115 protein-coding genes, 1 other RNA gene, 10 pseudogenes and 1 other annotated feature (1 of these 127 running past the window's edge) are annotated in these 115,343 nt (G+C 44.6%); of the genes and pseudogenes, 121 read left to right on the top strand and 5 right to left on the bottom strand.

What is annotated here, in order from left to right:
• Positions 1 to 878: the 5' portion of a PRK06851 family protein gene (locus JCM14374_RS05610; RefSeq protein WP_054694575.1), read on the bottom strand. It extends 220 nt beyond the left edge of the window; 878 of the gene's 1,098 nt are visible here — the first part of the coding sequence; the start codon lies at positions 876 to 878; its stop codon lies beyond the left edge, outside the window.
• 102 nt (positions 879 to 980) lie between these two features.
• On the opposite strand from JCM14374_RS05610, the gene JCM14374_RS13440 reads away from it, so the two are divergent.
• The 44 genes and pseudogenes from JCM14374_RS13440 (at position 981) to JCM14374_RS13435 (ending at position 42,725) form a co-directional block, all read left to right on the top strand.
• On the top strand, positions 981 to 1,229 hold the full coding sequence (locus JCM14374_RS13440) for a hypothetical protein (RefSeq protein WP_054694574.1): 249 nt from the start codon (positions 981 to 983) through the stop codon (positions 1,227 to 1,229).
• A 17-nt stretch (positions 1,230 to 1,246) separates the two neighbouring features.
• Positions 1,247 to 2,863 carry a single-stranded-DNA-specific exonuclease RecJ gene (recJ, locus tag JCM14374_RS05600; protein ID WP_054694571.1) on the top strand — a complete coding sequence of 539 codons (1,617 nt, stop codon included), beginning with the start codon at positions 1,247 to 1,249 and terminating at the stop codon, positions 2,861 to 2,863.
• The gene (locus JCM14374_RS05595) at positions 2,860 to 3,765 is read left to right on the top strand and encodes a hypothetical protein (RefSeq protein ID WP_054694567.1); all 906 of its coding nucleotides are present in this window, start codon (positions 2,860 to 2,862) and stop codon (positions 3,763 to 3,765) included. The genes recJ and JCM14374_RS05595 overlap by 4 nt, the downstream gene beginning before the upstream one ends.
• 19 nt (positions 3,766 to 3,784) lie before the next feature.
• Positions 3,785 to 5,970 (top strand): annotated as a pseudogene (locus JCM14374_RS05590) (RelA/SpoT family protein).
• Between the two features lies 1 nt (position 5,971).
• Positions 5,972 to 6,421, top strand: a complete 450-nt coding sequence (gene dtd, locus JCM14374_RS05585; RefSeq protein WP_054694606.1) for a D-aminoacyl-tRNA deacylase — start codon at positions 5,972 to 5,974, stop codon at positions 6,419 to 6,421.
• Positions 6,422 to 6,442: 21 nt separating this feature from the next.
• On the top strand, positions 6,443 to 7,063 hold the full coding sequence (locus JCM14374_RS05580; RefSeq protein ID WP_054694565.1) for an MBL fold metallo-hydrolase: 621 nt from the start codon (positions 6,443 to 6,445) through the stop codon (positions 7,061 to 7,063).
• A 66-nt stretch (positions 7,064 to 7,129) separates the two neighbouring features.
• Positions 7,130 to 7,388: a binding site (T-box leader), on the top strand.
• 226 nt (positions 7,389 to 7,614) lie between these two features.
• Positions 7,615 to 8,457: a 3-deoxy-7-phosphoheptulonate synthase gene (gene aroF / locus JCM14374_RS05575; protein ID WP_054694563.1), complete on the top strand. Its 843-nt coding sequence runs from the start codon at positions 7,615 to 7,617 to the stop codon at positions 8,455 to 8,457.
• Positions 8,457 to 9,311: a prephenate dehydratase gene (gene pheA / locus JCM14374_RS05570; RefSeq protein ID WP_054694562.1), complete on the top strand. Its 855-nt coding sequence runs from the start codon at positions 8,457 to 8,459 to the stop codon at positions 9,309 to 9,311. The genes aroF and pheA overlap by 1 nt, the downstream gene beginning before the upstream one ends.
• The gene (gene hemZ / locus JCM14374_RS05565) at positions 9,274 to 10,755 is read left to right on the top strand and encodes a coproporphyrinogen dehydrogenase HemZ (RefSeq protein WP_054694560.1); all 1,482 of its coding nucleotides are present in this window, start codon (positions 9,274 to 9,276) and stop codon (positions 10,753 to 10,755) included. Before pheA ends, hemZ begins: the two co-directional genes overlap by 38 nt.
• 32 nt (positions 10,756 to 10,787) lie before the next feature.
• A complete protein-coding gene (gene hisS, locus JCM14374_RS05560) occupies positions 10,788 to 12,059 on the top strand; it encodes a histidine--tRNA ligase (RefSeq protein WP_054694558.1) in 1,272 nt (423 codons plus the stop codon).
• A gap of 12 nt (positions 12,060 to 12,071) precedes the next feature.
• Complete coding sequence (gene aspS, locus JCM14374_RS05555; RefSeq protein ID WP_054694556.1) at positions 12,072 to 13,832, top strand: aspartate--tRNA ligase; 1,761 nt, start codon at positions 12,072 to 12,074, stop codon at positions 13,830 to 13,832.
• Positions 13,833 to 14,021: 189 nt separating this feature from the next.
• A non-coding RNA gene (gene ssrS / locus JCM14374_RS13055) (6S RNA) lies at positions 14,022 to 14,199 on the top strand.
• A 104-nt stretch (positions 14,200 to 14,303) separates the two neighbouring features.
• Positions 14,304 to 14,990, top strand: coding sequence for an endonuclease III domain-containing protein (locus JCM14374_RS05550; RefSeq protein WP_242848841.1), 687 nt, complete (start codon positions 14,304 to 14,306; stop codon positions 14,988 to 14,990).
• A 14-nt stretch (positions 14,991 to 15,004) separates the two neighbouring features.
• On the top strand, positions 15,005 to 16,306 hold the full coding sequence (locus JCM14374_RS05545; RefSeq protein ID WP_054694554.1) for a phenylacetate--CoA ligase family protein: 1,302 nt from the start codon (positions 15,005 to 15,007) through the stop codon (positions 16,304 to 16,306).
• An 11-nt stretch (positions 16,307 to 16,317) separates the two neighbouring features.
• Positions 16,318 to 16,746, top strand: a complete 429-nt coding sequence (locus tag JCM14374_RS05540) for an ACT domain-containing protein (protein WP_054694551.1) — start codon at positions 16,318 to 16,320, stop codon at positions 16,744 to 16,746.
• 219 nt (positions 16,747 to 16,965) lie between these two features.
• A complete protein-coding gene (locus JCM14374_RS05535) occupies positions 16,966 to 17,460 on the top strand; it encodes a DUF1097 family protein (protein ID WP_054694547.1) in 495 nt (164 codons plus the stop codon).
• A 19-nt stretch (positions 17,461 to 17,479) separates the two neighbouring features.
• On the top strand, positions 17,480 to 19,426 hold the full coding sequence (locus JCM14374_RS05530) for a hypothetical protein (RefSeq protein ID WP_054694544.1): 1,947 nt from the start codon (positions 17,480 to 17,482) through the stop codon (positions 19,424 to 19,426).
• Between the two features lie 35 nt (positions 19,427 to 19,461).
• Positions 19,462 to 20,370, top strand: coding sequence for a stalk domain-containing protein (locus JCM14374_RS13870; protein ID WP_054694541.1), 909 nt, complete (start codon positions 19,462 to 19,464; stop codon positions 20,368 to 20,370).
• 337 nt (positions 20,371 to 20,707) lie between these two features.
• A complete protein-coding gene (gene mraZ, locus JCM14374_RS05520) occupies positions 20,708 to 21,139 on the top strand; it encodes a division/cell wall cluster transcriptional repressor MraZ (RefSeq protein ID WP_054694538.1) in 432 nt (143 codons plus the stop codon).
• 2 nt (positions 21,140 to 21,141) lie between these two features.
• Positions 21,142 to 22,067: pseudogene (rsmH, locus tag JCM14374_RS05515) on the top strand (16S rRNA (cytosine(1402)-N(4))-methyltransferase RsmH).
• Positions 22,068 to 22,094: 27 nt separating this feature from the next.
• Positions 22,095 to 22,589 carry a hypothetical protein gene (locus JCM14374_RS05510; RefSeq protein ID WP_054694535.1) on the top strand — a complete coding sequence of 165 codons (495 nt, stop codon included), beginning with the start codon at positions 22,095 to 22,097 and terminating at the stop codon, positions 22,587 to 22,589.
• Positions 22,590 to 22,709: 120 nt separating this feature from the next.
• Positions 22,710 to 24,821, top strand: a complete 2,112-nt coding sequence (locus JCM14374_RS05505; RefSeq protein WP_054694531.1) for a stage V sporulation protein D — start codon at positions 22,710 to 22,712, stop codon at positions 24,819 to 24,821.
• Between the two features lie 46 nt (positions 24,822 to 24,867).
• Positions 24,868 to 26,346, top strand: coding sequence for a UDP-N-acetylmuramoyl-L-alanyl-D-glutamate--2,6-diaminopimelate ligase (locus tag JCM14374_RS05500; protein WP_369397307.1), 1,479 nt, complete (start codon positions 24,868 to 24,870; stop codon positions 26,344 to 26,346).
• Positions 26,343 to 27,308, top strand: a complete 966-nt coding sequence (locus JCM14374_RS05495) for a UDP-N-acetylmuramoyl-tripeptide--D-alanyl-D-alanine ligase (protein ID WP_083453887.1) — start codon at positions 26,343 to 26,345, stop codon at positions 27,306 to 27,308. Before JCM14374_RS05500 ends, JCM14374_RS05495 begins: the two co-directional genes overlap by 4 nt.
• On the top strand, positions 27,305 to 27,721 hold the full coding sequence (locus JCM14374_RS13050; RefSeq protein ID WP_172674162.1) for a glutamate ligase domain-containing protein: 417 nt from the start codon (positions 27,305 to 27,307) through the stop codon (positions 27,719 to 27,721). Before JCM14374_RS05495 ends, JCM14374_RS13050 begins: the two co-directional genes overlap by 4 nt.
• A gap of 273 nt (positions 27,722 to 27,994) precedes the next feature.
• Positions 27,995 to 28,852: a phospho-N-acetylmuramoyl-pentapeptide-transferase gene (mraY, locus tag JCM14374_RS05490; RefSeq protein WP_369397310.1), complete on the top strand. Its 858-nt coding sequence runs from the start codon at positions 27,995 to 27,997 to the stop codon at positions 28,850 to 28,852.
• A gap of 74 nt (positions 28,853 to 28,926) precedes the next feature.
• On the top strand, positions 28,927 to 29,373 hold the full coding sequence (locus tag JCM14374_RS15195) for a Mur ligase family protein (RefSeq protein ID WP_278279238.1): 447 nt from the start codon (positions 28,927 to 28,929) through the stop codon (positions 29,371 to 29,373).
• A gap of 17 nt (positions 29,374 to 29,390) precedes the next feature.
• A complete protein-coding gene (locus tag JCM14374_RS15190; protein ID WP_278279237.1) occupies positions 29,391 to 30,032 on the top strand; it encodes a Mur ligase family protein in 642 nt (213 codons plus the stop codon).
• Positions 30,033 to 30,061: 29 nt separating this feature from the next.
• Positions 30,062 to 30,283, top strand: a complete 222-nt coding sequence (locus JCM14374_RS14490) for a hypothetical protein (protein WP_242848840.1) — start codon at positions 30,062 to 30,064, stop codon at positions 30,281 to 30,283.
• 14 nt (positions 30,284 to 30,297) lie between these two features.
• Positions 30,298 to 31,398 (top strand): putative lipid II flippase FtsW, encoded by a 1,101-nt coding sequence (gene ftsW, locus JCM14374_RS05480; RefSeq protein ID WP_054694528.1) that lies wholly within the window; start codon positions 30,298 to 30,300, stop codon positions 31,396 to 31,398.
• A gap of 52 nt (positions 31,399 to 31,450) precedes the next feature.
• Entirely contained in the window at positions 31,451 to 32,047 is a 597-nt protein-coding gene (locus tag JCM14374_RS16065) for a UDP-N-acetylglucosamine--N-acetylmuramyl-(pentapeptide) pyrophosphoryl-undecaprenol N-acetylglucosamine transferase (RefSeq protein ID WP_242848839.1), read from the top strand.
• Positions 32,048 to 32,096: 49 nt separating this feature from the next.
• Positions 32,097 to 32,555 (top strand): UDP-N-acetylglucosamine--N-acetylmuramyl-(pentapeptide) pyrophosphoryl-undecaprenol N-acetylglucosamine transferase, encoded by a 459-nt coding sequence (locus tag JCM14374_RS16060; protein WP_242848838.1) that lies wholly within the window; start codon positions 32,097 to 32,099, stop codon positions 32,553 to 32,555.
• A gap of 126 nt (positions 32,556 to 32,681) precedes the next feature.
• A complete protein-coding gene (locus JCM14374_RS14475; protein ID WP_242848837.1) occupies positions 32,682 to 33,173 on the top strand; it encodes a Mur ligase domain-containing protein in 492 nt (163 codons plus the stop codon).
• Positions 33,136 to 34,062: a UDP-N-acetylmuramate--L-alanine ligase gene (locus JCM14374_RS05470; protein ID WP_242848836.1), complete on the top strand. Its 927-nt coding sequence runs from the start codon at positions 33,136 to 33,138 to the stop codon at positions 34,060 to 34,062. The genes JCM14374_RS14475 and JCM14374_RS05470 overlap by 38 nt, the downstream gene beginning before the upstream one ends.
• A gap of 29 nt (positions 34,063 to 34,091) precedes the next feature.
• The gene (gene murA / locus JCM14374_RS05465; protein ID WP_157048976.1) at positions 34,092 to 35,336 is read left to right on the top strand and encodes a UDP-N-acetylglucosamine 1-carboxyvinyltransferase; all 1,245 of its coding nucleotides are present in this window, start codon (positions 34,092 to 34,094) and stop codon (positions 35,334 to 35,336) included.
• Positions 35,337 to 35,543: 207 nt separating this feature from the next.
• Complete coding sequence (locus JCM14374_RS05460) at positions 35,544 to 36,203, top strand: cell division protein FtsQ/DivIB (protein ID WP_172674161.1); 660 nt, start codon at positions 35,544 to 35,546, stop codon at positions 36,201 to 36,203.
• A gap of 20 nt (positions 36,204 to 36,223) precedes the next feature.
• Complete coding sequence (locus tag JCM14374_RS05455; RefSeq protein WP_054694521.1) at positions 36,224 to 36,943, top strand: DUF881 domain-containing protein; 720 nt, start codon at positions 36,224 to 36,226, stop codon at positions 36,941 to 36,943.
• Between the two features lie 3 nt (positions 36,944 to 36,946).
• The gene (locus JCM14374_RS05450; RefSeq protein ID WP_054694518.1) at positions 36,947 to 37,282 is read left to right on the top strand and encodes a small basic family protein; all 336 of its coding nucleotides are present in this window, start codon (positions 36,947 to 36,949) and stop codon (positions 37,280 to 37,282) included.
• A 56-nt stretch (positions 37,283 to 37,338) separates the two neighbouring features.
• Entirely contained in the window at positions 37,339 to 38,592 is a 1,254-nt protein-coding gene (ftsA, locus tag JCM14374_RS05445; RefSeq protein WP_242848835.1) for a cell division protein FtsA, read from the top strand.
• Positions 38,593 to 38,610: 18 nt separating this feature from the next.
• Positions 38,611 to 39,691: pseudogene (ftsZ, locus tag JCM14374_RS05440) on the top strand (cell division protein FtsZ).
• A 213-nt stretch (positions 39,692 to 39,904) separates the two neighbouring features.
• Entirely contained in the window at positions 39,905 to 40,795 is an 891-nt protein-coding gene (locus JCM14374_RS05435; RefSeq protein WP_054694515.1) for a sigma-E processing peptidase SpoIIGA, read from the top strand.
• A gap of 29 nt (positions 40,796 to 40,824) precedes the next feature.
• Complete coding sequence (sigE, locus tag JCM14374_RS05430) at positions 40,825 to 41,520, top strand: RNA polymerase sporulation sigma factor SigE (protein ID WP_207641597.1); 696 nt, start codon at positions 40,825 to 40,827, stop codon at positions 41,518 to 41,520.
• A 277-nt stretch (positions 41,521 to 41,797) separates the two neighbouring features.
• The gene (sigG, locus tag JCM14374_RS05425) at positions 41,798 to 42,568 is read left to right on the top strand and encodes an RNA polymerase sporulation sigma factor SigG (protein WP_054694510.1); all 771 of its coding nucleotides are present in this window, start codon (positions 41,798 to 41,800) and stop codon (positions 42,566 to 42,568) included.
• Between the two features lie 19 nt (positions 42,569 to 42,587).
• Complete coding sequence (locus tag JCM14374_RS13435) at positions 42,588 to 42,725, top strand: hypothetical protein (RefSeq protein WP_157048975.1); 138 nt, start codon at positions 42,588 to 42,590, stop codon at positions 42,723 to 42,725.
• 21 nt (positions 42,726 to 42,746) lie between these two features.
• Here JCM14374_RS13435 and JCM14374_RS05420 read toward each other — a convergent pair whose 3' ends face one another.
• Together JCM14374_RS05420 and JCM14374_RS13430 are read right to left on the bottom strand one after the other, a co-directional pair.
• Positions 42,747 to 43,748, bottom strand: coding sequence for a helix-turn-helix transcriptional regulator (locus tag JCM14374_RS05420; protein ID WP_054694506.1), 1,002 nt, complete (start codon positions 43,746 to 43,748; stop codon positions 42,747 to 42,749).
• A gap of 20 nt (positions 43,749 to 43,768) precedes the next feature.
• Entirely contained in the window at positions 43,769 to 44,047 is a 279-nt protein-coding gene (locus JCM14374_RS13430) for a hypothetical protein (protein WP_157048974.1), read from the bottom strand.
• A 451-nt stretch (positions 44,048 to 44,498) separates the two neighbouring features.
• On the opposite strand from JCM14374_RS13430, the gene JCM14374_RS05410 reads away from it, so the two are divergent.
• The 5 genes from JCM14374_RS05410 to JCM14374_RS05390 all read left to right on the top strand — a co-directional run bounded on the left by JCM14374_RS05410 (position 44,499) and on the right by JCM14374_RS05390 (position 52,190).
• On the top strand, positions 44,499 to 44,741 hold the full coding sequence (locus JCM14374_RS05410; RefSeq protein ID WP_054694501.1) for a hypothetical protein: 243 nt from the start codon (positions 44,499 to 44,501) through the stop codon (positions 44,739 to 44,741).
• A gap of 125 nt (positions 44,742 to 44,866) precedes the next feature.
• Positions 44,867 to 46,522, top strand: a complete 1,656-nt coding sequence (locus JCM14374_RS05405; RefSeq protein ID WP_054694497.1) for a carboxypeptidase regulatory-like domain-containing protein — start codon at positions 44,867 to 44,869, stop codon at positions 46,520 to 46,522.
• A gap of 5 nt (positions 46,523 to 46,527) precedes the next feature.
• The gene (locus tag JCM14374_RS05400) at positions 46,528 to 47,451 is read left to right on the top strand and encodes a hypothetical protein (protein ID WP_157048973.1); all 924 of its coding nucleotides are present in this window, start codon (positions 46,528 to 46,530) and stop codon (positions 47,449 to 47,451) included.
• Positions 47,448 to 50,711 carry an S-layer homology domain-containing protein gene (locus JCM14374_RS05395; protein ID WP_054694490.1) on the top strand — a complete coding sequence of 1,088 codons (3,264 nt, stop codon included), beginning with the start codon at positions 47,448 to 47,450 and terminating at the stop codon, positions 50,709 to 50,711. The genes JCM14374_RS05400 and JCM14374_RS05395 overlap by 4 nt, the downstream gene beginning before the upstream one ends.
• A 111-nt stretch (positions 50,712 to 50,822) precedes the next feature.
• Entirely contained in the window at positions 50,823 to 52,190 is a 1,368-nt protein-coding gene (locus JCM14374_RS05390) for a DNA methyltransferase (RefSeq protein WP_054694487.1), read from the top strand.
• 40 nt (positions 52,191 to 52,230) lie between these two features.
• Here the strand turns inward: JCM14374_RS05390 and JCM14374_RS13425 are convergent, their stop codons facing one another.
• Together JCM14374_RS13425 and JCM14374_RS05385 are read right to left on the bottom strand one after the other, a co-directional pair.
• A complete protein-coding gene (locus JCM14374_RS13425; protein WP_157048972.1) occupies positions 52,231 to 52,407 on the bottom strand; it encodes a hypothetical protein in 177 nt (58 codons plus the stop codon).
• A gap of 15 nt (positions 52,408 to 52,422) precedes the next feature.
• On the bottom strand, positions 52,423 to 52,593 hold the full coding sequence (locus JCM14374_RS05385; protein ID WP_157048971.1) for a hypothetical protein: 171 nt from the start codon (positions 52,591 to 52,593) through the stop codon (positions 52,423 to 52,425).
• Between the two features lie 260 nt (positions 52,594 to 52,853).
• On the opposite strand from JCM14374_RS05385, the pseudogene dprA reads away from it, so the two are divergent.
• The 72 genes and pseudogenes from dprA to JCM14374_RS05035 form a co-directional block, all read left to right on the top strand.
• Positions 52,854 to 53,653 (top strand): annotated as a pseudogene (dprA, locus tag JCM14374_RS05380) (DNA-processing protein DprA); the annotation flags it as partial.
• A gap of 3 nt (positions 53,654 to 53,656) precedes the next feature.
• Positions 53,657 to 53,944 carry a DprA-like winged helix domain-containing protein gene (locus JCM14374_RS05375; protein ID WP_054694478.1) on the top strand — a complete coding sequence of 96 codons (288 nt, stop codon included), beginning with the start codon at positions 53,657 to 53,659 and terminating at the stop codon, positions 53,942 to 53,944.
• 74 nt (positions 53,945 to 54,018) lie between these two features.
• Positions 54,019 to 56,091 (top strand): annotated as a pseudogene (gene topA, locus JCM14374_RS05370) (type I DNA topoisomerase).
• 1 nt (position 56,092) lies between these two features.
• Positions 56,093 to 57,405 (top strand): annotated as a pseudogene (gene trmFO, locus JCM14374_RS05365) (methylenetetrahydrofolate--tRNA-(uracil(54)-C(5))-methyltransferase (FADH(2)-oxidizing) TrmFO).
• A gap of 53 nt (positions 57,406 to 57,458) precedes the next feature.
• Complete coding sequence (xerC, locus tag JCM14374_RS05360) at positions 57,459 to 58,370, top strand: tyrosine recombinase XerC (RefSeq protein ID WP_054694476.1); 912 nt, start codon at positions 57,459 to 57,461, stop codon at positions 58,368 to 58,370.
• Positions 58,371 to 58,372: 2 nt separating this feature from the next.
• Entirely contained in the window at positions 58,373 to 58,906 is a 534-nt protein-coding gene (hslV, locus tag JCM14374_RS05355) for an ATP-dependent protease subunit HslV (RefSeq protein WP_054694473.1), read from the top strand.
• A gap of 22 nt (positions 58,907 to 58,928) precedes the next feature.
• Positions 58,929 to 60,332 (top strand): ATP-dependent protease ATPase subunit HslU, encoded by a 1,404-nt coding sequence (gene hslU, locus JCM14374_RS05350; protein ID WP_054694470.1) that lies wholly within the window; start codon positions 58,929 to 58,931, stop codon positions 60,330 to 60,332.
• Positions 60,333 to 60,354: 22 nt separating this feature from the next.
• Positions 60,355 to 61,143, top strand: coding sequence for a GTP-sensing pleiotropic transcriptional regulator CodY (gene codY, locus JCM14374_RS05345; RefSeq protein ID WP_054694468.1), 789 nt, complete (start codon positions 60,355 to 60,357; stop codon positions 61,141 to 61,143).
• Positions 61,144 to 61,296: 153 nt separating this feature from the next.
• Entirely contained in the window at positions 61,297 to 61,713 is a 417-nt protein-coding gene (gene flgB / locus JCM14374_RS05340) for a flagellar basal body rod protein FlgB (protein ID WP_054694465.1), read from the top strand.
• A gap of 6 nt (positions 61,714 to 61,719) precedes the next feature.
• Positions 61,720 to 62,184: a flagellar basal body rod protein FlgC gene (gene flgC, locus JCM14374_RS05335; protein WP_054694462.1), complete on the top strand. Its 465-nt coding sequence runs from the start codon at positions 61,720 to 61,722 to the stop codon at positions 62,182 to 62,184.
• A 16-nt stretch (positions 62,185 to 62,200) separates the two neighbouring features.
• Positions 62,201 to 62,518: a flagellar hook-basal body complex protein FliE gene (gene fliE / locus JCM14374_RS05330; protein WP_054694459.1), complete on the top strand. Its 318-nt coding sequence runs from the start codon at positions 62,201 to 62,203 to the stop codon at positions 62,516 to 62,518.
• A gap of 20 nt (positions 62,519 to 62,538) precedes the next feature.
• Positions 62,539 to 63,873 carry a flagellar basal-body MS-ring/collar protein FliF gene (gene fliF / locus JCM14374_RS05325; protein ID WP_054694457.1) on the top strand — a complete coding sequence of 445 codons (1,335 nt, stop codon included), beginning with the start codon at positions 62,539 to 62,541 and terminating at the stop codon, positions 63,871 to 63,873.
• Complete coding sequence (locus JCM14374_RS05320; RefSeq protein ID WP_054694454.1) at positions 63,870 to 64,190, top strand: hypothetical protein; 321 nt, start codon at positions 63,870 to 63,872, stop codon at positions 64,188 to 64,190. The genes fliF and JCM14374_RS05320 overlap by 4 nt, the downstream gene beginning before the upstream one ends.
• A 4-nt stretch (positions 64,191 to 64,194) precedes the next feature.
• Positions 64,195 to 65,211 carry a flagellar motor switch protein FliG gene (gene fliG, locus JCM14374_RS05315; RefSeq protein ID WP_054694451.1) on the top strand — a complete coding sequence of 339 codons (1,017 nt, stop codon included), beginning with the start codon at positions 64,195 to 64,197 and terminating at the stop codon, positions 65,209 to 65,211.
• A complete protein-coding gene (locus JCM14374_RS05310) occupies positions 65,204 to 66,043 on the top strand; it encodes a FliH/SctL family protein (protein ID WP_054694448.1) in 840 nt (279 codons plus the stop codon). Before fliG ends, JCM14374_RS05310 begins: the two co-directional genes overlap by 8 nt.
• On the top strand, positions 66,036 to 67,370 hold the full coding sequence (gene fliI, locus JCM14374_RS05305) for a flagellar protein export ATPase FliI (protein ID WP_054694445.1): 1,335 nt from the start codon (positions 66,036 to 66,038) through the stop codon (positions 67,368 to 67,370). The genes JCM14374_RS05310 and fliI overlap by 8 nt, the downstream gene beginning before the upstream one ends.
• A gap of 3 nt (positions 67,371 to 67,373) precedes the next feature.
• Entirely contained in the window at positions 67,374 to 67,823 is a 450-nt protein-coding gene (gene fliJ / locus JCM14374_RS05300) for a flagellar export protein FliJ (protein ID WP_054694443.1), read from the top strand.
• A gap of 94 nt (positions 67,824 to 67,917) precedes the next feature.
• Positions 67,918 to 68,502, top strand: coding sequence for a MotE family protein (locus JCM14374_RS05295; protein WP_054694438.1), 585 nt, complete (start codon positions 67,918 to 67,920; stop codon positions 68,500 to 68,502).
• Between the two features lie 93 nt (positions 68,503 to 68,595).
• Positions 68,596 to 70,590, top strand: a complete 1,995-nt coding sequence (locus JCM14374_RS05290) for a flagellar hook-length control protein FliK (protein ID WP_054694435.1) — start codon at positions 68,596 to 68,598, stop codon at positions 70,588 to 70,590.
• A gap of 13 nt (positions 70,591 to 70,603) precedes the next feature.
• Positions 70,604 to 71,149, top strand: a complete 546-nt coding sequence (locus JCM14374_RS05285; protein WP_054694432.1) for a flagellar hook capping FlgD N-terminal domain-containing protein — start codon at positions 70,604 to 70,606, stop codon at positions 71,147 to 71,149.
• A gap of 13 nt (positions 71,150 to 71,162) precedes the next feature.
• Complete coding sequence (locus tag JCM14374_RS05280) at positions 71,163 to 71,546, top strand: TIGR02530 family flagellar biosynthesis protein (RefSeq protein ID WP_054694430.1); 384 nt, start codon at positions 71,163 to 71,165, stop codon at positions 71,544 to 71,546.
• An 82-nt stretch (positions 71,547 to 71,628) separates the two neighbouring features.
• Complete coding sequence (locus JCM14374_RS05275) at positions 71,629 to 71,901, top strand: flagellar basal body protein (RefSeq protein ID WP_054694427.1); 273 nt, start codon at positions 71,629 to 71,631, stop codon at positions 71,899 to 71,901.
• Between the two features lie 5 nt (positions 71,902 to 71,906).
• Positions 71,907 to 73,727: a flagellar hook-basal body complex protein gene (locus JCM14374_RS05270; RefSeq protein WP_054694423.1), complete on the top strand. Its 1,821-nt coding sequence runs from the start codon at positions 71,907 to 71,909 to the stop codon at positions 73,725 to 73,727.
• Positions 73,728 to 73,788: 61 nt separating this feature from the next.
• Positions 73,789 to 73,983 carry a flagellar FlbD family protein gene (locus JCM14374_RS05265; RefSeq protein ID WP_054694420.1) on the top strand — a complete coding sequence of 65 codons (195 nt, stop codon included), beginning with the start codon at positions 73,789 to 73,791 and terminating at the stop codon, positions 73,981 to 73,983.
• An 18-nt stretch (positions 73,984 to 74,001) separates the two neighbouring features.
• Complete coding sequence (locus JCM14374_RS05260; protein WP_054694417.1) at positions 74,002 to 74,469, top strand: flagellar basal body-associated FliL family protein; 468 nt, start codon at positions 74,002 to 74,004, stop codon at positions 74,467 to 74,469.
• Positions 74,470 to 74,496: 27 nt separating this feature from the next.
• Entirely contained in the window at positions 74,497 to 75,489 is a 993-nt protein-coding gene (gene fliM, locus JCM14374_RS05255) for a flagellar motor switch protein FliM (protein WP_054694414.1), read from the top strand.
• The gene (gene fliY / locus JCM14374_RS05250; RefSeq protein WP_054694410.1) at positions 75,482 to 76,660 is read left to right on the top strand and encodes a flagellar motor switch phosphatase FliY; all 1,179 of its coding nucleotides are present in this window, start codon (positions 75,482 to 75,484) and stop codon (positions 76,658 to 76,660) included. The genes fliM and fliY overlap by 8 nt, the downstream gene beginning before the upstream one ends.
• A 21-nt stretch (positions 76,661 to 76,681) precedes the next feature.
• Complete coding sequence (locus tag JCM14374_RS05245) at positions 76,682 to 77,044, top strand: response regulator (RefSeq protein WP_054694407.1); 363 nt, start codon at positions 76,682 to 76,684, stop codon at positions 77,042 to 77,044.
• Positions 77,045 to 77,066: 22 nt separating this feature from the next.
• On the top strand, positions 77,067 to 77,309 hold the full coding sequence (locus JCM14374_RS05240; protein WP_054694405.1) for a hypothetical protein: 243 nt from the start codon (positions 77,067 to 77,069) through the stop codon (positions 77,307 to 77,309).
• Positions 77,310 to 77,324: 15 nt separating this feature from the next.
• Positions 77,325 to 77,696: a flagellar biosynthetic protein FliO gene (locus tag JCM14374_RS05235; protein WP_054694402.1), complete on the top strand. Its 372-nt coding sequence runs from the start codon at positions 77,325 to 77,327 to the stop codon at positions 77,694 to 77,696.
• A complete protein-coding gene (gene fliP, locus JCM14374_RS05230; protein ID WP_054694400.1) occupies positions 77,689 to 78,459 on the top strand; it encodes a flagellar type III secretion system pore protein FliP in 771 nt (256 codons plus the stop codon). The genes JCM14374_RS05235 and fliP overlap by 8 nt, the downstream gene beginning before the upstream one ends.
• A gap of 205 nt (positions 78,460 to 78,664) precedes the next feature.
• A complete protein-coding gene (gene fliQ, locus JCM14374_RS05225) occupies positions 78,665 to 78,946 on the top strand; it encodes a flagellar biosynthesis protein FliQ (RefSeq protein WP_439646065.1) in 282 nt (93 codons plus the stop codon).
• Positions 78,947 to 78,963: 17 nt separating this feature from the next.
• Positions 78,964 to 79,731, top strand: a complete 768-nt coding sequence (gene fliR, locus JCM14374_RS05220) for a flagellar biosynthetic protein FliR (protein WP_054694393.1) — start codon at positions 78,964 to 78,966, stop codon at positions 79,729 to 79,731.
• 3 nt (positions 79,732 to 79,734) lie between these two features.
• On the top strand, positions 79,735 to 80,847 hold the full coding sequence (gene flhB / locus JCM14374_RS05215; RefSeq protein WP_242848834.1) for a flagellar biosynthesis protein FlhB: 1,113 nt from the start codon (positions 79,735 to 79,737) through the stop codon (positions 80,845 to 80,847).
• Positions 80,848 to 80,894: 47 nt separating this feature from the next.
• Positions 80,895 to 82,966: pseudogene (flhA, locus tag JCM14374_RS05210) on the top strand (flagellar biosynthesis protein FlhA).
• Entirely contained in the window at positions 82,920 to 83,402 is a 483-nt protein-coding gene (locus JCM14374_RS05205; RefSeq protein WP_054694390.1) for a hypothetical protein, read from the top strand. Before flhA ends, JCM14374_RS05205 begins: the two are co-directional and overlap by 47 nt.
• An 86-nt stretch (positions 83,403 to 83,488) precedes the next feature.
• A complete protein-coding gene (locus JCM14374_RS05200) occupies positions 83,489 to 84,064 on the top strand; it encodes a flagellar biosynthesis protein FlhF (protein ID WP_054694387.1) in 576 nt (191 codons plus the stop codon).
• Positions 84,061 to 84,969, top strand: coding sequence for a MinD/ParA family protein (locus tag JCM14374_RS05195; protein ID WP_242848833.1), 909 nt, complete (start codon positions 84,061 to 84,063; stop codon positions 84,967 to 84,969). The genes JCM14374_RS05200 and JCM14374_RS05195 overlap by 4 nt, the downstream gene beginning before the upstream one ends.
• 17 nt (positions 84,970 to 84,986) lie before the next feature.
• Positions 84,987 to 85,643, top strand: coding sequence for a flagellar brake protein (locus JCM14374_RS05190; protein WP_054694384.1), 657 nt, complete (start codon positions 84,987 to 84,989; stop codon positions 85,641 to 85,643).
• A 121-nt stretch (positions 85,644 to 85,764) separates the two neighbouring features.
• Entirely contained in the window at positions 85,765 to 85,890 is a 126-nt protein-coding gene (locus tag JCM14374_RS15680) for a hypothetical protein (RefSeq protein WP_369397305.1), read from the top strand.
• On the top strand, positions 85,890 to 86,831 hold the full coding sequence (locus JCM14374_RS05185) for a protein-glutamate methylesterase/protein-glutamine glutaminase (RefSeq protein WP_369397304.1): 942 nt from the start codon (positions 85,890 to 85,892) through the stop codon (positions 86,829 to 86,831). Before JCM14374_RS15680 ends, JCM14374_RS05185 begins: the two co-directional genes overlap by 1 nt.
• A 44-nt stretch (positions 86,832 to 86,875) precedes the next feature.
• Positions 86,876 to 88,906 carry a chemotaxis protein CheA gene (locus JCM14374_RS05180; RefSeq protein ID WP_207641593.1) on the top strand — a complete coding sequence of 677 codons (2,031 nt, stop codon included), beginning with the start codon at positions 86,876 to 86,878 and terminating at the stop codon, positions 88,904 to 88,906.
• Positions 88,907 to 88,924: 18 nt separating this feature from the next.
• Positions 88,925 to 89,392, top strand: a complete 468-nt coding sequence (locus JCM14374_RS05175) for a chemotaxis protein CheW (RefSeq protein ID WP_054694379.1) — start codon at positions 88,925 to 88,927, stop codon at positions 89,390 to 89,392.
• A gap of 28 nt (positions 89,393 to 89,420) precedes the next feature.
• Positions 89,421 to 90,047 carry a chemotaxis protein CheC gene (locus JCM14374_RS05170; protein WP_054694376.1) on the top strand — a complete coding sequence of 209 codons (627 nt, stop codon included), beginning with the start codon at positions 89,421 to 89,423 and terminating at the stop codon, positions 90,045 to 90,047.
• Complete coding sequence (locus tag JCM14374_RS05165; RefSeq protein WP_054694373.1) at positions 90,047 to 90,532, top strand: chemotaxis protein CheD; 486 nt, start codon at positions 90,047 to 90,049, stop codon at positions 90,530 to 90,532. Before JCM14374_RS05170 ends, JCM14374_RS05165 begins: the two co-directional genes overlap by 1 nt.
• Positions 90,533 to 91,306: a FliA/WhiG family RNA polymerase sigma factor gene (locus JCM14374_RS05160; RefSeq protein ID WP_054694370.1), complete on the top strand. Its 774-nt coding sequence runs from the start codon at positions 90,533 to 90,535 to the stop codon at positions 91,304 to 91,306. It begins immediately after the preceding gene.
• Positions 91,307 to 91,319: 13 nt separating this feature from the next.
• Positions 91,320 to 92,716, top strand: a pseudogene (locus JCM14374_RS05155) (flagellar assembly protein A).
• 18 nt (positions 92,717 to 92,734) lie between these two features.
• Positions 92,735 to 93,052 carry a hypothetical protein gene (locus JCM14374_RS05145; RefSeq protein WP_054694361.1) on the top strand — a complete coding sequence of 106 codons (318 nt, stop codon included), beginning with the start codon at positions 92,735 to 92,737 and terminating at the stop codon, positions 93,050 to 93,052.
• Positions 93,053 to 93,145: 93 nt separating this feature from the next.
• Positions 93,146 to 93,817, top strand: a complete 672-nt coding sequence (locus tag JCM14374_RS05140; RefSeq protein ID WP_054694358.1) for a translation initiation factor IF-2 N-terminal domain-containing protein — start codon at positions 93,146 to 93,148, stop codon at positions 93,815 to 93,817.
• 195 nt (positions 93,818 to 94,012) lie between these two features.
• Positions 94,013 to 94,711 (top strand): 30S ribosomal protein S2, encoded by a 699-nt coding sequence (gene rpsB / locus JCM14374_RS05135; protein WP_054694355.1) that lies wholly within the window; start codon positions 94,013 to 94,015, stop codon positions 94,709 to 94,711.
• A 75-nt stretch (positions 94,712 to 94,786) separates the two neighbouring features.
• Entirely contained in the window at positions 94,787 to 95,434 is a 648-nt protein-coding gene (gene tsf, locus JCM14374_RS05130; RefSeq protein WP_172674159.1) for a translation elongation factor Ts, read from the top strand.
• A gap of 21 nt (positions 95,435 to 95,455) precedes the next feature.
• A pseudogene (gene pyrH, locus JCM14374_RS05125) lies at positions 95,456 to 96,171 on the top strand (UMP kinase).
• 4 nt (positions 96,172 to 96,175) lie between these two features.
• Entirely contained in the window at positions 96,176 to 96,733 is a 558-nt protein-coding gene (gene frr, locus JCM14374_RS05120; RefSeq protein WP_054694352.1) for a ribosome recycling factor, read from the top strand.
• A 106-nt stretch (positions 96,734 to 96,839) separates the two neighbouring features.
• Entirely contained in the window at positions 96,840 to 97,613 is a 774-nt protein-coding gene (uppS, locus tag JCM14374_RS05115; protein WP_054694349.1) for an undecaprenyl pyrophosphate synthase, read from the top strand.
• On the top strand, positions 97,597 to 98,394 hold the full coding sequence (locus JCM14374_RS05110; protein WP_054694346.1) for a phosphatidate cytidylyltransferase: 798 nt from the start codon (positions 97,597 to 97,599) through the stop codon (positions 98,392 to 98,394). The genes uppS and JCM14374_RS05110 overlap by 17 nt, the downstream gene beginning before the upstream one ends.
• A 68-nt stretch (positions 98,395 to 98,462) precedes the next feature.
• Positions 98,463 to 99,581, top strand: coding sequence for a sporulation integral membrane protein YtvI (gene ytvI / locus JCM14374_RS05105; RefSeq protein WP_054694343.1), 1,119 nt, complete (start codon positions 98,463 to 98,465; stop codon positions 99,579 to 99,581).
• Entirely contained in the window at positions 99,581 to 100,063 is a 483-nt protein-coding gene (locus JCM14374_RS15675) for a hypothetical protein (protein WP_369397303.1), read from the top strand. The genes ytvI and JCM14374_RS15675 overlap by 1 nt, the downstream gene beginning before the upstream one ends.
• A gap of 17 nt (positions 100,064 to 100,080) precedes the next feature.
• On the top strand, positions 100,081 to 100,731 hold the full coding sequence (locus tag JCM14374_RS15670) for a hypothetical protein (RefSeq protein WP_369397308.1): 651 nt from the start codon (positions 100,081 to 100,083) through the stop codon (positions 100,729 to 100,731).
• 154 nt (positions 100,732 to 100,885) lie between these two features.
• Positions 100,886 to 101,929: an RIP metalloprotease RseP gene (gene rseP, locus JCM14374_RS05095; protein WP_054694339.1), complete on the top strand. Its 1,044-nt coding sequence runs from the start codon at positions 100,886 to 100,888 to the stop codon at positions 101,927 to 101,929.
• A 4-nt stretch (positions 101,930 to 101,933) separates the two neighbouring features.
• Positions 101,934 to 103,045, top strand: a pseudogene (gene ispG / locus JCM14374_RS05090) (flavodoxin-dependent (E)-4-hydroxy-3-methylbut-2-enyl-diphosphate synthase).
• A gap of 167 nt (positions 103,046 to 103,212) precedes the next feature.
• Positions 103,213 to 104,937: a proline--tRNA ligase gene (locus JCM14374_RS05085; protein ID WP_054694338.1), complete on the top strand. Its 1,725-nt coding sequence runs from the start codon at positions 103,213 to 103,215 to the stop codon at positions 104,935 to 104,937.
• Positions 104,938 to 105,070: 133 nt separating this feature from the next.
• Positions 105,071 to 105,736 (top strand): MgtC/SapB family protein, encoded by a 666-nt coding sequence (locus JCM14374_RS05080; RefSeq protein WP_054694335.1) that lies wholly within the window; start codon positions 105,071 to 105,073, stop codon positions 105,734 to 105,736.
• 22 nt (positions 105,737 to 105,758) lie between these two features.
• Positions 105,759 to 107,033, top strand: coding sequence for a PHP domain-containing protein (locus JCM14374_RS05075; protein WP_054694332.1), 1,275 nt, complete (start codon positions 105,759 to 105,761; stop codon positions 107,031 to 107,033).
• On the top strand, positions 107,030 to 109,399 hold the full coding sequence (locus JCM14374_RS05070; RefSeq protein WP_242848832.1) for a PolC-type DNA polymerase III: 2,370 nt from the start codon (positions 107,030 to 107,032) through the stop codon (positions 109,397 to 109,399). The genes JCM14374_RS05075 and JCM14374_RS05070 overlap by 4 nt, the downstream gene beginning before the upstream one ends.
• 176 nt (positions 109,400 to 109,575) lie before the next feature.
• On the top strand, positions 109,576 to 110,025 hold the full coding sequence (gene rimP / locus JCM14374_RS05065) for a ribosome maturation factor RimP (RefSeq protein WP_054694325.1): 450 nt from the start codon (positions 109,576 to 109,578) through the stop codon (positions 110,023 to 110,025).
• Positions 110,026 to 110,037: 12 nt separating this feature from the next.
• Positions 110,038 to 111,093, top strand: coding sequence for a transcription termination factor NusA (nusA, locus tag JCM14374_RS05060; protein WP_054694320.1), 1,056 nt, complete (start codon positions 110,038 to 110,040; stop codon positions 111,091 to 111,093).
• Positions 111,086 to 111,364 (top strand): RNase P modulator RnpM, encoded by a 279-nt coding sequence (gene rnpM / locus JCM14374_RS05055; RefSeq protein ID WP_083453879.1) that lies wholly within the window; start codon positions 111,086 to 111,088, stop codon positions 111,362 to 111,364. Before nusA ends, rnpM begins: the two co-directional genes overlap by 8 nt.
• Before the next feature lie 23 nt (positions 111,365 to 111,387).
• Positions 111,388 to 111,732, top strand: a complete 345-nt coding sequence (locus JCM14374_RS05050; protein WP_242848844.1) for a L7Ae/L30e/S12e/Gadd45 family ribosomal protein — start codon at positions 111,388 to 111,390, stop codon at positions 111,730 to 111,732.
• Complete coding sequence (locus JCM14374_RS15940) at positions 111,705 to 112,430, top strand: translation initiation factor IF-2 N-terminal domain-containing protein (protein WP_157048969.1); 726 nt, start codon at positions 111,705 to 111,707, stop codon at positions 112,428 to 112,430. Before JCM14374_RS05050 ends, JCM14374_RS15940 begins: the two co-directional genes overlap by 28 nt.
• Positions 112,312 to 114,444: a translation initiation factor IF-2 gene (gene infB, locus JCM14374_RS15185; RefSeq protein WP_439646064.1), complete on the top strand. Its 2,133-nt coding sequence runs from the start codon at positions 112,312 to 112,314 to the stop codon at positions 114,442 to 114,444. The genes JCM14374_RS15940 and infB overlap by 119 nt, the downstream gene beginning before the upstream one ends.
• A gap of 23 nt (positions 114,445 to 114,467) precedes the next feature.
• A complete protein-coding gene (gene rbfA / locus JCM14374_RS05040; RefSeq protein WP_054694314.1) occupies positions 114,468 to 114,839 on the top strand; it encodes a 30S ribosome-binding factor RbfA in 372 nt (123 codons plus the stop codon).
• On the top strand, positions 114,836 to 115,343 hold a 508-nt coding region (locus tag JCM14374_RS05035; protein WP_172674157.1), incomplete at its 3' end, for a DHH family phosphoesterase. The genes rbfA and JCM14374_RS05035, both read left to right, overlap by 4 nt.

Genomic DNA, 115,343 nt, shown 5'->3' with positions numbered 1-115,343 from the left:
TCAAAATCCAACATACGTTTGATTTTCCGCCCGGAAATAGCTGTTTCATAATCCACCAGGGGCGAGCTAATATTCACCAGGGCTATTTTCTCCGTTGGCAGCAAAATAAGATCAATTTCATCGGGGTCGGCGGGATTGTGATAGACTTCAGCATTAATGCCGTGAAGATTTATCATATTAAATATATTGATAAAAAGCTCGGTTTTACCACTACCCGGGCTGCCTTTGATCGCGAAAACAGCCAAATCAGAATCCAACAGGCTTTCGGCCCGGTGTACTATGCCCAACGGAGTTATGGCGGCCGCAAAGAGATGGCGGACGCTTCCGGCATGTGTGTTATTTTTGGGGATAAAGTCTAATGTGAGAGCTAGAATATTACGGTTTACTGCTTCTTCATTTATGGCGTCATGATAATAGGAGATCCATTCTTCCATTGCCAGACGGCTTTCTTTAAGTCGAATATAGGCCCGGTCAAAACAACGTCCGATATCCTGGGTCAGATTGACAATTACATTGCGGTTTTTGACCAGCTTTTTCTTGTTCCAATACACTCCCAGGTTGATTATTTCATCAACTGCTCCGGGAAAACGCGGATCAACTACATGCGGGGCCGTACCATCAAGAATACATAATTCCTGGTCGCCAATGACAACCCCATCCAAGGAGTCATTGTCGGAGGAACACCAGTGATATTCAACATCATAACCATCAGAACTAAAGTCTTCGCCCATTTTACGCATAAAGGTTGATTTGCCGACCCCGGGGCCTCCCTTAAGAATTATTTTTCGTTTAACATTTGGGCTGACAATATAATTATAATAGGAATAAAATCCGAAGCAGGTATTGCCTCCGGGAAATAAATGCCTGATTTTAGGCATAGCTGCACCTCCAAATAGTTTTTTATTATATATGTGTATACACCCAACTTTCTCCCAGGAATATAATGGGAAATATGCCTGCTGTAGTTATGAGGAGATCATATGAAAAAATATAAAAACTGGATAATAAAAACCGGTAACGCAGAAGCCGCAGCCAGGCTGCAGGCTGAATTGAATATATCCCAAGAGTTAGCTGTGCTTTTGTGCGGCAGGGGTATTGATACATATGATAAAGCCCGCGTATATCTCTATGCTGGATGGGACGAATTAAGCGACCCCTGGATAATAAGCGGCATGGAGGCTGCAGTGCGCCGTATAGATCAGGCTGTCAGCATGGGGAACAAATTGTAGTCTATGGTGACTATGATGTGGATGGTGTCTGCAGTACGGTTCTTATGCTGCGATGCCTTAAACGCCTGGGATGCGAGGCACAATATTATATCCCGGACCGCTTCAGCGAAGGTTACGGTATGAACATCAAGGCGATTGAGGAACTGGCTATTAAAGGCTGCAAACTCTTAATAAGCGTAGATTGCGGCATCACTTCCATTGAAGAAATTAGAAAAGCGGCTGAATTAGGCATGGATGTAATTATTACGGATCATCACATCCCCGGTTCGCAATTACCGGATGCTATTGCTATCATTAATCCCAAACTTGATAAGTGCGAAGCCAATTACCACCTGGCAGGAGCTGGGGTGGTATTCAAGTTATGCCAGGCTTTGTCTCGGAACAGACTGTCGGAAGAAGAGGTTTATACCTGGCTGGATTTGGCGGCTCTGGCAACAGTAGCGGATGTAGTACCGCTTGTCGGCGACAATCGTATACTGGTGAAGTACGGACTGCCCCGGATAAGCACTACCACAAACCCTGGCCTGCAAGCCTTAATAAAAGCCTGTGGATTAGAAGGCAAAAAGCTGAATACCTGGCACCTGGCCTTTATGCTGGCTCCGCGTATTAATTCTGCCGGGAGGATGAAAACCGCCGCTTTAAGTATCGAACTGCTGCAATCATCTGAACCTGCTCGGGCAACGGAAATCGCCGGGCTTTTATGCCGGCTGAATGATGAAAGGCGTTCGCTGGAATCCGCTATGTTTAAGGATGCGGTTTTACAGCTGGAAGGTTTGCCTGATGAAAAGCAGGGGATAATTGTTCTGGCTGCAGATAACTGGCATCCAGGGATTACAGGGATTGTAGCTTCGCGTTTGTGTGAACGTTATAACCTTCCGGCAATTATGATTTCCTGGGACCAAGATATTGGCAAAGGTTCATGCCGCAGTGTTCCCGGTTTTAATATCTACCAGGCCCTGGCCGACAACCACCGCCACTTGCTGCAGTATGGCGGTCATCGCCTGGCTGCGGGTTTAAGTCTGCACAGGGATGAATTTGAGCTTTTTAAAAGTGATATCAAGAACTGGGCTATACAGCACATATTATATGAAAAAACGGAACCGGAATTGAATATTGACATGCAGGTAGAAGTAAAGGATTTAACCCCTCATTTATTGCGGGAATTGGAATTGATGCAGCCATTTGGCGAGGGCAACCCGCAGCCGCTTTTATTGCTGCGCAGGGCCAGGCTTGCATCCGCTCGCTTGATTGGAAAACAGCAGGAACACTTTATCTGCAAAGTGGACGGTTTGAGTGCGGTAGCTTTTCGTCAAGGTAGTTACCTGAATAGCAGCACCGGACTGATTAATCACGACCTGGCTTTTTACCTCGAAGAAAACGATTATGGCGGAAATAATCAGCCAAGGCTGCGTTTGCATGATATAAAACCCAGCTTTGTCCCGGACGAACTTACCAGGGCAGCTGGATCATCACGATTCTTCAATTTAACACAGATGATTGAAAAAGATTTATCACAAAGTTTTAACATTATGCTGGTCTTTCCTACATATCGCACCTTAGAGAAGAGCCGTCCTTATATGGATTATTGTTTCAGCCGGAAGCGGTCCGGGAAATTCATGGCAGAATGCCGGTGATTGAACGCCAGAAACGGCAGAAGGCTTTATTAAGCGGTGAAATACCGATTTGCCTTAGTACGCAGGCTTGCTGCCGTTATCTGCTAAATCATGGGCTGATGCCTGATTTTGTGAAAATAATTGAACTCTGGCCTTATCAAGCAGATGAAGAATGGCAGGAACTAATATGCAGCAAAAATATAAGCCATCTTAAAGACAGGGTATATTTCCCCTCTGCAATCAGTGGAACATGGAAATATAACGGGGACACGCGTTCAGTTGTTTACAGCAACCGTCCCAGCACGGTACAGCATTATGCAGCACAGGACGGCAATATTATCATTGAGGCCGGGATGACTTTGAACCATGAAAGGTTCGCTATACGCAAACGTTTTAATGAAATTCCTTCCGGGGTATTAATATCAGATGGCGTCTTTTATGAATACTTGGCCGGGAAGATTGACGAAATAGTATTCGCTGACGCGCCTTTTAGCATTTTTGAAATCCAAAATGTAATGGAACAGATAGCCGCAATTGATGAAACTAATGTTTTTACGGTTTTTGCCCGCGAAGCGCTGGATTTTAACCGCATGTACCTGGAGCGCGTTTATCCCGGCCAGGACCTGGTAAACACTTTTTGGGGTTATTTGCTTTCAACAGGCCGAAATCCAGTTTATACGAATATGAGGGAACTGCTGGCTGCGCTTAGAGTTCACCTGCCCCGGGAATGGAGAAGCACGGAAATAGAAGCTATAACACAGGTCCTTTCCGAACTGGACTTGTGCACGGTTGAGAAAAAAGGTAGTATTATGGCAATAAAACTGTTTTCTTCAACAAACAGCCAGGTCGATATAGACCATTCCCTCTATTACCTGGAAGGCCTGGCTGAAAAAAAGCTTTTCAGAATCTGGAAACCGAACTGAATAAATATATAGCGTGGTGATGCCTGTGGAATCAGGGGTAGAACCTATTATACAAAAAATTCAAATATATGAACCTGATGCGGATTTTGAACTAATCGACAGGGCCTTTTCCTATGCCCAAATGGCTCACAGCGGGCAAACCAGAATCTCTGGCGAACCTTATATAATTCATCCCGTCGAAGTAGCTTTAATACTGGCAGATATAGAAATGGATACGGCTACAATATGTGCCGCATTATTGCATGACGTGGTGGAGGATACCAGTATAACGTATTTAAACGTTCTAGCGGAATTTGGCGAGGAAATTGCCCTGCTGGTAGAAGGGGTTACGAAACTAAACCGCATCGATTTTCAGTCCCGGGAGGAAGCCCAGGCCGAAAACCTGCGCAAAATGTTTTTGGCTATGGCCAAAGATATACGGGTAATTTTAATTAAATTGGCCGATCGCTTGCACAATATGCGCACCTTAAATTACCAAAGTGAAGTAAAACAAAAAGAAATTGCCCGCGAAACCATGGAGATATTTGCGCCTCTGGCTCATCGGCTGGGCATTTTCCGCTTTAAATGGGAGCTTGAAGACCTGGCTTTCGCTTATCTAAATTCAGATATGTATTATGAAATTGCCAAGCGTTTAAAGCAAAAACGCCGGGAAAGAGAAGATTATGTGCATGAATTAATAGAGCAGATAAAGAGCGGTTTGGAACAGATTGGTATTAAGGCTGATATAGCCGGGCGTCCTAAAAATATCTACAGCATTTATCGTAAGATGATAAAACAGGGTAAGGATATCGACGAAATCTACGATAAGATAGCCATTAGGGTAATTGTCAACGAAGTTCCGGAGTGTTATGGGGTCCTCGGAATCGTTCACACTATGTGGAGGCCTCTGCCGGGAAGATTCAAGGATTATATCGCTACCCCCAAATATAATATGTACCAGTCTCTGCATACGACGGTGCTGGGAAAAGGCGGCGAACCTTTTGAGGTACAGATCCGCACCTGGGAGATGCACAGCAGTTCAGAATACGGCATAGCTGCCCACTGGCGTTATAAGGAGGAAAGCAGCCTAAGGAAAAGGATTTTGATGAGAAGCTGGCCTGGCTGCGGCAGATGCTGGAATGGCAGCAGGAAGTAAAAGACAACAGTGAATTCATGGAGTCTTTAAAAATAGACCTATTTGATGATACCGTTTTTGTCTTTACTCCCAAAGGCGCTGTTTACGAGTTCCCCAAAGGCGCATGCCCTATTGATTTTGCTTACCGTATACATACGGAAGTCGGTCATAAATGTACCGGCGCCAGGGTCAATGGGCGCATTGTTCCATTAGATTTTCCTCTTGGCAATGGGGATATAGTAGAAATAATTACCTCAAAAAACTCACCCGGACCGAGTCATGACTGGCTTACTTTTGTTAAAACGTCCTCTGCCAAGAGTAAAATTAGAAACTGGTTTAAAAAGGAACAACGGCAGGATAATATAATCAAAGGCCGCGATATGCTGGAAAAGGAACTCAGAAGAAAGCACTTGAGTTCTAAAGAATTTCTGAAGGAAGAAAGACTATTAGAAGTTGCCAGACGTTTCAGCCTTAATACTGTAAACGATCTCCTGGCTGCCATAGGTGATGGTGTTATTACAGCCGGACAGGCAATCAACCGTATAAAGGAAATGTATTTCCCGGATGCTCAGGTTGAAGATATGTTAAGCGTCCCGGTTAATCCCGATGCAGGTTATAAACGTGCTAATGCAGCTTTGAGCATTAAGGGTGTTGATGATGTGGTCATTCGATTGGCGCATTGCTGTAACCCCTTGCCGGGAGATAGGGTTTTGGGTTATATAACCAGGGGGCGCGGAGTATCAGTGCACCGGGAAGACTGTCCCAACCTGCAGAATTATTTAAGACACGAAAAAGATCGGGTTATCGAAGTGGAGTGGTCAGATCGCAAAGGCATATATGTGGTTGAACTGGAAGTAAAGGCTTTTGATCGCCCCCGCCTCACTACCGATGTTTTAACGGTGATTGCCGACCAGCATGTACAAATTAATTCTGTTTTTTCCCGGGTGACCAGGAATCAGCAGGCGGTAATGGACTTTAAACTGGAAATAAAAGACATGAGCCAATTGCAAGCCTTGATGCAGCGCATACAAAAGGTCCAGGACGTCTTGGAAGTGAGAAGAAGTTTGCCCGGCGAAGTCAGAGGTGATTGATTTGCGGGCGGTAGTACAACGCAGCCGATTCAGCAGAGTAACTGTAAACCAGGAAGAAAAGGGCTCTATCGAAAACGGGCTGGTAGTTCTGCTGGGAATTAAAAAAGGGGATAACTATAATGATGTTGCCTATCTTGTGGATAAAATAATAAATCTGCGTATTTTTCCGGACCAGGATGGTAAAATGAATCTTTCCCTCTTGGACACGGGCGGGGAAGTATTATTGGTCAGCCAGTTTACCCTGTATGGCGATGCCCGTAAAGGGCGGCGTCCCAGTTTTTCTGAGGCAGAAATACCAGAGGCGGCTTTGCCGTTGTTCAATCAATGTATTAACCTGATTGAGAATGCGGGAATAAAAGTAGCTACCGGAGAATTCGGAGCAGAAATGATGCTTATGATAGCAAATGACGGTCCGTGTACTATTTTATTGGATAGTGAAAAAACCTTTTAGTTTTTGAGGAGGTTATAAAAAGTGATATTAAAGGGCTTGGAAATCAGCGCCATGGCAGTTAACTGCTATATTGTAGGCTGCGAAGAAACACGTGAAGTAGCAGTTATCGACCCGGGAGGCAACCCCAAAGCTATACTAAGGATGCTGGAGGAGGATAATCTTAAGGCTATCTATATTATTAACACTCATGGCCACATAGATCATATTGGCGGCAATAAGGGAGTCAAAGACGCAACCGGAGCCAAAATATTGATTCATGAAGCTGATGCCAAGATGCTTACCAATGCTGTGTCCAATTTTTCTTTTCTGATGGGGACAAAAGTAACCAGCCCTGCTGCAGATCAATTTATAAAAGAAGGCGATATAATCAAAATTGGCAATACAGTTGAATTAGAGGTAATACATACCCCGGGACACAGCCCGGGAGGAATTTGCCTTAAAACCGGAAATATAATCTTTGTCGGCGATACCCTTTTCCAGATGTCCATTGGCCGCACCGATTTTCCCGGAGGGTCTTATAAACAACTGATAGGAAATATTAAAGAAAAGCTGCTTTGTTATGATGATGACACGATTTGTTACCCTGGCCATGGCCCGGCCACGACCATTGGCTTTGAACGCCAGAACAACCCGTTTTTATAATGGGAATTAGCTGTATTGACACTTTACAAAGCAGTAGATCCTATGCTAATATATAAATCACATATTTTAAATGCGATGAAGAAGTAAAGTAGACTTGTGGAATTATACAGAGAGGAGATGCCGCCGGCTGTAAGCATCTCTATAAGGAAGCGGGTTGAAGTTCACTTCTGAGTACCCGGCTGAAACATGATGATCATGCAAGTAGGTCGTGGCGGAGCTCCTGCCGTTAAAAGGGAGAGGATATCGGAATTAACCTGTATCTTTTAAAGCGGGCCTTTGGCAAATTGGGTGGTACCGCGGGAAGCAACTGCTTCTCGTCCCATGCGGACGAGGAGTTTTTTGTTTTAGGGTTAATAATCCCGTATCTTTATAAGCGGCCTTTATGGCAAAAAGGGTGGTACCGCGGGAAACAGATCTCTCGTCCCTTAATGGGGATAAGAGGTCTTTTTTATTTCCCAAATTAATATTCTATGCCCCTGGGTTATAAACCAAAAACCTTTAATCCAAATCTATGTAAATCAGTGGCTAATTCATTTAAGGGAGGAATTTGAATGGCGAGGCTGCAGTTAAAAGAAGGGCAGGCTATGCTGGTGTCCAGAGCGCACCAGGAGGAAAACAGTCAGATCAAAATCAAAGGCTGCGTTATCGGCGGCGAACAAATTGTAGTTGTGGCTGGTCCCTGCGCGGTAGAAAATGAGGAGATTATGAAAGAAACCGCTTTTAAAGTGCGGGGCAGCGGAGCACATATGTTGAGAGCCGGGGCGTATAAACCACGTACATCCCCATATAGCTTCCAGGGATTAGGGGAACAAGGCTTAAAAATTCTGGCCCGCGTAGGTGAAGAAATGAACATGCCAGTAGTGACAGAAATCATGGATGCCGAGGATATCCCGGCAGTAAGCGAATATGCGGATATACTCCAGGTGGGAGCACGTAATATGCAGAATTTTTCTCTGCTTAAAAAACTGGGCAAAATAAATAAACCTGTTGTTTTAAAAAGAGGCATGTCGGCTACCATTGAAGAATGGCTCATGGCTGCCGAATATATACTGGCAGGCGGCAATAACCAGCTAATCCTTTGTGAACGCGGCATCAGAAGCGCCGAGCCCTGGACCCGCAATACCCTGGATTTGGCGGCGGTAGGAATGGTTAAAGAATTATCTCATTTACCCGTTCTGGTTGACCCCAGCCACGCCACAGGCGTACGCAGTTTAGTTGCCCCGATGGCCAGAGCTGCCGTAGCCGCCGGCGCTGACGGCATAATGGTGGAAGTACATCCTCATCCGGAGAAAGCGTTGTCTGATGGAGATCAATCTTTGACTCCCAAAGGGTTCAGCCAGTTGATGCGTGAAATCGAACCGTTGGCGCGGGCTATGGGAAGGAGGTTAAGATAGTGAAATATGCTGTTCTGGGCCCCCGCGGAACCTTCAGCGAAGAAGCTGCCCATATATATTGGGGTGAAGATATTCAAATACAAGTCGCCGCTACCATACCGGAGGTTTTTGCTATGATTGAAAACCGCCAGGCTGATGCTGCCCTGGTTCCCCTGGAGAATTCACTGGCTGGTTCCGTATGGGATACGCTGGAATGCTTAAAAACCTGTCGGGTAGAAATAAAGGGTGAAATCTCAATTCCCATTAAACAGCATCTTATGGCCTGTAAAAACTATGCTTTGGATGAACTGGAGTTGTTGATATCTCAACCTGTAGCGTTACTGCAGTGTGAAAGGTTTGTTAAAAACAGACTGGCCGGGGTGCGTACGGAAATCTGTGACAGCACCACCCGGGCGGCCCAGATACTTAAGAGCGAAAACCGGAGGGCAGCCTCCATCGGTAATTATCAGGCGGCTAAACTTTACGATTTGCAGGTAATCTACCCTGACATTGCCGAAGCGCATAACCTGACTCGTTTTGTTCATATTGGACATGTAAACACGGATATGAAAGGCAATAAAAGCAGTTTGATATTTTCCCTGCAGGATAAGCCGGGAGCCCTTTATGAAACCCTGGGGATCTTCGCAAAACGCCAGCTGAATCTCAGCAAAATCGAGTCTCGTCCCAGCCGTGACCGACAGGCTGAATTCTGGTTCTATGTGGAAGTTGATCTGTCAGAGGGTGAAGGAATGGAGGAATTGCTGGTCGAACTTAAACACTGCTGCCGAGAACTGAAATATTTGGGCACATACTTTAAACAAACGGAGGAAATTGACATTGTTAAAAGTCTATCTGCAGCCGGAATGGCTCTATGACAGTGTACACGAACTAATCCGCATGGCCTTTCCAGGACATGAGCTGAGCCGGGATAACGAGGGGATAGCTGATATTACTATTAACATTGAGTTGCAGATACGGGAAAAAGCGCTCAGGATTACGGGCCAGGTGTTATCACCTGATAAAAATACCTTCCAAAACAAATCCCTGCTTCTGCACGAAGCCATGCCGGACGGATTAAACGAAGCGAAAAAGGCAGTCCGAATTTTTACGTACGAGATGCTTGAAGAACATCTTGCTAAAGATATCAACGCTTATGGAATCTTAACCGGGATGCGGCCGGTTAAACTGGTGCAGCGCATGTTGGACCAAGGATATTCCAGAGAAGTTCTGCTTAATATCCTGCAGCAGGAATACCGCTTAAATGAGGACAAAGCCCGGTTGCTGGCAGAAGTGGCGGGCAACAACCGTTCTTATTTGTTGTCGCCTGAGCAGGCGGCCAAAACCATAAGCATATATATCGGAATTCCTTTTTGCCCCAGTCGCTGTACTTACTGCACTTTCCCCGGGGCGGTGCTGAAAAACCACGAGGGGGAACTTGATAGCTTTCTCAGCTGTTTGCAGCGAGAAATGTTGGCATTGGGTGAATGTATAAAGGAACTGGGACTACAGGTTCAATCAATATATATCGGCGGAGGCACCCCTACCGTGCTTTCCCAGGCTGCAACAGAAAGGCTTTTTGAACTGTTGGCGAAAAGATTTATCTCGCAGGCTGTACGGGAAATCACGGTAGAGGCGGGCAGACCCGACACCTTAACACTCCCCAAACTTAAATTTCTCAAAGAATCAGGAGTAAACCGGGTCTGCGTCAATCCTCAAACCATGAATGATGCTACACTGCAAAAAATCGGTCGCAAACATGACCGGGAAGGAGTGATACGTTCAGTAGAATGGGTCAGGGAAGCAGGTATACCCGAACTTAATATGGATCTAATAGTAGGATTGCCCGGAGAGGGAATCCGGGAAAATGCGTACACAGCAGAAAATATCCTCGCTTTAAAACCAGAAAATGTTACTGTTCACACCCTGGCATTGAAACGCGGTTCAGCTTTAGCAGAAATGCGTAAAGATCTTACGGTGGAGGAACGGGTTAAGGAGGTGAGAATGGGAGTTGAGTTGTTTGCCGATGCTTTGCGGACGGCCGGATACGACCCCTATTATTTGTACCGGCAAAAATATATGCAGGCCAGTATGGAAAATACCGGTTATTCTTTGCCAGGCCATTATTGTTTGTATAATGTACAGATGATTGAGGAAAGGCAAACTATTATCGGCCTGGGCGGAGGGGGAGCCAGCAAATTCGTACATCCGGGGGATTGGAACCTGACTTCATTCTATAACCCCCGTGATCCTATCAGCTATTGTAATTCGATAGAAACCCTGATTAAACGCAAAGTTGACAAGCTCAGGGCCTTAAATTAGAATTATCAGGGAATAGCAATCGGGAGGTTGAAATGGAAAATAAGGCGCCCCGGGGTACATATGATATTCTTCCCCCAGTATCCGGCAAATGGCAGTATGTAGAACAAATACTGCGTGAAACCGCAGCCCTGTATGGCTTCCATGAAATCAGAACCCCCATTTTTGAACACACTGAACTGTTTGAACGAGGGGTAGGAAGCACTACTGATGTTGTCGGCAAAGAAATGTATACCTTCAAAGACCGTTCCGATCGCAGCCTGACACTACGCCCGGAAAACACGGCTTCATGCGCGCGCGCCTTGATAGAACATAGTGTTTACAGTGGAATTCTACCGGTAAAATGGTATTATATGGGCCCCATGTTTCGCTATGACAGGCCACAGGCCGGAAGATACCGCCAGTTTCACCAATTTGGGGCTGAAGTCTTTGGCAGTAATGACCCCCGGGTTGATGCGGAGATAATCCTTTTGCTCCTGGATATATTACAGCGACTCAATCTTAGCGATTATGAACTGCACCTTAATTCAGTCGGATGTACTGTATGTCGTTCCCGTTACCGGGAAAAACTTGTCAAACATATTACTCCCGTTCAAGAACGGCTCTGCAGAGACTGCAAACAGCGCTATGAGCAAAATCCGCTCAGAGTCCTGGACTGCAAAAATGAAAAATGTCAGGAAGCCATTCAGGGTTATCCCAGGTTTTTTGATTATCTTTGCGAGGATTGCCGGGAGCACTATTCCCAGGTAAAAAATTCCTTAACCGACAACGGGGTACGCTTTATTCATGATGACCGCCTGGTGCGAGGGCTGGATTACTATACCCGGACCGCGTTCGAGGTTCATATACCTGGTATTGGCGCTCAGAGCGCCGTAGGGGGAGGCGGACGTTATGATGGTCTGGTCGAGGATTGCGGTGGGCCGCAGGTACCAGGAATAGGATTTGCTATGGGCATTGAACGGCTTTTGTTGGCTTTACAGGAGCTCGATTATGATAATTTGCAGGATAATTATCTTGATGTTTTTATAGCAGTCATGGATCATAATTTTGAAGATACAGCCTTGAAAACCTTGCAGGAACTTAGAGCAGCTGGAATTCGCAGTGATAAGGATTATTTATGCCGCAGTCCCAAGGCGCAGATGAAATACGCTGACCGCCTCGGCGCCCGGTTAGTCATATTAATCGGCGAGGAAGAGGTTAGGCACAAGGTGTTTACAGTGCGGGACATGAACAGCAAAAAACAGGAAACTGTAACCGCAGAAGATCTATTGCGGTATATTAGAAGCATTTTAGTCAAGCAGGATTAGGAGGAAGACTGGATGAAAAGGACCAGCATGGCCACAGACCTGGATGCAGCAAACGCAGGAGAAATCGTAATACTAAATGGCTGGGTGAACACCCGGCGTGATCACGGAGGTTTGATTTTTATTGACCTGCGTGATCGCTCCGGTATTATTCAGGTAGTATTCAGCCCCGAAGTAAACCAGGAAGCTTTCCGCTTGGCTGAACAGGTGCGCAGTGAGTACGTGGTAGCTGTTAAGGGCGAAGTTCGTCATAGACCTGCGGAAACTGAAAATCCTAATCTTAAGACCGGCAAGATAGAAGTCTATGCGGAAAAGATGGAAGTATTGAACAGTGCCAAAACCCCGCCCTTCTATATTGAAGACCATATAGACGTGGATGAAATCCTGAGGCTCAAGTATCGTTATTTAGATTTGCGGCGTCCAGAAATGCGAGAAAATTTAATGTTCAGACACCGGGTAATTAAGAGCATGCGCGACTACCTGGATAAGAAGGGCTTTATCGAGATAGAGACCCCAATTCTTGCCAAAAGCACACCGGAAGGGGCCAGAGACTATCTGGTACCCAGCCGGGTCCATCCCGGAGAGTTCTTTGCCTTGCCGCAATCACCCCAAACTTTTAAGCAGCTGCTTATGGTGGCCGGTATGGAAAAATACTTTCAGATTGCGCGTTGTTTCCGGGATGAGGATCTTCGGGCTGACAGGCAGCCGGAGTTTACACAATTGGATATGGAAATGTCCTTTGTTGATGAAGAAGATATAATGCAGCTGGTGGAAGAAATGATCGCCCTGGTATTGCGTGAAGCAGCCGGACGGGAAATAGTAACCCCCTTTCCGCGGCTGACTTATGATGAAGCCATGGCCAGATATGGCAGTGACAAACCCGATTTGCGCTTTGATCTTCCTATTATAGAACTGACCGAGTTGATGCGCGGGGTAGAATTTAAAGTATTTTCCGGCGCTATAGAAGCCGGCGGGGTGGTCCGGGCCATTAACGCTCGCGGCTGTGCTTCATTTGCCCGCCGGGAAATTGATGAATTGGGTCAAATGGCGGTTGAAAACGGGGCTAAAGGTATGGCCTGGATAGTTGTAACCGAAAATGAACTAAAGTCACCTATTACTAAGTTCTTTAAACCCGAACAGATTGAAAGAGTGCTTCAAGCTGTAGAAGCCCAACCAGGAGACCTGATATTGTTTGGCGCTGACCGGGCAGACATTGTTGCCAGGGTACTTGGTAATCTGCGGCTTGAATTGGCCCGTAAACTTAACTTGATAGATGAAACCCGTCTCGACTTCACCTGGGTGGTTGATTTTCCCTTGTTAGAATGGGACGATGAAGAAAAAAGATGGTCGGCCGTGCATCATATGTTTACATCACCGCGCCCTGCGGACGTGCCTTTGCTGGATGAAAATCCCGGAGCCAGCAAAGCCAGAGCTTACGACCTGGTTCTCAATGGCACTGAAATCGGCGGGGGCAGCATTAGAATTCATCGTAAGGATGTACAGCAAAAGATGTTCAGCCTGTTGGGCATGAGCCTGGAAGAGGCCAAAGATAAATTTGGATATATGCTGGATGCCTTTGAATATGGAACTCCTCCTCATGGAGGCATAGCTTTTGGGATAGACCGTCTGGTTATGATACTGGCTGGACGACACAGCATCCGTGATGTAATCGCTTTCCCGAAAACTCAAAGCGCCTCATGTCCTATGACTGCCGCGCCATCGTCTGTAAGCGGCAAACAGTTGCGGGAACTGGCTATAAAAATTCGCGAGAAATAAGGAGAAGATTTCGAATCAGGCCGGTTTTCACTGATTAAAATTATCTGCGATAGTTTGCGCTCATCTTAAAAATACTTTTTAGTCCGATGAATCCGGGTTTGGAATCTACCCGGCAGATAATGCCATATGTCATTTCTTGAAGAATTAGTAGTTTTATGCTATGATTTTTACGAGGATATTTAGTTAATAAGACCCCTGCTGTGTGCGTGATTAGCTGCCTAGTTTTTGCCAACACCCGAAAAAAGGGAACTTATCTCTGCCTTGAAGCATGTAAGCCCACATCGTAATGGGACACATAAATCAGGCAGGAGGGTACCCACCTGCTATGCAGGTTTAAACTGCGGCGTCACGGCTCGGTGGGGTTTTGTTTTTTATACTCACTTCATTTCTTTATCTTTCCGATAATCCTGCTATAGATATTCCCTGTCCGATCTGCTGTCTTGATAAATTCATTAAAAAGGGTGATAACTTTTGTCTGCTTTAAGCGACCGGATTATGCAAATCTATGAAGTATTGTTAAAATATTTTGGACCGCGTGGATGGTGGCCTGGTGAAAGCCAGCTGGAAATAGTTATCGGCGCTATATTGACTCAGGCTGTGGCATGGAAGAATGTCGAGAAGGCAATAAAAAACCTCAAAGAGGCAGGCTTAATGGATTTGGAGGCCTTGCGGTCGGCAGACGAAGCATTATTAGCCGAATTGATAAAACCGGCCCTTTATAACCGCCAAAAAGCTAAAAAGATCAAGGTGTTTATTGCTTATTTATTTGAATTTTATAATGGGGATTTAAATGCGTTGCTTGATGAACCATTAGAGCCATTGAGAGAGAAACTGCTGTCATTATGGGGAATCGGACCGGAAACAGCTGATTCGATACTGCTGTATGCAGCGTCTAAAGAAAAATTTGTAGTAGATGCCTATACCCGCCGTATATTCTTTAGATTAGGAATGGTGCCGGAGGATGTGAATTATAATCAGATGCAGGACTTGCTCGAAAAAAATGTTATAAACGACATACAGATCTATAATGAATACCATGCGTTGTTGGTAGCGTTAGGCAATAACTTCTGTAAAAAAAACGTACCGCAGTGCAAAGCGTGCCCTTTAAATAATCATAATCATTGCAATTTTTTGCATGTTTTGCAGGAAAAATATTAGAGGAGGTAGAATAAGTGAACTATTGGGATCAGGAAAAAGAGTGTATGCCCAGAGAAGAACTGGAAAAACTGCAGTTAAGGAGACTTAAAGAGACAGTTTACCGGGTTTATGCTTTTGTGCCTGCTTATAAAGAAAAAATGGATGATATCGGTATCAAGCCCGATGATATCAATTCACTGGAGGATATCAAAAAACTACCATTTACCACCAAACAAGATTTGCGCAACAATTACCCTTTTGGTTTATTTGCTTTGCCTATGAGTGAAGTAGTCCGCATTCACTCCTCATCGGGAACTACCGGTAAACCTACTGTGGTAGGTTATTCAAAAAAAGACATAGATACCTGGGCGGAACTTATGGCACGGGCACTGGTGAGTGCAGGAGCCAGCAAGCATTCGGTAATACAGAATTCTTACGGTTATGGTCTTTTTACGGGAGGCCTGGGTATTCATTATGGAGCTGAAAAGATAGGAGCTTCAGTAATACCTACCTCTGGTGGTAATACCAAGAGACAGATAATGTTGATGCAGGATTTTGGCAGTACGGTATTAACCTGTACTCCTTCCTATGCTCTGTTTATGTACGAAGTTATGGATGAGATGGGGATAAAGCCATCTGATTTAAAATTAAAATCAGGGGTATTTGGAGCTGAACCCTGGTCTGAAAATATGCGCCGGGAAATAGAAAACAAATTAGAAATTGACGCATTTGATATTTATGGACTTAGCGAGATAATTGGCCCTGGTGTGGCCATTGAATGTCCCTTCAAGAAAGGGCTGCATATTGCAGAGGATCATTTTATAGCAGAAATAATCGATCCCATCACTGAAGAAGTGCTGGAAGACGGGCAGCACGGTGAACTGGTTATAACCAGTGTTACTAAGGAAGCACTGCCGTTATTGCGCTATCGTACACGTGATTTGACAAGCCTTAATCGTATTGCCTGTGATTGCGGCAGAACTCATGTGCGTATGCAAAAAGTTTTGGGACGTTCGGATGATATGGTAATTATCCGCGGTGTAAACGTATTTCCGTCTATGGTTGAAAGCGTCTTATTGAATATTCCGGGAGTTGAACCGCATTATTTATTGGTGGTTGACCGCAAAGGCAACCTGGATCAGCTGGAAGTTCAAGTGGAAGTATCAGAACAGATTTTCAGTGATGAAGTTAAGAAGCTAGAAGAATTAGGAGCATTAATAAATAAGGAACTGGAAAGTGCTTTAGGAGTTGCGACCAGGGTCAGACTGGTTGAACCCAAATCCATCGAAAGAAGTGAAGGCAAGGCTAAAAGAGTGATTGATAAGAGAAATATTTAAGGAGGGAAAGCATGGCCAAACAGATTTCGGTTTTCCTGGAGAATAAAGCCGGGCGTCTGGCAAGTGTGACCAGAACTCTAGGAGACGCTGATATTAATATCCGTGCTCTGTCTATTGCAGATACCTCTGATTTTGGCATACTCAGGGTAATTGTCAATGATCCGGATAAAGCGTACCAAGTTCTCAAAGAAGCCGGTTTTACAGTAAGTGAAACGGAAGTGGTAGCAGTACAAGTCCCTGATTCGCCTGGAGGACTGGCCACGGTGCTGGAACAGATGTCCGAGGATAATCTTAATATTGAGTATCTTTATGCCTTTCTTGGAACATCGGGCAATGATGCCCTGGTGATAATTAAAGTGGAGGATATGGACAAAACGCGCAGTATATTTAAGCAAAAAGGAATCATGTTTCTAGAGGAGCAGCAGCTTTATAGTCTGTAATTGATAAAGGGGCGATTGGCTCGCTGGTGGGACATCGCCCTTATTATTCCTAAAACAAATAAGATGCACACCTTCGTAATTTATTGAGAGAAACCATCGTCATGTCAAAGTAATGTTCCACATATTATTGATTATTAATATTGTTATTTAACATCGCAGCAATGAACGCAGCTCCTTCCCGGCAATTGTCGAAAAATTGTGACAGAAGGAGGTGAATCTATGAAAAAAGCTATTGGTCTTGGGCTCCTGGTCGCAGTGTTTTTTGCTGTGTTTGTATTATTACAGGATTACATAGGAGCCAAAGCATTTTATGTTGCGGCAATTTCAACAGCAATGTTTGCCGTTATTGGTCCTTTTGGCGATTACTTTAAAACTGCTATTGCCTTGGTTATAGGGGTGGTAGTCGCTTTTGCCGGCATCGTAATAATGGCGCAAAAACTGCCGCTTCCCCCGGATAACCTTGTCTACGTGGCAATGGTATGCGGGGTTTCGCTGTTTTTAATGGTTTTAATTTCGGTGACCGGTATGCGTATGGATGCCATGTTTCTTGGCTGGGCTTCCTATTTCGCGGCCGTATATGGAACTTATGTATCCGATACTACGGCTCTGGCCACCCAGGCTCTGCCTTCAGCAGTGGGGGTTCTGGTTTCACTATTGGTCGGCCTGGTGATGTCATTGTTAGTGGTGAGAATTGCCATGGCGGTGAATAAGTAAAGAAAGGGGGGAGAAAGAATTGCTTAAAAAATCCAGATTTAAGTTCTATCTGGTATGTATGTTGGTCATGTCCCTGATTCTCATGCCAGCTGCCTTGGCCGGAGCCCAGGGTGAAAACATAGGCGCTATTCAAGATGATGAACTGGTAGTCTGCCAGTTGGATGACAGCAGTCAGATAAGCAACGTTCAGGTTCTGGACAACCTGAAGATCTCAGGCGCTTATCCAGCCGAAATTAAAGACGGCATGAATTACGGTTTATCTTCGATAAGAAACCTATACAGTTCTGAGAAGATTCAAAAAGGTAATGGATATGTAGGGGTACAGGCTGGCGCAAGCGCAGGAGGAACGTTTAAAGATTTATACTACCTGGCAGCTTTAGAGAAAGAAGAAATAGGCAAAATTAAAATGCCAGTCGGTGTAAAGGTTAATTATTACCTGGATGACCAGGAGATAGCTCCGTCAAAATTAGCAGGCCGCAGCGGGCACCTTAAAATTGTGTGCCAGCTGGAAAATCTCACCGGTGAAACCCGGCAGTTGGAATTGGTTGATGCAAAAGGCAACAAGTACACTAAAGAAGCAGAAGTTTTCACACCCTTTGTAGTATCCCTTTCTGGCTGGGAATTCGACAATAAGAAGTTTAGAAATATTGTCGCTCCCGGCAAAGCTGGCGAATCACCCCAGGGGGTTATTGCCAATGTAAAAGGCACTACCAGCGTTACCTGGTCTGTTCCTTTGGTGCCGCCCAAATATCCGGCAAAACAGTACACCATCTTGGAAGCAGATGCTAAAGATATTGAGCTGCCCAGCTACAAGATTGCGGTTATTCCCATCCTGCCTACTACTTCCGAAATTGATTCTCTGGGTAAAATACAGGATAGCTTCGGAAAATTGTATGATGGTTTTGACCAGATTCAGAAGGGTATAGGAGCGCGTAATCAAGACGCAACTCTCCTTTATGGATTAAATGCGATCAAAGATGGTCTGGGACAGGTCAGCGGCGGTTTGGGAACCCTGGTAGATAAAATGAAGATGATCCGCGGAGGGTTATCCAACTCTGCCTTTGATGCCAGCACCTATAATGCGGCAACTGGAGCTGATGCCAAAGGCAACAAACCTGGTGTCCAGGATGCAGTAAGGCTGCTCAAGGACGGCGTAAAAGACAGAGCTCTGCCGGCCTATGCCTTGCAGAAGATGGTGCTGGGAATGATGGAACAAAGCATAGGAAAAGCTGGTGATGCGGTACAAGAACCTTCGGCCAGCACAACACTCTATAATGATATTGTTTACCTGAAGAATCAGGTATCTGGTCCTCAGCAAGCAATCATAAGCAAAACCATTGAACCCAAGTTGAACAACATGGCCACCAATATTAAGGCTTATCGTGATGGCGGCAGCATGGTTACGTCTACAGGGTCTATGCCATTCCCTGCCAGTGTAAAAGCCCTGGAGGAAGGAAGCAATGCTACCCTGGCAGCATTAGAAAAGATAGACAGCGGTCTGGGTATGATGATTATAGGTGTGGGTATGCTCGACAAGGATGGCCAGCCTATGAAAATTATGGTAGACGGTAAACCTGGAAGCATAATGTATGCTCTCTCCTATATGCAGGCTAGTATTGACAACAAAATGGTTCCTGGAATTAACAAACTTACTGATGGCGCAGGCAAGATAGGAACGGGCGCTGGCGGGGCTAAAGAAGCTATTGCAGGCGGCCTTCAGACTTTCCAGGCTATCGGGCCTACTGTATCAGCTTTGGCCGAAAATGCATCCAAGACCGATACCTTCCTGGGTAAACCCGAGGGGGCAAAGGGCAGCGTAATGTATGTATTCCAGACCCCGGAAGTGAGTAAAAAAGCCGCGACCATGAATTATGCACTTGGCGTGATCGTGCTGGCATTAATTGTCCTGATTGCAACGGGAAGACCCCCTAAACAGGTTTTTGATGTTCCGGTTGAACACGCATAAAGATTAAAATTGAAAGATTTAAGGGGGATAATTAGATGAAAAAGAAATGGATGTTGTTAATAGCTGTTGTAATGCTGTTTGCATTTACAGCTGGCGCAGTCGCAGGACCTGCTGTCCAGAATATAACTGCCAGCCTGGCCAGCGATATTAAGTTTACAGTTAAAGGAAATGCATGGACTCCGAAAGATGCTAATGGCAATACCTTGGCTCCAATAATTTATAATGGTGCGACATATTTACCCGTACGCGCTGTTGGTGACGCTCTGGGCGTAAAGGTTGACTGGAATAATGATACCCGCACCGTTATTTTGGGCGAAGCAGCAGCTGCTCCCAAGACAGAAGCTCCGAAAGTAGAAGCTCCGAAGACAGAAGCTCCCAAAACAGAGGCTCCTAAGACAGAAGCCCCCAAAACAGAGGCTCCTAAGACAGAGGCTCCTAAAGCAGCTGCAACTCCAGCTGATCTGGTCAAGGCTGTTGTAGCTAATTTTGCCCCGGTAAAGGCTAATATCAATGTATCAGGGACTGTTGCCGGCATAGTAAAAGTAGGAGCACAAGCTACTGCTTCTATTGCTAAAGATGGTACTGCCGCATCGAAAATAGCTGGAGATTCCGGTCCTCTTGGCAAAACCGAAACCACTCCGGCCGTATGTCCGTTCTCCGAAGTCATCTATGGACCTGAAGCTGCTGGAACCGGCGTTGTAGCCAGTGCAACCTTAAAAGACGGAGTTATTTCATTTAAGGGTAATCTGCCTGCTTCGGTAATCAAATTCCTTGATGGAATTAATCCTCAAGTAACCTGGTCTGCTGTAACTGGCGAAGTAAGCATTACAGTTAAAGACAACCGGGTAACCAGCATAAGCATCAAGAATGGTGCAGCCAAGGTTAAAACCCCGTTAGGAGACAGAGACGCTGTATTTTCCGGAGATTTCACCTACACATATTAATACTGCCTTGCTATAAAACCTATATACAGTTGATAACCCATTTGCCTGTCAACTCTGAAAAGCTGACAGGCATTTTGTTTGGTTAAATCTTCTCAAATAATCCTAGTGACAAATTAGGACCTTAGAATTATTTTAATTTGGCTATTTCCGGGTCTAATGACGCGGAAGCTATATTCATCCGGGTTTCTGCGGCTGATATAATTTACCACATGAGCTATATATAGAAAGTTACTTTTTTCACAAAGCAGGGATGTGAAAGCAGGGGTAGAATTAGATGTGGTGTAATGTGGTTGATAGTGGAGGATAATCCCACAAATCACTCTTGAGGAATGGATTAATGTTTTTAGGAGAGTACCAGCACTCGCTGGATGCTAAGGGCAGAATAATAATTCCAGCTCGATTTCGTGAACAACTGGGGGAATGTTTTATAGCTACCCGGGGGTTGGATAATTGCATTTTTGTCTATCCGCCTGAGGAGTGGCACAACATAGAAGAGAAGATGCGCTCTCTGCCATTTACCAGAGCAGATGTCAGGTCCTTTATGCGTATATTTTTGTCGGGAGCTTCCGAACTTGAACTGGATAAGCAGGGCAGGACTGTACTTCCCGCCAATTTGAGAGATTATGCTCATATCAATAAGGATATAATAATTATTGGAGTTGGAACCAGAGTGGAGATTTGGTCTGCAGAAAACTGGGAGACCTATACTATGAATTCATCTTCTTCTTATGAACAGATTGCTGAAAGTCTTGTTGATCTTGGGATATAGGGGTGACGCATTTGCACCATCCGGTGATGCTGAACCGGACGATTGAATATTTACTAACAGACCGTAATGGGTTTTATGTAGATTGTACAACCGGAGGAGGGGGACACCTCAAAGGTTACTGCAAGAGTTAAGCTATGACGGCAGGATTTTAGCGATAGACCGTGACCGGGAAACACTTGAGAGAACCGCAGGGGAAATAAATGATCCCAGGGTAACTTTTAAACTTGGGGATTTTAGATATTTAGAGAGTATTCTTATAGAAATTGGCTGGGAGCAAGTCGATGGCATATTGTTAGACCTTGGAGTGTCATCATTTCAATTAGATGATGCCGAAAGGGGTTTTAGTTTCCGCCAGGATGCAGTCTTGGACATGCGTATGAATCGTTCCCAAAATTATAGTGCTCGTGAGTTGGTTAATGAATATAGTGAAGAAGATCTCCGCAGAATCATATATCAATATGGTGAAGAAAAATATGCCCGCAGTATCGCCAGGGCAATCGTTAAGAATCGCGAATTGCAGCACATTGAGACTACCATGCAATTAGCAGATATCATTAAATCAGCGGTACCGCAAAGTTACCGGCGGGAAAAGCACCCAGCTCGAAAAACTTTTCAAGCAATTAGGATAGAGGTCAACCGAGAACTGGAAGCGATTGAAGAGGTATTGCCTCAGGCTGTAAATGTCTTACAAACAGGCGGACGATTATGTGTAATTACGTTTCATTCTTTGGAAGACCGTCTGGTTAAACAGTTCTTACAGCGGGAAAGCAAAGATTGCGTTTGTCCGCCGGGTTTGCCGGTTTGCACCTGCGGACACAAACCCCGTCTTAAACTGGTAAACAGAAAGGCTCTGCTGCCTGATGATGCCGAATGTGAGATTAATCCAAGGGCACGCAGTGCCAAACTGAGAGTGGCCAGCCGAATATAGTTCTAATTTTTGGGGAGGAAGAATAATATGGTACAGGCGGGCTCTAGTCTTGCCCGGAAATGGGATGACGATTTTCATAATCCTGCGGCCAATGTAAATGATCGCCAATATAGAAGAGTTAAGAAGAAATATAAACAGGTAAATCCTCACAAAGCGCTGCTGGTTAGGGTGAGTGTTTTTCTATTTGCCTATGGTTTGTTGATCGTATTTCTCTGCATCAAAAGCGCTACATTAGGATATCAAATCGTGCAGCTGCAAAACGATATTGCAAAAACAGAAGCAGCTAACCATAAGCTCGAATATAGCATCGCCCAGCAGACATCCTTAAAAAGGGTAGAGATGATAGCTTCTACCCAGCTGGGTATGTATCCTGCCAAGAATCAGTTTCAGTTTACGATAGAAGCTCCGCCCAAAATGCAGGTTGCAGGGCGAAACTTGGCTGCGCAACCGGTTGAAATGGGGGATAAGACCTTACGCAGTATATATAAAAATCTAAGGATTTTAGCCCAAAAAACCAATTAACAGTAAATAACAACCTAAGCTTTCGCAGTTGACAGTTAATTCGACACGACCTGGTGACAAATTTAATGTATTTAGGAAACCAAGCCCATAATAAATTCATAACATGAGGTGTAATTAATTATGCAAACAACAAGTTTGCTGGTTAGAAAGCGTATATTAACGCTTTTTTTATTATTATCCTTTGGATTCATTTTCCTGGGAACCAGATTGTTTTGGGTTCAATTTATAAAAGGCCAGGAATTATCCAAAATGGCCGAGCAAAATCGTATGCGTGATGTGCCAGTGGCCGCAAAAAGAGGCATAATCTATGACCGTAACGGCAAAGAACTGGCTATTTCTGTCAGCGCGGATTCCGTATACGCCTGTCCCATAGAGGTAAGAAATTCAGGCCGCGCCAGGGAAATTGCTCATAAATTGGCCCAAATACTAGACTTGAATGAAGAAAGCTTGCTGCGCCGAATACAAAGGCCCAGTTCTTTTGAATGGGTCAAGCGGCAGATTGAACCCGCCAAAGCGCGCCAAATACGCAATTTAGAATTGCCCGGGATAAGGCTGGCCGAGGAAAGTCATCGCCAATATCCTAATGGTTCTTTGGCCAGTCATGTTTTAGGAATATCCGGGGTAGACAATACGGGGTTAGAAGGGGTGGATTTTTACTATAACGATTTAGTGGGAGGGAAAAACGGACGCATAGTTGTCGAGAAAGATGCCGCTAATCGTCCCATCCCTGAAGCTACTCACAAGTATATCCCACCTGTTGAAGGCGCCAATCTAATTTTGACTATAGATCAGACTATTCAGTATATAGCTGAAAGAGAGCTTAATAAAGTATTTAAAGAACGCAAGGCCAGGTCGGCAGCAGTTATTATTATGGACCCTAAGAACGGAGAAATACTGGCCCTGGCTTCACGACCCACTTATGATCCCAATAATTTTAGCAAGTATCCGGCCAAGAACCGCAGAAATTTTGCTATAAATGATGCTTATGAACCCGGTTCAACCATGAAAATTGTAACTGCAGCCATGGCCATGGAAGAAGGAGTAGTAAACTCGCAAAGCAGGTTCTACTGCCCGGGTTATTATAAGGTGGGTGTTGAGACAATTAGATGCGCTCAAAACAAGGCGCATGGCAGCCAGAATTTTGCGCAAATAGTAGAAAACTCATGCAATGTGGGTTTTGTTCAGGTAGGACTTAACATCGGACTGGAAAGATATTACCGTTATTTAAAAGCATTTGGATTTGGCCAAGCAACGGGAATTGATTTGCCTGGAGAGGCTAAGGGCATTCTCGTACCACAAAAAACGGCAATGCAGATCGACCTGGCTACCATGGCCATGGGGCAGGCCAATGCGGTAACCTCGCTGCAGCTGGTTCAAGCGGTAGCGGCTGTCGCAAATGGAGGCAAGTTAATTAAACCGCATGTTGTAAAAGAGATTGTCGACAACAATGGCAAAATCATAAAGAAATTTCCGCCCCAGGAGATCAGGAGGGTAATATCAGAAAGCACCGCCCAGCAGCTGCGTATTATACTTGAGGGCGAAGTTATCAATGGTACCGGAACTAATGCATATACCCCGGGATATCCTGTCGGAGGCAAAACTGGAACTGCGCAAAAGCCTGTCCCCGGCGGTTATTCCACAACCGATTACGTAGCATCATTTGTGGGATTCGCTCCGGTCGAAGACCCTAAAATGGTATGCATGATAGTGGTGGATTCGCCCAAAGGTTACCCGTATTTTGGCGGATGGGTGGCAGCGCCGGTATTTAGGGAAATTACCGGTGATGTTATGCGTTATCTTAAAGTTCCTGCTGCGAAAGAGGAAGCCCGTAAAGAAGAGGATAAAATTGATATTGTACTGGTTCCTGATTTAATTAACCGCTCCAAAGCAGAAGCTATGTCATTGCTGAATCAGCGTGGACTAAAGGCTAAAATTGATGGAGAAGGGAACATGGTCTATCAACAGACTCCACGAGCACAAAGTTCAGTCAGCGCAGGTTCGGAGGTAATTATTCATCTATCGCCATTTAACAAAAACAATAAAGAACAACAAATAACGATTCCTGACCTGCAGGGGAAATCTTTAAAAGAAGTGGCTGTAATCCTATCAGATCTGGGGCTGCACTTAATTCCAGAAGGATATGGCCTGGCCAGTGAACAAAAACCTGAAGCGGGAAAAGTAGTAAGCGCGGGTTCTTCTATTAGGGTGAAATTTCAGCCGGTGGGAGAATAAATCTGTTCAGCTTTGATGTTACATCTGATTAGCCGGAGAGGGGGAATTGGGCCTGAAGCTGCTGGAACTCATGAAAGGGATTGAATACAGCTTAAAATCTGGCGATATTGAAATAGATATTACTGGAATTACCTATGATTCCAGGAAAGTAAAGGCTGGCTTCCTATTTGTATGTATTAGCGGTTTTAGAACAGATGGACATATGTTTATTGACCAGGCTATACAAAACGGTGCGGCAGCAGTACTGGCGGAAAAAGAAGTGGATGTCAGAGCTGAAGCGGCCTTGTGTTTGACATCATCCACCCGCCAGGCTCTGGCAATTGCAGCAGGTAATTTCTATCAACATCCTTCCCGGGCTTTGAGGGTTATAGGGGTTACAGGCACTAATGGCAAGACTACTACCACCCACTTGATCAAGGCCATTTTGGATGAAGCTGGATATAAAACGAGTATTATCGGCACTCTTTATGGTATGATTGGCAGCCAGGCAGCGGAAATGGGCCATACTACCCCGGAAGCGCCAGAGTTGGAGGAGTTTATGCTGTCCAGCCTGCAAGCTGGAGTACAATACGCGATTATGGAGGTATCTTCTCATGCTCTGGATCTTTATCGCGTAGACGGTATTGATTTTAATTCGGCGGTATTTACTAACTTAACGCAAGATCACTTGGATTATCACCAGACTATGCATAATTATTTGCTGTCGAAGCTAAAGCTGTTTAATAGACTTGCGGTTAAAGACAGCAACTTTACAGTAGTAAACGGTGATGATGGTGCGGCGCAAGAGTTTATTAAAGCCAGCGCTAATCATTGTTATACATATGGAATAAATAAAAATGCGGATGTTAGGGCGGAAAATGTTAAAACCGGCATGAAAGGCAGCACATTCAAGGTTAAGTGGACCAAGGGCGAATTTATTATCAATATGAAGCTTATTGGCATTTTCAGCATCTATAACGCTCTGGCTGCCATATGTTTTGCCCTGGGAGAGGGAATTCAAACAGATATAATCAAATCTGCTCTCGAAAAGGTGGAGGGTGTGGCAGGACGTTTTGAAACGGTGAACTGCGGGCAAAAATTCAGTGTAATTGTCGATTATGCCCACACGCCAGATGGACTGGAGAATATACTTAGTACAGCTCGCAGTATAACCCCCAATCGTCTGATATGCCTTTTTGGCTGCGGCGGAGACCGAGATCGTACAAAAAGACCCTTAATGGGCGAAGTAGCCGCCAGATATGCTGATTTCTGCGTGGTAACCTCAGACAATCCGCGCAGTGAGGACCCGCAAGCAATCATTAATGATATTATACCGGGGCTTGAAAAAGTGCCTGATTCACGTTATGCCATAATTATTGATCGCCGGGAGGCAATCCATCATGCCCTTAATCTGGCCCGTGAAGGCGATATGGTTATTATTGCCGGCAAGGGTCATGAGACTTATCAGCTGGTTAAAGGAATAAAATATGATTTTGATGATCGTAAGATTGCGGCTGAAATCTTGAAAGGAATGAAAAAAAAGTGAATCTAAGTCTGGATTTTGTCTGTGAAGCGGTAGGAGGCAGAATTATCTCCGGGAATTCTGGGATTATGGTTTCCGGTATATGTACTGATTCGCGCAAAGTGAATAAGGATAATATTTTTATAGCATTGAAGGGCGAAAAATATGACGCGCATGAGTTTGTTGATCAAGCTCTGGAACAGAGTGCTGCAGGCGCAATCGTTTCTAGGAGTGAAAAAACTTACCATCCAGGCGAAAACCAGACCCTGATTCAGGTTGAGGACACTTTGAAGGCTTTGCAGGATCTGGCCGCAGCCTACCGGCGTCTTTTTTCTATTCCTGTTATAGCGGTAACTGGAAGCGTAGGCAAGACTACTACCAAGGATATAATCAGCTCGTGCTTGAGAACCCGTTTTAATGTTTTAAAGACTGAAGGTAATTTCAATAATGATATAGGTTTGCCCTTGAGTTTGCTGCAATTGGAAAAGGAACATGATATTGCGGTTGTCGAATTGGGTATGAGCAGTCCGGGAGAAATAGCCAGACTGGCTGCTATATCATCGCCCACTTATGCAGTTATAACCAATGTCCTGCCAGTACATTTGGAAACGATGTTAACCCTGGAAAACATTGCCCGGGCAAAATGCGAAATCCTCCCCGCACTGGGTTCAAAAGGCATGGCTCTTATTAACGGGGATGATGAACTGCTGCTGAAAACTGCCCGGGATATTACAGGAAATTTATTAACATTTGGTTATAATACAAAATGTGATTTTCAAATTCTAGAAACTCATTTGACTGAATCTGGTCAAAAACTAAAATTGAGATTATTGGATCAATATGAAGGCGATTTTTTCTTTCCGGTGCCTGCCGCCAAACTTGCCAGCAACATTATTGCCAGTGCATCGTTAGCGTATCTTCTCGGGATAAACCCTGAAGATATTCAAAGCGGATTATCAGCTATCACCCCAGCGGCAACCGTTTGAAATTAATATATCGCGATAAGGGCGGCCTGTTTATTAATGATACTTATAACGCCAATCCGGTTTCTATGGTTTCTGCTATTGAGACCAGCAAAGCATTAGCCAAGTCACATCGTTTGATTGCGGTGCTGGGAGATATGTATGAATTGGGATCATATGAGAAAGAAGGCCATTTATCAGTGGGCCGGGCTGCAGCCGCTAATGGAGTGGATATATTAGTTACCATTGGTCAGAAAGCTGAATTAATAGCTCAGGGAGCATGCGAAGCTGGTATGGATGCTGAACAGATTCACTCTTTTTCGCATCGTGATGACAGCCTGGCATTTTTGCAGGAGTTATTGAAAGCGGATGATACGGTATTGTTTAAGGCTTCACGCGGTATGAATCTGGAAGTGCTGGTAGATAAACTATTATAGCGTTCAAATTTGCCTTGATACAAATTTACAGCTTGCGATCACTTAAGCCAGCAGGCTGGAGTACCACTAACTTTGTGTCAAATGCGAAATTTCTATAAGTAATTTACACAGCTAGAACCAGCTTTATGATTATAACCTCGTTTTAACGGGAGGTATGGTGTTTGGACAGCTACTTATTCAAGCTGCTGAGTGCATGTGGGATAGCGCTTTTGGTATCTCTTATTATAGGTCCCGTTATTATCCCTTTTTTAACCCGTTTGAAAGTAGCAGAACATCCGCGAAGAAGGCCCGCAAAGGCATTACGCTAAAGCAGGAACTCCGACCATGGGCGGAATTATTATAATTACTGCTGTTATTACAGCCAGTTTTATTCTGGCAGGACGGAGTATAGAGACCTGGAGCGCGGTTTTGATTATGATCGCTTTTGGGGGAATCGGTTTTTGGGACGATTATATTAAGGTAGTGTTGAAACGTTCTCTGGGTTTGCGGGCTCGGGATAAACTGGGTTTGCAATTACTGATGGGCATACTATTTTGGGCCTGCCTGGTTTTCTATCTGGATCGTGGCAGTATTATAACAGTGCCTTTTTCCGGCGCAACTTTTGAATTAGGATATCTGTACCTGCCGTTTATCATAATTGTGTTAATGTCATCAGCCAACGGGGTTAATCTTACTGATGGCTTGGATGGACTGGCGGCAGGGGTAACCCTTTTTGTGTCAATTGCGTTTGCTGTGGTCAGTATAGTAACCAAACATTATGAACTCGGAATTTTCTGTGCGGCTCTGGCGGGAGCGTGTATAGGATTTCTGGTCTTTAACCACCACCCGGCGCGAGTATTCATGGGAGATACTGGCTCTATGGCTCTGGGCGGAGCAGTCGCTGCTGTGGCAGCAATAACCGGCAGCGAAATTGCCCTGGTAATTATTGGCGGGGTTTATGTTCTGGAAACTCTAAGCGTTATTATACAGGTGGTTTCTTTTCAAGCTACCGGTAAAAGGGTATTTCTTATGGCTCCCCTGCACCACCATTTTGAACTTAAGGGTTGGAACGAAAGCCAGGTAGTAAGGTTGTTTTGGCTTCTGTCCCTTATTTTTGTCATTATCGGGCTCCTGGGCATTAAACCATTATGATAGAGAAGGAGCACATTTTTTTTCAGCGGAATCTATGTCTGCCGAATCAATTTTCGTTATTAAAGGAGAAAAGTATGGAATTCAATAATAAAAGCGTGCTGGTAGTGGGAATGGCCAGAAGCGGGGTAGCGGCAGCTAAAGCTTTGTGTAAGCGGGGCGCCCGGGTCACGATCTGTGACAAGAAAAATGAAGATGAGCTTAAACAAGCCGTAGAAGAATTAAAAACATTTGCCGTAACCATATGCGCAGGTTATTATCCAGCTGTTGCCAGGGATAATTTTGAACTGTTGGTAGCCAGTCCGGGTGTTCCTTTAGATATTGAGCCGTTTTTAAAGGCCAATGAACAAGATATTGAAATAATCGGAGAACTGGAATTAGCTTATATGATTAAAGCTGATTCTGTAGATATATTTGCTGTTACAGGAACTAACGGCAAGACAACTACGGTATCATTATTAAAAGATATTTTATCCGCAGCGGGTAAAATGTTCAGGCGGCCGGGAATATTGGGATTCCGCTAAGCCTGGTCAGTGATAATATGCAAGAAGGAATTATCGCAACCGAAGTATCTAGTTTTCAGCTTGAAACTATAAAGAATTTTCATCCCCACATTTCAGGTATTCTGAACATTACCCCTGATCATTTGGATCGTCATCACAATATGGAAACCTATATTGAGAATAAAGCCAAAATTTTACAAAATCAAAACGAAAATGACTTCGCCATCTTGAATTATGAAGACCCGGTAATCAGAAACTTCAAGGCGCAATGTCGAGCGGCAGTTATATATTTTTCTACTGATCGTGTTCTCGAAGAAGGAATATTTGTTGAGAATAATTTGATTAAGGCGGTAATGCCTCAAGGATCATGGGAAATTTGTACACTGCAGGAGCTTTCCTTGCGGGGCAAACACAATCTGCAAAACATACTGTGCGCGGTGGCTATGGCACTTGCAGCCGGAATTCCTTCTCAGGACATCGCTCACACCTTAAGGACCTTTCCTGGTGTGCGGCATCGCATGGAAGAAGCTGCCTTAAAAAATGGAGTGATGTATATTAACGATTCCAAAGCCACTAATCCGGATTCAGCTATTAAAGCTTTGGAATCATTTAACGAACCGCTCATACTTATTGCCGGGGGACGTAATAAGGTTCCAGCTTTGCTAAACTGGCCGGCTTAATAAAAGAAAAGGTCAAAGCCCTGATCTTATTGGGAGAAGCCAGGGAACAGATTCGTGAGGCGGTCATGGAGGCCGGTTTTCAGAATATATATGTGGCAGGGGATCTAGCTGATGCTGTTGAACAGGCCCGGCAGCTGGCAAGGGCCGGTGATGTAGTTTTACTTTCTCCCGCCTGTGCCAGCTGGGACATGTTTGACAATTATGAACAACGCGGAGACCTGTTTTGTCAATTGGTCAATAACATCGAATAACTGGGGTGAATACTTTGCGATTAAAAAAAGGTCCGCCTGATTTTGTGCTGTTTGTTACAGTATTGGGACTGTTGGGAATTGGCTTGATTATGGTGTTCAGTTCCAGTGCGGTTACAGCCAATGTGGATTACAAAGATGCGTATCACTTTTTTAAACGTCAGTTATTATGGGCTTTAATCGGCATTGCGGTTATGATCGTAATTATGAAAATAAACTATCTCAGATTAAAGGATTTTGCTGTACCATTGATGGTGATTGCTTTGATATGCCTGCTGCTGGTTGAAACACCTCTGGGTTTAGGCGCCAAAGGATCGACTCGCTGGCTTGGTTATGGATGGGCTCGTTTTGCTCCATCGGAATTAATTAAACTGGCTATGTGTCTTTTCCTGGCCAAAACCATGGAAACCAAACTGCCGCAGATCAAGTCCTTTACCAAGGGTGTTCTGCCTTTCCTGTTAATTATGGCTGTTGTATGCGCTATAATCATGGCTCAGCCTGATTTGGGCACCTCTTTCGTAATAGCAGGGACGGTATTTTTTATGTTATTGGTCGCAGGAGCCAGGTGGTCACATTTGTCATTAATTGCTGTATCAGGCCTGGCGGCTGTCTTTGCGGCCATACAAATGGCTGATTACCGCGCGGAAAGATTAATAGCCTTTCTGGACCCCTGGAAGTATTCCACTGATCAGGGGTATCAGACCATTCAATCACTTTATGCCCTGGGATCGGGAGGGCTTTTTGGCATGGGTCTGGGCCGCAGCCGCCAGAAGTTTTTCTATCTTCCCGAACAGCATACCGACTTTATCTTTGCGATTTTGGGCGAAGAACTGGGTTTCTTAGGAACATCTATAGTGTTAGCCTTATTCCTGCTGTTTTTGTGGAGGGGATTTAAGATTGCAGTAAAAGCGCCCGATACTTTTGGCAGTCTTTTGGCGGCGGGAATTACGATATCAATAGCCTTTCAAGCCGCCATAAATATCGGGGTTGTATGCGGAGCCCTGCCTGTCACCGGAATTACTTTGCCTTTTATCAGTTATGGAGGTTCTTCCTTATTGTTTACGCTGGCCGGGGTTGGCCTGTTACTAAATATATCACGTTATACCCACAATAGTTAAAACCATATAGGCCCGTTAAACCTCCAGGGGTCATAAACAACAGGAGGAAGCCATGCGAATCATTATTAGCGGCGGAGGTACAGGAGGTCATATATATCCAGCTTTGGCGGTAGCCCAGGAGATTTGCCGCCGTAATCCTTCAGCGGATATACTTTATATTGGAACTGCCGCAGGTATGGAAAGTAAAATAATACCCGATGCCGGCCTGGCTTTTAAGACGATTGAAGTTACCGGTATTGACCGCAACTCTATGATTAAAGCTTCAAAATCTCTTATTAGTTTTCCGCGCAGCTTTTTTCAAGCCTGGGATATTATTAAAAGCTTCAAACCAGATGCAGTATTTGGAACCGGTGGGTATGTGTCATTCCCGGTGCTGTTAGCCGGGACGTTTTCTCCTTGTAAAACCTATATCCATGAACAAAATGCCCTGCCCGGCCTGGCTAATCGCAACTTAGCCCGCCGGGTTGATTGCGTTATGCTGACATTTGCAGAAGCGGCAGCGCAAATGGAATCCCGCAGGGTTGTTCTAACCGGGCTGCCTGTGCGTCAGGATATTCTAAAAGTAAACCGTGAACAGGCCTGGCAGAAAATGAGGTTAAAACCAGGTGTTTTTACAGTGCTGGTTTTCGGGGCAGCCGGGGGGCAGTGAGCATAAACCGGGCGGTGCTGGCATCACTGCTAGATTTAAACATGAAGAGATGCAGATGATTTGGATTACCGGCCATAACCATTATGATCAGATAAAATCAGAGTTAAATAACGAGAATCAGCAAAACCACCGTTTTAAATTAGATGTATATCCATATCTTAATAATATACAGGATGCCCTGGCAGTATCTGATCTGACCGTATGCCGGGCAGGAGCAGCAACCATCAGCGAACTTGCCGTACTGGGTTTGCCGTCAATTCTGGTGCCGTACCCATATGCGGCTGAAAATCACCAGGAAAAGAACGCTCGCGCATTAGTCGATAAAAATGCGGCGGAAATGATTATCGATGAATTCCTTGATGGAGATACTTTATATAAGAAAGTTATTAATTTATTGCATAACAGCGAGCGGATGGCTGAAATATCTCAAAACGTACGGAAAGAAGCTCGTCCCAACGCATTAAGGGATATAGTCGATATTATTCTTGAAGTGAGAAGTGAAACGTAATACGGTTTGCATTTCACATTTAACTTTTGCGTTGTGCAAGGACAAGCTAAACATAATGTAACCACTTTTATTAATAATGCATACTATACAGTGTGATGGCGGAAATATTGGCAAGGAGATGGGCAAATGGCCGGAGCAATTGAACAATGGATACACATGGTCGGGATAGCTGGAGCCGGAATGAGCGGGATAGCCCGAATTTTAGCCGAACAGGGCGCCAGAGTCAGCGGTTCCGATTTAAATCAAAATAATGTTACTAAAGCTTTGGAAGCTATAGGAGTCACAATTTATAAAGGCCATGTTCCTTCCAATGTTCAGGAAGGGGTTGATTTGCTGGTTATATCCTCGGCTGTTCCCGAGGATAACGTGGAAGTGCAAGCGGCCAGAAACAGAGGTATTCCGGTAATAAAAAGAGGGCAAATGCTGGCCCGCCTGGTAAATGACCGTAAAACCATAGCTGTAGCTGGAGCACACGGCAAAACCACTACTACCTCAATGATCTACACCGTCTTAAATTCATGTGGACTGGACTACATTTATTGTGGGGGGAGAACTGCAAAATGGTCAAACCGGTGCTCGTTTGGGCCAAAGCCAGTATGCGGTGGTAGAAGCCGATGAAAGCGATGCTTCATTTTTGGAGTTAAAACCCTATTATGCAGTAGTAACGAATATTGAAGATGATCATCTGGATTTTTACCGTTCTGTAGATAACATTCACAAAGCTTTTAATAAGTATATTGATGGAGTGAAAACGGGCGGTTTGGCCGTGGTATATGGCGAAGACGAATCCATAAAAGTAATTGCCGATATGACTCCAACCCGATTAGTAACTTATGGGGAAGCTGAAAATAATGATTATTATTTTCGCAACTGGACCGCAGCGGGTATGGGGTCGGTTTTTGAGATATACCACAACCGGAAGCTGCTGGGTCAAGTCGAATTATCCATACCAGGAAGACATAATGCATTAAATGCCACATCCGCAGTTGCTGTGGCCATGGAAATGGGTCTGGACTTTGCAGCCGTATCAAGGGCTATTAAAGAATTTCATGGGGCAAAACGCCGCTTTGAAGTGATCGGACAGGAAAAGAATATTACCGTGGTGGATGATTATGCCCATCATCCTACCGAAATTCAAGCTACCATCGAAGCGGCCCGCAGCTATCAATCTCAGGGCCGTGTTGTGGTGCTTTTTCAACCCCATCGTTACAGCCGCACCCAATTGTTGGGCAAACAACTGGGAGAAGCTTTGGCTGCCGCAGATTTAGTGGTTGTTACCGATGTTTATTCTGCCGGTGAGAACAAAATACCGGGGATTGACGGATCGTTGGTTGAAAAAGCTGCGCGCCATGCTGGAGCCTCCAGCGTATATTGTTCATCATGGCAGGAAGCAGAAAAATACTTGATCAGCGAAATCAGAAATAATGATTTAATCATAACCATGGGCGCGGGGGATATATGGAAAATGGGACCCCAGCTGTTGGAAAAATGCCAGTGTAGTGTGTAACAATAATGAGACCCGGTGGAGGTGTCTTTTTGGATAGTTTCTTTATCAGAGGCAACAAACCCCTGCAAGGTCAGGTAACTATAAGCGGTTCAAAAAATGCTACCCTTCCTATAATGGCAGCGAGTTTGCTTTCTTCAGGGGAAGTTATACTTACCGGCGTACCCAACCTGGATGATATTAGCGTCATGTCCGAGGTGCTTACTACCCTGGGGGCAAAAGTAACCAGAGAAAATGATGTTCTTATTATAGATGGAAAAGACGTAAATTCATGTGAGATTCCAGAAAACATATCCCGTAAAATGCGGGCTTCCAATCTGGTAATGGGCGCCCTGCTGGCCCGCTTTGCACAAGCCAGGGTTGCCTATCCCGGCGGATGCGCTATAGGAACGAGGCCGATGGATTTACACCTGAAGGGTTTCCGCAGTTTGGGTTATGATATCCGGGAAGAGTACGGATTTATGGAGGGCAAAGCTGATAAAATTGGGGGAAAGGAGATATTGCTCGATTTTCCCAGTGTAGGTGCAACAGAAAATATTATGATGACCGCAAGTCTTACCCATGGTACAACTATAATTCGTAATGCGGCTCGTGAACCGGAAATTGTTGATCTGCAGAACTTTCTAAACCGTATGGGGGCCAAGATAAGAGGCGCAGGCCTTGATACCATCAAAATAGAAGGGGTAAAACACCTGGTTGGGGTTGAGCACAAGGTAATTCCGGATCGGATTGAAGCAGGAACATTTATGGTAGCAGCTGCTATTACCAGGGGAGACGTATGGATCGAAAATGTAGTATCTGAACATATTCAGCCCTTAATATCGAAACTGCGTGAAATCGGAATAGAGATTATACCGGGAAGTTCTGGCCTCAGAGTTATAGGCAGTTCTCAGCCTCGGCCTACTGATATTAAAACTATGCCTTATCCGGGCTTCCCCACTGATATGCAGGCTCAAATGATGGCTTTTCTGGCAACGGTAAAAGGAACCAGCATAGTGGTTGAAACCATTTTTGAAAACCGTTTTATGCATGTTCAAGAACTGAGACGTATGGGGGCCAATATCAAGGTTGAAGGCAGAGTGGCAATAGTTAAGGGCGGCAGGCTGCAAGGAGCATCAGTAGAAGCTACAGACCTGAGAGCCGGAGCAGCTTTGATACTGGCCGGATTATTTGCTGAAGGGGAAACGGTAGTCAGTCACATCGAACACATTGACCGTGGCTATGACAGCATCCATGAAAAACTACAGGGAATAGGCGCGGAAATTAACAGGAAATAGCGGAATAACATATATTCAAACCTGTATCCCATCTCCAATTTGCTAATGATTTTGCCTATTATTTCTGCTATAATCATCACAGTTATTTTGGGGATGGGAGATTGCAATGAGTAAAAATCCGCCGGGCCGACGTTTTTTAAACTCTCCCTCTTTTTATTACTGGTTTTCTTCTGCCTATATTTCTTTTTGCATAGTGCTTTTTTTAAGGTGGACAAGATCTATGTATCTGGAGCCAGGCAGGTTCCAACTAAACAAATAATTCAAATGGCCGGGATAGTTCCCGGAAATAATATATTCCTGGTTAATGAAAAGACCTGTACGCGTGCGGTTGAAGTTCACCCCTTGATCAAACACGCTGCTCTGATCAGGCATTTGCCTCGTCAAGTGGAAATAAAGGTTGATGAACGGAAAATATGGGCACTGGTTCCTTTTAAAGATGCCCTGCTGTGTATTGATAATGAAGGAATTTGCATCGACAAATCGCTTGCTTTTTCACTGGCCAATTATCCGGTTATAACTTATAGCCGTATGCCTGCAGAAATTGGTTTGGGACAGGCAGTAAATCCTGATGAAACCCAGATGATTTCTAAACTTTGGTCAAAGTTATCCCCGGCGGTAAAACAGAATATTTCTGAGTTTCACTATAATAACAGCACCAAGGAATTATTAATTTATACTGTATCCGGTACAGAGATCAGGTGGGGCGATAAGAGCCGTGAAGATGAAAAACTCTCTCATCTGACTCAGGTAGTAACCAAACTAGAAAAGACGATAGCGAATCAGGGCAAAGATTCTTTAGAATATGTAGATATTCGTTTTGAGGGAGAGCCTGTTTTGAAAACCAGGGCATCAGAAGCTAATAATTGATTTTAGGAGAAGGTGATATCATGCGTACAAAAGGTGCCCAGATAACTATTGCGTGTGTATGCCTGGTTTTAGGTATTATGCTGGCCATTCAATTTCGGACTACGGCTACCTATACCCCGGATTATTCTACCGCCCAGGTGGACGACCTGGCTTATAAGCTGAAATCAGTAACCGAAGAAAGGGATGCTCTGGCAGAAGAAGTATTGTCATTAAGGGAAAAATTGAAAAATGTCCGGGAAAACAACCAGGCAACAGCTGATTTACAAGATGAAGTTCAAAAGAGCAGCCTTTTCGCAGGTATCTTACCGGTGGAAGGCAAAGGCATAATTCTGACTGTGGACGATAACCCGCGCACCCTGCAACCTGGAGAAAATCCGGATAACGTAATTGTTCATGACCGGGACATTTTGTATCTTGTCAATGAATTAAAAGCCTCAGGCGCGGAGGCTATAGCTATTAATGGAGAAAGAATTACGGCTATGTCAGAAATACGCTGCGCCGGTACGCAAATACTTGTGAATACTAATCGCATTTCAACTCCTTTTGTATTTAAAGCCATCGGCAACCCGGACATGTTGGAGAATGGTATGAAAATTAGGGGCGGATGGCTGGAAACTATGAGTATAATGGGATTTCAGACCCGTCTGCAGAAAGCAGACAAGCTTGAACTTCCTGCATACAACGGACGAATAAAGTTTGAATACGTAAAACCTTTAGAACTTGAAAAGAAGGCGGAATAAACTATGTGGTTGCTGGTGTGTTTCTGTTTGTTGGTCGGTTTGCTCATAGGTTTCCAAATGCCTTTTTTAATACCGATGGTTTATGCCAAATATATGTCTATTGCGGTACTGGCCGCTTTGGATTCGGTTTTTGGCGGGATTAGAGGCTACATGGAAGACGGTTTTGACAACGTTATTTTTATCAGCGGCTTTGTGGTTAATACCCTCCTGGCAGCGGGACTGGCCTACCTTGGAGATCGCCTGGGGGTTGAACTGTATCTGGCGGCGGTAGTCGTTTTTGGAGTCCGCATATTCCAGAATCTAGGAATTATTCGTCGATATCTATTGAAAAAATACTAAATAAAAATTTGCGCAATTAGAGGATTCAGCCATTCTTTGTGGTATCTATACAAAAAGTGGAACTAGCTGGGGAGTGTTTTATTATTAGCAAACGGAAAACAATTGTATCTCTTGATATCGGCAGCAATAAAATTAAGGCTGCTGTGGCTGAAGTATATAACGGTCAGGATTTAAGCATTTTAGGCATCAGCCAGGTACCTTCAGCCGGAGTAAAAAAAGGGCAAATTGTTGATATTGAATCTAATGCCCGGGCCATAGATACTTGCTTAAATGAGCTGGAAAGGCTGAGCGGGGTGGAAATATTAAGCGCCCTGCTTGGTTTTTCCGGAACCAGTGTGGCCGCGCTGAATAATCACGCGGTGGTAGCAGTGAGCAATCCGAATTACGAGATAAACCAGGACGACAAGGAAAGGGTATTGCAATCGGCGCGCAGTATAGCGCTCCCGCCTGATAAGAACATTATTCAAACCATTGAGCGGCAATATATTGTAGATGGTTTTGATGGGGTGAAAGATCCAGTAGGTATGGTAGGCAGCAGGTTAGAGGCTGAAGTCACCATAGTTATAGCTGCAACCGCGGCTATTCAGAATATACAGCGCAGCGCTGCGCGCATCAATCTCCATATTAATCAGGTTGTTTATAATCCGCTCCTGGCAGCGGAAGCCGTGCTTTCCCCCACAGAAAAAGAGATGGGGGTTATTTTGCTCGATATCGGCGCGGGAACTATTGAAATAAGTGTTTTTCAAGAAGGTTCCCTGTCTTACACCGCGGTGATTCCCGTGGGGGATGAATACATAACCAAGGATCTGGCTATTGTTTTAAGAACGTCTATGGAGGAAGCGGCCAGAATTAAAGAAACAAGCGGTGTAGCCGCTCCCGCTATGGCATCTGATGAAGTGACTGTCAGTGTTAAGAACCTGCAAGGCAAGGATGGCAAACAAGTGTCACAGCAAATGATCGCCGAGATCATAAATGCGCGCCTGTTGGAAATAATGGAAATGGTATATGAGGAGTTACAGCAATTTGGGGATTGGGACAAAATTCCCGGCGGGATTGTGGTAACTGGCGGCGGAGCAGAACTAAACGGTTTATGCGAATTTATGGAACTTACTTTTAATGTTCCGGTACGCCTCGGAGTTCCTGAAAACGTAAGGGGTATAGCCACAGACGTAAACCGCGCTCATAATGCGGCCGTATTGGGAGGATTGCTTTTTGCGGCTCGTAATGCGTCCGTTAATTATCAGGAATCAAAAGGCCTGACCGATATATGGACCAGGCTTAATGATTGGTTTAAAGATCTATTCAGGTAAGGCGGAGGAGGTTTTTTAATGCCCTTGGATTTTGAGAATGATACCCAGCAATTCGCGGAAATCAAGGTTGTTGGGGTCGGTGGAGGAGGAAATAATGCGATTAATCGCATGATTGAAGCCGGTCTTAAGGGAGTGGAATTTGTTGCGGTCAATACTGATGCGCAATCATTACACCTTTCTCAGGCGGAAAAGGTTATACAGGTAGGCGAAAAATTAACCAAAGGTCTGGGCGCGGGAGCCGACCCGGAAACGGGCAGGAAAGCGGCGGAAGAGACCTCTGAAGAACTGAAACGGGCTTTGCAGGGTGCTGATATGGTTTTTGTAACTGCAGGTATGGGAGGGGGGACTGGAACCGGCGGGGCGCCTGTAATCGCTCGCATAGCCAAAGAAATTGGCGCGCTTACTGTAGGTGTCGTAACCAGGCCTTTTACATTCGAGGGGCGTAAACGCCACCAACAGGCGGATAACGGTATCCAATTACTAAGGTCAGAAGTTGACAGTCTGATTACTATACCTAATGACCGTCTTTTACAGGTTGTGGACAAGAATACCGGATTTAATGATGCTTTTCGGATTGCTGATGACATATTGCGGCAGGGCGTTCAGGCATATCTGACTTAATTGCTGTGCCTGGCATTATAAATTGTGATTTTGCTGATGTACAAACCGTTATGAAAAACACAGGCTCGGCTCTTATGGGTATCGGTAAAGCCAAAGGTGAGAACCGGGCTGCTGAGGCTGCCCGTATGGCTATATCGAGTCCGTTGCTTGAGACTTCTATAGAAGGGGCTCGGGGGGTGTTGTTCAACATAACCGGGGGCAAGGATCTTACCTTGTTTGAAATTCAAGATGCTGCCGAAATAATTCATCAGGCCGCCGACCCTGAAGCGAACATAATCTTTGGTGCTACTATTGATGAAGATCTGCAGGATGAAGTCAGAGTTACCGTAATTGCCACCGGCTTCAATGCTTCGCGTCCTGCCGTCTCCAGGGAAGAATCCAAAACCAGAGGGCGGGGAATCGAATCACCCCTGTGTTTGCAGACCGGGTAGATAAGAGTGATGTAGATATTCCGCCGTTTTTGCGCCGGGGCAAATAGAAGAAAAACATTTTCAGGAACCGAGATATATTATCCCGGTTCCTGTTTTTTTTGTTTTTATAAATATTGATACAGGGGGCAGATTAGACAGATTCATACCATTAGCTTATGGTACAATTTGGAAAATATATTTATGCGCTGTGAGCATAAACATTAATTGATGCTTATTAGGGCTTGTAATAAACATGGATGTGATAGTGCAGGAGTGATTAAGTGCAGGAACCCAGAGTATATATTGATATCACTTTTATAACTAATTTTTGCATGGACTTTATTATCCTCTGGGCCACAGCACGTTTAATTAAATTAGAAATCAGGTATATGAAATTAACCCTGGCAGCTGCGCTGGGGGCTGTATATGCCTGTATATGCCTGTTCCCCCATTGGAAAATTGTCGGCAGTTTGCCGGTTAAAATATCTGTTTCGATTATTCTTTTGCTTATTGCCTTGTACCCCTTAAGTTACACGACCTTCAAAAAGGCCCTGTTGTATTTTTATATTATTAGTTTCAGTGCTGCTGGGGCCGCCCTGGCAGCTCCATACCTGTTTGATTCTGCTGGCCATGTATTTCGGTTTTCATATTTATGGCTTTTAGCAGCCGGGGTATTTGTGCTGACTGTTGGTATTGCCGGAGAGAAGTATCTGAAAAATCACTGGCTTCCAAGTATATTGCAATATGATGTTGAGATGCGTTTTGATGATAAGCGCTGTCAGGGCAGAGGTTTCCTGGATACAGGTAATTCACTGCGTGATCCCCTGACAAATCAGCCGGTGCTGGTAGCTGAATATGAACTTCTGCAGGAATACTTGCCTGAGGATTTCAGACGAGCTGTGGAAGAAAGCAATAATGAGCAGGAGGTCTTGGATGCGGTCACTTTAAGCAGTTGGGCGCATCGATTAAGACTTATTCCATTTCAATCTATCGGCAAAAAGAATGGGGTTCTTCTTGGGATACGTGCTGATGAAATCACCCTGGCCAGTGGCAGAAAAAACATCTCATACCGTAACCTGGTAATTGGGCTGTACCGGGATAAACTGAGCCGTGACGGCAGTTTCCGTTTGTTAATACCAGCCGAGGTGATTAATAGAATACAGGAGGGATAAAAATGAGATTAACCGGTTACCTGTGGAAAATGAAAATGTATCTTTTGCGTTTTTATTTACGGAGAAAACACCCGCAATATATTCATTACATAGGATCTACCGAGGTTCTCCCCGCGCCATTGCAAGAAAAAGAGGAAATGGGCTTAATTACCAGATTAGGTCAGGGCGATATGAGTGTTAAGGCTGCGTTAATCGAACATAACCTGCGCCTGGTAGTATACATTGCCAAGAAGTTTGAGAACACGGGAATTAATATTGAAGATCTGGTTTCAATCGGCACTATTGGTTTGATAAAAGCCGTAAATACTTTTGAACCCAGTAAGAATATAAAACTGGCCACTTATGCTTCGCGCTGCATCGAAAATGAGATCCTCATGTATCTGCGCCGTAATTTGAAAAACCGTGTGGAAATATCGTTAGATGAACCGTTAAATGTTGATTGGGATGGAAACGAATTGCTCTTGTCTGATGTATTAGGAACTGAAGGGGATATGATATATAAGAAAATTGAGAGTGAAGTGGAGAAAAACCTCCTGCATCAGGCTATGCACAAACTCAGTAACCGCGAAAAAACCATTATTCAACTGCGTTTTGGGCTTGGTGATGTCGCAGAGAAGACACAAAAAGAAGTGGCTGATATATTAGGGATTTCTCAATCGTATATCTCCCGTCTGGAAAAACGTATTTTAAAACGATTGCAAAGGGAAATCAGGAAAATTGAATAATTTGGGTATCATTAAGCTCCTGCATCAAGATAATCAACATTATGAATTCATGTAAAGTTAAAAAAGGAAAGCTGCCTATTCTGCCCGTTTATTCAGCCCTGCCATTGCGGCGGGGCTATTTTAATTGCACAGGATATTATGCTGGGCAAATGTTGATAATGTATTCGGGCGGCAGGGCAATCTCAAGTGTCATGGCTGCGAAAACCCTCCTATCGAATAAAATTTTCAAGAAACGTAAATAATTTAAAAAAGCATTTAATGGGGAAGGAGCTGTTTCGTGATCAACAAAGTTGAAATCTGCGGTGTAAACACTTCAAAGCTTCCTGTTCTCAAAAATGAAGAAATGCGTGAACTTTTTAAATCCATGCAATCCGGGAATAAGACTTCACGGGAAAGGATTATTCAGGGTAATTTACGCCTGGTTTTAAGTGTGATACAAAGATTCAGCAACCGGGGCGAGTGTGTGGACGATTTATTTCAGGTTGGGTGTATTGGGCTTATTAAAGCTATAGACAATTTTGATCTCAGCCAAAACGTTAGATTTTCTACTTATGCGGTCCCAATGATAATAGGAGAAATCAGGAGATATTTAAGAGATAATAACGCTGTGCGGGTGTCGCGTTCATTGCGTGATATTGCTTATAAGGCTTTACAAGTCAGAGAAAAACTGGTTTTGGATAAGTCGGCGGAACCTACGGTAATGGATATTGCTCGCGAGCTTGATCTTCCCCGCGAAGAAGTGGTTTTCGCCCTGGATGCTATCCAGGAACCGGTTTCACTTTTTGAACCCATCTATAATGACGGCGGCGACCCTATTCTGGTCATGGATCAGATAAGTGACGATAAAAATACGGACCAGCTCTGGCTTGAAGAGATATGTATCAAAGAAGCGATGAAAAAACTCAATGACCGGGAAAAAAATATTGTAGCTTTAAGATTTTTTGCCGGTAAGACCCAGATGGAGGTAGCTGATGAAATCGGCATCTCCCAGGCACAGGTTTCACGTTTGGAAAAAGCGGCTTTAAAGCAATTGAGAAAGTATGTTTAGGAAAAGGAGCTGTTTGGTAGTGGGAAAGAATCTATTTTTCATTATATTATGTGCTGCGATTTTAGCTTTGCTCATTCCCATCACTTCCAGCTATTATCACAGCGAAGAAGCCTTTACTCCCGATAATTTAATCAAGGTAAATGTTGTGACGCAATAAATCAGCATCAATCCCGCTCGGCTACATGTCAAGCGGGGATTGATAATAATAGGAAATAAGCTGGGTCCTGTTTTTAGTGCTGGTTTTTTTGAGTAAATTGCTTACATGGGCTTTTACAGTTCGCTCGGTTATATATAGGTTTTGCGATATTTCGGAAAGGCTTTGCCCGTAAAGCACAAGTTCAAGCACCTGCATTTCTCTGTTGGTTAGAGCATAATGTGCGGCAAAATCGGCGATCTTTTCATGATGTTTAGTACCATTGGCGGGAGAATCATCAGCCGGTAAATCTTCTTTTACACTCTGCATATTCGTTTCACGCAGTTTTTCGAAAAGCATTAATATCAACGGTATTGAAGCAATAGAGATAAGAACGGCTATAACAAATATAGAAATAAATCCATAAGGGTGTATCAGATGGCAAAGAAATATCCCTGTTGGTTGTAAGAGCAAAGGTACAATAAAACCGGCTGCAATAATCAGCATCTTCCTTTGAAAACGAAGTGCCAGGTTGAAAAATAGAACTTTAATGGAAATATCATATGCCGCCAGACTTGCCTGCGAAATAGCGATGCTAAAAAAGGCCGCCAAAGCCTGCTTTGTTGCTATTTGGAGAATCAGGGCGGCGATAATCATAGCTATAGACCAAAACATAATGGTATGCCATCCTGTTTTATCACATAGCCACCCCATAATAAGAAAGGTAAGGATGGGAAATAAGCGCGTAAAGAGGTTGCCGCCTTTATTCCAAAATTCAGGGGGCGCGGCTCCATGAAGGGCAAAAGCCAGATAAAACAGGAGTGCAATTAATATTATCAAAGACAATATGAGAGTAGTTTTACTCTTTTGCTGTGGTTTAGCTGCTTTGAAGGAATACAATTCAGGCCGGGGATCATTACTGCGAAACAATAAAATAAATAAAACTAACCCTGTAAGTACGTAAATAAAAACCGTAAAATACATTTTTGCATTAACAAAATCATTATTATGAAATAGTATGCCAAAAAATATTAATTGAAACGCCATAGCGATGCTAAAAGCTATGCCTAGTGCAGTACCTGTTGCTTCATGGGTATGTAAATATTTATAAGCATAAGAGCGCAGTTTGGTATTATTCCGGAAACCAGACCTGTAACTGCAATTACTACCATAAAAGGCATATTGGGGATAAGAATCAGGGAACTGATTAAAAAGGCCACGACAATCGAAAAACCAATGATAAGGATTTTTAAAATACTGTATTTGCCCTCCTGCCGGCAATCAAAATATAAGGCGGATAAAAAGAACCCAACGGCCTGGCAAATGGGGAAAAGGGTGTTACTCAATATTATATTGGCCGGCCCCATATGTTTTACAATTATTAAATGGGTTACCCAACCCATGCTTTGAGACCAGATGCAATACAATATGATTGGTATAATATAGAGCACATTACAAACTTTACAACCCATTGGCCCGACTACCCCCACCGCAAAGCGCTGCAAAAAACACTCCTCTATGTAATCCGTTTTTATAATTTTATAGCAAATAGTTTTACATTTCCTGCATAAATAAATAAGTTTTCAGTCAGTTTACGGCAAAACTGTACCTTTGTACAATATATAAATACGGCATAATTATGTATCCTCTTACTAAAACCTATTCCTTTTCCTTCAAATATTTAAATTAACAGACTCGTCTGACATTTTAATATTGGCTTGACTAAACGGAGGTGGTTAAAAGAAAGCTGCATTTTAGGCCAGTATCTTCATGCGATTTTCGAGGGGAGATGTATATGTGAAGCTGATTTACTGTAAAAATGGCTACAGGTTTAAGAGATTAGTTTTACTGATATTTGCAGTTACAGTATTTGCAGTTACCCTGGCTGTAAGCCTTTTACCGGGTAAAGCCCTGGCCGACCCGGTGATATCTGAAGGTGATACCTGGATATCCTTTCAGGATGAGACCGACCACGTTTCTTATACCGTTACAGTTGACCCCGCATTCAGCGGCCTGCCGGGGACCATCCCGCCACGCTGACTATTCAGGCCGCCAGTAAGGATGGAAACGAGATTGTATGTGCTTATAAAGCGGGGACATTATCGGGAGACCTGTTTAGTGACAGCGGGACAACATACGGGACGGCAGGAACACCTGCAGCCAGCATGACCGTTAACCTGACCTCTCCCGGCTGGGTTTATGCCGGCTGCAAATCAAGTGATTTGGATGGTAATCCTGTAACTGCAAGCATTAGTTTTCAGCTCCCCCTGGAGGGAGGAAGCGGTTCGGGTGTTGTCAGCCTGGCTGGAACCACCGTAACCGCAAGTGTTTACAGTAAAAACGCGCTTAGTGACTGGACGATTAATCTGAAACCTGCCCAAGCCATATCAGTTAAGAGCGGGGACAAATTAAGTCTGCAGGCTGCCGGAACCATGTTCCATGTCGTCAACCAGGCGGTTTGTGTTACAGATACCGTAACTGGCTTAGAGCTTTCACCTCAGTGTGTATATACAGACGGCAAACCTGACACCCTAGAAATCATCTTTAATAATACTGCTGCGGTTACCATACCGGCTACGGGAGTTGCTCTGAAGATATGTAATGTGGTAAATCCAGGCAGTGAACAGGGTGCGGTTTGTACCACTACACCGGTTGTAAAGCTGACCACTGCTCAAAACAGCGGTCAGACAAACGCCCCACAATTGTCATTTACAGATTCGACTTTAAGTTTAGTGTTATCGAAAACAGTTATCACTGTCAATCCCGAAGGTAAAGTGCTGGACGGTCCACTTTGCGTAACCGTAAAACTTAATGACAGCGCTGGCAATCCTCTTAATCTGAATAAACAGGTTAAGATACGGGTAAAAAATGCCGCAACTACTTCACTTAACGGTATAGCCGGCAGCAATGCTTGGAACAACCTATCGCTTGCGGCAGGTACGGGAAGCTTTAATATAGACCAGATTAAAGACAGTGCTGTTGCCGAGGGCAGCTTTACCAGGACTATTGAGGCTCGGCTGGCCGATAATCCTTTTGTCACTTCTGAGGCAGATTTAAAAGTTACATACCTGAATACCTGCAAAATCAGCGGCAAAATAGTGGACAAGGAAACAAATCAGCCCGTGCCTGGTGCCAGAATAGAAGTACGGGACAGCCAGGATAAAATTTTGGCCTTGTTCTATTCGGGCGGCGACGGCAGTTTTGCGACGGTAGTCCAGGCGGGCAGCAGCGGCAGTCTGGCTATTAGCAAAGAAGATTATGCAACTGAATATTTTTCATACTCCTCTGCCGATGCGGCAGGCAATGCTTTTGCGATGGGGACAGTTAAAATAGAACCTTACGCTTTCAAGATAGACATATCTTATGGTTACAGTGCTGCTACCCAGACGGGGCCGGCGGCTCCGATTGCGCCCGACAATGGCTATGGTCCGTATAGTGACCCCTATATTCAAAAAGGCAGTATAAAGCTTTATCCCGACCAAAGAAACGGCGTAACCTGTTATTTCAGATCGGGGAAGGGTGTTGCCCGCGGCGATACTGTAAATGTGGTACTGCCATCCAAAACTAATGGGATGTTGAATCTAACCAGGTCTTTGACCATAGGTGCAGATTACGGCATAGAAAACAAAGTGGAATTTGTGGATGTGGAAAAAGGTTTTGCAGTCATCATGGCCGCTGACAACCCTGCAGCGAGTCAAGGTGAAAATCTGGTAGGCCGGATTTACCAGACTGATAATGAACCGGTTTTTGAATTAAAGCCCGGTCAGGTATTTACATATGGTAAAAAACCGGGGAATTGGAGAATGGTCGCCATGACGTGATAGTTATGTGTAAGGAAGCAAGTTCATTGCTGCCCCGGTTTCTTGATAACCTGAGTAGTTTCGGACTGGTTGAGGGAGTGGATTATAATAAGTATTCAATTAACGTTGCTGACGGCAATATTTCCGCTCTGACCGTTGCAGCACCTGTAAGCCCTAAAAGGACGGTTTTAGACAGCGACGGTACTACAATTTATGCAAAACCTGCCTATAATTTGCCGCTTACTCCTTTGGTGGTGAAATACAAGCTGAAACCCGACTACCAGGTAAATACCCGTAAAATCTTGGTGAGCCTGCCCGACGGAGTAGACTTTACCAGTGATTGCGGGGTATACAACACCCAGGAAAGAAGCTTTGCCATTGGTTACCAGTATGATGCTGCTCATAAACAGCTAGCTATTGAGACCAACCATTACCCCTGGTATAATCTTGATTCATTTGTTTTTACCGTTAAAGTAAGTCCAAATGCCCATGGAAAGCTTGCAGCTAGTTTGCAATATTGTATAGTGGGGAGCGGAGTTGATACCGCGGAAAATATAGGGACTGCAGAAATTGCTGCTCCGCAAATCAGCCTCTCCGGTCCCTCCGCAACCAGCACCGGAGAATTACTTGTACGGGGTACGGCTATTCCCCAGGCCCTGGTTGCATTTTACGATGGTGATACTAAACTCGGCGAGATAAATGCTAATAAAGCCGGCAGTTTTGAAATGATGCTTGTTCTAAGCAATCCTGCACCCGGCTCCATACATTATCTAACGGCACAAACCGGGAGCGGTGCTGAAAAACAATCCTCGCCGGTTTTGGAAATCGTCTATCAGCCCCTTTTGCCCAAAATAACCAGGCTATTGTACCAGTCCCCAGGGTGTAATCCTGTTGAATTGATTGGACCTAACCGGCCTGACTGGCTTGTCACTTCCTGGGAGATAATATGAGTTTTGCGGTGGAAAGCAGCGACGATTCCAAAATTAACAAGATGTGGGTGGTTATCGCTAACGGCGACGCCTATAATTCCGGAGGCCAGCCCATGATCGTGCCTGCTTTTTATGATGCAGCCAGAAAGCAATGGCTGACCGGGAACTTCAACGGGCATCTTAATGAATTCAATCCAGGACCGGTATCCGTCCAATTCACCCTTAATAACTATATAGCTGAACCTATAGAGATGAAACCGCTGCCGGCTAATTATTTCAGCAATCCCTACCAGTACATGGGGACAACGCAAGAAGCATATTTGGAATCTCTGCCCCCTGAGATAAAAAATGGCGGTGTCAACATTACCCGGATGGGAACGAGCGGCTTTAAAGCCGACATTACACTGGCGGACACAGCGCAGAGTAAAATAACCTATACGTTTGATCTAGGTACGCCGCCTCTTATCAGCCAACCCGGCGGTGTCACCGAAGAAAGGCTGGTGCAGAAGGGCTTCCACAAGCTGGCCGCGGAAGGGGGCGGGAGTATATATATAAAGGAAACTGTAAATGGTGAAGAAATAAAAGATTTCATCGCCAATGACCGTCTTTCTTCCCTGCCCGCCGACAGTAAGTTAAATATAGCCACGGCCTGGTTTGTTTTTCCGGCGCAAAAGGCCGCAGGGCTGCGCGGCGTCAGCGGTACGACGATTCCAGCTGCAGACGGAGGCATATATTATAACCTGGGAGGAGAAAACAACATTTATTATCCTCCGCAGGGCGGTCATCATTTCTCCTATACAGGTCAATCGGCTGGAGCCTGGGGGGAAACCCTTTATTACCAGGCGCCGGCCAAGCAACCTGACGGGAGTTACCAGAACCAGTACTACAAGTTTAACGGTATTAAAAACGGCTGGGAAGCAGTGGCGCCGGAAGATCTGCCGGATGATTTCGCGGCTCACAACAGCCCCATAGCAGACAGCGATATGGTGGGTGCAGGCGCTAACTGGCCAAACAGCTTCGGAAGTCAATCCGATAGCGAAGCGAACTTTACTGAAACAGTGCAATATACTGTACAAACGACTGCCGATACCGTTGCTGGCTTGGCCGAGGCTGAATGGACCGCCAGCGCCAATATTCCAGGAACAATACTGCAAACAGTCACGGCCGGTATGACTATACAGGAGCTTAACCAATATATGAAACTGCAGATTGAGACCATGGAAGCCATGAAAAACAGGAAAACCGGTACGGGAACACTTTGTTATGCAATGCTTACCGATAAGGAACGAGTAGATTTTGACAACCTGTTACAGAACATGCAAACTCGTAATGAGGAACTGCAGAAATTTTTGCATCAGTATAGCATCTATAATTCCCTTCAAGCAGGCTCGATTGGGGCTGCTGCCACCCCGGCAATTGGCACTGTGTTAGGACTTGGAGCCATGACTCCGGGGGTTAATCTGGTAGCTGCGACATTAACTGGAGGACTGGCCCTAACCGGCACGCTTTACAACTGCATTGTGGGCGACAACCAGCTTGACAATTTCCGCCAGTCAGCACAACAATTCACTGAACTAAACAATGCCTGGGCTAAAAAATTCTATCTGATGTGCGGAAATGTTTATAACAGTCCGGCTCAAACCAATCCTGCTTTCGTGATTGATCCCAGTGGTTATGCTTACGAGGGCATGAAGACAAACCCTGTAGCGGCAGCGCGAGCCGAGTTATGGCGGGCTGATGACATCAGCGGGGAAAATGCCCGTCTCTGGTCAGATGCGGTTGATTATGGACAACTTAACCCCCAGAACACTTTGGATTCCGGCTGGTATCAATGGGATGTACCGGCAGGGTGGTGGCAGGTGCGCTTGACAAAGGCGGGTTATGAAGCTGCCCAAAGTGAATGGCTCCCCGTACCTCCGCCTCAGCTTGGCGTGAACATATCTATGGTTTCCAAAGCCCTGCCCACAGCGGCCCTATCTTTTGACCAGACATCTAAAAAATGCCGGATTGAATTCAGCAAACCCATGATGATAGATACAGTAAAAGCCGCGGTATCTTTAACCGCAAATGGAGTGAAGGGAATTAATCTCACGCCACTGAATTCGGAAAATGAACTAGCCAGGACTTTTGAGGGATGCCCCGTCAGCGGTGTTTATTTGGCCAATACGACTTACACGTTGACCTTGACCACATTAGCGAAAAGCTATGCGGGTGTGGCCCTGGACAAAGAATATACGATATCGTTTATTACCAGTGGCAATTTCCCAAACGGCAGTTCTGCAAGCGATAGCGGCAATGCCAACAGCCCTGTTCCGGTTCTGCAGGCTGACCAGCCTGCCGGTCAAAAAATTACTGTGCTAGGCGGTACGGTCAAAAATAAAGATGGATCAGTTTCTCTGGTCTTTCCCGCCGATTCCCTTAGTAATGAAGGCCAGGTAAAAATCGTTGAGTTAAACGCGGATTCCGTACCTCCATTAGGAGAATTAGTAGCCGGCAGCAAGGTATTTGATATAAATATTGAAAATGCGTCACTGGTGAAACCGATTTCCTTAACCATACAATATAATCGAGATATATTAAAAAAAATGAGTGCTGACCAAATAAGCCTCTACTACTGGCATACATTGAGAAACCAGTGGATTGTATTGGACAGCAAGGTTGATGTAGTGAACGGGCTGGTTACAGCTCCTGTAACCCATTTCACCAAATTTGCGGTGCTGGCTGACAGTAAATTACCGGTTTTCACTGATATTAATAATCACTGGGCCAAAGCTGATATTTTACACCTGGCGGGGATGAAAGTTACCGGCGGTTATCCTGACCACACCTTCAGGCCGGATAACAGAATAAGCAGAGCAGAATTTGCCAGGCTGCTGGTTACAACCATGGGTTGGAACACTGATTCTGATAATCTGAGCTTTAAGGACTCCTCACAGGTGCCTGCTTGGGCCAGAAGCTATGTCGCTGCTGCAGCAGAGAAAGGCGTTATCAAGGGTTATGAGGATAATACCTTCAGAAGCGAGCAAAAAATCAGCCGGGCTGAGATCGCGGTAATGATAGTTAACGCGCTAAACAAAAAAGATAAAAGTACAACAAGCGGGTCAATAAATTTTGCGGATGGTGAATCCATACCTTTGTGGGCCAAGGGTTCCGTGGCGGCTGCGGCTGATTTGGGTATTGTTGCCGGAAAGCCGGGAAACATTTTCGCTGCTTCTGATTATGTTACGCGTGCGGAATCAGCGGCAATGCTGGTCAGGATGCTGAGGGTTCTCGGTATTTAAGTGCATCAGCGTTCTGAGATTCAATTTTGTCATCAGCCCGAGAGGCCCTGGGTTACCAGGGCTTTTTGTGTTAGAATGATTTGAGATACCAGGGTTAAAAGGGGAGAAAAAATGGCTGAACTGCCTGATGACAGCGTTAAACTCATATGGAAGGATAAGCACTGCCAATCGCAGAAAAAAAGCGGCTTAATCTTGGAGCCATCTCATGTCTTCCCCAATGTGCAGTACGACAGCGGCGGCCTGTTTTTGCCGGTAATAAATAATTCTGTGTCGGTGGATTTATCTGAAAACAGGTTTATGGAAGCTGATAATTTGGACGTTTTGGATTTGTTAGAACGCGAATCATATGCAGGCAAAATCGATTTAATATATATTGACCCGCCGTATTATTCATCTAACCAGTATCTCTCCAGGGTTATGCTTCAAGGAAAAAATCAGAATCAATGGCTGGCCCGGCCAGTATTTGACGATAGCAGCCGCAGTGATTTACGGGGTTATTTGCATAATCTTTTCCCGCGCCTGGTAAGAATGCGAGAATTTCTTTCTGACAAAGGCAGTATTTTTGTTCACTTGGACTGGCATGCCGGTCATTATGTAAAGGTGCTAATGGACGAAATATTCGGGCCCGAACATTTTATAAACGAAATTGTCTGGTGTTATGGCGGGGGCTCGGGCAGCCGCAAGCATTTTCATCGCAAACATGATATTATCCTCTGGTACGGGCGCGGGCGCAATTATACATTTAATCCCCAATACCGAAGCTACAGCACCGGCACCTTGCAGCGTGGATTAACCAGGGTTAAAGGTGACAAATACAAACTGCATGAAGAAGGGGCCCTACTGCAGGACTGGTGGACAGATATTAATAAGATTTTAAGCCCCACTGCCTATGAAAACCTTAAATTTCCCACCCAGAAACCAGCAGCCCTGATTAAGAGGTTAATTGCGGCTGCGTCTAATCCCGGAGATCTTGTAGCGGATTTTTATTGCGGTTCAGGCACAGTGCCACAGGTTTGTGAGGAAATGGACCGTAAGTGGCTGGCTTGCGATATCAGTTCTATTGCGGCCTCCACAACACTATATCGACTTCTGCAGGCGGGAGCCAAACCGTTTAGGTGGGACACCATTGCCAGCAGCTGCGAAGAGGGCATGCCCGGAATTGAAATGAAAACAAGCTGCCAGTACCATCCTGCGGCAGGAAAATACCAGATTGAATTGATTATCACCGATTATATTCCTGCAGTATATGATCAAGAACCTAATAATGAACAAAACGGTCGTTATTTAATTGATTTTTGGGAAATTGATACAGATTATGATCAAAAAACATTTCGTTCTTCTCTGCAAATACTGCGTAAAGATCGGAAACGTTTTGACCAGGGATTATGCTGGCAGGCGGGCATAACCGTTGAAAAACCTCCAGCAGCAATGGCGGTCAGGTTCATGATGTATTTGGCCGCAGGATTATTAAAAAATTAAAAATTGAGCCGGGGATTGACATCTGCCAATCCCCGGTTAATCAGTAGGTTCTGATCCTATTTTGACGCAGTAGATTCTGAATATCGTTTTCTTTATCATCACCTGCAGGCAGCCATAATTCCTCATAAGCATCTTCCGGCTCAAGGTCTTCTATATTTGAAGATAATCTGAGCCTGCGGTTAAGTTTATTTAATGGTTCTTCGCTGTAAACTCGCATCAAAGTCCTCCGTAATTAATGATGATGCCTGTGTTCGGAATGGGCTATCATACTGCCTAACGCATAAACGCCAGCTATGGTAGCTGCGTGTAATGCCCACCATCCGGGCTCGAGAAAACTAAAAGTACCAGGATCAACACGGTCACTATTCATGAGTTTTTTGGCAAATGAATTTCTTCGATCCATAAAATCTAAAATCATGTCTGCACTCCTTTCATAAAATTTATTTTTGCCTTCAGGTGCATTATATTTTTCCCTCTGTTTATGCAGCTTAGATTAGAAATTAATGTTATTTGTTTCAACAAATAAAAGTAAAAAATATGAAACAATGGTATCGGTAACAAAAAATCTATTGCAGAATAAAATCTTTTGTGTTATCTATACCTTTAGACTTCAATTCGGTTATTCAGTTTACCGAATAATAGTTGAGAAAGAGGAACAAAAGCATGGAGCCTAAAGAAACAGCTGCTTTGGCTGTCTTGCACTCCATCAAAGGGATAGGAAATAAAACCCTATGGACTATTGCTGAGAATTTTGGCAGTTTCGCAGCATGTTGGAACGCCCCCACGGAACGGTTAAATGCTGCGCCGCTTAGCGCCGAAATAGTTCGGGATATTATTGAACTAAGAAAAAGAGTCGATCCCCTGCAATATCTGGAGAGTATATTATCCCGGGGAATAAGAGCAGTATCCTGGCAGGACAGCGAATATCCCGCCCAGCTAAGGAATATTTCCAATCCTCCTTATATATTCTATTGTCAAGGGCAAATAGAAGCAGCGGCCCAACCATGTATTGGCATTGTAGGATCACGACAGGCCAGTAACTACGGAAGAACTGTGGCCCACAGATTTGCCAGGGAATTGGCTGGTCATGGCATAACCATAGTAAGCGGAATGGCGCGGGGAATTGACAGCGAAGCTCATCTTGGCGCTCTGGAAAGCGGAAAAACTGCAGCTGTTTTAGGTAATGGGCTGAATATTATTTATCCGCCCGAAAACAAACATCTTTTTGAACAAATAACTATGTCAGGTCTTGTTATGACCGAATTTCCTTTAAATAGCGGTCCAGAACCCAAACATTTCCCGATGCGTAACCGGATTATTTCCGGTTTGTGCCGGGGAATAGTAGTGATAGAAGCCCGGCAAAAAAGCGGGGCTCTTATTACGGCTGATTTTGCCTGGAGCAGGGGCGCGACGTATTTGCGGTACCCGGTTCAATTAACAGCAAAAACAGTGAAGGTGCCAATAATTTGATTAAGCAGGGCGCTAAACTGGTTAGCTGTATTGAGGATATAATTGAAGAATACCCTGATTTAATTATATCGTCTGGACAAAACCATATGAGTCAGGGCCATCTTGAACTGCAGGATGAAGAAGAAAAAAGAATAGTAGATTTCATGGGTTCTGAAGCCATTCATTTTGATGAGTTATTACAGTTGTCAGCCATGAATATCGGCCAATTGAGCACTCTTTTACTGCGCCTGGAGATTCAGGGAATAATAAGGTCTCTGGTCGGCAACTATTATATTCGGGTATGAAAATCTGTGATAATCTGTGTCAATCTGGGGCGACTTTCATTAAGTCCATGTATTTATTAGAGAGGTGATAGTTTTTGGCGGAAAATACCCTGGTTATTGTTGAGTCGGCGGCTAAAGCCAAAACCCTGAGCAAATTTTTGGGCCGAGGTTATAAAGTAAAGGCTTCAGTCGGACATATTAAGGATTTGCCCAAAAGCAAGCTCGGAATCGATGTTGATAATAATTTCGAACCTCAATATATAACCATAAGGGGTAAAGGGGCCTTGCTGAAGGAAATTAAGGATGAGGCCCAAAAGGCTGACCGGGTTTTACTGGCTACTGACCCTGACCGGGAAGGGGAAGCCATTGCCTGGCACCTGCAAAACGCAATTAAACTGGCGGATGATTCCAAATGCCGCATTGAATTTAATGAAATAACCAAGGAGGCTGTAAAAGCTGCTATTAAGAAGGCCCGCCGTGTCGATGGTGATCGTGTAAATGCTCAACAGGCGCGCAGGATATTGGACCGGCTGGTGGGATACAATTTAAGCCCATTGCTCTGGAGCAAAGTGCGAAAGGGTTTGAGCGCAGGCCGAGTTCAATCGGTTGTGGTAAGGCTTATTTGTGACCGGGAAAAGGAAATACAAGATTTTAAAGCAGAGGAATACTGGACCGTAGAAGCAGTATTAGCTGCCGATGCCAAATCATTTTCTGCCCGTTTGACCAGCCGAGATAAACATAAAATTAATATTACGAATGCCAAAGAAAAAGACCAGGTATTAAAAGACTTGCAGGATTCAAATCTGCTGGTTTCTAAAATCGAAAAAAAGAAAAAACGCAGAAAACCTGCGCCTCCATTTATCACCAGCACACTGCAGCAGGAGCTGCCAAACGCCTGAACTTTTACTCTAAACGTACTATGAAAGTAGCGCAGGAACTCTATGAGGGACTGGAAATCGGCAAAGAGGGTACTATCGGGCTTATTACCTATTTGCGAACCGATTCTACGCGTAGCCCAGGTAGCTCAGGAAGAAGCCCTGGAGTTTATTCGTTCTCATTATGGAGAGCTCTATGCTCCGGAAACCCCCAACCAGTATAAGAGCAAGAAAACCGCGCAGGACGCTCATGAGGCTATCCGTCCCACATCGATATTACGTACTCCGGATAGTATTAAGGCTTATCTGAGCCGGGATCAGTATCGGCTGTATCGTCTCATATGGGAGCGTTTCCTGGCCAGTCAGATGACAGCAGCTGTTTATGATACCATAGCCGTTGATATCGAAGCCGGAATTTATGGATTAAGGGCCAGTTCTTCGCAAATTAAATTCCCGGGTTACCAAAAGGTTTATGCTGAAGAAGAGGAAGAAGATAATAAGAATTATATTCCTCCTTTAAAAGAAGGACAGTCATTGTCATTAAACGATCTGCAGGCTGAACAGCATTTTACCCAACCCCCGCCCCGTTTTACAGAAGCCAGCCTGGTTAAGCTGCTGGAAGAAAACAATATTGGCAGGCCCAGCACCTATGCTCCCATAATTGATACCATCTTAAAAAGATACTACGTTGAACGGCAAAACCGCCAGTTTGTTCCTACTGAATTGGGTTTTATCGTAGTAGATATCTTAAAGGACCATTTCCCCAATATTGTGGAAGTAGATTTTACCGCGCATATGGAAGAAAACCTGGATAAAATTGAAGAAGGCGAACTTGACTGGCATAAGGTGGTGCGTGATTTCTTTGAACCCTTTGCCGCAGACTTGGCCAAGGCCAGCACCATGGTGGAAAAGGTAGAACTGCCTCGTGAAGAAGCCGGTAAGGATTGCCCGCACTGCGGCAAACCTCTCTTAATAAAACATGGCCGTTTCGGCAAGTTCATGGCTTGTTCAGGTTTTCCCGACTGCCGTTACACCGAATCGATGAATGAAGAAGTTGGGGTTAAGTGCCCCGAATGCGGCGGGGAAATATTAGCCCTGAAGAGCAAGAAAGGGAAAAGATTTTACGGTTGTGCCAATTATCCGGCCTGCGAATTCCGTTCCTGGAATAAACCCACAGGACAAAAATGCCCGGTATGCGGAGAACCTCTGGTGGAAAAGAACCAGCGTTCCCTGGAAGGAAAACTCGTCTGTCAGAATTCACAGTGTAAATATGTAACCGAAGCGAGGGCCTGAAGTGAAGAAAATAAATGTTATCGGCGGGGGCCTGGCAGGTTGTGAAGCTGCTTATCACATAGCCCGGCAGGGTATCCCCGTGATGCTGTGGGAGATGCGGCCCGGGAAAAACACACCGGTTCACACTACCCCTAATCTGGCCGAACTGGTCTGCAGCAACTCCTTAAAATCAGAATTGGAAACCACTGCCCAGGGCTTATTGAAAAAGGAAATGCGAGCTCTGGGCTCAATTTTGCTTGACGGGGCCGATCAAGTCAGAGTGCCTGCCGGATCTGCCCTGGCGGTTGACAGGGAATCTTTTGCCCGCCTGATTACTGAACAAATCGAATCACATCCATTGATTAGCGTGATGCGGCAGGAATGTTCATCGATTCCTAATGAGGGTATTAACATAGTGGCGACAGGACCTTTAACCTCTGAATCATTTAGCGCTTATCTGCGGCAGATAACAGGAGAAGATAACTTCTATTTCTTTGATGCGGTTGCTCCCAGCGTATCCTTTGAAAGTTTGGATCATAATAAAATATTCAGAGCCTCGCGATACGGCAAAGGCGGTGAAGATTATCTTAATTGCCCCCTCACTCGGGATGAGTATGAACATTTTTACGAAGAACTGGTAAAAGCCGATACCAGTGCGGGACATAGTATAGACCGAGCCTTGTTTTTTGAGGGTTGTATGCCTATTGAAGTGATGGCCAGGCGGGGAATGGATACCTTGCGTTTTGGCCCTATGCGTCCTGTAGGGCTGTACGATAAAAATGGCGAACGTCCCTATGCGGCAGTACAGCTGCGCCAGGAAGATCAGGATGCTCGCATCTGGGGTCTGGTAGGTTTTCAAACCCGGCTCAAATGGGGGGAACAGGACAGAATTCTGCGCATGATACCGGGACTAGAGAATGCTGCCTTTGTTCGTTATGGGGTAATGCATCGCAACTCATATATAAACAGTCCCCGCTTATTGCTGCCGTCTTTGCAGTTAAAGAATGAACCGCGGGTTTTATTTGCGGGACAGATAACAGGTGTGGAAGGTTATATGGAATCGGCGGCTACAGGAATAATCGCGGGAATTAATGCGGTCCGCTTGTGGCGCGGCCTGGATACAGTGGTTCCAGGTCCCAATACTATGATTGGAGCTTGCTGAAGTTCATCACAACCTCATCTGGTAATTTATTTCAGCCCATCAACGCAAATTTTGGTTTATTACCTCCGCTGGAAAAACCGATAAAGAAAAAGGCTGAAAAATATCAGGCATATGCAGAAAGAGCCCTGCGGGATATTGAGAAATTTTCAGAATTGTTTATAAAAGAGTTGTAAAAAGAATTTCCTTATGTTACATTTTTTCGTAAGAACAAGCCAGAGGAATGACCATGCTTTTTAATCAGGTTGACTATTTTCTGGAACACCTGCGCATTGAAAAAAGCGCGTCGAAGCTAACGCTGATTAGTTACAGAACTGATCTGCTGCAATTCTTTAATTATGTTGCCCAGAGCTGCAAACTGGCAGTAGAAAATGTAGACGAAACAGTAATTAATCATAAAACAGTACGTGAATATTTGAGTTATATGCAAGGGCAGGGTCTGAGCCGTTCTTCTATGGCCAGAAAATTAGCGGCCTTGCGTTCTTTTGTACGTTTTCTCTGCCGGGAAAACATAATTCAATATAATCCCATAGCCGGGGTTAGTACACCGCGCCAGGACAAAAAACTGCCTCATTTTCTATATCCGCTGGAAATAGACCTGCTGCTCAATGCGCCCGATACTACTCAGATTCTGGGAAAACGCGACCGGGCGATATTAGAGCTTGCTTACGCAACCGGTTTAAGAGTGAGTGAGCTGGTTGGTATAGATAAACAGGATATTAATTGGGATGAGGAACTGGTTAAAGTTACGGGAAAGGGTAACAAGGAACGGATTGTGCCGGTCGGAGCTCAGGCCAGGCTGGCCTTGCACCAATATCTTCAGGAAAGTTGGCCGGTTTTAAACCGTTGCAATGATAAAGAAAACGCCGCTTTGTTCCTGAACCGTTTCGGGGAGCGTATATCATCTCGCGGCGTAAGAGATATTGTTAATAAATATGTTGAACAAGTGGCATTAAATCAAAAAACCAGTCCCCATACTCTAAGGCATTCATTTGCCACACACATGTTGAACAACGGCGCGGATTTAAGGTCGGTACAGGAATTATTAGGTCATGTAAAATTATCCACTACGCAGATATACACCCATTTGACCAGGGAAAACATTAAATCAATATATAATGAAACTCATCCCCGGAGGTAATAATGTTTGAAGGAACCACAATAGTAGCAGTGAAAAAGGGGCGCAGTACGGCAATTGCCGGAGACGGCCAGGTTACATTTGCCCAGAACACCATTTTGAAGAGCAATGCCTGTAAAATCAGGCGGCTTTACGACGGGAAGGTTATTGCAGGTTTTGCCGGAGCAGTAGCCGATGCGCTGACATTGTTCAGCAAGTTTGAAGAGAAGTTGAAACAGGCAGGGGGGAATTTAACTCGCGCGGCGGTGGATTTGGCGCGTGAATGGCGTTCCGACCGGGTTTTGCGCAAATTAGAGGCATTATTGATTGTGGCGGATCAGGATAATATATTTATTATATCTGGAAACGGGGAGCTGATTGAACCAGACGATGGGGTGACCGCTATCGGATCGGGCGGAAGCTATGCTCTGGCTGCGGCGCGCGCTCTGACCAGATTCACTGATCTTGAAGCTCGGGATATTGCGGTGGAGGCTTTAAAAATAGCAGCAGAAATCTGCATTTATACCAATGACCATATATCTGTAGAAGTGGCGGAATAGAAATAATTAAGGAGAGAAAGGCGTGCAGAATCTAACGCCCAAGGAAATAGTCCAGGAACTGGATAAATTTATCATCGGACAAAAAGAGGCCAAAAAGGCAGTGGCCATAGCCCTGCGCAACCGCATACGCCGCAAAAGGCTGGCGCCGGAACTGCAGGATGAAATCTACCCTAAGAATATAATAATGATTGGTTCAACCGGGGTTGGCAAAACCGAGATAGCCAGAAGACTTGCTAAAATGGTAAAAGCCCCCTTTATAAAGGTTGAGGCCAGCAAATTTACAGAAGTAGGTTATGTGGGGCGGGACGTTGATTCCATGGTCAGAGATCTGGTGGAGACCTCTATACGTATGGTCAAACAAGAGAAGATGGCTGAAGTAGAGGACAAAGCCAGGGAACGGGCTGAGGAACGCATAATAGAAGCCTTTTTACCCTCGCCGCGCAAAAAGTATAAAAGCCCCCGTAACCCCCTGGAATATCTTCTCGGTCAAACCGCGCCTGATTCTGCGGATAACGATGAAGCATATGACAGACAGTTAAAAAATAATGAAGAGCAAAAACAAATATTACGGCAAAAACTTACACGCTTGGAATTGGAAAATGAAATGATTGAAATTGAAGTAGAAGAAAAGAACACGTCATTTATGGAGATAATTTCCGGTTCCGGAGTCGAGGAAATGGGCGTCAATATTCAGGACATGTTTGGCAGCCTTATGCCCCGTACCAAGAAACAGCGTAAAGTCACTGTAGAAGAAGCCCGGCGTATATTAACATTTGAAGAAGCCCAGCAGCTTATAGATATGGATGCCGTAAAACGGGAGGCCATTAAACGCGTTGAGGAAGATGGCATAATATTTCTGGATGAGATAGACAAAATTGCCGGCAAAGAAGGATCATACGGTCCAGACGTTTCCCGGGGCGGTGTTCAACGAGATATACTGCCTATTGTCGAAGGTGCTACGGTAGTAACCAAGTATGGCCCTGTCAAAACCGATCATATTCTATTTATCGCTGCCGGGGCATTCCATTTTAGTAAGCCCTCTGATCTAATACCTGAATTGCAGGGCCGTTTCCCCATAAGGGTGGAACTGGAGAGTCTGAGCCGGGAGGACTTAAAAAGAATCCTGCTGGAACCGAATAATTCCCTGGTTAAACAATATTCAGCCTTGCTGGGAACGGAAAATGTACAGGTAGTTTTCACTGACGACGCTGTGGATGAGATAGCTCGAATAGCCTTTGAAGTAAATGCTCGAACTGAAAATATCGGTGCTCGCCGGCTGCATACCATTATGGAAAAACTATTGGAAGATTTGTTATATGATGCTTCAGATATGTGCGGACAGGAATTTGTGATTAACGCTGAATATGTACAGAAAAAACTCAGTAAAGTTGTAGCCGATGATGACTTGAGTCGCTACATTTTATAATTAGTAGGGGGGTTGGTGAAAGGTGAGCAAAACCTTATTAGAAAAGTCGAGATCAATCAACAAAATACTGCAGAAGATCGGCGGGAATCCGGTTAATTTCTATGAAATTGCCGAGGTACTGTCACAAAACCTTGATTGCAGCGTTTTTATTGTTGGCAGGAGAGGGCAGATAGGCGGGTACGCATTTACACCCAATGCTGTATGCACTGAAATTGAAAGGCTTATGAACCATGCGGAACGTTTCCCGGAGAGTTTTAACCAGGAGTTTATCAATCTACAGGAGACTAAAACCAACATCGTTTTAGAAGAAGGCAGAAAATGTGTTTTTAATCCGAACAATACCAACTGTGATTGTTCGCGCCGCATATGGTCGATTACTCCTGTTTTTGGCGGAGCAAGAAGGATAGGAACTTTGATACTAATGCGGGAAGGCAAGAACTTCTGTGACGAGGATACGGTTCTGGCTGAATACGGGGCTATTGTAGTAGCAAATGAGATAATGCGTATGAGATCAGAGCGCATTGAAGAAGAAGCCCGCAAGAAGGCCTCGGTGCATATTGCCCTGGCTACGCTTTCTTACTCTGAAAGAGAAGCTATCGAACATATTATGGCTGAATTGAACGGGAAAGAAGGCTTGCTGGTAGCCAGCCGGATAGCCGACAAAGTAGGTATAACACGTTCGGTGATTGTCAGCGCTTTGCGCAAATTTGAAAGCGCAGGGGTAATCGAATCACGTTCGCTGGGGATGAAGGGTACATATATAAAGGTTCTGAACGATTACCTTTTTGAAGAATTAAGAAATAACAGATGATTATGGAACAGTTAGGGACTAGCAACGGAGCTAGTCCTTTTTAATTATGTAAAAAAATAGCAGAACAAGAACAAAATTTATGTTTTTTGAAGGAAAAATCTCTTGGGAGTAGAACAAATAATATTGGGAAATTAGTGTCAAAGAGGTGAGAATATGTTCGATAGGATTTTTAATTCGCCTTCACAATATTTGATTAAACAAGCTATGGATGTCGCGGCCTTAAGAAATGAAGTAATAGCTGATAATATTGCAAATGTCGACACTCCCAAATTTAAAAGAAGAGAAGTAATTTTCGAAGAAAATATTAAGAAAGTCCTACAAAATACCACAAAAAATGGTATACTTAAAACTAACGATCCCCGACATCTGCAAATGAAGGAAGATAACCCCGTGATGGTGCCAGAAATCAGAACCATGGAAGATCTCAGTTATCGAAACGATGAGAATAATGTAGATATTGATGTTGAAACCGCCAAAATGGCAAAAAATAAAATTATTTATGATAGTAACACCCAGTCATTGAACAGTGAATTAAAACTGCTGCGCATGGCAATTACTGGAAGGGGGTAATTAATATTGCGCTTTCTTGAAAGTATTGATGTGAGCGCGTCGGGGATGACAGCACAGCGTCTTCGTATGGACACGATTTCCAGCAACATGGCCAATGTTGAAACTACCAGAACGGCCAATGGCACAGGACCATACCGCCGTCAAATCGTAATATTTGAAGCCCGCAATGAAGCCCCGGCCAAAAGCAAATTCCGGGCTATGCTTGAAAAAGAACAAAAAAACTCCAACCCTGCTTATGGAGTCAGAGTTAAGGAAATCAGGCAGCTTAATGAAAATGAGGCCCCGTTTCGCCGCGTTTATGAACCATCTCATCCTGACGCTGACGCCCAGGGTTACGTCAATTATCCCAATGTTAACATTGTTGAGGAAATGACTAATATGATTTCAGCAACACGCGCTTATGAAGCCAATGCCAGGGTTATCGAAGCCTCTAAAGGCATGGCCTTAAAGGCCCTGGAAATCGGAAGATAGGAGGATTTGTTGCCAGATGAAAGCTGGTGTTTTTAACAATATTGCCCTGCGTCCTTCAGATTTGGCTAGTGGCGATTCAACCAGCACCAATAAGATTGAACCTAATAGTGGTGGTTCGGATTTCTTATCCTGTCTCAAAGATGCCCTTCATGAAGTGGATGACCTGCAAAAAGAGGCTGCCGCCAGCGGACAAAAATTGGCCCTGGGTGATCAGGAGTATCTGCATGATACGGTGATAGCATACGAAAAAGCCAACCTGGCCTTACAGCTTACCATTGAAGTTAGAAACAAAATAGTAGAATCGTTTCAAGAACTAATGAGAATTCAAATGTAGGACTTGTGGGGAGTTATGTAATGCAAACATGGTTAGACAAGGCCCGGCAATTGGGCGTTTGGTGCAAAGAAAAGTGGCTGAGTTTATCGCTTAATCAAAAAGTAATGTTTTCCGGCCTGGTTTTGATACTGATAGTTGCCGCAGTATTTTTAATGATGCGCACTGGACAGGATAATACATATGAAGTTCTTTATGCGGAAATGGAACAGAAGGATGCCGCAGCTGTCAAAGAAAAACTGGATGAATACAAAGCGGAATATAAACTGCAGGATAACGGGGACAACGGTATAACCATACTGGTGCCTCCCGAAATTAAAGATTCCACCCGTCTTAAACTGGCTGCTGAGAACCTGCCCAGCGGTGAAGCGGGTTTTGAGCTTTTTCAGCAGACTAATTTCGGAGAAACTGAAACAGACAAAAAGGTTAAATACCAACGTGCTCTCCAGGGAGAATTAGCCCGTACTATTCAAAGCCTTGACAAAATCAAGGCGGCCAAGGTTAACCTGGCACTTTCTGAACCCACCCTTTTTTCAGATAAGGAAGAACCACCAAAAGCATCTGTTGTTATTAACACCCGCGAGGGCCAAAAACTCACTCCTACTGAAGTTAAAGCTATCATCAATCTGGTTGCAAACAGTGTAGAACGCATGGATCCAGATAATGTGGTAATAGTTGACCAGGACGGCAATCTGGTTTCAGAGGATCAGCCTGCCCTTCAGGCCAATACCAGCGAAATAGTCCGTGCCCAGTTAGCTATGAAACGGGAATTTGAAAAAGAAAAAGAAGAAGCAATACAAAGCATGCTGGACAAAGTATTGGGCAAAAACAATTCAGTAGTCAGAGTCAACGCTGAATTAAACTTTAATGACCGGGAACAATTTGACGAACGTTATACCCATGATCCGGATGGCCCCTTTGTAGTAAGTGAAGATATAAAAAAGGAATCGGGTACAGATACAAAAACTCAGACAGCCAATGCTCCCGGTACCGATACGAATATACCTCAGTACCAACAGGCTGAAAATAACGGCGGTACTTCAACATATGACAAGAGCGAAAAGGTGCGTAATTACAATTTGAATAAGACCGAAACCGTCACCCAGTATGCATTAGGCGATGTAAAATACGATTATTTGACTGTCTCGGTATTTGTTAATAATGCCGGAACCAAAAACGCTAATTTGGGCGACAGCGAACAGAAAAAGGAGGAGACCATTCGAAATATTATTGCTACTTCCTGCGGGCTGCGTGAAAACCGTAAAGATGAAACGGTTCGCCTGGAAGATAACATTTCTGTAGCCTTTATAGATTTCTATGCTGAACCGCTGCGCCAGCTGAACCTCAGGGGGCTTTGAACAAAGTTATGGCTTCACCGTTTGCTCCCTGGTTATTCGCGGCCCTGGCAGTCATTATCATAGCATTAGTCCTCCTGCTCAAACGGCGCAAAGAACAAAGAGAACAGGAAGAGATGGAAGCTATGCAGGAAGAATTGAGCGGCTTCGAACGATTGGTCGAAGAAGAAATCCGGTTGGAGGATATTATTGAAAAGGATATGACACCGGAAGAAAAAGAACGCCAGAGGATTAAACAGGAAGTTGAAAAACTGATTGACGAGAATCCTGAAAATGCAGCTCAGGTACTTAAGACCTGGCTGCTGGAAGATTTGAGGTGATTAAATGGCTACTGCTGCCAAGAAGGGTTTAAATGGCAAACAAAAGGCGGCGAACTTCCTCATTTATGTGGGCCCCGAAAAGTCAGCCAAATTATTTAAACATTTAAATGAAGAGGAAATAGAACAGCTTACACTGGAAATCGCTAATGTGCGTCAGGTATCTATGGAAAAAATAGACGAAATTTTCCGTGAATTCTACGAAATGTGCATAGCCAGCAAATTTATAGGCCAGGGCGGAATAGGTTATGCCAAAGAAGTTCTGGAGCGCGCTTACGGCGAAGAAAAGACCGCCGAAATCATAGGACGAATTTCCGCGTCACTGCAGGTAAGGCCATTTGATTTTATGCGCAAGACCGAACCGGCTCAATTGCTTAATTTCATTCAATCTGAACACCCCCAGACCATAGCGCTGATTCTAGCTTATCTTGAACCAGAGAAGGCGTCCATGATTCTGTCTGCCCTCTCACCTGAAAGGCAGGCCGAAGTTGCCAAGAGGATTGCCATAATGGATACCACTTCTCCTGAAGTTATCAAAGAGGTTGAAAGGGTACTGGAACGCAAACTTTCATCTATTGTACCGCAAGAACTCACGGCTGCCGGCGGTATCAAGTCAGTAGTAGAGATAATCAACCGGGTTGACCGCGGTACTGAGAAAACCATTATGGAGGCCCTCGAAGTGCAGGATCCTGAACTGGCGGAAGAAATCAAGAAGCTCATGTTTGTGTTCGAAGATATTGTTATGATAGACGACCGGTCGGTACAGCGGGTACTGAGAGAAGTGGAATCTCAGGATCTGGCTTTGGCGCTCAAGGGCGCCAGCAACGAAGTGGGTCAGAAGATCTACCGCAATATGTCCAGTCGTGCTTCGGATATGCTGCGCGAGGATATCGAATTCATGGGTCCTGTCCGCCTGCGGGATGTTGAAGAAGCACAGCAGCGCATAGTTAATATCATTCGCCGCCTGGAAGAAACGGGCGAGATAGTAATTGCCCGTGGTGGGGGAGATGAAGTAATTGTCTAGAATCATTAAGAATGGTAATGCAGTTTTCTCCCAACCCATCTTAATCGAGCCTTTTAGATTTATGGAAATTAGCGAAGAAGTACCCATATGTGAGTATGAAGAAATAGATGAACCCAGCGCGGAAGAAAAAAACGATGAATTCGAAATCGCGCAAAGAGAGCTTGAGCGTTTAAAAGAAGAAAGCCAATTAATTCTTACTGAAACTGAACAAATGGTAATGGATCTGCTGCAAAAAGCCCGAGATGAAGCCCGCGGTATATTAAGCGGCGCTCAGGAAGAGGCAGAATTGGTGCGTTCACAGGCTGAAGAAGAAGCCCAGCAGATTAGAAAAAGGGCTTTTGAAGAAGCCTATGCTGAAGGACTTAAGAAGGCCCAGCTCGATATAGAAGAAGACCGTCAGGCTGCACTGCAGCAGAGTGCGGAGATCATTGAAGAAGCGAGACAGACCAAAATTCAGATTATGAGGTCTTGCGAATCTGATATGGTGCGTTTAGTCATGGCTGTAGCGAAAAAGGTTATTGCCAGCGAACTGACCACTAATCCTGATATTATTATTAATGTTCTGCGAGAATCCATTAGTTACCTTGATAAACCTGATAATATTATGGTTTATGTTAATCCGCGTGATTTAGAAAGACTTTTAGATGTAACGAAAACTGAAACTTTTTTCGATATAGGAACTAATGATGTAAATTTAAATTTCCAGGGTGATGACAGGATATCACCAGGAGGTTGTTCTCTGGAAAGCGAAGGAGGTTCAGTGGATACCAGGTTAGAAACCCGTATTGCCGCTGTAGAACAAGCTCTGCAGGAAGTGAGCGGTGATGAATAAAGCTGTCGTTTTACCGATGGAAAAATATATGGATTCCATAGCGCGCGCACCCAGCTGCCAGTTGAAAGGAAGGGTGTCGCGGGCTGTTGGCTTGACTTTGGAAGCCAGCGGTCCCAGGGTGCGTTTGGGGGAGCTTTGCTACATAAAGAGCAATTATGCTGATCGTGAAATGATACCTGCTGAGGTGGTAGGATTTCGTGATAAAAAAATCCTGCTCATGCCCTTGGGAAATCTGGAAGGGATCGGGCCGGGCAGCGAATTGTTAGCCACAGGCAGCATCCTGCGGATTCAGGTGGGCATGGAGCTGAAAGGCCGGGTTTTAAATGGGCTGGGTGAAACGATAGACGATAAGGGCAGGCTCAAATCATCTATAACCTATCCGGTTATTAATCCCCCGCCTAATCCGCTTACCCGTCAGAGAATCACCTCGGCCTTGTCGGTTGGGGTTAAGGCCATTGACGGTTTAATAACTGTCGGCAAAGGACAAAGAATGGGCATTTTGGCTGGCAGCGGTGTTGGTAAAAGCACGCTTATTGGCATGATAGCCAGGAACACTGATGCCGATATAAACGTAATTGCCTTGATTGGCGAACGAGGCCGCGAGGTCAGGGAATTCTTGGAAAAGGATTTGGGCGAGAAAGGACTTGAACGGTCAGTCGTTGTGGTAGCTACGTCTGATCAACCGGCTCTGGTCAGGTTAAAGGGTGCCTTTGTGGCCACCAGTATAGCTGAGTATTTTCGTGATCAGGGTATGGATGTACTCCTGCTTATGGATTCATTAACCAGGTTTGCTCTGGCCCAACGCGAAGTTGGTTTGGCCATTGGCGAACCTCCCGCTACGAGGGGCTATACCCCATCGGTTTTTGCGCTTTTGCCTCGTTTGCTGGAAAGAGCGGGGACCGCCGAAAAGGGCAGCATCACCGGCCTATATTCAGTTCTGGTAGAGGGTGATGATATGAACGAACCGGTTACCGATGCGGTTCGGGGTATTTTGGACGGACATGTAGCATTAAATAGAAATATGGCCGCCCAAAACCTCTATCCGGCTATAGATGTCCTGCAAAGCATCAGCAGAGTAATGATAGACATTGTGCCTCCGGAACAAATGCAGACCGCCAACCGATTCAGAAGTTTGCTGGCAACCTATGAAGAAGCCCGGGATTTGATCGACATTGGAGCCTATAAACGGGGATCAAACGCTCGTATCGATGAATCTATTGCGCTTATAGAAAAGTGCCGCAGTTTTCTGCGTCAAGGTATTTTTGAAGAAAGCAGCTACACAGACACAATAGAACTTCTTAACCAGGCTGTTAATCCGGGAGGTTAGTTTATGAAGGCTTTTCGTTTTCGGCTGCAAACTAACCTGAATTTAGCAGCAGGCCAGGAAAAACTGGCGCAGGAAGAACTGCAGAAAGCTATGCAGTATCGCGACCAACTGGCCCGGGAACTCGATTATGCTTATAATAGGCTGCATAATATTCAGGATGAATTAAGGGAGATGCTGTTTGACGCGGTGCCGTTTGCCAGAGTAATACTGGTTAAACAATATATGCCAGTTTTAATGGATATGATTCATAACCTGCAGGATCAACTCAATAGAGCTGAGGAGATAGTGGAGAAGCGCCGCTTAACTTTGCTGGAAAGAAAAAGGGAAACTCAGGTTTTAGAGCGTTTAAAAGAAAAAGAATGGACGCGTTATTTACATGAATTACAGATGGAAGAACAAAAGTTAATTGATGAAGTAGCGGTAACCGGACACTACCGCAAGGGTATAGGGTAAAAAGGAATTAACCACAGATTATCACAATTAATTTTCTGCAGCTTATTCATTAGAACATATTATGTCTTTGATTGTTTGGTTGAGGGAGAGGCTAATGCGCAAGTTTCTAAAAATATTCTTCTTAATATTATTGGTCATACTGATAGCAGGGGGAGCGGGATACGTTTTGATGCGTTCAGGCATATTACAGGCCCCCAAGTTTTTACCTTCACTTCCGGTAGTAGGCAAGTACTTTGCGGAACCGCAGAAACCACAAATAGATCCGGAGTTAATAAAGCTGCGGCGTGAAAACCTTGAATTGAGCCAAATTATCAAACAGAAAAGGGCCGAAATGGAAAAACTGCAGAAAAAGTACGATGATCTTGATAAAACGCTCACCGCCACTCAGGAGAGCGAAGATAGCCTAAAAGATGATATAGCCCGGTTGAATCAGCAGATTATAGATTCAAAAAATAATACGGCAGCTCAGGAATCAGCTTATAAAGATATGGCTGCCTATTTTAGCGAAATGAAGGTAAAGGATGCTGCCGATATCTTATCCCGGCTCAAAGATGAGGATATTATTGGGATATTAAATGAAATGGAGAAGGATACCGGCGCTGAAATATTGCAGAATTTTGAACGCAGCAAAGCGGCATCGGTAACAAAGAAGATGCTCATTACCAGTCAGAACCCCTAAGCAGCGGTTGAAGGCGGATTTTATAACGGTAATAATATCCGGCTTCAACCCCTTGCCGCAATGAGGGGAATTCATGAAAAAGGAGGTGAGAAATTGCAGAATATTGAAGTCATGGCCCTGGCAGCACCCCAATCCACCCAGCAGATTAGCAACGTAACGCGTTCTGAACCATCACGGTTGAATTCTCCCCGCAGCAGCTTCAAGAAACTGCTGGCGATCCAAGGACAAAACAAGAAAGACTTGCCGGTTTTGCGGGAGAAACTTGGCCCATCATCTTTTGAACCTGACATGGTTGCGAATCATTACCTATTAAATGGAAAAGAATCAGCTTCGGCCACGGATAATTCAGCTTTAACGGGCAGTCCCAAGGTAAATTTGACCATAGAGAATCAAAAGGCTCCGGATTTACCCTTCACGACGTCAAATAATCAGGAGCTTTTGTCAGAACTGACTGTGGCGGAGCAGGATTATGAGCCTCAGGTTGCGGGATCATGCGAAATTGCGGGCAAATCACCCGGCAACGGCGGGGAAACAGTGCCTGTATTAGCTGTTGCCGCACCAGACGCATTATTCAATATCATTGCAACAGAAGGCCAAAAAGCGGAGACTGCAGCACCAAAAACGCAGAACATGGATATAGATTCACCAACCGTTGCTGCGGTTCAAGCCGGCATGTTGTCTGAGGATGTTCCTGACTTTATGCCAGAAGCAGGCGAAAAGACGCCATCTTTGGCATCGAACCAGGAAAACCCGGAATTTGCTGGTATTAACACAACCAGGGCTGGCAGCCTGGTTTCTTATGACAATTTGGTTAATGAACCCGGCCTGCCATTTCAGGAACCAACAGATAAAACCGAACCGGCGGGAGTAAAGGTTCAAATTGAACTGGCGGATTTTTCAGATACCGAACCAGGGAAAAGGCTGACCGATAAACTAACAGCTGCTGTGAAAACAACTACAGAAGTACATGTATATTCCCAGGCGTCTGAAAATCAAAGCGAAAACCCAGTTGAATTAACAACGGTAAATCAGCCTTTGCCTGAAGAAAATGATTTATCCAAGCAGACCTTGCCGACTCAAACTATAGTACCGGTCAAAGCAGATACGGCCCCTGTTTTATCGGCATCTGACCCGGTAATTGAAACCGTTGCTGCGGCGGAAGTGCCAACCGTTCAGAAAAAAGATACCGGCCAGGAAAAATCTGCTGTGAACCTGAAAAGCGATTATCAGTTGACTAACTCAGTTGATAGTGCGGCTTCATCTGACAGTTCTGATAAGCAGAGGCTTCAGGCTTTGCTGTTAGCAAGAACGGTCCCCGCTCCTCGTGGGGAAAGCCAAACAGAGAACCCGGTGAAACCACTGCAAACTGGTGAAATACTTAAAGATCAGTTCGGTAAAACCCTTGAATCCAGTAAACTTCAGAGGCTGATAGCATTTGAACACCACCGCGCCCAGGCTGTCCAAATGCCTGACAGTCAGAATACGGCCTCATTAAATCAAACTTCGGAACTGGTTCAGGATTCCGGTGCCAATTTAAACCTACTAACATCTATAGGCAAAGACCAGGTTGGAACTGAGCTGGTTAAAAAAGATGCTGAGTTGCCGCAAACTTTTCAGGATTATGGCAAGCTGCTGGAACAGGTGGTGCAAAAAGCGGAACTAATGGTCAAATCCCAGACATCGGAAATGAAGATTCAGCTGCATCCTGAATTTTTGGGCAAGATGACTATAAAGGTCTTAATGGAAGACGGGGTTTTGACCGCTCGTTTTATCACCGACAACCATCAAGTAAAACAGATGCTGGAAAGCAACCTTCCCAACCTGAAACAAACCCTGGAAAACCACGGTATCAGGGTAGAAAAAACCGAGGTTAATGTCCAGTTAAACAACGGCGGGACGTATGACGGTTATCAGGAAGGACGCCATGACCAGTGGCAGCAACCGGCCTTCACCGCTTTCAATCATAACCGGCAGGCCAAAGGAGACGATTTCTTCCTCGCTAGCAACGAAGATGAACCATACCCGGAATCAATTGTCCTGGAATCATTTGGATTACAGAATGACGGTTCCATGAATCTTGTAATATAAGGAGGTGGAAAAAATGGCGGTAAACCAGGTTACTTCAGAAACCTTGCCCTGGTTGAGCAAAACCAGCAGCCAGCAGACAGCAAAAACAACTGTTAACAGTAAAAGCGCGCTGGGCAAAGACGATTTCTTAAAGCTGCTCATTACCGAGTTAAAATACCAGGACCCCACCGACCCGCTGGACAACAAAGAGTTTATATCCCAGATGGCTAATTTCAGCGCCCTGGAGCAAATGAGCAACCTGAACACCGGTTTCACAAAGCTTTCCGGCACTATAACCGATTCGCTGCTGCCGAGTTTGATGCTGCAGCAATCCTACAGCCTTATAGGGAGTGAAGTAAGCTATGCCAGTAAAGCTGGTGAGGATGGCAAGACTTCTACTCTAACCGGAGTCGTCAGCAAAGTAGTCTTAAAGGACGGCATACCTTACTGTGTAATAGGAAACGAAGAGGTGGAGCTGTCCAGGATAAGCGGAGTAAATGGTTTTGTTCAACAGAATAATGATGTAATGAACTCTATTCTGGAAAGATTAGATTTGCTTCTGCAAGAGCTTGGTGTATGAGAGGGTGTAAGCCATGACAAATAACCGCATATATATACCCCAGCAGCCCGTACAGCCAATATCGACCGGCAAAGATAACGTTAAGCGGTCGGCAAATAGCACAAAAAGCAAGTTCGGGCAGGTGCTGGAACAAAACCTGCGGGGGCAGCTCAAGTTCTCCCAGCACGCTCAGCAGCGTTTACAAGCCAGGAATATCGAACTAAGTTCGTCCGATATGGAAAAGCTGGAACAGGCTGTAGGCAAAGCCCGGGAAAAAGGTTCCAGGGATTCGCTGATAATTATGAATGACCTGGCCCTCCTGGTCAGCGTTAAAAACAATACTGTAATTACCGCTGTAGATGGACAAAATATCAAGGAAAACGTTTTTACCAATATCGACAGCGCGGTAATCGTCTAGGGCTGGACCTCAAAGAGGAAGCCCGGGGATGCCAAACGATTGACGCATCCCGAATAAAGCTTAAAGGAGGTCATGATAAAATATGTTGCGTTCTATGTATTCGGGGGTTGCCGGTCTGCGCAACCACCAGACCAGAATGGACGTTATAGGAAATAATATTGCCAATATTAATACAACAGGTTATAAAAAGAGCCGGGTGGTCTTCAAAGACACCCTCTATCAAAGCATGCGCGGGGCTTCAGCTCCCAGCGGCAACATTGGCGGCACCAATCCTATGGGTGTAGGGTTGGGAGTAACTGTTGCCAGCATTGATCAAATTCATACCCTTCACCAACTACTTCCACAAGTAAGCTGACCGATTTGGCCATAGACGGCAACGGCTATTTTGTACTGGGTTCGGGAAATGAGCGGCTTTATACGCGGGCGGGGGCCTTCGATTTTGACACCCAGGGGAACTTTATCAGTACCGCGAACGGGTGGCATGTCATGGGCTGGAATGTTGATCCGACCACCTGGGAAGTAAATACCAGCGCGGTAGCAGCCCCCATAGTCATTCCAGAGACGCTCAGGGACTTGCCCCCCCAGGCAACTACAGAAGCTGAGTTCGGCGGCAACCTGGATGCCGAGATTGCATACAGCGAACCCCGCAATGAAAAACAGACATTGACCTTCAACGGCGCTACACTTTCCGGCCCGTCTGGGCGGACATTTACTTTAACCTATAACGGTGTTGCTACTGGAGAGATAACAGTGGCCGCTACCGGCGAAGCTACCGCTGCCGCCATTCAGAGTGCGCTAAATGATCCCGGTGTGTGCGGAGCCGGCAACACAAAGGTAACCTGGAACGGGCAGTGCTATGAAATAGAATTCCAGGGCGCCCTGGCCAGGACCAATATTGATCCGCCGCTTTCATGGACCGCAACTGCAACCGGTGGTGCTTGGGGAGCCGTCACTGGAGTAGTAGCCACACCTATCGAGGGGATTGCTCCCATGCGGGTATCACCCAATGAAATCCAGACCCTTGATTTAAGGCAGGCGACAAATGGGCAGTTCCAACTGCTATATGATGCCCCGCCCCTGGGAGGAGGAACAGTTTCCACTGTCGACATTGAATACAACGCTGCCGCTACTGATATTCAGAATGCCTTGACTGCTGCTGGGGTATGCGGAGCTAATAACGTAAGAGTTACTGAATCACTCGTTACCCCCCGCGTGTTTTCGATCGAGTTTACGGGTACCCTGGCCAACACCGATATACCGATTTTGGGATGGCAGCCTGGTACGACGCCTTTAACCGGCACTGCTTCCATCGTCAATCTGAATAACGGCGGTACGGTTGAATACCCTGCCGGTGTGGAAAATTCATGGGTTACCACGCAGGAGGTTTTTGATTCCCAGGGCAGAGCGGAGACCGTTTATTTCCGGTTCTTCAAATACGTGGTTTATACCCCTACTCCCGAAACCCGCTGGGCCTGCGATATTTCACGCGACCCCAAATTTGAAAAAGCGGACGGCTTCCATACCCTGACCAATTTCAAGACCCTTGATATTAATTACACCCCTAACACAACGACAACATCTCTTAGTTACAATACACCGGACGTATTGCGGGTTACCAATCTGCTCTTTGACAGCAAGGGCAAATTCCAGTGGCCTTACGACCCAGACAACCCGGGTGACCCCAGCGCCGCTCTCGTCAACTTGACTTTAGCCGCCCACGAAGTGGGCGCCGATGACATAGCATTTAATGTGGACTTTTCAAAACTAACTCAATATGCTTCCGATTCCTCCGCCAAAATTACTACTCAGGACGGATATAAGGCAGGAAAACTGAAGTCTTATACTATTGATACCAGAGGAAATATTGTGGGCGCATACGATAACGGGGTAAGCAAAACCTTGGCTGCCGTGGCAATGGCCAATTTTACCAATCCGGCGGGTATGCAACAAGTCGGCGGCACCCTGTTCAAAGAAACCGTTAATTCCGGTACGGCCAGTATTAGTGCGGCCGGCACCAACGGCATGGGGAATATTGCTCCCAGCAGCCTGGAGATGTCAAATGTGGACCTTTCCGAGGAATTTACGGATATGATCGTGACCCAGAGAGGATTCCAGGCCAATTCGCGTATCATAACCACATCCGATGAGATGCTGCAGGAACTGGTTAACCTGAAACGTTAGATTTAACTTTCCAGGGGGGGAGACAATTTCCTCCCCTGGGTAGTAAAATAGAGGTGAACAGATGATTTACCTTACCCGCCTGAATGGTGAAAGATTTGTCATAAATATCGATTTAATTGAAACCATCGAAGAAACACCTGACACAGTAGTTACGCTTACCACTGGCAAAAAGCTGCTGGTGAAGGAGTCCATACCGAGGATCAGGCAAGAAATTATTAAATTCAGGAAGCTATCATGTACTAATCTCAAAAAATAAGCCCGGGGGGGGATTGCGTTGGCAGAGGAGAAAGCTAATGAAACGGTAAAAGAAAAAGGCAGTTTTGATTTTAAAATAATTATTATAGGTCTGGTAATATTTCTTGTAGCCATGGGAGCTTCGTATTTTATCATGCGCAGCCTGATTGCGCCGCTGGTGCCCAAGGAGGAAGAAAAGGAAACCCTGACAGGAAACCTGGTGTCTGTAGGAGAATTTACTACGAATATTAATGATGAAGGAGGAACTCGCTTCCTCAAAGTTGAAGTATTTGTAGAAGTCTCCGATGAAAAGGTTCAGGAGGAAATAACCGTCTTCATGCCGGTTATAAAAGATACTATTTTAGGGATTCTGTCATCCCAGACCGTCAGCGATCTCGACCCGATTAACCGTGAGAAGCTCAAGGTTAAGATGAAAAAGAGCATCAATGCCAAGATTGGCAAGGATTTAGTCAAGGGTGTATATTTTACGAATTTCATTATGCAGTAGTTGAGTTGAAATAGAGGGGGGAGGCCAGTGAGCGAAGTACTCTCACAAAATGAGATAGATGCTTTGCTGTCTGCTCTCAGCAGCGGTTCGGTGGACGCCAATGAGTTGAAGGAAGAACAGACGCGCAAGAAGGTTAAGGTCTATGATTTCCGCCGGCCTAACAAGTTTTCCAAAGACCAGGTACATACACTGCAAGTTATATATGAGAATTATGCCCGTTCCCTGGGGACCTACCTCTCGGCTCAGTTGCGCGCGCCCGTACAGATCGAAGTTCTATCCGTGGAACAACTGACGTACGAGGAATTTATCAGATCTATTCCCAATCCCACTATACTGAATATTTTTTCACTCTACCCCCTGGAGGGAAGCGCGATAATGGAAATCAACCCCAATTTGGGCTTTGCCTTTCTTGACCGCCTGCTGGGCGGGCCTGGGTATGCTCCTGCTAAAATAAGGGCTTTGACCGAAATAGAATTAACGGTTGTAGAGCGCATTGCTCAGCGTATGCTGGACTATTTGCAGGAGCCCTGGGGCGGCATTATAGAAATGCAGCCTTACCTGGAAAGGGTGGAAACCAATCCTCAATTTACTCAACTGGTTTCCCCGAGTGAAATTATGATGATAGTATCATTGGAGACCCAGATGAGTGATGTTGTAGGTATGATGAATATTTGTATTCCGTTTTTGGTCTTAGAACCGATTCTGGATAAATTAAATGTGCATTATTATTATTCTTCCGCCAGTGCGAAATCGACACCGGAGAATGTGGAAACCATCAGACATAAACTGGAAAACAGCAAGGTCCCATTAAAGGTAATTTTGGGACACACTTCAATAACGGTTAAAGACCTGCTTGAATTAGCTCCGGGTGATATCGTACCCTTGGATAGAAATATCAGGCGGGAACTGGAAGTAGTGATCGGGCATCGCACAAAGTTTATGGGTCTGCCCGGTATATACGACAATAGGTATGCAGTGCAAATTTCCCAGGTAATGGAGGAGGGAAGCGAAGATGAATGACGGCATTTTATCTCAAGACGAAATAGATGCCCTGTTGAAAGGCGGAGGGGGTGACAGTACCCCTGGCGCTTCGGACTTGTCTGCAGAACTGAGTGATTTTGAAAAGGATACCCTGGGCGAAATAGGCAACATAACCATGGGTACTGCGGCAACTACATTATCCACTTTATTGAGAAAAAAGGTGTCTATTACCACACCTCAGGTTATGGTTATCTCAGGTCAACAGCTGGAAGATGATTATCCCCTGCCTTACGTAGTAGTTGAGGTGCAGTATACAGAGGGTTTAACCGGAACCAATGTCCTGGTAATAAAAGAAGAGGATGCTTGTATTATTGCTGATCTTATGATGGGCGGCGAAGGCATTTGTGAAACAACCGCTCTGGATGAGATTCACTTGAGCGCCGTGGGTGAAGCTATGAACCAGATGATGGGTTCAGCTACCACCAGTCTTTCATCTATGTTTAACCGGCGTATTGATATCGCGCCGCCGCATTTAACTTTAATGGATTTTGGCAAAGAACGATTACCCATATCCAGCAGCCATAAGGATCTGGTAAAAATTCAGTTTAAAATGGAAATTGAAGGCCTGGTAAATAGTGAGATCATGCAGATTATTCCCATGGAAGCGGTTAAAACCATGATTGATATGCTGATGGGAAATGCAGTGGAAGAGTCGGGGTTGGAAGGTTTACTGGAGACTCCTGTCCCGCCTGCTCCTCCCCAGGCTGTTTATACTCCGCCTCCAATAACGCAGACACCCGAGCCTCAGCCTTACTATAATGCTCCTCCAGCTCAAGCCTGGAATCAAGCAAGTTATGCTGAGGCGCCTTCAGGCGTTAAAAAGGCGCAGCAGTTTGCGGTACAGCCGGTACAATTTGCCCCCTTGCGTGAGGTGGAAATGGCCGGCGCACCTTCAAATATTGGCTTGATAATGGATGTGCCTTTGGATATTTCGGTTGAACTGGGCAAAACTCGCAAGACGATTAAGGAGGTTTTAGAACTTCACCAGGGTGCGATAATACAGCTGGACAGACTGGCCGGCGAACCGGTGGACCTGCTGGTTAATGGCAAGTTGATTGCCAAGGGTGAGGTCGTAGTTATTGATGAGAATTATGGTATTAGAATTACAGCTATTATTAGCCCAGCCGATAGGATGAACAAACTTCAATAGAAATGAATTAGGAGGGTAACGATGGCTAAATCGGTTCTGGTTGTGGATGACGCTGCGTTTATGAGGATGATGATTAAGGACATACTCTCAAAGAATGGTTACAATGTGGTAGGCGAAGCTGAAAATGGCGCTGTCGCGGTTGAAAAGTTCAAAGAACTCAAACCCGATCTGGTTACTATGGATATTACCATGCCGGATATGGATGGTATTGCTGCGGTTAAGGCCATCAAAGAGTTTGATCCTTCGGCGCGGATTATTATGTGCAGCGCTATGGGACAGCAGGCTATGGTAATTGACGCTATTCAGGCTGGAGCCCGGGATTTCATTGTAAAACCGTTTCAACCCGAACGGGTTATAGAAGCTGTAGGCAAAGCACTTGATTGATTATTCTTGGATGTGAAAAAACTTGCATTTATTTACCCGTAAAATCAGTCCAGTTTTTGTAATCCTATTGGCATTGTTTATAGTACAGCTAATGGGATCATGTGTACTGGCAGTAGACAATATCAATGACCTTAACCGGGCCTATGATCAGCAGGAAGCAGCAGCCGGCGGCGGAACCAACTTCTGGCTTGATCTGTTAAAATTAATAATTATTTTACTGCTTATTTTGGGGGCAGCCTGGTCTGTTATAAGGTTTTTGGGATAAAAGTCATCGCGGCGCATGCAGGGTAAATGGCTGCAAGTGGTTGATGAGGTGGCGTTGTCCAATAACCGGGGCATAGTTTTATGTAAAACCGGGGATAGAGTATATGCCCTGGGTATAACTGATCATAATATATCCTTGTTATTTGAACTTGATTCTGCTGCAGTGTTGGAGGAAATAGAACAATATAAACTGCCTGAGAACCAAACTGATTTGGATTCCTGGAAGGATTTCTTGTTTAGTATGTTTAAGAACCGCAAGATTGCGGATAAAAAAACAAATGAGTTTAAATGGCTCATGGAAGAGCAGGTGCAGCGTCTTGAGAAAATGAATCTTGAAGTCAGAGATGGGCGCACTGGTGGTGGTAAAATAAGTGACGACAATGAATAAACTTCGAAGCAATTACATATTGATACTATTTCTTGCGGTTTTTGCAGTACTGGCTGCAGCATTACCGGTTCAGGCTGAGCCACTGCAGATTCCGAATATTAATTTGCAGGTCGGCGATGCTGCCAATAATCCTGAGAATCTGTCCAATGCCTTGCAGATAATTATCCTTTTAACTATCTTGTCACTGGCTCCCGCCATTATGATAATGCTTACTTCGTTTACGCGTATTATCATAGTATTAGGTTTCATCCGCAGTTCCCTTGCTACGCAGCAAATGCCGCCCAACCAGGTTCTAATAGGGCTGGCTCTATTTCTTACCTTTTTTGTGATGGCCCCCACTTTTCAACAAGTGAATTCGCAGGCTTTGCAGCCATATTTAAACGGGAAAATAAGCCAGGAAACTGCCTATGATCGGGGCATAAAACCCTTGCGTCAATTTATGTTCAAACAAACCCGAGAAAAAGACCTGGCATTAATGGTTAAATTATCCCATAGAGCAAGGCCGCGAAATTTTTCCGACATACCCAATTATGTTTTAATACCGGCCTTTATAATCAGTGAATTAAAAACGGCTTTTCAAATTGGTTTCATAATTTTCGTGCCTTTCCTGGTAATTGATATGGTTATAGCGAGCGCTCTGATGTCCATGGGTATGATGATGCTGCCGCCCATGATGATATCACTGCCTTTTAAGATATTATTGTTTGTGTTGGTAGATGGATGGAACCTGGTTATCCAGTCCTTGATCCTGAGTTTTAAGTAAATTGAGACGCTGAATACGCGGAAGTTTATGACCTCAGCAGAAAGTACCTGAGAACACTTATTAATTTATATCAGGAAGGAAAATCTATCGCTTCCTGAAGGCAAAATGTTAATACCTGCAAATTAGCATATATAGAAATTAAAAACATTCAGCGTTATTTATAAAATTCTGGGTTTTCAGCGTCTTATTTAACCTATTGGGGAGGGTGAGTTTTTTGTACGATGATATTGTTATGGGAATAGCGACCCAGGCCGTAGTAACTACTCTTCTGGTATCTGCTCCCGTTCTTGGGGTCGCTCTGATAACCGGTTTATTAATCAGTATATTACAGGCCACTACACAGCTGCAGGAAATGACGCTGGTGTTTGTTCCGAAAATTGTTGTGGTATTATTGGTAGTACTTATTTTTGGCCCCTGGATGTTAAATGTTCTTACCTCTTTCATGCATAATTTATACGCCAGTATTCCGCATATGTTAGCATTATGACCATGGCAGGCTAGATCATGTCATTTACTGTATCCGGTTTTTTATTGTTGTTCTGTCGCCTCTCCGGCCTTTTTATAAGCGCTCCTGTTTTGAGCAGCCGTATGATGCCGGTTCGGGTCAAGATATTTACCATTGCAGCTCTGGCAGCGGTATTGTGTTATATAGTGCCTTTAAGCGAAGCCAGCCAGAAAATAAGTACGCCCGCGATGTTTATAGCGGCCTTGGTTTTGGAAATTGTGGTGGGATATACGATAGGCTTTGTAGCTTATGTAGCACTGGGCGCTATTCAGCTTGCCGGGCAGTTAATGGATATGCAAATGGGTTTTGCCATTGTTAATGTTGTGGACCCACAATCAGGTACACAAATACCCCTGATGGGCAATCTTACCCAGACCATAGCTTTGTTGATCTATTTGTCAATGAACGGACATCATTACTTATTGCAGGCTCTGGTCCAGAGTTATAAAGCGGTGCCGGTTTTGGGGTTTAGCATGTCCTCTGATTTAATGAAGCTGCTGACGGGGATTACCGTATATATGTTTATTATTGCTCTAAAAATAGCAGCTCCTTTGGTGATTGCCGTTCTTACTACTGATGTAGCCATGGGGTTTATTGCGCGCACCGTTCCGCAGATGAATGTGTTTCTGGTGGGAATGCCTATAAAAATTATGCTGGGTTTGGGGGCGCTCCTGGTTATGCTGCCCGTTTACATATGGGTTTTTGGTGAATTGTTTGTGCGATTTTTTGCTTACATTGACCAGCTTGTACTGGTAATGGGGTTGTAGCTGTTGATTGACGAAACGTTGATGGCTTTTATTTTTAACCTGCAGCTTTTCGCTGAAGGCGACGGCGGGGAAAAAACCGAACAAGCTACTCCGCGGCGCCGTGAAGAGGCACGCAAAAAGGGACAGGTATTCAAGAGCACCGACCTGAATTCGGCAGTAATTTTATTAGCCGGTTCAGTAGGTCTGTTAATGACATTTAACTACGCTGTTGAGAGTCTCAAGGCTTTTACCTCTCTGTATATACTGGATCGCAGTCTTCAGGATTTCAGCAACCAGTACGCCTGCGACCTTTTAATAGAAGTACTGACCCTAATGGCCCAAATACTGATGCCGGTTTTGCTCAGCACTTTTATCGCGGCATTTTTAATCAGCTATTTGCAGGTAGGGTCCGTATTCAGCAGTGAGGCCCTTACCCCAAAATTTGAACGTTTAAATCCCATTGAAGGTTTTAAACGGGTTTTTTCCCGGCGGGCTTTAATGGAATTAGCAAAGTCTCTATTCAAGGTAACAGTCACCGGTTACATAGTATATACGGTAATAAAAAAATACTACTACCTGTTCCCGCGCTTTGTAGACATGGAACTGGCAGCCATAGTAAAAAACCTGGGTAATATTTTTTTCGAAATGGCCCTTAAAGTTGGAATCGCGTTTATTATTTTAGGCATTATCGACTATCTGTACCAGTGGTATGAACACGAGAAATCTCTTAAGATGAGCAAGCATGAGATTAAACAGGAATACAAGCAGACCGAAGGAGATCCTTTGATAAAATCCCGGCAAAGGCAGATTCAAAGGGAATTTGCCACCAAACGCATGATGGCTGAAGTTCCTCATGCCGATGTGGTTATTACCAACCCCACCCACTTTGCCGTGGCTTTAAAATATGAGCTCAAGACGATGGAAGCCCCGGTCGTAATTGCCAGGGGACAGGATTTTGTAGCTTTAAGAATAAAGGAAATTGCTCGTGAGAACGGGGTAACTGTTGTAGAAAACCCTGTTTTGGCACGTACACTCTATTATAGCACCGATATTGGCGATTTGATTCCTGAAGATCTTTACCAGGCAGTTGCAGAAATATTGGCCTTTGTGTTCAAACAGAAGAGAATTGTTCTGTAGACGGAGGATGGAAGATGCAGGATAGGGCATCCTGGCTGGGCAAAATAATGGATCACAGCGATGTGCTCATCGCTTTACTGGTGGTCTGCATAGTAATGATGATGCTTATACCTATGAGTACGGTTCTGCTTGATATTCTCCTGACTTTTAATATAAGCTTTGCCTTGATAATTTTAATGGTTTCGACTTTAAATACCGACCCTCTCGATTTTTCAGTTTTTCCCGCCCTCTTACTGGTAATGACCCTGTTTCGCTTATCACTGAACATATCATCCACACGCCTTATCTTGTTGAATGCCGAGGCGGGCGAAGTGATCGCTTCATTTGGTTCTTTTGTGGTAGGCGGTAATATGGTGGTCGGATTGATTATTTTTCTGATTCTGGTGGTAATCCAATTTATCGTCATAACCAGAGGAGCTGAGAGAGTATCTGAAGTTGGAGCCCGCTTTACACTGGATGCCATGCCCGGTAAACAAATGGCTATCGATGCTGACCTGAACGCAGGATTGATTAACGAACAAGCCGCCCGCGAACGTCGTCAAAAGATTCAACAGGAGGCTGATTTCTATGGAGCTATGGATGGTGCCAGCAAATTTGTAAAAGGGGACGCTATAGCTGGAATACTTATCATCATCATTAATATAATAGGCGGGTTTATTATTGGCATTTCACAAAAGGGTTACACCATGGCTGAAGCTATGCAGGTGTATACCATATTAACGGTTGGTGATGGTTTGGTCACCCAGATACCAGCGTTACTTATCTCTACCGCTACCGGTATTGTTGTTACCCGCAGCGCGGCTAAAACTACTCTGGGCAGCGAATTGACCAGCCAGCTTTTTAGTTATCCCAAAGCCCTGGGCCTGGCGGCTGTTATCCTGGTTATAATGGGGAGCATTGGTTTGCCGCGTTTACCCATGTATTCGCTGGCAGCCTTTTTTGGCCTGCTGTTTTTTGCGTTTAAAGGTTCAACGCAGAAGTAGTGCCTGAAGCAGATCAGGAAGAAATGGTAGAAGCGGAGTCGATAAAGAAATCTGAGAATGTGGTTGAGTTGCTGCAGGTAGAAAAAATGGAGATGGAACTTGGTTATGCTCTGATTCCATTAGTTGACGCCGAACAGGGAGGGGACCTGTTAGATCGTATTGTTATGATACGGCGCCAGTGTGCGGTAGAATTAGGTTTTGTAGTGCCTCCTATACGGATTCGCGATAATATGCAGCTAAAACCCAATAATTATGTAATAAAAATTAAAGGGGTTGAAATCGCTGCCGGTGAATTAATACTTGACAACTATCTAACCATCGGCCCCGGCATCGAAAATGATACTGAACTCCCGGGAATAGACACCCTGGAACCGGCTTTCACCTTGCCGGCCCGGTGGATTGACGCCAGTGATAAAGAAAAGGCAGAATTGAAGGGTTATACAGTAGTAGATCCGCCTTCAGTGCTGGCAACTCATTTAACATCAGTTATTAAAGCGCATGCTTTTGAACTGCTGGGCCGACAAGAGGTCCAAAACACTCTGAACTTTATCAAAGAACAAAATCAAGCGGTGGTGGATGAACTAATACCTGACCTGATGAATATCGGCGATGTTCAGCGGGTAATGGCGAATCTGCTCAAAGAACTTGTTTCGATACGTGATATGGTCAGCATTTTAGAGACCCTGGCTGACTATGCCAAGATAACGCGGGATCCAGATGTTTTAACTGAATATGTGCGTCAGTCATTAAAGAGGCAAATTAGTCGGCAATTTGTTGGCAACGACAATTCCCTGACAGTTCTTACCCTGGACCCCGTATTAGAGGAACAATTGCGCGAATCCATACAACAGACTGAATTTGGTTCCTATCTGGCTCTAGATCCTGATACTGCCCAGCGCTTAATTGATAACCTGAGTCTTAAACAGCAGGAGTTGACAGCCCGAGGTATTACGCCAATTGTGCTTTGCGCTCCAGTAATGCGTATTTATTTTAAACGCTTGATAGATCGCTTTATTTCCAATCTGATTGTTCTCTCCTATAACGAAATTGATACTGATGTCAGAGTTGAAGTGTGGGGATGGTGTCAGCATGAAGATAAAAAAATTCGTGGCCCGGGATTTTCAAGCCGCCATTAAACAGGCCAAGGCGGAAATGGGCGGCGAAGCTATCATTTTACATAGCCGTCAGGTGAAGAAACGCGGTTTGTTGGCCTGGTTCTCCGCGCCGTATGTAGAAATAACCGTAGCTATAGATAATGATTTAATGGTCAATAGTGATCGCTACCGCAAAAAGACTCCGCCGCCAGAGGATAATGCAGATGCAGCTAATAATGTTAAACCGGAAAGAGATGAAGAATTACTGCTGGAATTGCGCAGTATGAAAAATCTGATTACTGATTTGAAATCCAGAATGTATGAACTTGAAAGAATAGGCGGTATGTCGGAACAACTGCAGGTCTTATATGAGATTCTTACTGAAAATCATGTGGATCGTGAAATTGCTTTAAATATAGTTTCAAGCGTGGCATCAACCTGGCAGCGGAAACTGATGCGGCTGAAGATAGAATCATAGAATTATTCGTATCTGCTATACAGGGATATATAAACTGTATCAGTCCGATTACAATTAATTCTGATCGTAAAGGGACTATTGTATTTTTGGTCGGTCCTACAGGGGTGGGAAAAACAACCACAATAGCTAAATTGGCCGCAAACATGACTTTTCTGGAAAATCGAGATATCGGATTAATCACTCTGGATACCTATCGTATTTCCGCTGCGGAACAATTACGCACCTTTGCTGAAATTATAGGCATATCCATAAGTGTGGTATTTAACCCTGCCGACCTATGTCACGCTATTGATAAATTTAAAAATAAAGATTTAATATTTGTTGATACTGCCGGCAGAAGTCCATATAACCGCCAACAAATGGAGGAATTAAAGGAATTTGTGCAGGTTGCCAAACCCGATGAAACCATATTGGTTTTAAGCATTACCACTGAGAGCAGTGACCTGATTAATATGTACCAGGAATTTTCCACCGTAGGCATTGATAAGGTTATATTTACCAAATTGGATGAGACCCGTCATTATGGACCCATAATAAATGTTATTCAAGAAATAAACAAACCCATTGCTTACTTTACTACCGGGCAAAATGTGCCAGATGACATTGAAGTTCCAAACAGCTTTAAACTTGCTCATTTGCTGTTAAGAAGGGATGGGGCATGATGATGAACGACCAGGCTGATAAATTGAGGGAAATGGCTCTGAATGTAAAACAACAAATAGAAAATGAATTAATCAATGAACTTAAGCTAACCCGGGTCATTGTTATCAGCAGCGGCAAAGGAGGAGTAGGCAAAAGCACGCTGGCTCTGAATATATCCTTAAGTCTCTGCAACCGTGGTAAAAAAGTGATTTTAATGGATGCTGATTTGGGCATGGCTAACATAGATATTATGTTGGGGTTAACACCTCAATACAATATTAATCATATGCTTCAAGGTCAGAAGAGTTTAAAAGATATTATAATAACCGGGCCGCAGGGCATGGCAGTTATTCCAGGCGGCTCGGGAATGGCCGAATTAGCTAATCTTACCACCAGCGAACTCAAGAAAATAATGATTGAATTAGGAAAACTCGATGGTGAATATGATTATATGGTTATAGATACCGGCGCCGGAATATCCCGAAATGTTCTCACATTCCTGCTGGCCGCTGATGATGTAGTAATCGTTACCACTCCTGAACCTACAGCGTTAACGGATGCTTATGGGGTAGTAAAAGCGATAGCACGTCAATCCGCTTCCAAGAGTATTTACCTGGTGGTAAACCGGGTGAATGAAAATGCTGAAGGCATTATGGTGGCGGAAAAATTTAAGCTGGTTTGTTCGAAGTTTCTTAACCTCGATATCAAGATACTGGGCCATGTTGTAAATGAATCAATGGTAGGCGCGGGAATTAGAAATCAGCAAGCGTTTATTCAGATGTTTCCAGGAAACATTGCCGCCAAAAATATAAATAACATTGCCAATAATCTGATGAACACAGATTTTAAGAGCGGAGCCAATAGTGGTACCAGCAGCGGGGGAATAAGAAAGTTCTTCCGGCGCGTAGTCGGTCTGGCAAAATAAAATGAGTGGAGGATCACATGAAACCCGAAGATATAAAAGTTAATCAGTTGCTGGAAATTGAGGTTGAAGGAGAAAAACAACGATTGCCCAGCCGGGTGGAGGAAATTAAAGACAATTATCTTTATATATCCATGCCTATGCGCAAAGGCGCGTTGGTTCCTTTGTGGCCGGGTCAGGATATCAAACTGATTTTCCGCGACCGCTATAGTATTGTAGGAGGAAATTCCAAGGTCGTTAGCAGGCGCCGCGATCCGCTTCCGCATCTGGTAGTCAGTAAACCTGACAGTTTATTCCCGGTTAATCAGAAAAGAGAATATGTCCGTTTGCAGGTTACGCTTCCGGTTCGTTTTCGTATCCTGAATGATGAAAATAAAGATGAAAACCAGGAGGATATCATCTATCAAGGTACTACCATTGATATCAGCGCAGGGGGGTTGTTGATAAACACTCGGGCTTTCTTGCAAAAAGACCAGCTGATTGAATTAGAACTGCAATTACCCGGGCAGGATTCTGTTTATTGCAAATCACGTATTATCAGGGTTTGGGATCGTAAACGAGAGAATGATGATTTCCGTGTCGCCATTGAATTTGATAATATTACCGACCGGCAAAAAGACAAGATATTCAAGTTCATCTTTCAAAAACAACGCGAGTGGATTAAAAAGGGTTTATAAATTAATCGGCATATTTAACACGTGTATTTTATTAATTTGAATATAAATATGTGCCTAAACGGTCCCAATTATTACATATAAATGATACTAAAGGCCACATTACAGTGAACGGAGGGTATGAATGGCTGCAGCAAAGGTTCTGGTAGTTGATGATTCTGCTTTTATGCGTAAAGTTATATCTGATATTATTAACCAGAGCCTGATTTGGAGGTTATTGGCACTGCCAGGGATGGCAATGATGCTCTAATGAAAATTAACGAACTTGATCCTGATGTGGTTACCATGGATGTAGAAATGCCGCATATGGATGGTTTGAGCGCGCTGGAGAAGATCATGCGCGAACATCCGCTGCCAGTGATAATGTTAAGCAGTTTGACCAAAAACGGGGCAGATCAAACCCTCCGCGCTCTTCAGCTGGGAGCGGTTGATTTTATTCCCAAGCCATCGGGTTCAATATCTCTGGATATTGATAAAGTTAGAGATGAAATTGTAGGGAAAATTAGGATTGCAGCAGGAGCTAGAAAAAAACTGCAGAATTTAAATATAGTAAGTGAACCTGGCCTGACAAGACCAAAGATTACCAATAAAATCTCCGGAACAGTTCAAGAGTTGAATCAGCTTATACTAATAGGGACTTCTACAGGCGGTCCCAAGGCTTTATACCAGCTAATTCCGCGTTTACCAGCAGATATAAAGGCAGGTATACTGGTAGTACAACATATGCCGCCCGGTTTCACACGTTCTCTGGCCGAAAGGCTGGATGTACTGTCCCAGGTTCATGTGAAGGAAGCGGAACAGGGCGAAAAGGTTTTACCCGGTACGGTCTATATTGCTCCCGGTGATTATCACTTAAAGGTACGTTCTAAAAACGGTATGGGTGGATTATCTCTTTGGGTAGAGTTAGACCAATCTCCGCCACGGGGGGGATTACGTCCTGCAGTTGATGTCATGCTTGAATCAGTGGCTCGCGAATTCTGGTCTAATATGGTTTGTGTAATTATGACAGGAATGGGACATGACGGAGCTGCAGGGCTTCCGCTGTTAAAGCAGCGCGGCGCCAAGATTATCGCAGAAGATCAATCTACTTGTATCGTGTATGGCATGCCCAAAGCGGCTGTGGAAACCGGCCTCGTAGATAAGGTTGTGCCGCTTACCATCATGCACCATGAAATACTAAAATATGTTTAAACATAAACAAGAGGCTATATAAGTAACTTTTGGGAGTTGATAAAATGAAGATGGATATGACCCAGTATCTGGATGTGTTCCTGGAAGAAAGTAAAGAACACTTATCCAGTCTAAATCAAAGATTGTTGGAACTGGAGAAAGAACCAGCCAACATGGGCGCATTAAATGAGATCTTTCGCGCCGCCCACACTCTCAAAGGTATGTCATCTACTATGGGTTTTGATGATTTAGCTGATTTAACCCACCATATGGAAAATGTCTTGTCTGATTTAAAAGAAGGACTAATGCCGGTTAATATTGCAATAATTGATGTTATATTTAAGTGCTTTGACCGCATCCAATCCATGGTGGAAAAGATAGAAAATGAAGGTTCGGGAGAGATGGATAATCAAGACCTTATCCTGGCGCTGGACAATATTAAGTTTGGCAGCTATGAAGCTGCCGGGGCGGCAGAATGTAAAATATTAGACGCAGAACCCCCGGCTGCCGCTGATATTATGGAATATAGCCACAGCGCTTTTGAGTTTAATGAGTATGATATTACGATTATGAAGGAAGCTGAAAGCCGGAATTTTAAAGTTTTTTACATAAAAATGGGTATAGAAAAAGATTGTTTAATGAAATCAGTACGTGCTTTTATGGCATTTAAAGCCCTGGAAGAAGACGGAGAGATAATCAAATCAATTCCTTCGGCTCAGGAACTGGACGAAGGGCGTTTTGAAGATAGTTTTGAATTGTTTTTAATATCTCCGGCCGCATTGACGGAATTAAAAAAGAAGCTGGAAAATATATTAGAACTCTACATAATTACTATTGAAGAAATTGATATAAAGGCGTTGAATGCTTCAAGCCAGACTTCGGTTCCGACGGGACCGGTGGAAATACAAGGTCAGACTGCTGACAATAATGATAATAAAAAAACCAACCATAAGGTTAAACAAACTGTCAGGGTAGACATAGAACGGTTGGATAATCTTATGAATTTAGTCGGCGAACTGGTTATGCATAAAGGCCGTTTGGAACAGATAGGGGCTACCCGCAAAATTACCGAATTAAACGAAACCATGGAGCAAATAGATCGCATAACTACAGACTTGCAATCAGTTGTTATGAAAGTTCGCATGGTTCCAATTGAACAGGTTTTTAACCGTTTTCCCCGTATGGTAAGAGATCTGGCTAAAGAATTGAATAAAGAAGTAGATTTTCTGATTGAAGGCAAGGAAACTGAATTAGACCGAACCGTAATCGATGAAATAGGCGATCCCCTGGTCCATCTTCTGCGCAATGCCCTGGACCACGGCCTGGAATCCCCCGAAGAAAGGCTCAAGAAAGGCAAACCTTCCCAGGGTACGGTAATGCTGAGGGCCAGGCATGAAGGCAACAATGTTTATATTGAGGTTGAGGATGACGGCGCGGGGATAGATATCAAAAGGGTATTGGAAAAAGCAGTAGAAAAGGGTATCCTCAGTAGTAAAGAAGCGGAATTGATGAGCCGCGAGGAAGCTATTGACCTGCTGTTTCATCCGGGATTCAGTACGGCTAAAATCGTTACCGATGTATCCGGACGCGGAGTAGGGCTTGATGTAGTCAAAACTAAAATCGAAGCCCTTAGCGGGGAAATATTTGTTGATTCCAGGCTTGGTCAAGGTACCCGTTTTAAGATTAAATTGCCGCTTACTTTGGCTATAATACAGGCATTAATGGTTTCTGTCCAGGATGAAGTCTATGCAGTTCCTCTGAGTTCTGTAGATGAAACTACCATGATCAAATCCAGCGATATAAAAATGATCCAAAACCAGGAAGTCATTATGTTAAGAGGGACTGTATTACCATTATATCGTCTGGGATATCTGCTTGAAGCAACAAGTAACAATGATAGTGATGAGATGTATGTAGTGGTGGTACGCAAAGCCGAAAAACAGATTGGGCTGGTGGTTGACACCCTGATTGGCCAGCAGGAAATAGTAATTAAATCTCTTGGTAAACTTCTGGCTGGAATTCCAGGACTGGCAGGAGCTATCGTTTCCGGAGACGGCAACGTTAGACTTATTCTCGATATAGCCACTTTGTTTTAAAGGGGAGGTGTGTTTAACATGGAAGATATGCTGAGTCTCCGTTTTCAGAATTCAGTTTCCAGCGGCAATGAAATTCAAGTCGTAGCTTTTCAGTTAGGAAAAGAGGAATATGCGGTTGATATTTTAAACGTACAGGAAATAAACCGCTTGTTAAATATAACCCGCGTACCCAGAGCAGAAAAGCATATTGACGGTGTTATCAATTTAAGGGGCAACATCATCCCGGTTATCAACTTGCATAAGAAGTTTAATTTGCAGTCCTCGGGCAATGAAGAAGATAAACGCATAATAGTATTTGAATTTGAAGACGTAAAGGCTGGAATCATAGTTGATGAGGTTTCGGAAGTATTGCGTTTGAATACTGCAGATATTGAAGCTACAGACAGGGTTTATAATTCTATTAACGCTGACCACATAAAAGGCATAGCCAAGGTGCAGGAGCGTCTGCTTATATTACTGGATCTGCAGAAAATATTGGACTTATAGTTATGGGTCCTCGGGTAGGTGAACCACGGTGGTAAATGACTTTAGTGAATTATCTGGCATGCAAATGGATGCCCTGAAAGAAATCGGGAACATTGGCGCTGGCAATGCGGCAACCGCTCTGGCGCAGATGTTAAGCGCCAAAATTGATATGACGGTTCCCAAAGTAAACATCCTTCCTTTTGCTGAGGTTCCTGAATTAATTGGCGGAGCCGACAGTCATGTCGCGGGCATATATTTCAATGTTACCGGCGGTGCTCCCACCAATATTCTTTTTATTCTTTCAGTTGAAAAGGCATGTTTGTTAATTGATATGCTTTTGGGGCGTTCTATGGGAGAAACCAGGGTCGAGTCCTTGGATGACATGGAAATGTCTGCCATGATGGAACTGGGTAATATATTATCCGCTACGTATTTAAATGCTTTATCCATGTTTACCAACATAAGCTTTATTCCTTCAGTTCCGGCTTTGGGAATTGATATGGCGGGAGCAGTGCTTGATGCCATTTTAGCGCAATTTGGTGAAGTAGCTGATCATGTTCTGGTTCTGGAAACCGACTTCACCAAAGAAGACCAGGAAGTAGTAGGACATTTTTTCCTATTACCTGAACCGGGTTCCCTGAACACAATTTTAACAGCGCTTGGGGTGAATTACTAATGGCCAGTATTATCCAGGTAGGAATGGCTGATTTAAAGTTGGCCAGGGCGCCGGACAAGTTAATGACTGCGGGGCTCGGTTCCTGCATAGGTATTTGTATCATTGACCGGTCCATTAAGTTGGCTTGTTTGGCCCATATTATGCTGCCGTCAAGTGAACAGGCTAAAAATCCTGAAAATAAGGCCAAGTTTGCAGATTCAGCTTTGGAAGTAGTATTGGAGGAAATGACTAAAGCCGGGGCTTCCCGGGCACGCTTGCAGGCTAAGATAGCAGGCGGAGCGCAAATGTTTAAATTCTCCGGGGAAAGCGACATCATGAAAATTGGCGAACGCAACGGCCTGGCAGTTGAAGCCAATTTAAGCAAACATAAGATACCTCTGCTCGCCAAAGATACCGGTGGCAACTATGGCCGCACCATAACCTTTGATCCGGAGACAGGTGATCTATTGGTGCGAACAATAGGACACGGGGAGAGAATAATTTAGATGAAGACAGATATGAGCATGACCTGGGTGCAATATAAAGAAAATGATGATTTAGAGGCCCGGGATGAATTGATAATCCATTATGCTCATCTGGTTAAATATGTAGCCAGCAGGCTGGCTATAAATCTATCTTCGGTAGTAGAACTTGATGAACTTATATCATACGGTATAGAAGGATTAATTGACGCGATTGAGAAATTTGATCATAAAAGAAACGTAAAATTTGAAACCTACGCTATAACGAGAATAAGGGGTTCGGTAATTGACGGATTGCGAGCTATGGACTGGGTACCGGTTTCAATACGCCAGAAGAGCAAGGAGTTGGAGAAGGTATATTGTGAATTGGAATCCAGATTGGGCAGAGCTGCCAGTGATGCTGAAGTGGCAGCGGAGATGGGCATTACAACGCAGGCTTTGTCAGGGTTATTAAGAGAAGTAGCTGCGAATACGATAATATCATTGGATGATTTTCTTCCCGGAGAAGAAGGGGATGCAAGGAAAAAAAGGGTTTTAGATTTACTGGAAGATCATAAAGCCACTGATGCCTTGGAATTGATGGAACTGGCTGAGGTAAAAGAAATCCTGACCAGGTCTATATCCCGTTTGCCGGATAAAGAAAAGACGGTAGTCTATTTGTATTATTACGAAGGATTAACATTGAAGGAAATAGGAGCAGTACTGCAATTATCTGAATCCAGGATATCACAATTACATACCAAAGCTATTCTCAGACTTCGCGGCAGCCTTAGCAAAAAGAAATATATCATGGTGTAAAGGAGGGAAATTAATGGCAGATAATGACAATTCAGCTGCGGTAAAGGTTACTATAGAAAAGGATAAATTAAAAGCTTATGTAGAAGTATTCCCTCCGGGCGAAGGCGGTAAAACATACTCTGTGCAGGAAATAAGGCAAATATTGAATGATCATGGGGTAGTTTTTGGCATTGATGACAACCGGATAATGGAAGCCTTGCAGCCCCAGAATTTAGGCTATAAAATAATGGTCGCAGAAGGAAATCCGCCGGTTGACGGTAAAGATGGTCAGATAATAAACAAGTTTTCGCTTTCCGGGGAAGGCGGACCTAAAATTGATGAAAAAGGCAATGTTGATTATTTTGACCTGGGCTTAATACATAATGTCAAAGCCGGAGAACTACTAGCAGAACGTATTCCTCCCACAGAAGGAACTCCCGGGCAGGCAGTGACCGGCGAAGAAATTCCTGCCCGCCGCGGTAAAGATTTTAAGCTCCTGCGAGGCAGCAACACTGTTATCAACCAGGATGAGACTCAGCTATATGCTGTTATCGATGGGCACGTTAGTATCATTGGCAATAAAATAGCTGTAAACCCGGTGTACAAAGTAAATGGAAATGTAGATTATTCTACCGGTAATATTGATTTTATTGGCAATGTAGTTATCAGCGGCAATATAGTATCCGGTTTCAAGGTTCAAGCCGGCGGTGATATAGAGGTAAATGGTTTTATCGAAGGCGCCGAAGTATATGCTAATGGCAGTGTCATTGTAAAAGGCGGTATTGCTGGCGGAAACAAAGGAAAAGTGTCAGCCGGTGAAAATGTGGTAGCCAAATTTATTGAAAACAGTAATGTGGAGTCCGGCCGCGATATTCTGGTCAAGGACGCCATTATGCAGTCGTTTTTAAAGGCTGGGGGCAGTGTTAAGGTAGATGGAAGCAAGGCCATCATCGTTGGCGGCCTAATTCAGGCAACTCACGAGGTGGAATCTAAAGTAATGGGTTCCCAATTGGCTACGCAGACAATTATTGAAGTAGGAGTAAACCCGAAACTTCGGATGAATATCAGCAGCTCATTAAGGTCAGAGCTGAGAAGAAAAAACTTCTGGAAAAGCTTAACCAAAACGTACAGGCTTTTCAACGCGGCGGTATCAATATTGAGAATCTGAGTGACCAGAAAAAACAGGATCTCTTGAAAATGTTGGATTTTTTCAAGGCACTGCATCAAGAAGTCAGTCAAATGGAGAAACGCATTGTATTTCTTGAAGGGGAGTTTCAGCGTACCCAGTCTGCTAAAGTCAGGGTGAAAGAGACGGTATACCCAGGAGTAAGAGTAAGTATTGGGCAGTCAATATACATAGTTAATGACGCCATAAAATATTGCGAATTTATTCTGTCCAATGGAGAAGTAAGGATGACTTCCTTGCGTTAATTTCAAGGGGATGGTTAAATGACGATCAGAAGTGTGGATATGCAGGTTCTGGTGCAGAAGATGGGTGATGTAACCCGCGTGCAGCAAGCTCAGCAGAGCGACCATCAAAACCGACAACAGGAATTCATCCAAAATATAAACGTACAAAATGAAAGAATTGCCCACAGCGTAGACAAACCTTTACGCAATGAATCCAAGCTGGTACACGAAAAGGAAGAACAAGAAAAAGGATCAAAAAGCAAATCCCAAAAAAGAGGAAAAGAAGAAGAAGAAGAGAATAAGAAAAAAGGTGAAGCCCAAAAAGGCTCGGATCACCTGCTGGACATAATTATATAATGTCTGGCAGAAATAGTATGGTGGGGGTGAACAGCCATTTCAGCGGGTCTTATTCTGTTTTTAATAGTTTTTATTTGTGGCAGCTTTTTCTATTTGGCATATAAGAAAAATATCTGGGAACAGTTTTTTCAAGAATTCCGCAGCACAATAGATGAGGCTCATCTGGTTAAAGAAGATTTGGACAAGCTCATGGAAAAAAGCCTGGAAGTCTCCATGACGGTTGTAGACAGGATAGATAATAGTATTAATGAATTAAGTTCCTGGCAGGAAAAGGCTCATGAAGCTCAAAACCTGGTGCAGCAACAGGTTAAAGCACAAAATGCGGTTATAGACAAAATAGAAGACAATAAAGAACAGCCCGTTGTTTTTTCAGGTAAGATTAGAGTGTACGAGTTAGCCAGAGAATTGAATATGAATAGCCGTATGTTAATTAAACATATTAACGCTTTGGGTTTCAATATTTCCAATCCACTTAATGGCTTGGACGCAGATACTGTAACAGCGATTAGAAAAGGATTACAGAATTTATCTGCAGACAGCGGAACAGAGGGTAAATTAATCCCATTGCCAGGCAGACAAAATGAAACGCACGATGCTAATAATAATGATACGGATGATTTGCGTGGTGCCCATCCTTATATTGCCGTTAGGACGCTTTTTGAACAGGGATATGCGATCAGAGATATTGCTAAAATGTTAGGCAGGGGTCAGGGAGAGGTTAGCCTCATACTTAATTTAATCAATAAAAAAAGGGCTTCAGTATAAACAAAGGAAACCGTAAAGGTTTCTTTATTTTTTGTCAGGGGATATTGCAATAAGCCGACTTGCCAAGGAAACCGAAATTATGTTATATTATCCTTTGGTAATTACACACGCGGCTGGACCTTTTAAAGGGTGCTGTTTAACAGTTTTTAAAAGGGATGATAGCGCGGAGGAAAAAACTTTAAGGAGGTGGAGTCGGTGTCAGTAATTACGATGAAACAACTCCTGGAAGCAGGAGTGCACTTCGGACACCAGACCAGAAGATGGAACCCCAAAATGGCGCCCTACATTTTTATGGAGAGAAACGGAATCTACATCATTGACCTGCAGCAAACGGTCAAGAAGTTTGATGAAGCTTACGAATTCATTAAGAGTGTGGCGGCAGAAGGACAAGGCATTCTGTTTGTTGGCACCAAAAAACAGGCCCAGGAAACCATTCGCGAAGAAGCCGTGCGCTGCGATATGTTCTTTGTCAACCAGCGCTGGCTGGGTGGAATGCTGACCAATTATAAAACCATTCGCAAACGGGTGGTCAGGCTTAAAGAACTGGAGAAAATGGAGCAGGAGGGCGCTTTCGAGGTATTAACCAAGAAAGAGGTGGCAAAGCTCCTTAATGAAAGAGAAAGACTGGAGAGATTCCTGGGCGGCATTAAAAACATGGATAAGCTGCCGGGAGCAGTCTTTGTAGTAGATCCCCGCAAGGAAAAAATAGCCGTAGCCGAAGCACGTAAACTCAATATTCCAGTAGTAGCTATAGTCGACACCAATTGTGACCCGGATGAAATTGATTATGTGATACCTGGAAATGACGACGCTATAAGGGCGGTTAAGCTTATTTCCGCCAAAATTGCCGATGCGGTTTTGGAAGGGAAACAGGGAGAGCAAGTCAGCGCATAGCAGCCAGCTACAAGGGTTTACCGGAGCTTCTCCTGTAAACCCTTTTTTGTGAGAAAATCTAAGGAGGTATAAGATTTGATTACGGCACAAATGGTAAAGGAACTGCGTGAAAGAACCGGCGCAGGTATGATGGACTGTAAAAGGGCTCTGGAAAGCACCGGCGGCGACCTTGAGAAAGCTATTGATGAACTGCGCACCAAAGGTCTGGCCAAAGCTGCTAAAAAGGCGGGACGAGTGGCCAGTGAAGGTACGGTAACATCTTATATTCATGGCGGGGGACGCATAGGCGTACTGGTTGAGGTTAATTGCGAAACCGACTTTGTTGCTAAAACCGCGGAATACAAACAACTCGCCTATGATATCGCCATGCAGATAGCCGCTTCCAATCCGGAGTTTGTCAGCCGTGAAGAGGTTTCAGAAGATATTTTGCAAAGGGAGAGAGATGTCTTGAGAGCCCAGGCTCTTGAAGAAGGCAAACCGGAAAAGGTAATCGACAAGATGGTAGAAGGACGTTTGGATAAGTTCTTCAAGGAACGCTGCCTTATGGAACAGCCTTTTATTAAAGATACTGATAAAACTGTCCAAGAGCTTATTCACGAACACGTAGCTAAATTGGGCGAAAATATTACCGTGAGGAGATTTGTGCGTTACGAAGTAGGAGAAGGCATTGAAAAGGAAAAAGGCGATTTTGCCGCCGAGGTAATGGCACAGGTAAATCGCTAAGAATACTAAGGGGATGGCGCATTGCAGAAACCCAAATATAAGAGAGTGGTTTTAAAACTGAGCGGTGAAGCTTTGGCCGGCAGTGAGGCCTATGGCATTGATCACAAGACCCTGCTGTCTATTGGCGAACAGGTGGTAGATGTAGTTAAGCAGGGGGTAGAAGTAGCCATTGTCGTAGGGGGAGGCAATATCTGGCGCGGGGTAGCTGGAAGCGCACAGGGCATGGACCGGGCTACCGCTGACTATATGGGCATGCTGGCTACCGAGATCAATGCCCTGGCCTTGCAGGATGCTCTCGAAAAGCAGGGCCTGGAGGTACGGGTAATGACCGCTATCGAAATGAAAGAGATAGCCGAACCCTACATAAGACGCCGCGCCATCAGGCATCTGGAAAACGGCCGGGTGGTCATATTTGCGGCCGGCACCGGTAATCCTTTTTTTCTACCGATACCGCTGCAGCTTTAAGATCTGCGGAAATTGAGGCCGAGGTTATACTTATGGCCAAAAAGGTCGATGGGGTATATGATTCCGATCCCATAAAAAATCCGGATGCTGTCAAATTTGATCACCTGGATTATATTGATGTCTTGAACAAAGGATTGGGGGTTATGGATTCCACAGCCGCTTCCCTTTGTATGGATAATGGCATACCTATTATTGTTTTCAACTTAACCGTTAAGGGCAATATCCTCAAAAGTGTTATGGGAGAATCCATAGGCACCTATGTAGGGAGGTAACAATATGATCAAAGATATTTGTCTGGATTGTGAAGACAGAATGAAAAAAACTACCGAGCATTTAACCCGGGATCTCGCTTCCCTGAGAGCAGGCAGGGCCAACCCGGCTATGCTGGACAGGATTATGGTTGACTATTACGGTGAACCGACTCCGCTTAACCAACTGGCTAATATAGCGGTTCCGGAAGCAAGATTACTCGTGATACAGCCCTGGGATAAGAGCAGTATTGCCGATATCGAAAAAGCTATAATGAAATCAGATTTGGGAGTTAATCCTTCTAATGATGGAAATGTTATTCGTATAGCTATTCCGCAGCTTACTGAGGAAAGAAGAAAGGACCTGGTCAAAGTGGTCAAGAAGCGGGCTGAGGAAGCCCGGGTGGCCATACGTAATATACGTCGTGAAGCTAATGATATGATTAAGTCAAGTGAAAAAGAAAAACTGATCTCTGAGGATGAAAGCAAAAAAGGCATTGATGAGATTCAGAAAATAACTGATAAATCCATAAAGGATGTAGACATAATACTGGCTGCCAAAGAAAAGGATATTATGGAAGTATAAACTGATTTTGCTTTCCATTAATACCGGCTGCGGTTATAATAATGCTAAACCAGAATACCCCCGGTCCGGGGGTTTTATACTTTCAGCGTTAGGAGAAGAATAGCCTATGGTGAAAAAGAAGCCTGACTATGCTGAACTAATAAAAGCGGGGGAAATACCTCAACATGTTGCAATTATTATGGACGGCAACGGACGTTGGGCCAAAAAACGACTGATGCCCAGGACCATGGGCCATCGTGCTGGCATGAGCACTTTAAAGCAAATCGTTAAGGCCTGTGATGATATAGGTATTAAGGCTTTAACCGTTTTCGCTTTTTCCACCGAAAATTGGAAACGGCCCGGAGAAGAAGTGAATTTTCTTATGAATTTGCTGGTGGAGTATTTACATAAAGAACTGCTTGAACTCCATGAAAATCAAGTGCGCATTAGAATGCTGGGTGATCATGCCACCCTCCCCAGTGAGTGCAGAACAGAAATTGAAAGAGCGCTGAGCCTGACAAAAGACAACCAGGGCTTGCGGTTCAATATTGCTCTAAATTACGGTGCACGGCGTGAAGTGCTGGACGCAGTTCTGGCTCTCTCCCGTAAACTTCAGGCCGGAGAACTTCAAGAAGAGGATATTAATGAAACGCTTTTTTCTAGCCTGCTCTATACCCATGATTTGCCAGATCCCGATTTGCTTATCCGCACCGCGGGCGAAATGCGAATCAGCAATTTTATGTTATGGCAAATAGCCTATACCGAGCTGTGGGTTACAGAATCACTATGGCCTGATTTTACAACCGATGAGTTCTGTAAGGCCATATGGGATTATCAACAACGCGAACGCAGGTTTGGAGGCCTGAATTCTTCTCCGGGGCAGGATGAAGATTATGCTTAAAACCAGGGTCTTAAGTGCAGTTGTTGGCATACCTTTGCTGTTGGGGTTGCTCTATCTAGGCGGAGCCTACTGGCAGGGATTCTTTATTCTGCTGGCCATATTGTCCCTGGGAGAGTATTACAAAATGATGCGCAACCGCCAGTTTAAACCTTTGCAAATTCCGGGCTTGCTGATGCTTTTGGTTATTATGCATCTTCCTTTGTATCCTGATTATTTAATACCTGCAGTATTTTTGACCCTGGTTGTAAGTGTCGTATATATGGTTTTAAAATACCCAAGGTTTGATTATATTGACCTGGCTCTGAGTATTTTTGGGCCTTGCTATCTGGGATTCCTGTTTAATTACAGCCTGATTATCGGCAAAATGTCCAATTCATTTTATATTATCCTGCTGGCGTTTTTATTGACCTGGTGCAGTGATATAGGGGGGTATTTTGCCGGCAGGTTTTGGGGGAGTCATAAGCTGGCTCCGCAATTAAGCCCGGCCAAGACATGGGAAGGAGCCCTGGGCGCAAGTGTTTTGCCGGTAATTTTAGCCATGGTGTTTTTCAGAGTAATACATATTGAATCCATACCTCTGGCATATGTATTAATACTAGGACTGTTAACAGGTTTCACCGCCCAGTTTGGCGACTTGTTTGAATCCGGCATAAAGCGCTATTTTAATGTTAAGGACTCAGGCAATATTATTCCCGGTCACGGGGGCGTTATGGACCGTTTCGACAGTTTCCTGTTTGTGGCTCCAGTTGTATACTATTTCTTTGTGTTTTTTGTGCATTAGCCGCGTATTAAGACAGATTAGCAGAAATTTTACCGCGTGTAAGACATTGAAGTGAGGAGGGGATGGGCTTGGATCCGGAATTGCAGAAGTACCTGAAATACCTTGCCAAATTGGGTATTCTGGTTATGGCCTTGGTGGCTGTTTATCTGATTTTTACCTACGCTTTTCCTCTCTTAGGAAAAGGGTTATCCTACGTTCCGGTTCTGTTGATGCCGTTTATTGTTGCCATGATTCTGGCGTTCATGGTTGAACCGCTGGTACAATTTTTTGAAAATAAGGTTCATATGCAGAGAGTGTGGGCGGCGGCAGTCAGTTTAATAATCGTTGTAGGCGGCGTATTTTACCTGATTTTCCTGATTATCTCCGTTATTGTGAAAGAACTATCAGGATTGTATCCCCAGGTAGTACAATATTCGGACCAAATTACGGGCAGAATAACCACAACGATTGCTAATTTCAAGTTATTCTATCTGAATCTGAACCTGCCCCCTGAAGTAGAGAAGTCCATACAGGGGAACCTGGGCAAAAGTTTGGATGCCCTGAAGTCATTGCTTGATGGCAGTATAAATGTATTACTGCAAATAATGACCATGCTTCCGGGAATATTTATTTTTCTGATTATTGTTGCTGTGGCCACCTTTTTAATAGTAAAGGACCGGGAAATAATCAAGACATTTTTAGCGAGATTTCTTCCCGGTCAGGCTAAATCGAAAACCAGCAGAATAGTATCTGAACTTATTGCTGCTTTAATGGGTTTTCTAAAAGCCTACAGCATCTTAATCAGTATAACTGCCATAACCACAATGGTTGCTTTAAAAATTCTACATGTAAAATATGTTTTAACTATAGGCTTGGTGGTAGGATTATGCGACATTCTGCCCGTATTGGGTCCAGGAACAATATTTGTACCCTGGATAATCTGGGAGTTTGCGACCGGCAGCACACGTATGGGCGTAAGTCTATTACTGGTTTACGCGACCATTTCTATTGTTAGGCAGGTATTGGAACCGAAAATTGTTGGTGATAACATCGGCCTGCATCCTTTGGTAACCCTAATATCCCTCTATGTGGGGCTGCAGTTAGGCGGACTGGTGGGCATGATACTGGGGCCCGTATCAGTAGTAATATTTATGGCTTGTTACCGGGCCGGCATATTTCCCGGTCTGGAATGGAGGAAAAATATTTAATGGGTAATATGCAACGCAATGTTGTTATCCTGGGATCTACCGGATCCATAGGCAGACAGACCCTGGATGTAATTGACCGGTATCCTGACCGCTTCCGGGTTTTGGGATTGGCAGCACGTAATGAGGCCGATATGCTGGGGGAGCAGGCTGCCCGCTATCATCCGCAAATGGTGGCGCTTACCGATAAAGATGCTTATCAGGAATTTAAGAATGCTGCTTCAACCCCTGCCGAAATCTTATTTGGGTTGGATGGACTTTGTGAATTAGCTGTTTTGCCTGAGGCTGACATAGTAGTCATCGCATTGAGCGGCGCGGTAGGAATTAAACCAACCCTGGCAGCCATTGATGGCGGTAAACGAATAGCGCTGGCTAACAAGGAAACCCTGGTAGCCGCCGGAGATATTGTAATGCAAGCAGTTGCATACAAAGGGGTCGAATTGATTCCGGTTGACAGCGAGCATTCCGCAATTTTCAATGTTTAGCGGGTGAAAAAAAACATCTGAAAAATATTTGGCTGACTGCATCCGGCGGACCATTTCGTGATTTTAGCCAAGAACAACTTGAAAAAGTGACAGTGGACATGGCCTTAAAACACCCTACCTGGAGTATGGGACCTAAGATTACCGTGGATTCAGCCAGTCTTATGAATAAAGGATTGGAGGTTATTGAGGCCCATCATCTCTTTGGTGTTGATTATGATCATATCCAGGTCCTGGTCCAGCGGGAAAGCGTGATACATTCCATGGTTGAACTTATGGATGGAGCGTTTATTGCCCATCTGGGCACAGCTGATATGAGAATTCCCATTCAGTACGCCCTGACGTATCCTGAAAGGCTGCACTCGCCAGTGCCTGTACTTGATTTTGCCAGTCAGGGCAGAATACATTTCGAGAAGCCTGATTACAATCGATTTCCCGCCCTGGAGTTGGCTTATGAGGCTGGCAAAACCGGGGGGACTATGCCCGCGGTAATGAATGGTGCCAATGAAGTGGCGGTGCAGGCTTTTTTGGATGGCAAAATCGCTTTTGTACGTATGGCGGACCTGGTTGCCGGGGTAATGGCCCGGCATAATACTGCAGCCAATCCGAGCCTGGAACAAATATTACAAGCAGACGCCTGGGCACGAGAAGTTTGTGGGGAGTTATTTTGAGAATGTTGGCCACAGATGAATATAGATATTAGTTTAATAATAAAAGACAAAAACATAAGTGAATAACTGTTTTCAGCTAATTGATACATATTCAGATTTAAAGATCCATCTGTGTTAATACTGTGGTTGTTTATTTAATTTACGGGAGGTTTGTATGAGTACTACCGCTACCATTTTGATAACCCTGCTGATTATTGCCGTTTTAATACTGGTTCATGAATGGGGCCATTTTATTATTGCCCGAAGGATTGGCATACCCGTTTGGGAATTCTCTTTGGGTTTCGGCTACCGGTTGTTCTCCGTTAAAAGAGATGGAGTAGTATATTCACTGCGCCTCGTGCCATTAGGAGGTTTTGTGCGCATGGCAGGAGAGGAACCGGGCGATGAGGATGACCCTAATGGGTTTAATAACCGCACCCCTTGGGAAAAAATTAAAGTTTCTGCAGCAGGCCCGCTCATGAACATGGTTCTGGCCTTGTTTATATTTATATATTTATATTCATTTATTGGTATTGCCCACAGTTCTAATGAAGCCGTAATTGGGAAAGCCATCACAGGTAAACCCGCGGCTGCTGCCGGTCTTCAGGCCGGTGACCGCATCGTAAACGTGAACGGAACTGCTATTAAAACCTGGAGTGAATTGAACCGCAGTATTGAATCGAACAAACCTGGGGTAAAAATGCGGATAATTGTTGAACGAAAAGGCAAAATACTTAACTATACAATTGTCCCGGGTCGTAACCAAACTACTGGTAAGGCTGAAATAGGGGTATTAGGACAGGTGCGGTATGAAAAACTTGGTATTATTGAAGGAATAAAGGTTGGATTCAAACACACCTTTGATTTAACGGTATTGATGCTGTCTGGTCTAGGATTGTTATTCAGCGGAGGAGCTTCATTGGGAGACCTGGCCGGACCGGTAGGTATTACTAAAATGGTCGGAGAAGTGGCCCAAATTGGCTGGGTAGTTCTGCTGGGGTTCAGCGCTTTTCTTTCCATCAACCTGGGGATATTGAATCTGCTTCCCATTCCAGCTCTGGATGGCAGTAAAATCGTATTTGCCTTGATTGAGGCTGTAAGACGTAAACCTATCGAGCCGGAAAAAGAAGGCTTTGTGCATTGGCTGGGTTTTCTCTTTCTTATCGGATTAATGATAGTAGTTACTTTTAATGATATAGCGCGTTTGCTAAAAGGATAATGAGATGCGCAGAAAAAGCAGGGTAATTCACATTGGTTCACTGGCTATAGGAGGAAATAACCCTGTAGTCGTACAGTCCATGACTAATACCGATACCCGTGATGTAACAGCAACGGTGCATCAGATTCAGCATCTGCAGGCTGCTGGCTGTGAACTGGTGAGGGTGGCGGTTTTGGATGAAGAAGCGGCGGCTGCGATTAAAAAAATAAAGACATCAATTGATATACCCCTGATAGCTGACATTCATTTTGATCATCGCCTGGCGATAAGGAGTATTGAAGCTGGAGCAGACGGCTGAGGATAAACCCTGGAAATATCGGCGGCCCCAGCAAAGTTAAGGAACTGGTGAAAGCCTGCCGGGATTATAGAATTCCTGTTAGAATTGGCGTTAATGCCGGATCTTTGGATAAAAAATTATTGAATAAATATAATGGAATCTGTGCTCCGGCTATGGTGGAGAGTGCCCTGGATAATGTAAGATTACTTGAAGATATGGACTTTCGTGAGATCAAGATATCACTAAAAGCTTCATCAGTGCCTTTGACCGTGGAGGCTTATCGTTTGATTGCCAGGCAGGCGGATTATCCGCTGCACTTGGGGATAACTGAAGCCGGAACTATAAACCGGGGCCTGATTAAGTCTGCCCTGGGAATGGGTATCTTATTATCCGAAGGAATCGGGGATACCATAAGGGTATCCTTAACCGCTGATCCGGTTGAAGAGGTTTGGGCTGCCTATGAGATCTTGCGGGATTTAGATATGCGCCAGCGCGGGGTAGAGTTAATTTCCTGTCCCACCTGCGGACGCTGTGAAATTGACCTTATTCGAACCGCAGAAGAGGTGGATAAGTGCATCCGCCACCTGGACAAGCCTATAAAAGTTGCGGTAATGGGATGCGTAGTTAATGGCCCCGGAGAAGCACGTGAAGCTGACATCGGAATTGCCGGAGGCCGGGGTTTTGGTTTGTTATTCAAAGATGGCAGCATTAAAGGCAAGGTTCCCGAAGACCGCCTAGTTGAGGAACTTTTGAAAGAGATAGAGGAAATAGGCTCGGATGATACGGAAAAAACAATAGCCACAGATTCACACAGATTAAACACTGATGAACACAGATGATTTTATATAATTACAGATGTAAAATCTGATGTCTCTTCACAATGTCAGCTAATAGTCAATGTTTGTGGATTTTCAATTTAAGATAAACGGTAAGGCTTAATAGACCTGCGTTAGTCATAGATAATCTGTGTTCTCTGCGTCTATAATTCTAATGAGGAGGTAACGTAATGCTTTTTTCCCAACTTTTTTGTCCTACTTTGCGTGAAGTTCCGGCAGAAGCTGAGGTGCTGAGTCACCAGTTATTGCTCCGGGCCGGGTTTATCAGGAAGGCATCCGCCGGAATATACTCCTATCTGCCATTGGCCTACCGGGTTATAAAGAAAATTGAAAACATCGTACGTGAGGAAATGGACCGCGCCGGCGGGCAGGAAGTGCTGATGCCCATCGTACAGCCTGCCGAAATATGGCAAAAATCCGGACGCTGGGTAGTATACGGGGATGAAATGTTTCGCTTGCAGGACAGACACCACCGTGATTTTGCCTTGGGACCCACTCACGAAGAAATGATAACCACTCTGGTTGATGCTGATGTGCATACTTACAGAGATCTGCCTTTGCTGCTATACCAGATTCAAAATAAATACCGGGATGAAATAAGACCTCGCTTTGGTCTGCTTCGAGGCCGAGAGTTCATAATGAAAGACGCTTATTCCTTTGATATGGATAACGAAGGCCTTGATAAAGTGTACTGGAGAATGTATGAAACCTACAGCCGCATATTTAATAGACTCTCTTTGGAGTACCGGGTGGTAGAAGCGGATAGCGGAGCTATTGGAGGAAACGAGACTCATGAATTTACGGTTCTGGCTGATACGGGCGAATCAGAAATAGTATACTGCGATGCTTGCGATTACGCGGCCAATGTGGAAAAAGCTCAATGCAAGGTTTCCGCGGAGATAAATTATAATGAAGAAATGCTGCCTCTGGATACGATTCCTACCCCCGGGCAGAAAACTATAAATGATCTGGTATCTTTTCTTAATATTCCGGTAGAAAAAACGGTTAAAACTCTGGTCTACGTTCAAGACGGGGAATTGGTTGCTGCCATATTACGAGGGGATCGCGAACTTAATGAAATCAAGTTTAAACACGTCCTGGGATGCAATGAACTGAGGATGGCTGGGGAAGAAGAGGTCAGACAAGCCTGCGGAGCAGGTTTCGGTTCTTTGGGACCAGTGGGACTTAAACTCAAGGTTTATGCCGACCAGGAAATTGTGACTGCCAAAAACTTCTCTTGTGGAGCCAACAAGGATGATTATCATTATATTAATGTAAACATGGGACGAGATTTTGAACCTCATGCTGTGGCGGATATACGCAGCGCTGTGGAAGGAGACAATTGTCCTCTCTGTGAGGGCAGGCTTTCGCTGGTGCGCGGCATCGAAGCCGGGCAGATATTTAAGCTGGGTACCAAGTATTCTGCGTCTTTGGAAGCAACGTACAAGGATCAGGACGGCAAAGACAAGGTGTTTGTTATGGGCTGCTACGGAATAGGTATTTCACGAACTATGGCGGCGGCAGTGGAACAAAAACACGATGAGAACGGAATCATCTGGCCGGTACCGATAGCTCCTTACCACGTGGTTGTAGTACCGGTAAATATAAAAAATGAAGAACAGATGACCGCTGGTCTGAAAATCTACAGAGAATTGCAGACGGAGGGAATAGAAGTTCTTTTCGATGATCGTGATGAAAGAGCCGGGGTAAAATTTAAAGATGCTGATTTGATTGGAATACCGGTGCGAATTACTATTGGACCTAAATCCCTGCAGGAAAACAAGGTCGAGATGAAGAAAAGATGGGAAAAAGATAATGAACTGGTTGAACTCGATGGCGTATCTGCCCGGGTTAAGGAGATCATCCTGCCTTTGCTGCATGGAACCATAGAATAATAACATCTGCCACAGATGACTACTGATTAAACACAGAATTATACAGGATTTTGTTTAGGGAACAAATTAATCCAATAGACAAAAGAATTATCAGTGTGTGCTGAATCGTTCCTAAATGTGGGAGTGAGTTTATTTGGGTATTTTTGAGATTATCTTCAAACTTGCTCTGGCCGCGGTTTTAGGCGGCCTGATCGGGTTGGAGCGTGAGAGCCTGAACCGCCCGGCCGGGTTGCGGACCTACACCCTGGTCAGCGTTGGTTCGGCGTTGGCAATGGTAGTATCAATTGATATTTACCTGCAGTATTACCATACGGTCCAGGCCGATCCCGGCCGTATCGCAGCTCAGGTGGTCAGCGGCATTGGCTTTCTGGGTGCCGGAACCATTATGAAAGAGGGTGCAACCGTACGCGGGCTGACCACTGCCGCAGGTCTGTGGGTGGTTGCTTGCATTGGGCTGGCTGTAGGAGCGGGACTTTATGTACCGGCAGTAGTTACAACACTATTAATACTCTTTGTGCTTATCTATTTTGTAAAGTTTGAACAATATATTACTGGCCTGCGCGAATACAAAGGGATTTTAATGGTGGTGGAAGACGGCCCGGGACGGGTGGGAACTATAGGTTCTATTCTCGGTGAGATGGGGGTATTAATTAAAAATATCCAGTTAACCCGCGTAGAAGATGTTGATGACCTGGAGGTAGAACTCTTGTTAGAATTGCCTGCCGGCGTAAGTATAGATGAAGTGACGGATGAATTGTCAAAGGTCAAGGGATTACGCAGTATTGATCGCTTGAATTAGATTTTCCGGGGGAGTCTTTAATATGAAGCCTGATTTTAGCGGCTTCCTGCGGGAACATGCAGCCGCCGATTTGGCAGAATCCTGGCAGGGAGCAGGTATTAATCACATAGAAGTTGATAATCATAATGCTGCCTGGTATTTACATATTGAACTTAAGAAACCTTTACCCGCCGCTGTTATTTCACAAACCCAGGAAAAACTCCTGGACGTCTTTCCTTTTTTATCCACCCTTGAAATCATACCGGCATTGGAAGATTGGGAACAAGGAATTACCAGCCTGCTGCATATATATGCACACGAAAATAATAATATTTCAAAACAGGAATGGAACCGCTTGAACTGGGTGATTGATGGACCCCGCCTGGATTTTTTGTTTGAAGCTGATCGGGATTTTGAGGTTTTTATCAATAACCAGGAATGTTCATTAATATCGGATTGGTTTAGACGGGAATATAACTTGCGGATTCTCACTCGCGCTTTGTGTACCCAGCCCAATTTTGAAAGCTGCCTGGAAAACCGGCATGAAATTAAAGCCTTAAATGTCTTGGCCCTGCGTGAAACGAGCAAGAAAAAGAATCAGGGCAAAAGGGCATATCAGAAGTCGGTTCCCAGTGCCGACAGTGTGCTTATACCTATCTCTGAACTGCAGGAAGGTATGAAGAACATTGTTGTAGAAGGGGAGATTTGGCATAAGGAGAGCCACCTGCTTAAAGGCGGACGTTATGTGATATCTTATTTTATTACCGACTTCCGGGATAGCATTATGGTGAAAACCTTTGCAGACAATTTGGAACAGGACGATATTAAACCCGGACAGTGGCTTAGGATATCCGGCAGTGTACGTTATGATGAGAACAGCCGCGAAATCGTGCTCTTTATGGATGCTTACAGCCTGGCCGATAAACCGGTTCGCAATGATGATGCGGCCGAGAAACGGGTGGAACTGCATGCCCATACCAAAATGAGCGCCATGGACGGACTTACAGAAGTTAAAGATTTAATAATACGTGCGGCCGAGTGGCATCATTCGGCAATAGCTATTACTGATCACGGATGTATACAGGCCTTTCCAGAAGCCTTTTCAACCGCTAAAAAGGTGCAGAAGGAAATGGGGCGGCCTATTAAGGTTATCTATGGGGTAGAAGGTTATCTGGTTGAAAACGACCGCAAGGAATCTCCATACCATATTATTTTATTGGCGCAAAATGACCAGGGATTGAGGAACCTCTATGAACTGGTTAGCTATCTTATTTGGATTACTTTTTCCGGCATCCCAAAATTCCTCGCGCTGAATTGATAAAGAAAAGAGAAGGGCTGCTAATAGGTTCGGCCTGTGAAGCAGGGGAAGTATACCGGGCTTTAGTTGAGGGACAAAATCTCGATAAAATCTATGAAATCGCTAACTTTTATGATTACCTGGAGATTCAGCCCTTGGCTAACAATCAGTTCCTGATTCGTGAAGGACAGGTTAAAGACCTGGAGGAATTGCAAGATATCAATCGCCGGGTGGTAGAACTCGGCGCAAAACTAGGCAAACCGGTTTGTGCCACCGGTGATGTGCATTTTTTAGAACCTGATCATGAGGTGTTCCGGCGCATAATTCAGGCCGGGCAGGGTTATGAAGACGCTGAAGCTCAGGCTCCTTTATTTTTGCGAAATACGGAAGAAATGCTGCAGGAGTTTGCTTATCTGGGTCAAGAATTAGCCCGTGAAGTAGTAATTAATAACCCTAATAAGGTTAATGATATGATTGAGATGATAAAACCGATTCCGGATGGGTTTTATCCCCCGAAAATAGAGGGGTCGGAAGAGGAAATAGTTGCGCTTAGCTGGCAGCGGGCAGCTGAACTTTATGGGCAGGACATGCCTGACCTGGTTAGAGACAGAATTGAGCGGGAACTTCATTCCATTACTACCCACGGGTTTAGTGTTTTGTACCTGATTGCTCATAAATTAGTAAAAAAGTCCAATCAGGACGGTTATCTGGTGGGTTCGCGCGGTTCGGTGGGTTCCTCACTGGTAGCTTATTTGACAGGAATTACCGAAGTGAATCCCCTTCCACCGCACTGGCTATGTCCGCAATGCCAGTGCTGCGAATTTGTTAAGAACAGCGATGCTGGCTGCGGGGTTGATCTGGATAAACGGATTTGCCATAAATGCGGTACACAAATGATGCAGCTAGGGTTTAATATACCTTTTGAAACCTTTCTCGGCTTTGAGGGTGATAAGAATCCGGACATTGACCTGAACTTTTCTGGAGATTACCAGAGCCGCGCCCATCAATACGTAGAGGAATTATTTGGGCGGGAAAACGTGTACCGTGCCGGGACGATTTCAACCATAGCCGAAAAAACGGCTTATGGTTTTGTCAAAAAATACGCTGAAGAAAAACAGATTAACCTTAGAAGCAGTGAAATGAGCCGATTGGCTGCAGGAATTACAGGGGTCAGACGCACAACCGGACAGCACCCGGGGGGATTAATCGTGGTGCCGCGTGAATGCGACATCAATCAGTTTACGCCTATACAACACCCGGCAGATAACAAGGAATCCGGGGTCAGAACTACGCATTTTGATTATCACGCTATAGACAGCCAGCTGGTTAAACTCGATATTCTGGGGCATGATGATCCCACCGTTATCAAAGAACTGGAGGACCTCACCGGAGTAAAAGCCTCCGCCATTCCCCTTAATGAAGAACAAGCTATGAAAATTTTTTCAGGGCTGGAACCACTGGGCCTAAACCCTGACGACTTGGGAACATCAGTTGGTACGTTCGGTATTCCTGAGTTTGGCACACGTTTTGTGCGTCAGATGCTGGAAGCTACACGTCCTACTACCTTCTCGGAATTAATTATGATAAGCGGCTTATCACATGGTACAGATGTGTGGCTGAATAATGCTCAGGATCTTATAGAAAACCGTACGGCGGCTTTAAATGAAGTAATATCTACCCGCGATGACATCATGACTTACCTGATTAACAAAGGAGTAAAAGAAAAACAGGCTTTTGATATAATGGAAAAAGTACGCAAGGGGAACGGTGACAAACTTAAAGCTGAGGAAATCTCATGTATGCGCGAAGCCGGGGTGCCGGAATGGTATATAGAATCATGCCGCAGAATAAAGTATATGTTTCCCAAAGCCCATGCTGTAGCCTATGTAATGATGGCCTTCCGCATTGCCTATTTTAAGGTTTATTACCCCCGCGAGTTCTATGCCAGCTTTTTTAGTATTCGCGCTGAAGATTTTGAGCCCGATACCATATTGAATGGCTGTGAAGCGGTGAAGGAACGCATTAAAGAGATCAACCGCCAGGGGATGAAAGCATCACAAAAGGATAAAAAACTGCTTACTATTCTAGAATTGGCCATGGAAATGTATTTGCGCGGTTTGAAATTCTTCCCGGTGGATCTGTATTTGTCTCATGCCCACAAGTTTCTCGTAAAAGATAACGGGCTTTTATTGCCTTTCTCAGCTCTGCCCGGATTAGGACTAAATGCCGCTCAATCAATTGTAGATGCCCGTTTGCAGGGTGAATTTCTTTCGGTAGAAGAATTGCAGCTGCGGGCTAAGATTAATAAAACCACCCTGGAGGTTCTTAAAAAGTACAACTGCCTGGAATCATTGCCAGAGAGTACACAACTAAGTTTATTTGCCTGAACAATATGCAATGAAATGAACCGGAATTTGCACAAATAAGCCCATAGTGGCTTGAATAAACTAAACTTATTGTGTTATACTGTTAACAGCGTATTAATACCGATTAGTGCAAGTGGGTGTCGGCCCACTTTTTCTATTGTAATTAAGGCATTTGCTTAAGACGGAAGGTGCTTAGCTTGACTGTTACCAGGGCTGCTATAGAAGAGATGATCAGTAAGCCGCTGGCTAAAGCTCAAATTGAACTGGTAGATATTCAATATCGTCAGGAAAATGGCGAAAAATACTTGCGGGTATTTATTGATCATGAAAATGGAGTGGACCTTGATTTATGCACCCGAGCCAGCCGTTTGCTAAAACCACTGCTTGATCAGGAGGAAATATATTACGATCACCTTGAAGTGTCTTCCCCGGGTTTGGACAGGATTATAAAAAGAGAACGTGACCTGGAGCGTTTTACCGGAGAGAAGATTAAAGTAAAAATGCTTAAGCAATTTGATGGCCCGGCCAAGATTGCCGGGATTCTTACGGGGTTTAGCGATACTGCGATTGTATTGGAAACAGAAGATAAGTCAGTTCAGCTTCCGCGGGATATGATTTCTATCATAAGACTGAATCCTGATTTATAAGGGGGAAATAGGATGTCCAGTGAATTGATACAGGCCCTGCACGAGATAGAAAAGGAGCGTGGAATTCCACAAGCTGCTCTGATTGAAGCAATAAAAACCGCTCTTAATACCGCTTACCGGAAAAACTTCGGTACGGCTCAGAATGTAAGTGTGGAATTTAATGAAATTACAGGAGAAGTCAAGGTTTTCTCACAAAAAAAAGTAGTGGCTGTTCCCCAGGATCAGCGCATGGAAATTGGTTTGGAGGAAGCCCTCGAATTATATCCTTCCTGTAAAGAAGAAGATATGGTTTATGTAGAAGCCACTCCCGGAAATTTTGGACGTATAGCCGCTCAAACCGCTAAACAGGTGGTTATGCAAAAACTACGTGAAGCTGAACGCAGTTTGATTTATGAAGAATTTCTGGAACGCGAGGGTGAAATAGTCACGGGTACAATTCAAAGGATCGAAGCCCGTACTATTTATATTTATTTAGGCCGTATCGAGGGAATCATGCTGCCGGGGGATCAAATCATCGGCGAGAGATACAACCTCGGCCAAAGACTTAAAGCCTATATATACGAAGTTAAAAACAGCACTAAAGGTCCAAACATATATCTATCCAGGTCTCATCCCTATTTCCTGCGCCGCTTGTTCGAACTTGAAGTACCGGAAATCTATGATGGGGTAGTTGAAATTAGATCTATTGCCCGAGAAGCAGGGTCGCGTTCCAAGATCTCCGTTCATTCGACCGATGAAAAAATAGATTCAGTAGGAGCTTGTGTAGGACCCCGCGGATTGAGAGTGCAAAACATAGTATCCGAGCTGGGCGGAGAAAAGATTGATATTATTAAATATGATCGCGAGCCTGCCAAATACATTGCTAATGCCTTGAGTCCTTCGAAGGTCGCAGCGGTATATATTGATGATGGCAATAAAGTCGCTACGGTTGTGGTTCCCGATTATCAATTATCATTGGCTATTGGCAAGGAAGGCCAAAACGCTCGTCTGGCAGCAAAATTAACCGGCTGGAAGGTCGATATTAAGAGCGAAAGCCAGTTTGCCGAGGAGACTGATATCGATGGTTAAGGCCCGCAAAATTCCGCAGCGTATGTGTGTGGGATGCAGGGAAATGAAAAACAAAAAGGAACTAATCCGGGTGGTGCGCAGTCCCGAGGGTGAAATCGCCCTGGATTTGACTGGCAAAAAAGCTGGCCGTGGAGCGTATATCTGCCCGAACCTGGAATGTCTAAACCAGGCTGTCAAAGGCAAAAGACTGCAAAAGGCCCTGGAACATGATATTCCCGCCGAGGTCCTGGCCAGTATTACAAAACAGATTGAGGCAATTCCTGAATCATAAGGGTGTGATTTTAGTTGAACAAAGTGAATAGTATGATTGGATTTGCTATGAAGTCAGGCAAAGTATCCAGCGGCACTTTGGCAGCCAAGACCAGCATAATCAGGCATCGAGCTCATCTGCTGGTGTTAAGCGGCGATATGTCTGAAAAATCCAAAGAAGTGCTGATTGCTTGTTGTGAGAAGCAAAAGATACCCTGGCTGGTTATAGGCAACAAATACGAACTAGGAAATAGTGTAGGAAAGGCCTATAGGGTGGCACTTACGATAAATGATTCCAAAATGGCAAAATCTATTATCGAACTGGTTAATTCCGAGGGAGAAAAACACACGGGGGTGGTTGAATGGCCAAAATCAGAGTTCACGAGATAGCCAAAGAACTGGGTATTCCGAGTAAGGAAATGGTGGATACCCTTCAGAAAATGGGTTTGGATGTTAAAAACCATATGAGTACTCTGGAGGATTCACAGGCGAGCTGGATTAAAAAACAACTGTCGGGTTCTCGAATTGAAAAGGGTGCAGCTAAACCCCAAATTGAACCAGGGACTGGGAACGAACAGGCCCCTGAACAACGTGATAGTACATCCAGATCCAAGCAGAATGTTATTCCCAGGCAGATTGCTTCTGGTACTGGAACTGCTGCAGAACGGCATTCTTCTCCCCCCACGATTTCTGCGCCACATACCCCTCAAAGGGATAACCGCCATGAAAATCCTGCATCCCTTCAAGGATCAAAAGGACAATCAACTGGCGCAGCCAGCCGCCCTAATCAGAACAACCAGGGTCAGCGCAGACCTTTCCCTGAAAATGTGGATATAGACAAAAAGAATCAAGATAACCGGCCTTTTAGCAGACCGGCTGGATCTGAACGTTCTGCCCATGAAGGAAGACCGGCTGTTGATAATAGACCTTTTCAAGACCGCCGTCCTTCTGCTAACCAGCGTCCCGGTTTTGAAAATAGAAAACCTTCCGGACAACCTGGCACGGTTCCGGACAGAAGAACAACAGGAGAACAACAGAGACCGGCTTTTGATAGAAGCCATCAGGCCGCCACGTCCGGGTCAAGATAGAAGACCCCCCGGTGAACAAAAAACCGCTTCTGGTGCAGGGCTGAAACCGGTGCCGCCAAGCCCAAAACCTGTAGACAGAAAGTCCGGATATGCTGATCAGCGGCCTGTTGGCGCTCCTAACCGGCCTTTCCAGGAACAGAAGAAAAATGATTACGAGCGTCAGAAAGCGGCAAAGAAAAACGCACCTCCGATTCAGGTTCGTGACTACGGTCGTCCTCCCAAAAAATCTAAACATAAACGCAAGAAGGAAGAGGTCTTTATGCCCCTGCCAGATAAAATTGTTCTGGCCGAAAACATCATGGTAAGGGACCTGGCAGAAAAACTGCGCCGGAGTTCGGCGGAGATAGTTAAGAAACTGATGGAATTGGGTACAATGGCTACTATTAACCAGGTTATAGATTACGATACTGCAGAAATTGTAGCAAGTCTGTATGAAGTGAAGGTTGAAAGGGAAGTGCCGGAGGAGGAACGGATTCTCGAGGAAATTATTGATGATGAAGCCAGCCTCAAGCCCCGTCCGCCGGTAGTTACCGTTATGGGTCATGTAGACCATGGAAAAACATCGCTGTTGGATCGCATACGGCAGGCTGATGTAGCTTCGGGTGAGGCCGGGGGAATAACCCAGCATATCGGCGCTTACCAGGTCAAAGTAAATGATAATTATATTACCTTTATAGATACTCCAGGTCATGAAGCGTTTACAGCTATGCGGGCCAGGGGAGCCAATCTCACTGATATCGTAGTGCTGGTAGTAGCTGCAGATGACGGGGTTATGCCGCAGACAGTTGAGGCGATTAACCATATTCGCGCCGCCAACGTTCCTTTCCTGGTAGCGGTAAATAAGATTGATAAACCGAATGCCAATCCAGATCGTGTTATGCAGCAATTAGGTGAACACGGGATTGTTTCCGAAGATTGGGGCGGAGATATCATATTTGTTCCGGTATCGGCCAAGAGCGGCGAGGGGATAGAAACCCTCCTGGAGATGATTTTGCTGCTGGCTGAAATCAATGACATCAAATCTAATCCTGACCGCAGTGCAGAGGGTGTTGTAATAGAAGGCGAACTGGATAAAGGACGGGGACCTGTAGCTACGGTCCTGGTGCAGAAAGGCACCCTGAGAATCGGTGATAGTCTATTGTGCGGCAGCCAGATATGCCGGGTACGCGCTATGACCGATGCTCGCGGGCGCAGAGTTGATACGGCCTATCCTTCAATGCCGGTGGAAATTACCGGCTGGCCGGAAGTTCCTGAGGCCGGTGGCAGGGTCAGAGCCTGTGACGAAAAGATCGCTAAACAGATCGTGGAACTGCGCCTAAGTGAGAAGAAATTAGAAGAACAGAAACAGAGCAGCCGGGTTTCACTGGACGATTTCTTTAAACAGATGCAGGATTCCGATATCAAGGAATTAAACCTGATTATAAAAGGCGATGTGCAGGGATCGGTTGAAGCCCTTTCTCAGTCATTGTTAAGATTAACTACCAATGAAGTTAAAGTAAATGTAATTCATTCCGCGGTAGGCGCTATAACTGAAACCGATGTTATGCTGGCTTCGGCTTCACGGGCTATTATTATAGGTTTTAATGTACGCCCTGATATCAAAGCCAAGAAATATGCCGAAGACGAAGGTATCGATGTCCTGTTGTACCGGGTAATTTATGAAGCGATTGATGATGTTAAAAAGGCTATGGTCGGTTTGCTGGATCCTGAATACCGAGAAAAATACATGGGTCGGGCTGAAGTCAGAGCTTTGTTTAAAGTGCCCAATGTAGGCATCGTAGCCGGCTGTTACGTTGTAGATGGTAAAATTACCCGTAATTCCAATGTTCGCGTATTACGGGACGGGGTTATAATATACGATGGCAAGTTAGCTTCTTTGAAGCGTTTTAAGGATGACGCCAAAGAAGTTTTGGAAAACTTCGAATGCGGCATGGGGGTTAAGGACTTTAATGACTTAAAAGAAGGCGATTTCATAGAAGCCTATACCATGGAAGAAATACCTCGCCAACTATAAAACAAATTCACGGAGGTTGAAATGTGAGCAGACACAGGCAGGAGAGAATGGCCGTAGAGATTCAGAGGGTCTTATCTCAGGTTCTGCAGGGAGAAATCAAAGACCCGCGCATAGATTCCGGTACCATTTCCATAACCCGTGTGGACGTAAGCAATGACCTGAGTCATGCCCGAGTCAACATCAGTGTTTTGGGTGATGAAAACAAACAGGAAGAAACTATGAAAGCCCTGCAAAAGGCCAAGGGTTACATGCGCAGTGAATTGTCGCGTGAGATTAAGGTCAAACACGCGCCTGAACTGGAGTTAAGATTGGACAAGTCTATTGAACACGGCTTTAGAATCAACAGTATATTGCATGATTTGAAGCTGGATAAGAATGAAGAGGCTCCGCAATGAATCAACTTAAAGAGATCGCCGAGTTTCTGTTAGAAAACGATGATTTCACTGTTGTTGGCCACGCTATGCCCGATGGCGATTGCGTGGGTTCAGTCTTAGGATTGTATCACGCATTAAAACAACTGGGGAAAAAGGTGCAGGTTGTCCTGCAGGACGCCGTACCGCCTATTTATCTTTATTTGGCCGGGGCAGATATAATAAAGACTCCGCAGTTGATGGAGAACCACACAGAAAACCTTGTCTTTCTGGACTGCGGTGATGAAGAAAGGGTAGGCGATGACCTGCTCCTCAGGCTTGCTCAACGTAAATTGGCGGTGAACATTGATCACCATCAAGCCAACAGCCTGTTCGCTGATTATAATTATGTAGAAACCAATGCCGCGGCTACGGCCGAGATCATCTATAACCTGATACAAACTATGCAGGTTGAATTGACGCCAGAGATATCTGCATCCTTGCTGGCAGGAATAATAATGGATACCGGTTCATTTATGAACAGCAATA

Origin of the sequence: Syntrophomonas palmitatica JCM 14374, assembly GCF_001311885.1 — a bacterium.
Lineage (GTDB): Bacteria > Bacillota > Syntrophomonadia > Syntrophomonadales > Syntrophomonadaceae > Syntrophomonas_A > Syntrophomonas_A palmitatica.
This window is presented reverse-complemented; position numbering and strand designations above follow the sequence as displayed.

What these genes read in the sequence shown, in the direction of transcription:
- fliG (WP_054694451.1), top strand. Translation starts at nt 64,195, where the DNA reads ATGGCTACTGCTGCCAAGAAGGGTTTAAATGGCAAACAAAAGGCGGCG.
- JCM14374_RS05165 (WP_054694373.1), top strand. Translation starts at nt 90,047, where the DNA reads ATGGCCAGTATTATCCAGGTAGGAATGGCTGATTTAAAGTTGGCCAGG.
- aspS (WP_054694556.1), top strand. Translation starts at nt 12,072, where the DNA reads ATGAAAAGGACCAGCATGGCCACAGACCTGGATGCAGCAAACGCAGGA.
- nusA (WP_054694320.1), top strand. Translation starts at nt 110,038, where the DNA reads ATGTCCAGTGAATTGATACAGGCCCTGCACGAGATAGAAAAGGAGCGT.
- fliY (WP_054694410.1), top strand. Translation starts at nt 75,482, where the DNA reads ATGAATGACGGCATTTTATCTCAAGACGAAATAGATGCCCTGTTGAAA.
- JCM14374_RS05180 (WP_207641593.1), top strand. Translation starts at nt 86,876, where the DNA reads ATGAAGATGGATATGACCCAGTATCTGGATGTGTTCCTGGAAGAAAGT.
- rseP (WP_054694339.1), top strand. Translation starts at nt 100,886, where the DNA reads ATGAGTACTACCGCTACCATTTTGATAACCCTGCTGATTATTGCCGTT.
- rnpM (WP_083453879.1), top strand. Translation starts at nt 111,086, where the DNA reads ATGGTTAAGGCCCGCAAAATTCCGCAGCGTATGTGTGTGGGATGCAGG.
- JCM14374_RS15190 (WP_278279237.1), top strand. Translation starts at nt 29,391, where the DNA reads ATGCAAGAAGGAATTATCGCAACCGAAGTATCTAGTTTTCAGCTTGAA.
- JCM14374_RS05185 (WP_369397304.1), top strand. Translation starts at nt 85,890, where the DNA reads ATGAAAATTAACGAACTTGATCCTGATGTGGTTACCATGGATGTAGAA.
- JCM14374_RS15680 (WP_369397305.1), top strand. Translation starts at nt 85,765, where the DNA reads ATGGCTGCAGCAAAGGTTCTGGTAGTTGATGATTCTGCTTTTATGCGT.
- JCM14374_RS05400 (WP_157048973.1), top strand. Translation starts at nt 46,528, where the DNA reads ATGTGTAAGGAAGCAAGTTCATTGCTGCCCCGGTTTCTTGATAACCTG.
- JCM14374_RS15675 (WP_369397303.1), top strand. Translation starts at nt 99,581, where the DNA reads ATGGGTAATATGCAACGCAATGTTGTTATCCTGGGATCTACCGGATCC.
- JCM14374_RS05145 (WP_054694361.1), top strand. Translation starts at nt 92,735, where the DNA reads ATGACGATCAGAAGTGTGGATATGCAGGTTCTGGTGCAGAAGATGGGT.
- JCM14374_RS16060 (WP_242848838.1), top strand. Translation starts at nt 32,097, where the DNA reads ATGCAGATGATTTGGATTACCGGCCATAACCATTATGATCAGATAAAA.
- JCM14374_RS05405 (WP_054694497.1), top strand. Translation starts at nt 44,867, where the DNA reads ATGACCGTTAACCTGACCTCTCCCGGCTGGGTTTATGCCGGCTGCAAA.
- JCM14374_RS05540 (WP_054694551.1), top strand. Translation starts at nt 16,318, where the DNA reads ATGGCCAAACAGATTTCGGTTTTCCTGGAGAATAAAGCCGGGCGTCTG.
- flgB (WP_054694465.1), top strand. Translation starts at nt 61,297, where the DNA reads ATGTTCGATAGGATTTTTAATTCGCCTTCACAATATTTGATTAAACAA.
- fliJ (WP_054694443.1), top strand. Translation starts at nt 67,374, where the DNA reads ATGAAGGCTTTTCGTTTTCGGCTGCAAACTAACCTGAATTTAGCAGCA.
- hisS (WP_054694558.1), top strand. Translation starts at nt 10,788, where the DNA reads ATGGAAAATAAGGCGCCCCGGGGTACATATGATATTCTTCCCCCAGTA.
- JCM14374_RS05245 (WP_054694407.1), top strand. Translation starts at nt 76,682, where the DNA reads ATGGCTAAATCGGTTCTGGTTGTGGATGACGCTGCGTTTATGAGGATG.
- JCM14374_RS05075 (WP_054694332.1), top strand. Translation starts at nt 105,759, where the DNA reads ATGAAGCCTGATTTTAGCGGCTTCCTGCGGGAACATGCAGCCGCCGAT.
- JCM14374_RS05420 (WP_054694506.1), bottom strand. Translation starts at nt 43,748, where the DNA reads ATGGCGTTTCAATTAATATTTTTTGGCATACTATTTCATAATAATGAT.
- JCM14374_RS05280 (WP_054694430.1), top strand. Translation starts at nt 71,163, where the DNA reads ATGACAAATAACCGCATATATATACCCCAGCAGCCCGTACAGCCAATA.
- fliF (WP_054694457.1), top strand. Translation starts at nt 62,539, where the DNA reads ATGCAAACATGGTTAGACAAGGCCCGGCAATTGGGCGTTTGGTGCAAA.
- mraZ (WP_054694538.1), top strand. Translation starts at nt 20,708, where the DNA reads ATGTTTTTAGGAGAGTACCAGCACTCGCTGGATGCTAAGGGCAGAATA.
- JCM14374_RS05295 (WP_054694438.1), top strand. Translation starts at nt 67,918, where the DNA reads ATGCGCAAGTTTCTAAAAATATTCTTCTTAATATTATTGGTCATACTG.
- JCM14374_RS13425 (WP_157048972.1), bottom strand. Translation starts at nt 52,407, where the DNA reads ATGCGAGTTTACAGCGAAGAACCATTAAATAAACTTAACCGCAGGCTC.
- JCM14374_RS05395 (WP_054694490.1), top strand. Translation starts at nt 47,448, where the DNA reads ATGAGTTTTGCGGTGGAAAGCAGCGACGATTCCAAAATTAACAAGATG.
- hslV (WP_054694473.1), top strand. Translation starts at nt 58,373, where the DNA reads ATGTTTGAAGGAACCACAATAGTAGCAGTGAAAAAGGGGCGCAGTACG.
- JCM14374_RS05195 (WP_242848833.1), top strand. Translation starts at nt 84,061, where the DNA reads ATGATGATGAACGACCAGGCTGATAAATTGAGGGAAATGGCTCTGAAT.
- JCM14374_RS05385 (WP_157048971.1), bottom strand. Translation starts at nt 52,593, where the DNA reads ATGGATCGAAGAAATTCATTTGCCAAAAAACTCATGAATAGTGACCGT.
- frr (WP_054694352.1), top strand. Translation starts at nt 96,176, where the DNA reads ATGATCAAAGATATTTGTCTGGATTGTGAAGACAGAATGAAAAAAACT.
- JCM14374_RS05110 (WP_054694346.1), top strand. Translation starts at nt 97,597, where the DNA reads ATGAAGATTATGCTTAAAACCAGGGTCTTAAGTGCAGTTGTTGGCATA.
- xerC (WP_054694476.1), top strand. Translation starts at nt 57,459, where the DNA reads ATGCTTTTTAATCAGGTTGACTATTTTCTGGAACACCTGCGCATTGAA.
- JCM14374_RS05505 (WP_054694531.1), top strand. Translation starts at nt 22,710, where the DNA reads ATGCAAACAACAAGTTTGCTGGTTAGAAAGCGTATATTAACGCTTTTT.
- JCM14374_RS05265 (WP_054694420.1), top strand. Translation starts at nt 73,789, where the DNA reads ATGATTTACCTTACCCGCCTGAATGGTGAAAGATTTGTCATAAATATC.
- JCM14374_RS05235 (WP_054694402.1), top strand. Translation starts at nt 77,325, where the DNA reads ATGCAGGGTAAATGGCTGCAAGTGGTTGATGAGGTGGCGTTGTCCAAT.
- fliR (WP_054694393.1), top strand. Translation starts at nt 78,964, where the DNA reads ATGTCATTTACTGTATCCGGTTTTTTATTGTTGTTCTGTCGCCTCTCC.
- JCM14374_RS05285 (WP_054694432.1), top strand. Translation starts at nt 70,604, where the DNA reads ATGGCGGTAAACCAGGTTACTTCAGAAACCTTGCCCTGGTTGAGCAAA.
- JCM14374_RS05390 (WP_054694487.1), top strand. Translation starts at nt 50,823, where the DNA reads ATGGCTGAACTGCCTGATGACAGCGTTAAACTCATATGGAAGGATAAG.
- fliE (WP_054694459.1), top strand. Translation starts at nt 62,201, where the DNA reads ATGAAAGCTGGTGTTTTTAACAATATTGCCCTGCGTCCTTCAGATTTG.
- JCM14374_RS15195 (WP_278279238.1), top strand. Translation starts at nt 28,927, where the DNA reads ATGGAATTCAATAATAAAAGCGTGCTGGTAGTGGGAATGGCCAGAAGC.
- JCM14374_RS05160 (WP_054694370.1), top strand. Translation starts at nt 90,533, where the DNA reads ATGAAGACAGATATGAGCATGACCTGGGTGCAATATAAAGAAAATGAT.
- aroF (WP_054694563.1), top strand. Translation starts at nt 7,615, where the DNA reads ATGGCGAGGCTGCAGTTAAAAGAAGGGCAGGCTATGCTGGTGTCCAGA.
- JCM14374_RS05510 (WP_054694535.1), top strand. Translation starts at nt 22,095, where the DNA reads ATGGTACAGGCGGGCTCTAGTCTTGCCCGGAAATGGGATGACGATTTT.
- JCM14374_RS14475 (WP_242848837.1), top strand. Translation starts at nt 32,682, where the DNA reads ATGGCCGGAGCAATTGAACAATGGATACACATGGTCGGGATAGCTGGA.
- fliI (WP_054694445.1), top strand. Translation starts at nt 66,036, where the DNA reads ATGAATAAAGCTGTCGTTTTACCGATGGAAAAATATATGGATTCCATA.
- uppS (WP_054694349.1), top strand. Translation starts at nt 96,840, where the DNA reads ATGGTGAAAAAGAAGCCTGACTATGCTGAACTAATAAAAGCGGGGGAA.
- JCM14374_RS05175 (WP_054694379.1), top strand. Translation starts at nt 88,925, where the DNA reads ATGGAAGATATGCTGAGTCTCCGTTTTCAGAATTCAGTTTCCAGCGGC.
- JCM14374_RS05535 (WP_054694547.1), top strand. Translation starts at nt 16,966, where the DNA reads ATGAAAAAAGCTATTGGTCTTGGGCTCCTGGTCGCAGTGTTTTTTGCT.
- JCM14374_RS16065 (WP_242848839.1), top strand. Translation starts at nt 31,451, where the DNA reads ATGCGAATCATTATTAGCGGCGGAGGTACAGGAGGTCATATATATCCA.
- JCM14374_RS05205 (WP_054694390.1), top strand. Translation starts at nt 82,920, where the DNA reads ATGAAGATAAAAAAATTCGTGGCCCGGGATTTTCAAGCCGCCATTAAA.
- JCM14374_RS05450 (WP_054694518.1), top strand. Translation starts at nt 36,947, where the DNA reads ATGTGGTTGCTGGTGTGTTTCTGTTTGTTGGTCGGTTTGCTCATAGGT.
- JCM14374_RS05455 (WP_054694521.1), top strand. Translation starts at nt 36,224, where the DNA reads ATGCGTACAAAAGGTGCCCAGATAACTATTGCGTGTGTATGCCTGGTT.
- JCM14374_RS05190 (WP_054694384.1), top strand. Translation starts at nt 84,987, where the DNA reads ATGAAACCCGAAGATATAAAAGTTAATCAGTTGCTGGAAATTGAGGTT.
- JCM14374_RS05275 (WP_054694427.1), top strand. Translation starts at nt 71,629, where the DNA reads ATGTTGCGTTCTATGTATTCGGGGGTTGCCGGTCTGCGCAACCACCAG.
- JCM14374_RS05085 (WP_054694338.1), top strand. Translation starts at nt 103,213, where the DNA reads ATGCTTTTTTCCCAACTTTTTTGTCCTACTTTGCGTGAAGTTCCGGCA.
- fliP (WP_054694400.1), top strand. Translation starts at nt 77,689, where the DNA reads ATGAATAAACTTCGAAGCAATTACATATTGATACTATTTCTTGCGGTT.
- sigE (WP_207641597.1), top strand. Translation starts at nt 40,825, where the DNA reads ATGAAAATGTATCTTTTGCGTTTTTATTTACGGAGAAAACACCCGCAA.
- JCM14374_RS15940 (WP_157048969.1), top strand. Translation starts at nt 111,705, where the DNA reads ATGGCCAAAATCAGAGTTCACGAGATAGCCAAAGAACTGGGTATTCCG.
- JCM14374_RS13870 (WP_054694541.1), top strand. Translation starts at nt 19,462, where the DNA reads ATGAAAAAGAAATGGATGTTGTTAATAGCTGTTGTAATGCTGTTTGCA.
- JCM14374_RS13440 (WP_054694574.1), top strand. Translation starts at nt 981, where the DNA reads ATGAAAAAATATAAAAACTGGATAATAAAAACCGGTAACGCAGAAGCC.